At 57.4% G+C, this 115,343-nt stretch carries 109 protein-coding genes, 7 tRNA genes and 1 other RNA gene (1 of these 117 running past the window's edge); 52 read left to right on the forward strand and 65 right to left on the reverse strand.

What is annotated here, in order from left to right; all coding sequences use genetic code 11:
* Positions 1–711: 711 nt before the first annotated feature.
* Together HHJ17_RS05415 and HHJ17_RS05420 are read left to right on the forward strand one after the other, a co-directional pair.
* A complete protein-coding gene (locus HHJ17_RS05415; RefSeq protein WP_296505747.1) occupies positions 712–870 on the forward strand; it encodes a transposase in 159 nt (52 codons plus the stop codon).
* Complete coding sequence (locus tag HHJ17_RS05420; protein ID WP_296505197.1) at positions 867–1,319, forward strand: DDE-type integrase/transposase/recombinase; 453 nt, start codon at positions 867–869, stop codon at positions 1,317–1,319. Before HHJ17_RS05415 ends, HHJ17_RS05420 begins: the two co-directional genes overlap by 4 nt.
* A gap of 543 nt (positions 1,320–1,862) precedes the next feature.
* Here the strand turns inward: HHJ17_RS05420 and HHJ17_RS05425 are convergent.
* Both HHJ17_RS05425 and HHJ17_RS05430 read right to left on the reverse strand, forming a co-directional pair.
* Positions 1,863–1,937 (reverse strand) — tRNA-Arg (locus tag HHJ17_RS05425).
* A 26-nt stretch (positions 1,938–1,963) separates the two neighbouring features.
* Positions 1,964–2,040 (reverse strand) — tRNA-Pro (locus tag HHJ17_RS05430).
* Positions 2,041–2,167: 127 nt separating this feature from the next.
* Here HHJ17_RS05430 and aat point away from each other — a divergent pair.
* From aat to HHJ17_RS05445, 3 genes are all read left to right on the forward strand, one after another.
* Positions 2,168–2,926, forward strand: a complete 759-nt coding sequence (aat, locus tag HHJ17_RS05435) for a leucyl/phenylalanyl-tRNA--protein transferase (protein ID WP_296498650.1) — start codon at positions 2,168–2,170, stop codon at positions 2,924–2,926.
* Entirely contained in the window at positions 2,923–3,663 is a 741-nt protein-coding gene (locus HHJ17_RS05440) for an arginyltransferase (protein WP_296498653.1), read from the forward strand. The genes aat and HHJ17_RS05440 overlap by 4 nt, the downstream gene beginning before the upstream one ends.
* Positions 3,664–3,755: 92 nt before the next feature.
* Positions 3,756–4,547, forward strand: coding sequence for an IclR family transcriptional regulator (locus HHJ17_RS05445; RefSeq protein WP_296498655.1), 792 nt, complete (start codon positions 3,756–3,758; stop codon positions 4,545–4,547).
* A gap of 10 nt (positions 4,548–4,557) precedes the next feature.
* On the opposite strand, the gene HHJ17_RS05450 is transcribed toward HHJ17_RS05445, so the two are convergent.
* The 6 genes from HHJ17_RS05450 to HHJ17_RS05475 form a co-directional block, all read right to left on the reverse strand.
* Complete coding sequence (locus HHJ17_RS05450) at positions 4,558–5,628, reverse strand: serine hydrolase (RefSeq protein ID WP_296498658.1); 1,071 nt, start codon at positions 5,626–5,628, stop codon at positions 4,558–4,560.
* Between the two features lie 112 nt (positions 5,629–5,740).
* On the reverse strand, positions 5,741–7,279 hold the full coding sequence (locus HHJ17_RS05455; protein ID WP_296498660.1) for a 2-isopropylmalate synthase: 1,539 nt from the start codon (positions 7,277–7,279) through the stop codon (positions 5,741–5,743).
* A gap of 223 nt (positions 7,280–7,502) precedes the next feature.
* Positions 7,503–8,318, reverse strand: a complete 816-nt coding sequence (gene pssA, locus HHJ17_RS05460; RefSeq protein ID WP_296498664.1) for a CDP-diacylglycerol--serine O-phosphatidyltransferase — start codon at positions 8,316–8,318, stop codon at positions 7,503–7,505.
* A gap of 70 nt (positions 8,319–8,388) precedes the next feature.
* On the reverse strand, positions 8,389–9,405 hold the full coding sequence (gene ilvC, locus HHJ17_RS05465; RefSeq protein WP_296498666.1) for a ketol-acid reductoisomerase: 1,017 nt from the start codon (positions 9,403–9,405) through the stop codon (positions 8,389–8,391).
* 21 nt (positions 9,406–9,426) lie between these two features.
* Positions 9,427–9,918 (reverse strand): acetolactate synthase small subunit, encoded by a 492-nt coding sequence (gene ilvN, locus HHJ17_RS05470; protein ID WP_296498669.1) that lies wholly within the window; start codon positions 9,916–9,918, stop codon positions 9,427–9,429.
* 83 nt (positions 9,919–10,001) lie between these two features.
* Positions 10,002–11,828 carry an acetolactate synthase 3 catalytic subunit gene (locus HHJ17_RS05475; protein ID WP_296498675.1) on the reverse strand — a complete coding sequence of 609 codons (1,827 nt, stop codon included), beginning with the start codon at positions 11,826–11,828 and terminating at the stop codon, positions 10,002–10,004.
* A gap of 299 nt (positions 11,829–12,127) precedes the next feature.
* On the opposite strand from HHJ17_RS05475, the gene HHJ17_RS05480 reads away from it, so the two are divergent.
* Genes HHJ17_RS05480 through HHJ17_RS05495 form a run of 4 tightly spaced genes read left to right on the forward strand, consistent with a single transcriptional unit; the run spans position 12,128 to position 14,394 of the window.
* Complete coding sequence (locus HHJ17_RS05480; RefSeq protein ID WP_296498677.1) at positions 12,128–12,694, forward strand: RNA polymerase sigma factor; 567 nt, start codon at positions 12,128–12,130, stop codon at positions 12,692–12,694.
* Complete coding sequence (locus tag HHJ17_RS05485) at positions 12,691–13,128, forward strand: DUF3619 family protein (RefSeq protein WP_296498680.1); 438 nt, start codon at positions 12,691–12,693, stop codon at positions 13,126–13,128. The genes HHJ17_RS05480 and HHJ17_RS05485 overlap by 4 nt, the downstream gene beginning before the upstream one ends.
* A gap of 1 nt (position 13,129) precedes the next feature.
* Positions 13,130–13,870 carry a DUF3106 domain-containing protein gene (locus HHJ17_RS05490; protein ID WP_296498683.1) on the forward strand — a complete coding sequence of 247 codons (741 nt, stop codon included), beginning with the start codon at positions 13,130–13,132 and terminating at the stop codon, positions 13,868–13,870.
* Between the two features lie 11 nt (positions 13,871–13,881).
* Positions 13,882–14,394, forward strand: coding sequence for an RDD family protein (locus HHJ17_RS05495; RefSeq protein ID WP_296498686.1), 513 nt, complete (start codon positions 13,882–13,884; stop codon positions 14,392–14,394).
* A 45-nt stretch (positions 14,395–14,439) separates the two neighbouring features.
* On the opposite strand, the gene HHJ17_RS05500 is transcribed toward HHJ17_RS05495, so the two are convergent.
* Both HHJ17_RS05500 and HHJ17_RS05505 read right to left on the reverse strand, forming a co-directional pair.
* Entirely contained in the window at positions 14,440–14,778 is a 339-nt protein-coding gene (locus HHJ17_RS05500) for a P-II family nitrogen regulator (protein WP_114973279.1), read from the reverse strand.
* Between the two features lie 15 nt (positions 14,779–14,793).
* Positions 14,794–16,470: an NAD+ synthase gene (locus tag HHJ17_RS05505; protein WP_296498690.1), complete on the reverse strand. Its 1,677-nt coding sequence runs from the start codon at positions 16,468–16,470 to the stop codon at positions 14,794–14,796.
* A gap of 31 nt (positions 16,471–16,501) precedes the next feature.
* Between HHJ17_RS05505 and HHJ17_RS05510 the strand changes: the two genes are divergently transcribed.
* On the forward strand, positions 16,502–17,713 hold the full coding sequence (locus HHJ17_RS05510) for a GNAT family N-acetyltransferase (RefSeq protein WP_296498692.1): 1,212 nt from the start codon (positions 16,502–16,504) through the stop codon (positions 17,711–17,713).
* An 89-nt stretch (positions 17,714–17,802) separates the two neighbouring features.
* Here HHJ17_RS05510 and HHJ17_RS05515 read toward each other — a convergent pair whose 3' ends face one another.
* On the reverse strand, positions 17,803–18,321 hold the full coding sequence (locus HHJ17_RS05515) for a chemotaxis protein CheW (protein WP_296498695.1): 519 nt from the start codon (positions 18,319–18,321) through the stop codon (positions 17,803–17,805).
* A 192-nt stretch (positions 18,322–18,513) separates the two neighbouring features.
* Complete coding sequence (gene ppa / locus HHJ17_RS05520) at positions 18,514–19,050, reverse strand: inorganic diphosphatase (protein ID WP_296498698.1); 537 nt, start codon at positions 19,048–19,050, stop codon at positions 18,514–18,516.
* Positions 19,051–19,275: 225 nt separating this feature from the next.
* Between ppa and HHJ17_RS05525 the strand changes: the two genes are divergently transcribed.
* The 4 genes from HHJ17_RS05525 to HHJ17_RS05540 all read left to right on the forward strand — a co-directional run bounded on the left by HHJ17_RS05525 (position 19,276) and on the right by HHJ17_RS05540 (position 24,151).
* Positions 19,276–21,345: a sodium-translocating pyrophosphatase gene (locus HHJ17_RS05525; RefSeq protein WP_296498700.1), complete on the forward strand. Its 2,070-nt coding sequence runs from the start codon at positions 19,276–19,278 to the stop codon at positions 21,343–21,345.
* 124 nt (positions 21,346–21,469) lie between these two features.
* Complete coding sequence (locus HHJ17_RS05530) at positions 21,470–22,045, forward strand: hypothetical protein (protein WP_296498703.1); 576 nt, start codon at positions 21,470–21,472, stop codon at positions 22,043–22,045.
* 45 nt (positions 22,046–22,090) lie between these two features.
* Positions 22,091–23,524 carry an aldehyde dehydrogenase family protein gene (locus HHJ17_RS05535; RefSeq protein WP_296505199.1) on the forward strand — a complete coding sequence of 478 codons (1,434 nt, stop codon included), beginning with the start codon at positions 22,091–22,093 and terminating at the stop codon, positions 23,522–23,524.
* Between the two features lie 57 nt (positions 23,525–23,581).
* A complete protein-coding gene (locus tag HHJ17_RS05540) occupies positions 23,582–24,151 on the forward strand; it encodes a hypothetical protein (protein WP_296505201.1) in 570 nt (189 codons plus the stop codon).
* 15 nt (positions 24,152–24,166) lie between these two features.
* Here HHJ17_RS05540 and HHJ17_RS05545 read toward each other — a convergent pair whose 3' ends face one another.
* On the reverse strand, positions 24,167–24,991 hold the full coding sequence (locus HHJ17_RS05545; protein ID WP_296505203.1) for an HDOD domain-containing protein: 825 nt from the start codon (positions 24,989–24,991) through the stop codon (positions 24,167–24,169).
* Positions 24,992–25,167: 176 nt separating this feature from the next.
* On the opposite strand from HHJ17_RS05545, the gene HHJ17_RS05550 reads away from it, so the two are divergent.
* Genes HHJ17_RS05550 through glp form a run of 4 tightly spaced genes read left to right on the forward strand, consistent with a single transcriptional unit; the run spans position 25,168 to position 29,144 of the window.
* The gene (locus tag HHJ17_RS05550; protein WP_296505204.1) at positions 25,168–25,929 is read left to right on the forward strand and encodes an SDR family oxidoreductase; all 762 of its coding nucleotides are present in this window, start codon (positions 25,168–25,170) and stop codon (positions 25,927–25,929) included.
* Positions 25,930–25,955: 26 nt separating this feature from the next.
* Entirely contained in the window at positions 25,956–27,116 is a 1,161-nt protein-coding gene (moaA, locus tag HHJ17_RS05555) for a GTP 3',8-cyclase MoaA (RefSeq protein ID WP_296505206.1), read from the forward strand.
* A 1-nt stretch (position 27,117) separates the two neighbouring features.
* Positions 27,118–27,747: a molybdenum cofactor guanylyltransferase MobA gene (gene mobA / locus HHJ17_RS05560; RefSeq protein WP_296498718.1), complete on the forward strand. Its 630-nt coding sequence runs from the start codon at positions 27,118–27,120 to the stop codon at positions 27,745–27,747.
* Between the two features lie 2 nt (positions 27,748–27,749).
* Positions 27,750–29,144 carry a gephyrin-like molybdotransferase Glp gene (gene glp, locus HHJ17_RS05565; RefSeq protein ID WP_296498720.1) on the forward strand — a complete coding sequence of 465 codons (1,395 nt, stop codon included), beginning with the start codon at positions 27,750–27,752 and terminating at the stop codon, positions 29,142–29,144.
* Positions 29,145–29,150: 6 nt separating this feature from the next.
* Here glp and HHJ17_RS05570 read toward each other — a convergent pair whose 3' ends face one another.
* From HHJ17_RS05570 to HHJ17_RS05585, 4 genes are all read right to left on the reverse strand, one after another.
* Positions 29,151–32,234 carry an efflux RND transporter permease subunit gene (locus HHJ17_RS05570; RefSeq protein WP_296498724.1) on the reverse strand — a complete coding sequence of 1,028 codons (3,084 nt, stop codon included), beginning with the start codon at positions 32,232–32,234 and terminating at the stop codon, positions 29,151–29,153.
* A gap of 18 nt (positions 32,235–32,252) precedes the next feature.
* Positions 32,253–33,449, reverse strand: coding sequence for an efflux RND transporter periplasmic adaptor subunit (locus tag HHJ17_RS05575; protein ID WP_296498727.1), 1,197 nt, complete (start codon positions 33,447–33,449; stop codon positions 32,253–32,255).
* Between the two features lie 171 nt (positions 33,450–33,620).
* The gene (gene rnhA, locus HHJ17_RS05580; RefSeq protein WP_296498730.1) at positions 33,621–34,070 is read right to left on the reverse strand and encodes a ribonuclease HI; all 450 of its coding nucleotides are present in this window, start codon (positions 34,068–34,070) and stop codon (positions 33,621–33,623) included.
* Entirely contained in the window at positions 34,067–34,855 is a 789-nt protein-coding gene (locus HHJ17_RS05585) for a class I SAM-dependent methyltransferase (protein WP_296498734.1), read from the reverse strand. The genes rnhA and HHJ17_RS05585 overlap by 4 nt, the downstream gene beginning before the upstream one ends.
* On the opposite strand from HHJ17_RS05585, the gene gloB reads away from it, so the two are divergent.
* Positions 34,854–35,624: a hydroxyacylglutathione hydrolase gene (gloB, locus tag HHJ17_RS05590; RefSeq protein WP_296498739.1), complete on the forward strand. Its 771-nt coding sequence runs from the start codon at positions 34,854–34,856 to the stop codon at positions 35,622–35,624. The genes HHJ17_RS05585 and gloB overlap by 2 nt on opposite strands.
* The gene (locus HHJ17_RS05595) at positions 35,621–37,156 is read left to right on the forward strand and encodes a transglycosylase SLT domain-containing protein (protein WP_296498742.1); all 1,536 of its coding nucleotides are present in this window, start codon (positions 35,621–35,623) and stop codon (positions 37,154–37,156) included. The genes gloB and HHJ17_RS05595 overlap by 4 nt, the downstream gene beginning before the upstream one ends.
* A gap of 116 nt (positions 37,157–37,272) precedes the next feature.
* Here the strand turns inward: HHJ17_RS05595 and HHJ17_RS05600 are convergent, their stop codons facing one another.
* The 7 genes from HHJ17_RS05600 to HHJ17_RS05630 form a co-directional block, all read right to left on the reverse strand.
* Positions 37,273–38,121, reverse strand: coding sequence for an ABC transporter permease (locus tag HHJ17_RS05600; protein ID WP_296498743.1), 849 nt, complete (start codon positions 38,119–38,121; stop codon positions 37,273–37,275).
* 5 nt (positions 38,122–38,126) lie between these two features.
* Positions 38,127–38,960 carry an ABC transporter ATP-binding protein gene (locus HHJ17_RS05605; RefSeq protein WP_296498746.1) on the reverse strand — a complete coding sequence of 278 codons (834 nt, stop codon included), beginning with the start codon at positions 38,958–38,960 and terminating at the stop codon, positions 38,127–38,129.
* Between the two features lie 7 nt (positions 38,961–38,967).
* Entirely contained in the window at positions 38,968–40,014 is a 1,047-nt protein-coding gene (locus HHJ17_RS05610; RefSeq protein ID WP_296498748.1) for an ABC transporter substrate-binding protein, read from the reverse strand.
* A gap of 91 nt (positions 40,015–40,105) precedes the next feature.
* Positions 40,106–40,696 (reverse strand): recombination mediator RecR, encoded by a 591-nt coding sequence (recR, locus tag HHJ17_RS05615; RefSeq protein WP_296498750.1) that lies wholly within the window; start codon positions 40,694–40,696, stop codon positions 40,106–40,108.
* 140 nt (positions 40,697–40,836) lie between these two features.
* Entirely contained in the window at positions 40,837–41,169 is a 333-nt protein-coding gene (locus tag HHJ17_RS05620; RefSeq protein ID WP_296498753.1) for a YbaB/EbfC family nucleoid-associated protein, read from the reverse strand.
* Between the two features lie 79 nt (positions 41,170–41,248).
* Positions 41,249–43,246, reverse strand: coding sequence for a DNA polymerase III subunit gamma/tau (gene dnaX / locus HHJ17_RS05625; RefSeq protein ID WP_296498756.1), 1,998 nt, complete (start codon positions 43,244–43,246; stop codon positions 41,249–41,251).
* Positions 43,247–43,255: 9 nt separating this feature from the next.
* Positions 43,256–44,689, reverse strand: coding sequence for a tetratricopeptide repeat-containing glycosyltransferase family protein (locus HHJ17_RS05630; protein ID WP_296498759.1), 1,434 nt, complete (start codon positions 44,687–44,689; stop codon positions 43,256–43,258).
* 76 nt (positions 44,690–44,765) lie between these two features.
* Here HHJ17_RS05630 and ffs point away from each other — a divergent pair.
* Together ffs and HHJ17_RS05640 are read left to right on the forward strand one after the other, a co-directional pair.
* Positions 44,766–44,862: signal recognition particle sRNA small type (gene ffs / locus HHJ17_RS05635), an RNA gene on the forward strand.
* Between the two features lie 450 nt (positions 44,863–45,312).
* Entirely contained in the window at positions 45,313–45,984 is a 672-nt protein-coding gene (locus HHJ17_RS05640) for an outer membrane beta-barrel protein (RefSeq protein WP_296498762.1), read from the forward strand.
* Between the two features lie 425 nt (positions 45,985–46,409).
* Here the strand turns inward: HHJ17_RS05640 and HHJ17_RS05645 are convergent, their stop codons facing one another.
* The 5 genes from HHJ17_RS05645 to HHJ17_RS05665 all read right to left on the reverse strand — a co-directional run bounded on the left by HHJ17_RS05645 (position 46,410) and on the right by HHJ17_RS05665 (position 49,262).
* The gene (locus tag HHJ17_RS05645; RefSeq protein WP_296498765.1) at positions 46,410–46,691 is read right to left on the reverse strand and encodes an HNH endonuclease signature motif containing protein; all 282 of its coding nucleotides are present in this window, start codon (positions 46,689–46,691) and stop codon (positions 46,410–46,412) included.
* Positions 46,692–46,766: 75 nt separating this feature from the next.
* Positions 46,767–47,072, reverse strand: a complete 306-nt coding sequence (locus HHJ17_RS05650; RefSeq protein ID WP_296498767.1) for a hypothetical protein — start codon at positions 47,070–47,072, stop codon at positions 46,767–46,769.
* Between the two features lie 215 nt (positions 47,073–47,287).
* Positions 47,288–47,701, reverse strand: coding sequence for a hypothetical protein (locus tag HHJ17_RS05655; RefSeq protein WP_296498770.1), 414 nt, complete (start codon positions 47,699–47,701; stop codon positions 47,288–47,290).
* Positions 47,702–47,706: 5 nt separating this feature from the next.
* Complete coding sequence (locus HHJ17_RS05660) at positions 47,707–48,051, reverse strand: hypothetical protein (protein ID WP_296498773.1); 345 nt, start codon at positions 48,049–48,051, stop codon at positions 47,707–47,709.
* Positions 48,052–48,227: 176 nt separating this feature from the next.
* The gene (locus HHJ17_RS05665) at positions 48,228–49,262 is read right to left on the reverse strand and encodes a permease (RefSeq protein ID WP_296505208.1); all 1,035 of its coding nucleotides are present in this window, start codon (positions 49,260–49,262) and stop codon (positions 48,228–48,230) included.
* 157 nt (positions 49,263–49,419) lie between these two features.
* Here HHJ17_RS05665 and HHJ17_RS05670 point away from each other — a divergent pair, with 157 nt between their 5' ends.
* Positions 49,420–49,656 (forward strand): hypothetical protein, encoded by a 237-nt coding sequence (locus tag HHJ17_RS05670; RefSeq protein WP_296505210.1) that lies wholly within the window; start codon positions 49,420–49,422, stop codon positions 49,654–49,656.
* Between the two features lie 54 nt (positions 49,657–49,710).
* Here the strand turns inward: HHJ17_RS05670 and HHJ17_RS05675 are convergent, their stop codons facing one another.
* The 8 genes from HHJ17_RS05675 to HHJ17_RS05710 form a co-directional block, all read right to left on the reverse strand.
* Positions 49,711–50,220, reverse strand: a complete 510-nt coding sequence (locus HHJ17_RS05675) for a C40 family peptidase (protein WP_296498777.1) — start codon at positions 50,218–50,220, stop codon at positions 49,711–49,713.
* A gap of 13 nt (positions 50,221–50,233) precedes the next feature.
* Positions 50,234–50,845 (reverse strand): methyltransferase domain-containing protein, encoded by a 612-nt coding sequence (locus HHJ17_RS05680; RefSeq protein WP_296505212.1) that lies wholly within the window; start codon positions 50,843–50,845, stop codon positions 50,234–50,236.
* 156 nt (positions 50,846–51,001) lie between these two features.
* Positions 51,002–51,292 carry a hypothetical protein gene (locus HHJ17_RS05685; RefSeq protein WP_296505214.1) on the reverse strand — a complete coding sequence of 97 codons (291 nt, stop codon included), beginning with the start codon at positions 51,290–51,292 and terminating at the stop codon, positions 51,002–51,004.
* A gap of 383 nt (positions 51,293–51,675) precedes the next feature.
* A complete protein-coding gene (locus tag HHJ17_RS05690) occupies positions 51,676–52,287 on the reverse strand; it encodes a hypothetical protein (RefSeq protein ID WP_296505216.1) in 612 nt (203 codons plus the stop codon).
* 201 nt (positions 52,288–52,488) lie between these two features.
* Positions 52,489–52,785: a helix-hairpin-helix domain-containing protein gene (locus tag HHJ17_RS05695; RefSeq protein WP_296498787.1), complete on the reverse strand. Its 297-nt coding sequence runs from the start codon at positions 52,783–52,785 to the stop codon at positions 52,489–52,491.
* 188 nt (positions 52,786–52,973) lie between these two features.
* Positions 52,974–54,224, reverse strand: a complete 1,251-nt coding sequence (locus tag HHJ17_RS05700) for a TIGR03862 family flavoprotein (RefSeq protein ID WP_296498789.1) — start codon at positions 54,222–54,224, stop codon at positions 52,974–52,976.
* A gap of 64 nt (positions 54,225–54,288) precedes the next feature.
* A complete protein-coding gene (locus HHJ17_RS05705) occupies positions 54,289–57,615 on the reverse strand; it encodes an exodeoxyribonuclease V subunit beta (protein WP_296498791.1) in 3,327 nt (1,108 codons plus the stop codon).
* Between the two features lie 355 nt (positions 57,616–57,970).
* Positions 57,971–60,478, reverse strand: a complete 2,508-nt coding sequence (locus HHJ17_RS05710) for a PD-(D/E)XK nuclease family protein (protein WP_296505218.1) — start codon at positions 60,476–60,478, stop codon at positions 57,971–57,973.
* Between the two features lie 86 nt (positions 60,479–60,564).
* Here HHJ17_RS05710 and trxA point away from each other — a divergent pair, with 86 nt between their 5' ends.
* From trxA to HHJ17_RS05740, 6 genes are all read left to right on the forward strand, one after another.
* The gene (gene trxA, locus HHJ17_RS05715; RefSeq protein WP_296498796.1) at positions 60,565–60,897 is read left to right on the forward strand and encodes a thioredoxin TrxA; all 333 of its coding nucleotides are present in this window, start codon (positions 60,565–60,567) and stop codon (positions 60,895–60,897) included.
* Between the two features lie 222 nt (positions 60,898–61,119).
* Positions 61,120–62,385 (forward strand): transcription termination factor Rho, encoded by a 1,266-nt coding sequence (gene rho, locus HHJ17_RS05720; protein WP_296498798.1) that lies wholly within the window; start codon positions 61,120–61,122, stop codon positions 62,383–62,385.
* A gap of 100 nt (positions 62,386–62,485) precedes the next feature.
* A complete protein-coding gene (locus HHJ17_RS05725) occupies positions 62,486–62,770 on the forward strand; it encodes a type B 50S ribosomal protein L31 (protein ID WP_296498801.1) in 285 nt (94 codons plus the stop codon).
* A gap of 104 nt (positions 62,771–62,874) precedes the next feature.
* Positions 62,875–64,590 carry a hypothetical protein gene (locus HHJ17_RS05730; protein ID WP_296498804.1) on the forward strand — a complete coding sequence of 572 codons (1,716 nt, stop codon included), beginning with the start codon at positions 62,875–62,877 and terminating at the stop codon, positions 64,588–64,590.
* 99 nt (positions 64,591–64,689) lie between these two features.
* Positions 64,690–65,364 carry a GNAT family N-acetyltransferase gene (locus HHJ17_RS05735; protein ID WP_296498806.1) on the forward strand — a complete coding sequence of 225 codons (675 nt, stop codon included), beginning with the start codon at positions 64,690–64,692 and terminating at the stop codon, positions 65,362–65,364.
* Positions 65,361–66,239: a carbon-nitrogen hydrolase family protein gene (locus tag HHJ17_RS05740; protein ID WP_296498809.1), complete on the forward strand. Its 879-nt coding sequence runs from the start codon at positions 65,361–65,363 to the stop codon at positions 66,237–66,239. Before HHJ17_RS05735 ends, HHJ17_RS05740 begins: the two co-directional genes overlap by 4 nt.
* 16 nt (positions 66,240–66,255) lie before the next feature.
* Here HHJ17_RS05740 and phoR read toward each other — a convergent pair whose 3' ends face one another.
* The 7 genes from phoR to pstS all read right to left on the reverse strand — a co-directional run bounded on the left by phoR (position 66,256) and on the right by pstS (position 72,904).
* On the reverse strand, positions 66,256–67,614 hold the full coding sequence (gene phoR / locus HHJ17_RS05745; protein ID WP_296498811.1) for a phosphate regulon sensor histidine kinase PhoR: 1,359 nt from the start codon (positions 67,612–67,614) through the stop codon (positions 66,256–66,258).
* 46 nt (positions 67,615–67,660) lie between these two features.
* Positions 67,661–68,383 carry a phosphate regulon transcriptional regulator PhoB gene (gene phoB / locus HHJ17_RS05750; protein ID WP_296498813.1) on the reverse strand — a complete coding sequence of 241 codons (723 nt, stop codon included), beginning with the start codon at positions 68,381–68,383 and terminating at the stop codon, positions 67,661–67,663.
* Complete coding sequence (gene phoU / locus HHJ17_RS05755; protein WP_296498815.1) at positions 68,380–69,081, reverse strand: phosphate signaling complex protein PhoU; 702 nt, start codon at positions 69,079–69,081, stop codon at positions 68,380–68,382. The genes phoB and phoU overlap by 4 nt, the downstream gene beginning before the upstream one ends.
* A gap of 9 nt (positions 69,082–69,090) precedes the next feature.
* On the reverse strand, positions 69,091–69,870 hold the full coding sequence (pstB, locus tag HHJ17_RS05760; protein ID WP_296498818.1) for a phosphate ABC transporter ATP-binding protein PstB: 780 nt from the start codon (positions 69,868–69,870) through the stop codon (positions 69,091–69,093).
* Between the two features lie 36 nt (positions 69,871–69,906).
* The gene (pstA, locus tag HHJ17_RS05765; RefSeq protein ID WP_296498820.1) at positions 69,907–70,791 is read right to left on the reverse strand and encodes a phosphate ABC transporter permease PstA; all 885 of its coding nucleotides are present in this window, start codon (positions 70,789–70,791) and stop codon (positions 69,907–69,909) included.
* The gene (gene pstC / locus HHJ17_RS05770; protein WP_296499111.1) at positions 70,788–71,753 is read right to left on the reverse strand and encodes a phosphate ABC transporter permease subunit PstC; all 966 of its coding nucleotides are present in this window, start codon (positions 71,751–71,753) and stop codon (positions 70,788–70,790) included. Before pstC ends, pstA begins: the two co-directional genes overlap by 4 nt.
* Before the next feature lie 107 nt (positions 71,754–71,860).
* Positions 71,861–72,904, reverse strand: coding sequence for a phosphate ABC transporter substrate-binding protein PstS (gene pstS, locus HHJ17_RS05775; RefSeq protein ID WP_296498822.1), 1,044 nt, complete (start codon positions 72,902–72,904; stop codon positions 71,861–71,863).
* Positions 72,905–73,117: 213 nt separating this feature from the next.
* Here pstS and HHJ17_RS05780 point away from each other — a divergent pair, with 213 nt between their 5' ends.
* Complete coding sequence (locus tag HHJ17_RS05780) at positions 73,118–73,348, forward strand: hypothetical protein (RefSeq protein ID WP_296498825.1); 231 nt, start codon at positions 73,118–73,120, stop codon at positions 73,346–73,348.
* 71 nt (positions 73,349–73,419) lie between these two features.
* A complete protein-coding gene (locus HHJ17_RS05785) occupies positions 73,420–74,622 on the forward strand; it encodes an ABC transporter substrate-binding protein (RefSeq protein ID WP_296498827.1) in 1,203 nt (400 codons plus the stop codon).
* Between the two features lie 2 nt (positions 74,623–74,624).
* On the opposite strand, the gene HHJ17_RS05790 is transcribed toward HHJ17_RS05785, so the two are convergent.
* On the reverse strand, positions 74,625–75,452 hold the full coding sequence (locus HHJ17_RS05790) for a patatin-like phospholipase family protein (protein WP_296499114.1): 828 nt from the start codon (positions 75,450–75,452) through the stop codon (positions 74,625–74,627).
* Between the two features lie 155 nt (positions 75,453–75,607).
* Here HHJ17_RS05790 and HHJ17_RS05795 point away from each other — a divergent pair, with 155 nt between their 5' ends.
* Positions 75,608–76,651 (forward strand): extracellular solute-binding protein, encoded by a 1,044-nt coding sequence (locus tag HHJ17_RS05795; protein WP_296498830.1) that lies wholly within the window; start codon positions 75,608–75,610, stop codon positions 76,649–76,651.
* 131 nt (positions 76,652–76,782) lie between these two features.
* Here HHJ17_RS05795 and clpA read toward each other — a convergent pair whose 3' ends face one another.
* The 4 genes from clpA to HHJ17_RS05815 form a co-directional block, all read right to left on the reverse strand.
* Positions 76,783–79,110, reverse strand: a complete 2,328-nt coding sequence (clpA, locus tag HHJ17_RS05800; RefSeq protein ID WP_296498833.1) for an ATP-dependent Clp protease ATP-binding subunit ClpA — start codon at positions 79,108–79,110, stop codon at positions 76,783–76,785.
* A gap of 81 nt (positions 79,111–79,191) precedes the next feature.
* A complete protein-coding gene (clpS, locus tag HHJ17_RS05805; protein ID WP_296498834.1) occupies positions 79,192–79,554 on the reverse strand; it encodes an ATP-dependent Clp protease adapter ClpS in 363 nt (120 codons plus the stop codon).
* Between the two features lie 165 nt (positions 79,555–79,719).
* Entirely contained in the window at positions 79,720–80,973 is a 1,254-nt protein-coding gene (gene icd, locus HHJ17_RS05810; protein ID WP_296498837.1) for an NADP-dependent isocitrate dehydrogenase, read from the reverse strand.
* A 168-nt stretch (positions 80,974–81,141) separates the two neighbouring features.
* Positions 81,142–81,687 carry a hypothetical protein gene (locus tag HHJ17_RS05815; protein ID WP_296505220.1) on the reverse strand — a complete coding sequence of 182 codons (546 nt, stop codon included), beginning with the start codon at positions 81,685–81,687 and terminating at the stop codon, positions 81,142–81,144.
* 3 nt (positions 81,688–81,690) lie between these two features.
* Between HHJ17_RS05815 and HHJ17_RS05820 the strand changes: the two genes are divergently transcribed.
* On the forward strand, positions 81,691–82,143 hold the full coding sequence (locus tag HHJ17_RS05820) for a DUF192 domain-containing protein (protein WP_296498843.1): 453 nt from the start codon (positions 81,691–81,693) through the stop codon (positions 82,141–82,143).
* A gap of 101 nt (positions 82,144–82,244) precedes the next feature.
* Here the strand turns inward: HHJ17_RS05820 and HHJ17_RS05825 are convergent, their stop codons facing one another.
* Together HHJ17_RS05825 and xseA are read right to left on the reverse strand one after the other, a co-directional pair.
* A complete protein-coding gene (locus tag HHJ17_RS05825) occupies positions 82,245–82,826 on the reverse strand; it encodes a Fe-Mn family superoxide dismutase (RefSeq protein WP_296498845.1) in 582 nt (193 codons plus the stop codon).
* A 31-nt stretch (positions 82,827–82,857) separates the two neighbouring features.
* The gene (gene xseA, locus HHJ17_RS05830) at positions 82,858–84,222 is read right to left on the reverse strand and encodes an exodeoxyribonuclease VII large subunit (protein ID WP_296498848.1); all 1,365 of its coding nucleotides are present in this window, start codon (positions 84,220–84,222) and stop codon (positions 82,858–82,860) included.
* 103 nt (positions 84,223–84,325) lie between these two features.
* Between xseA and HHJ17_RS05835 the strand changes: the two genes are divergently transcribed.
* The 7 genes from HHJ17_RS05835 to adk all read left to right on the forward strand — a co-directional run bounded on the left by HHJ17_RS05835 (position 84,326) and on the right by adk (position 88,472).
* The gene (locus tag HHJ17_RS05835) at positions 84,326–84,496 is read left to right on the forward strand and encodes a hypothetical protein (protein ID WP_296498850.1); all 171 of its coding nucleotides are present in this window, start codon (positions 84,326–84,328) and stop codon (positions 84,494–84,496) included.
* A 75-nt stretch (positions 84,497–84,571) separates the two neighbouring features.
* Positions 84,572–85,201 (forward strand): MotA/TolQ/ExbB proton channel family protein, encoded by a 630-nt coding sequence (locus HHJ17_RS05840; protein ID WP_296498852.1) that lies wholly within the window; start codon positions 84,572–84,574, stop codon positions 85,199–85,201.
* Positions 85,202–85,283: 82 nt separating this feature from the next.
* A complete protein-coding gene (locus HHJ17_RS05845) occupies positions 85,284–85,712 on the forward strand; it encodes a biopolymer transporter ExbD (RefSeq protein WP_296498855.1) in 429 nt (142 codons plus the stop codon).
* A 4-nt stretch (positions 85,713–85,716) separates the two neighbouring features.
* Entirely contained in the window at positions 85,717–86,775 is a 1,059-nt protein-coding gene (lpxK, locus tag HHJ17_RS05850) for a tetraacyldisaccharide 4'-kinase (protein ID WP_296498857.1), read from the forward strand.
* Positions 86,756–86,938: a Trm112 family protein gene (locus HHJ17_RS05855; protein ID WP_114971306.1), complete on the forward strand. Its 183-nt coding sequence runs from the start codon at positions 86,756–86,758 to the stop codon at positions 86,936–86,938. Before lpxK ends, HHJ17_RS05855 begins: the two co-directional genes overlap by 20 nt.
* Positions 86,935–87,690 carry a 3-deoxy-manno-octulosonate cytidylyltransferase gene (gene kdsB / locus HHJ17_RS05860; protein ID WP_296498859.1) on the forward strand — a complete coding sequence of 252 codons (756 nt, stop codon included), beginning with the start codon at positions 86,935–86,937 and terminating at the stop codon, positions 87,688–87,690. The genes HHJ17_RS05855 and kdsB overlap by 4 nt, the downstream gene beginning before the upstream one ends.
* Before the next feature lie 125 nt (positions 87,691–87,815).
* A complete protein-coding gene (adk, locus tag HHJ17_RS05865; protein WP_296498861.1) occupies positions 87,816–88,472 on the forward strand; it encodes an adenylate kinase in 657 nt (218 codons plus the stop codon).
* On the opposite strand, the gene HHJ17_RS05870 is transcribed toward adk, so the two are convergent.
* Positions 88,473–89,495, reverse strand: a complete 1,023-nt coding sequence (locus HHJ17_RS05870) for an asparaginase (protein WP_296498863.1) — start codon at positions 89,493–89,495, stop codon at positions 88,473–88,475.
* A 93-nt stretch (positions 89,496–89,588) separates the two neighbouring features.
* Between HHJ17_RS05870 and lexA the strand changes: the two genes are divergently transcribed.
* From lexA to HHJ17_RS05910, 8 genes are all read left to right on the forward strand, one after another.
* Positions 89,589–90,263 carry a transcriptional repressor LexA gene (gene lexA, locus HHJ17_RS05875; RefSeq protein ID WP_296498866.1) on the forward strand — a complete coding sequence of 225 codons (675 nt, stop codon included), beginning with the start codon at positions 89,589–89,591 and terminating at the stop codon, positions 90,261–90,263.
* A 20-nt stretch (positions 90,264–90,283) separates the two neighbouring features.
* Positions 90,284–90,601, forward strand: a complete 318-nt coding sequence (locus HHJ17_RS05880) for a hypothetical protein (protein ID WP_296498868.1) — start codon at positions 90,284–90,286, stop codon at positions 90,599–90,601.
* 153 nt (positions 90,602–90,754) lie between these two features.
* Positions 90,755–91,762 (forward strand): D-2-hydroxyacid dehydrogenase family protein, encoded by a 1,008-nt coding sequence (locus tag HHJ17_RS05885; protein ID WP_296498871.1) that lies wholly within the window; start codon positions 90,755–90,757, stop codon positions 91,760–91,762.
* A 104-nt stretch (positions 91,763–91,866) separates the two neighbouring features.
* Positions 91,867–93,387, forward strand: coding sequence for a 3-hydroxyacyl-CoA dehydrogenase (locus HHJ17_RS05890; protein ID WP_296498873.1), 1,521 nt, complete (start codon positions 91,867–91,869; stop codon positions 93,385–93,387).
* An 11-nt stretch (positions 93,388–93,398) separates the two neighbouring features.
* On the forward strand, positions 93,399–94,178 hold the full coding sequence (locus HHJ17_RS05895; RefSeq protein WP_296498874.1) for an oxepin-CoA hydrolase, alternative type: 780 nt from the start codon (positions 93,399–93,401) through the stop codon (positions 94,176–94,178).
* A 92-nt stretch (positions 94,179–94,270) separates the two neighbouring features.
* Positions 94,271–94,990 (forward strand): Crp/Fnr family transcriptional regulator, encoded by a 720-nt coding sequence (locus tag HHJ17_RS05900; RefSeq protein ID WP_296498876.1) that lies wholly within the window; start codon positions 94,271–94,273, stop codon positions 94,988–94,990.
* 24 nt (positions 94,991–95,014) lie between these two features.
* Positions 95,015–96,100, forward strand: a complete 1,086-nt coding sequence (locus HHJ17_RS05905; protein ID WP_296498879.1) for a phosphotransferase — start codon at positions 95,015–95,017, stop codon at positions 96,098–96,100.
* 45 nt (positions 96,101–96,145) lie between these two features.
* Positions 96,146–97,420, forward strand: a complete 1,275-nt coding sequence (locus tag HHJ17_RS05910) for an acyl-CoA dehydrogenase family protein (protein ID WP_296498880.1) — start codon at positions 96,146–96,148, stop codon at positions 97,418–97,420.
* Between the two features lie 179 nt (positions 97,421–97,599).
* Here the strand turns inward: HHJ17_RS05910 and HHJ17_RS05915 are convergent, their stop codons facing one another.
* The 13 genes from HHJ17_RS05915 to HHJ17_RS05975 all read right to left on the reverse strand — a co-directional run bounded on the left by HHJ17_RS05915 (position 97,600) and on the right by HHJ17_RS05975 (position 111,093).
* The gene (locus HHJ17_RS05915) at positions 97,600–98,838 is read right to left on the reverse strand and encodes an HD-GYP domain-containing protein (protein WP_296498882.1); all 1,239 of its coding nucleotides are present in this window, start codon (positions 98,836–98,838) and stop codon (positions 97,600–97,602) included.
* Between the two features lie 365 nt (positions 98,839–99,203).
* A complete protein-coding gene (locus HHJ17_RS05920) occupies positions 99,204–99,842 on the reverse strand; it encodes a DUF6806 family protein (protein WP_296498885.1) in 639 nt (212 codons plus the stop codon).
* A 14-nt stretch (positions 99,843–99,856) separates the two neighbouring features.
* Positions 99,857–99,950 (reverse strand) — tRNA-Leu (locus HHJ17_RS05925).
* A gap of 80 nt (positions 99,951–100,030) precedes the next feature.
* Positions 100,031–100,104: transfer RNA gene (locus HHJ17_RS05930), tRNA-Cys, on the reverse strand.
* 47 nt (positions 100,105–100,151) lie between these two features.
* A tRNA-Gly gene (locus HHJ17_RS05935) sits at positions 100,152–100,227 on the reverse strand.
* Positions 100,228–100,260: 33 nt separating this feature from the next.
* Positions 100,261–100,336: transfer RNA gene (locus HHJ17_RS05940), tRNA-Gly, on the reverse strand.
* A 63-nt stretch (positions 100,337–100,399) separates the two neighbouring features.
* The gene (lon, locus tag HHJ17_RS05945; protein ID WP_296498889.1) at positions 100,400–102,841 is read right to left on the reverse strand and encodes an endopeptidase La; all 2,442 of its coding nucleotides are present in this window, start codon (positions 102,839–102,841) and stop codon (positions 100,400–100,402) included.
* 122 nt (positions 102,842–102,963) lie between these two features.
* A complete protein-coding gene (clpX, locus tag HHJ17_RS05950; protein WP_296498891.1) occupies positions 102,964–104,229 on the reverse strand; it encodes an ATP-dependent Clp protease ATP-binding subunit ClpX in 1,266 nt (421 codons plus the stop codon).
* A 116-nt stretch (positions 104,230–104,345) separates the two neighbouring features.
* Complete coding sequence (gene clpP, locus HHJ17_RS05955) at positions 104,346–104,966, reverse strand: ATP-dependent Clp endopeptidase proteolytic subunit ClpP (RefSeq protein ID WP_296498893.1); 621 nt, start codon at positions 104,964–104,966, stop codon at positions 104,346–104,348.
* 168 nt (positions 104,967–105,134) lie between these two features.
* Entirely contained in the window at positions 105,135–106,445 is a 1,311-nt protein-coding gene (gene tig, locus HHJ17_RS05960) for a trigger factor (RefSeq protein WP_296498896.1), read from the reverse strand.
* Positions 106,446–106,576: 131 nt separating this feature from the next.
* Positions 106,577–106,663: transfer RNA gene (locus tag HHJ17_RS05965), tRNA-Leu, on the reverse strand.
* A gap of 58 nt (positions 106,664–106,721) precedes the next feature.
* Positions 106,722–109,922 carry an efflux RND transporter permease subunit gene (locus HHJ17_RS05970; RefSeq protein WP_296498899.1) on the reverse strand — a complete coding sequence of 1,067 codons (3,201 nt, stop codon included), beginning with the start codon at positions 109,920–109,922 and terminating at the stop codon, positions 106,722–106,724.
* Positions 109,923–109,929: 7 nt separating this feature from the next.
* Complete coding sequence (locus tag HHJ17_RS05975; protein WP_296498901.1) at positions 109,930–111,093, reverse strand: efflux RND transporter periplasmic adaptor subunit; 1,164 nt, start codon at positions 111,091–111,093, stop codon at positions 109,930–109,932.
* 125 nt (positions 111,094–111,218) lie between these two features.
* Here HHJ17_RS05975 and hpnC point away from each other — a divergent pair, with 125 nt between their 5' ends.
* The 4 genes in view from hpnC to HHJ17_RS05995 are tightly spaced (at most 58 nt apart) and all read left to right on the forward strand, a layout consistent with a single transcriptional unit that may run on beyond the window.
* A complete protein-coding gene (hpnC, locus tag HHJ17_RS05980) occupies positions 111,219–112,079 on the forward strand; it encodes a squalene synthase HpnC (RefSeq protein ID WP_296498904.1) in 861 nt (286 codons plus the stop codon).
* A gap of 58 nt (positions 112,080–112,137) precedes the next feature.
* Positions 112,138–112,977, forward strand: coding sequence for a presqualene diphosphate synthase HpnD (gene hpnD / locus HHJ17_RS05985; protein WP_296498906.1), 840 nt, complete (start codon positions 112,138–112,140; stop codon positions 112,975–112,977).
* Between the two features lie 46 nt (positions 112,978–113,023).
* The gene (gene hpnE / locus HHJ17_RS05990) at positions 113,024–114,349 is read left to right on the forward strand and encodes a hydroxysqualene dehydroxylase HpnE (protein WP_296505221.1); all 1,326 of its coding nucleotides are present in this window, start codon (positions 113,024–113,026) and stop codon (positions 114,347–114,349) included.
* Positions 114,350–114,386: 37 nt separating this feature from the next.
* Positions 114,387–115,343, forward strand: partial view of a penicillin acylase family protein gene (locus HHJ17_RS05995; protein WP_296505222.1) — the start only. Its footprint extends 1,455 nt past the window's final position; the window shows 957 of its 2,412 coding nt (coding positions 1–957); it begins with the start codon at positions 114,387–114,389; the stop codon falls past the right edge of the window.

Below are 115,343 nucleotides of genomic sequence, written 5' to 3' on the forward strand. Positions count from 1 at the left end.
ATCAAAAACCACCCAGCAAATTGATGTGAACTTGACACTCACAACACCTTCGCTAGCGCTACATATTTACATACGTTTCATGAGCGAAGCCTTAGATTATGGCACGCTTTATTTGCCTTTCGCGAACTTTCTTTGCATACATTCTGTATCCGACCCTTGACATGATGAAAAACAGGCAACAGCCGCCCACATCCACTGTTGCGGCCGATCAAAAGCTGAAGTTGGTCCCATTTTACGGACACCTTATTGTTCTCAATGAAGGAGTTTGAAGTGCCTATTACCAATCCGCTGGCGCAATTTCGCCAGTAAACGGTCGAACTGGAGCAAGCCCGGTGACCTAATAAAAGAATTCGGCTCTCACATCACTAGCATCTTGAATTGGATACGTAAGGCGCAGCCGATCTCAGCCGTTGCGTCGGCCACTGATATGGACCCATTGAGTGCGCTTGAACGACAGGAACTTATGGAGTTGCGTCGCAGGTACCACCAAGTCCAGATGAAGAGCCACATCCCGGCAAAGGCTACGACCCGGCTTACAAACAACGGCGACAAAACGCTCAGGTCGTCTAGGTGCTGATTGAAGCAAATCAGGCCGAGCTCCCCGTACGCACCATGTACAAAACACTCCGCGTCTCCGCCAGCGGTTACTACGGCTGGCAGGGACGTCCAATCTGCAAGCGCCAACAGGCCAATACCACTTTGGTTGCATAAATTCGTGAGGCATTTGTCGCCAATGACGAGACCTACGGCATGCGCCGCATCCGCGCTGCGTTGCCGGAAGCAGGGGCGGTGGTCAGCCGCAAACGCATCGCCCGCTTGATGCGCCAGCGCCACATGTGTGGTGTGAGTCGCAGGCGCAGTGCGTGGTGACTACCCAGCACGATGTACGCCAGCTCCCAGGGCCAGACCTAGTCAATCGAGCATTTGCGGCCACCGAAATCAATCAGCTTTGGGTGGCGGATATGACGTATATCCCGACATGGTCAGGCATTCTGTATCGATCCGTGGTTATCGATATCTTCAGCCGGAAGGTGGTGGGCTGGGCCTTTGGCGAACGCATGACAGCGGGCCTGGCAACTCTGGCGCTCAACATGGCGTTGATGACAAGAAAGCCCGCGTCGGCAATTCACCGTTTCGACCAGGGCAGCAATTACACCAGCATTGCCCTTGGCAACCGCTGCAAGGAGTTGGGGGTGCGCCCCTCCATGAGCAGCGTGGGCGATACTTATTACAACGCCATGGCCGAAAGCCTCTTTGCCAGTCTGGAATATGAACTCATTGCCACTGCAGCCGGAAGATCAAGACCAAGACACACCTAGCGATCTTTACCGGATTGAGAGTGGGCACAACCCGTGCAGGCGCCATTCCGGCCTGAACTATTTATCGCCCGTCAACTTTGAAAGGAAACACGAATACAAAAAACGCAACCATTTCTCCAAGAACACGGGTTGCCCACCGGGTGCTTCGCATCTGTGGACAGTTCGCTGCATCCATCAAGCCCAAGAAGCGCGGTGTCCACAGACCCGCCGGTGGATAGCCCTACTTAATCCGCTTCATCAAGAAGCCGAAAATTAGCCGTGGAAACGGGTCAAGTCCAAACTACTTAACCCTCAAGGGCTCGAAATTGCATAGGAATGTGCACACAAGAATTCATTCGCAAGTCATCCAAAAACTTGTCGCAATTAAATCAGTTTGGCGTCCTAACGAACTCAACGAGTAGAACGCAAAAAATCACATTTCCTGCATTACGCAAGAAAAAGACAATTACAGGTGTATTTAAGTCGTTTTGATATTGCAGTCAGGACTAAAATCATCAGCAGACGTCCGACATACGATGAAACTAGATGGATCTTGTTGGATACTGGTCCGCCCGGAGGGAATCGAACCCCCATGATCGCTTTAGAAGAGCGATGTCCTATCCGTTGAACGACGGGCAGATTCATGAGATTCTATTCATATAGAATGGTCGGGGCGAAAGGATTCGAACCTTCGACCCTCTGGTCCCAAACCAGATGCGCTACCAGGCTGCGCTACGCCCCGACTTGCACTTATTGTAACGGGTTGCGGACCCGATCACTCCAAATTTAGTCTTTCTCCATCAAATACTTGATAAGAAAATGAAAATAAAGAGCGCTTATGCTCACGCTCTGTCGGATACAGTCAACGAATGTATCCTCAACCTATTCCATGGCTTGCACCGGGTCAGGACTTCCCTCCCACAGATCAAGCTTGGGATGAGAACTCCCCCGCACCAGGACTATTGGCGGCAGGAGGTACGCTCGATGCAGACACCCTACAACAAGCCTACAGCAAAGGGATTTTCCCGTGGTTCAGTGAAGGGCAGCCCACACTTTGGTGGAGTCCCAATCCAAGAATGGTACTTATCGTCTCCGATTTTCGACTACACCCGTCTTTAAGAAAAACAATCAACAAATTCCGAAAAACAGCAGGCAGCGAAATTCGAATTGATTCAGCCTTTGAACAAGTCATTCAAGCTTGTGCAACAAGTCACCGTGATGGCCAGACGAGCACATGGATCTTGCCTAAAATGATTGAGGCATATAACGAACTTCACAAGGCAGGCCTTGCCCACAGCGTTGAAACGTGGGTGAATGGCAGGCTAACCGGCGGACTGTACTGCGTTTCGCTTGGAAAATGCGTGTTTGGTGAATCCATGTTCAGCCATTCAACTAACGCGTCCAAAATTGCACTTGCGGCTCTGGTTGCTTTTTGTCGCCACCATGATATCCGCCAGATTGATTGCCAGCAAAACACCCGACACCTTGCCTCTTTGGGCGCACGTGAAATCTCCCGTGATTACTTTATAGAGCAAGTAACCATTTGCAGCACCCATGAGGCCCCCAACTGGAAGTTTGACTCACCTTACTGGCACGAACTAATGCACTCAAAGGATGCACAAACGTGACGACTCTCAAAGACTTACCTTTCCAGCCCCTGCAATTTTATGCAACAGCACCCTACGCTTGCAGTTACATTCCAGGAAGACAGGCCAGGTCTCAAGTAGCAGCACCAAGTCATTTAATTAACAACGCGACTTATTCTGAACTGATTAGCAAAGGCTTTAGGCGCAGTGGCATGTTTGCCTACCGTCCCTACTGCGACGGATGCGATGCCTGCACACCGCTTCGAGTTCTTGCCAACGAATTTCAGCCGGACAGAAATCAACGACGAGCGTGGACGCATCATTCGAATTTACAGGCCAGAGTGTTCAAACCGAGTTTCGAGGAAGAGCACTACAACTTGTACCTTCGCTATCAACATGAGCGACATGCAGGAGGGGGAATGGATGAAGACAGCATTGACCAATATACGCAATTTTTGCTGCAAAGCCGAGTGAATTCGTTTCTTGTTGAATTCCGTGAAATACAGGTCGATGGCACTTCAGGCCCATTGAAAATGGTCTCAATACTTGATGTGCTTGATGATGGAATTTCGGCTGTTTACACCTTTTATGAACCCGAGACCAAAAGCAGCTACGGAACCTACAACATCTTGTGGCAAATTTCACAGGCAAAACAACTTAATCTTCCTCACGTTTACCTTGGCTACTGGATTGGCGAAAGCCAAAAAATGAAATACAAGGCAAGATTTACACCGCTGGAGTTGTTTGTTTCCGGGACATGGATTACCAGCAATTCTTAAATAAAGTAAATCCAAGTGTGCTAATCCTATTTTTTATTACGCATCAAATATTTCACCTTGTAAAATAACTGGTACGCAGTTTAGGAGCACCTATGCGAAATACAGATTCCAGCATCACAACGCCTCCAACAGTTCAAGTCATTGAGCGCATGTTTATGCTAATTGATGTTCTGGCATCACGGGAAGAAGCAATTTCACTTAAAGAAATCAGCGAAAAAACTGGTTTACACCCGTCAACCACACATCGATTATTAAATGATTTGGCCACCGGCCGCTTTGTGGACCGCTCACAACCAGGTTGCTATCGACTCGGCATGCGCTTGCTTGAATTGGGAAACTTAGTCAAAAACCGCCTTAATGTCCGTGATGCAGCGCTCCTACCAATGCGTGAACTGCATAAATTAATTCAGCAACCCGTTAATTTGAGCATGCGTCAAGGTGACGAAATCGTTTATATCGAACGTGCATACAGCGAACGATCAGGCATGCAAGTAGTTCGATCTATTGGAGGACGTGCTCCACTACATTTGACGTCTGTCGGAAAATTATTCTTGGCGGCAGACGATCCGCAACGGGTTCGCGCTTACGCAACACGAACTGGCTTGAGCGGTCACACAAAAAATAGTTTGACCCAACTGCCCGCATTGGAACGCGAACTCTCAAAGGTACGTCAGTACGGTAATGCGCACGACAATGAAGAACTTGAGCTTGGTGTACGCTGCATGGCGGCAGGCATCTACAACGACCAAGGCGCACTGGTGGCGGGTTTGTCAATATCTTCGCCGGCTGGCAGACTTGACGAAGAGTGGCTGCCTAAACTTCAAGCGACTGCTCGAGAAATTTCAACCACGTTGGGCTTTAAATCTGACCCAACACATCCCTAGGGCTTCAGCCCTAATGACTACTGGATATTCTTTCGCCTTTTACTGCCGCAGCCAAAGTCGATGTCCCGGCAGGAATTGACTCTACCCAGCGCCGAACACGCTCGGCATCACCCAGGCGGCTAAGCTTACCCGCAGAGTCAAGAAAAACCATAATAACCTTGCGTCCAGCTACTTTGACTTGCATAACTAGACACTGACCAGCCTCCGTAATATAGCCAGTCTTCTGAAGGCCAATATCCCATGACGGATTTTTCACCAATCGGTTGGTGTTGTTATATTGCAGCGTTTGGTTCCCGACGGCCACTTGGTGAGCAGGTGACGTGGTCAGCTCACGCAAAATCGGGTCGCCATAGGCAACATTGACCAGTTTAGCCAGATCACGTGCACTTGACTGATTTTTACTGGAAAGACCTGTCGGCTCCACATAATTGGTGTCATTCATACCAATTAATCGGGCCTTGGCATTCATTAAGCCAACGAAAACTGGCAAGCCACCTGGGTAACTTCGGCCAAGCGCATGTGCTGCGCGGTTTTCGCTCGACATCAAAGCCAGATGTAACAGCTCACCTCGACTTAATTCAGTCCCGACCCTTAATCGCGATGAACTACCTTTTTCCGTATCCACATCGGCTTGTGAAATAGTGATGATCTCGTTCATTGGTAACCGGGCTTCACTGAGAACCAACCCCGTCATGAGTTTAGTGAGTGATGCAATTGGCAAAACTGCCTTATCGTTCTTACTGAACAATACTTCACTTGTATCTTGATCAATCACAAGCGCCACGCTAGATTTCAAATCTAGTGAATCATGCGCGCCATGCAAACCGGCGATCTGCCCAAATGAAAGTCGTAGAGGCACGGCCTCCGCACGAAGTACTGACTTCCGCTTAACAACACCAAAGGTTTTAGAGACTTTTCGCTTGGCGACGATTGTGCTCTTGGAGATTTTGACAACATGGCGTTTTCTCTGGGCTGCTTCGGCCTGAGGTAGCGAGACAGCAAGAACGAAAGCTGTCAAGCCAAAAAAGAAGAGAATTCGACGCAAAATTTTTCCAAACGCAGTTTGATGAGAACAGTACATGTAGCCATCTCCGGATTTATTCCCGATGTTGCAAGTTTATACAAAAAAGTCGCGCAATATCAAATACTTGCACGACTTTCTTAAACAAGAACTCTTGAATTGAGCAATTTCCCTACCCTTGCGCGGCAACCCGATCAGCTTTATTGTGCAATTTATTGAGTGCATTCAAGTAAGCTTTAGCCGATGCCACTACGATATCTGGATCAGCACCAACACCGTTAACCACCCTTCCGCTGCTTTGCAAGCGTACTGTCACTTCCCCTTGACTTTCTGTCGAACCACTGATGGCGTTCACAGAATAAAGCACCATCTCAGCACCGCTTTTAACATGAGCTTCAATGGCTTTGAGGGAGGCGTCAACGGGGCCATTCCCATCAGAAGAACCCTTGACTTCTTTGCCGTCAACGGTAAAAACGACGGTTGCCTGTGGTCTTTCACCTGTTTCGCTGTGTTGCGACAGTGATACGAAGCAGTACTGCTCTTTGTCGTGAGTCACACTTCCTTCGCTCGTGAGAGCCAAAATATCTTCGTCGAAAATTTCACTTTTCCTATCTGCCAACTCCTTAAATTTGGCGAATGCGCTATTGATTTCTGCCTCGCTTTCCATCTGCACACCCAACTCCTGCAAGCGCAACTTAAAGGCATTTCGTCCGCTGAGTTTTCCTAAAACGATTTTGTTAGTGGTCCAGCCCACATCCTCTGCTCGCATGATTTCATAGGTATCACGAGCCTTGAGAACACCATCTTGATGAATGCCAGAAGCATGTGCAAAAGCATTGGCGCCAACCACGGCCTTATTGGGCTGAACCACAAAACCCGTGGTCTGGCTAACCATGCGACTAGCTGCCAAAATTTGCTTGGTATCAATATTTAACTCAAGCCCAAAATAGTCGCGCCGGGTCTTAATGGCCATAACGACCTCTTCAAGACTGCAATTACCGGCTCGTTCGCCTAAACCATTAATGGTGCACTCCACTTGACGGGCACCACCAATTTTCACGCCGGCCAGTGAGTTGGCAACCGCCATTCCCAAATCGTTATGGCAATGAACTGACCAAATGGCCTTGTCCGAATTCGGAATCCTCTCTCGCAAGGTTTTGATGAAATGGCCATAGAGTTCAGGCACGGCATAACCAACCGTGTCAGGTACATTGATCGTAGTTGCACCCTCGCTGATCACGGCTTCCAAGATGCGACACAAAAAATCTACATCGCTTCGGTAGCCATCCTCCGGACTGAATTCCACATCGCCGACCAAATTCCGTGCAAAGCGCACTGCAAGCTTGGCTTGCTCGAACACCTGATCTGGAGTCATCCGCAGTTTTTTCTCCATGTGTAATGCTGACGTAGCAATAAAGGTATGGATGCGGGCGCTATTAGCCCCTTTGAGTGCTTCGGCGGCGCGTGAAATATCCCGATCATTAGCGCGAGACAGAGAACAGATGGTCGAATCCTTGATCGCATTGGCAATGCACTGCACTGCCTCAAAGTCACCGTTCGAGCTCGCGGCAAAACCAGCCTCGATGACGTCAACCCTCAACCGCTCCAGCTGACGGGCTATGCGTAATTTTTCATCCTTATTCATCGACGCACCTGGTGACTGCTCACCGTCACGCAAAGTGGTGTCAAAAATAATCAATTTATCGGCCATCTGGTTTCTCCTATATTTCTGAAAATCCACAATCAAAAAACACACCATAAAGCAAAAAGCCCGCTGCAAGTGCATACGGGCTTTTGGTTTTGGAGAGCACGTGCCCTACCGTCTCCGCCCGTTTGGCGATAGCAGTAGTGCTAGCGAAATCTGTTTCATATATTCAATGTACCACATGTTTAAAAAAATACGGCGTTTCGCTATTAAGCACTCAAGCGAGCATTCACTTGTGAAGTCCTCTTTCATCCGGTTCCTCGGTAGAGGTACTGATGACGCTCGTATGTACGCCTTTGGCCTTACGCCATGCGTAAATACCGTATCCACTGAACCCATACACAACAAACACACTAAACATGACAATCGGTGGATCAATATTGATTATCGCAATACCCAGCGCAATCAACACAATCACAACAAAAGGCACGCTCCTTTTCATGTGGAGATCTTTGAAGCTGTAAAAGGGGACATTGGTCACCATGGTCAACCCAGAATACAAGGCCAGTGCAAACATGGGCCAAGCCATTGTTGCGCCCTTCACACCAAGATCCGTCATCAACCAGATAAACCCCGCCACTAATGCGGCTGCAGCAGGAGACGGCAAACCCTGAAAATAACGTTTATCAACAATTGCTGTATTTACGTTGAACCGTGCAAGGCGCAAAGCGGCACAGGCACAGTAGACAAAAGAGGCAATCCAACCCCATCGACCTAAACCCTGGAGCGCCCACACATAGGAGATGAGGGCGGGCGCGGCACCAAAAGACACCATGTCAGAGAGTGAATCCATTTGCTCACCGAACGCACTTTGTGTGTTTGTCATGCGAGCAACCCGACCATCAAGGCTGTCAAGCACCATGGCACAAAAAATGCCAATAGCAGCCAGATCGAATCGACCATTGATCGCCATGACGATCGCGTAAAAGCCGCCAAAAAGTGCTGCCAGCGTAAACAGATTGGGCAAAATGTAGATGCCCTTTCGTCGCTTTCTCACCACTACGGCCTCGCCCTCAGCAAAGTCTGCTTCGTTCCCGTCATGCATAGAATTGGTCTCCAAGCTTTCATAATAACAAAGGCCACCGAAGTGGCCTTTGTTACGGGAGTCGTGAGACTCAGTTGCGTGTCTGGTCGACAAGCTTGTTCTTTTTGATCCACGGCATCATGGCCCGGAGTTTTTCACCCACTTGTTCAATCTGATGCTCGGACGTCAAGCGACGGCGGCTTAACAAGGTAGGTGCGCCAGCCTTGTTTTCCAGAATGAAACTCTTCGCGTATTCACCTGTCTGAATGTCTTTCAGACACTGACGCATCGCGTCTTTCGTGGCGCTGGTCACAATCCGTGGACCGGTCACGTACTCACCATATTCGGCGTTGTTGGAGATGGAGTAGTTCATGTTGGCGATGCCGCCTTCATAAATCATATCTACGATCAACTTGAGTTCGTGCAAGCACTCAAAATAGGCCATTTCAGGCGCATAACCGGCTTCAACCAATGTTTCAAAACCAGCTTTGATCAACTCAACCGTACCACCACACAAAACAGCTTGTTCACCAAACAAGTCGGTTTCAGTTTCTTCACGGAAATTGGTTTCAATGATGCCGGCTTTGCCACCACCGTTGGCCATGGAATAGCTCAAGGCCAGATCGCGTGAGCGGCCCGACTTGTCTTGATGAATGGCGATCAGGTGAGGAACACCACCGCCCTGTGCATACGTACCGCGCACGGTGTGGCCCGGAGCCTTGGGCGCCACCATCCAGACATCCAAGTCAGCACGAGGCGTTACCAAGCCATAGTGGACATTGAAACCATGTGCAAACACCAAAGAGGCGCCTTGCTTGATGTTCGGCTCGATATCGTTGGTATAAACCGATCCGATTTGTTCATCGGGCAGCAAAATCATGACTACATCAGCAGCTTTCACGGCCTCAGCCACTTCAGCAACTTTCAGACCGGCTTTTTCAACCTTGGGCCACGAAGCACCACCTTTACGCAATCCAACAACAACTTTAACGCCGCTGTCGTTTAGATTCTGCGCGTGGGCATGTCCCTGGCTACCATAGCCAATGATTGCAACTGTTTTGCCTTTGATGAGACTGAGATCACAGTCCTTATCGTAAAAAACTTTCATTTTTTCTCCGTTATAAAAAATTTAAACTCTCAAAATTCGTTCGCCACGACCGATTCCACTGGAACCAGTTCGTACCGTTTCCAGAATCGCGCTGCGCTCAATGGCTTCCAGAAACGCGTCGTTCTTCGACTGAACGCCAGTCAACTCAATGGTGTAACTCTTCTCGGTTACATCAATAATGCGACCCCGAAAAATGTCCGCCATGCGTTTCATTTCTTCACGTTCTTTGCCTACGGCACGAACCTTCACCATCATGAGCTCACGCTCTGTGTAAGCACCTTCGGTCAGATCAACCACCTTCACCACTTCGATCAAGCGGTTTAGATGCTTGGTGATCTGCTCAATAACATCGTCTGGCCCGGAGGTCTGAATTGTCATCCGAGACAAACTTGAATCTTCGGTCGGGGCAACAGTAAGGGATTCAATGTTATAGCCACGCGCCGAAAAAAGACCAACAACGCGCGAAAGAGCGCCGGGTTCATTTTCTAGCAATACTGCAATGATATGTTTCATGGGATGAGCTTCTTCATTTCGCTGCCCTCCCCCTGTAGCGATAACCACAGGGCTTGGCAAACAATAGATTCGTCAAAAGTTAGTTAAAGATCTTCAGAGCCAAGCAGCATTTCGGTAATGCCACTGCCGGCTTTCACCATCGGGAATACGTTCTCTGTCGGATCGGTTCGAAAATCCATGAACACAGTGCGATCTTTCAACTTGCGAGCTTCACGCAGGGCTGGCTCCACATCCTGAGCACGTTCAATCAGCATACCGACGTGGCCATATGCTTCAGCCAACTTTACGAAATTGGGCAACGCATCCATGTAGCTGTGACTGTAACGCCCTTCATACTCCACTTCTTGCCACTGACGAACCATACCAAGATACCGGTTATTCAGCGCAACGATTTTAATCGGTGTGTTGTACTGCAAACAGGTTGAGAGCTCCTGAATACACATCTGTACAGAACCTTCACCGGTAATACAAAATACCTCGCTGTCCGGCTTTGCCAGCTTGATGCCCATAGCATACGGAATACCCACACCCATAGTGCCCAGCCCGCCAGAATTAATCCAGCGGCGCGGCTCATCAAAACGGTAGTACTGGGCTGCCCACATCTGGTGCTGACCGACATCGGAGGTGATGTAAGCATCCTCATCTTTGGTCATATTCCAGAGCGTTTCAACAACGTACTGCGGCTTGATCACATCATTCTTGCCGTGGTCGTACTTGAGGCAATCGCGCTTGCGCCAACCCTCAATGGTGTCCCACCACGCGCCAAGCGCATGAGCATCCGGCTTGACCGCACTTTCCTTGATCATCGCGATCAATTCTGTCAGCACTTCTTTGACATCCCCAACAATCGGAATATCCACCTTCACCCGCTTGGAAATACTGGATGGATCAATGTCAATGTGAATGATTTTCCGCTCATTCTGAGCAAAGTGTTTAGGGTTACCAATCACCCGATCATCAAAACGGGCACCCACAGCGAGCAGAACATCGCAATGCTGCATCGCGTTGTTCGCCTCTACCGTGCCGTGCATGCCCAGCATGCCGAGGAACTTGCGATCACTTGCCGGATACGCGCCCAAACCCATCAAGGTATTGGTGCAGGGATATCCCATCATATCAACCAGCGTACGCAATTCTGCCGAGGCGTTACTTAAAATCACGCCACCGCCAGTGTAGATATAAGGGCGCTTAGCCGCGAGCAACAACTGCAAGGCCTTACGAATCTGACCACCGTGGCCTTTGCGAACCGGGTTGTAGGAACGCATCTCCACGGTCTCGGGGTAGCCCGCGTAATGCACCTTTTTAAAGGATACGTCTTTAGGGATATCCACCACCACAGGACCAGGCCGCCCAGTACGGGCAATATGGAAGGCCTTTTTCATGGTTTCAGCCAGATCCCGGGCATCTTTGACCAGAAAATTGTGCTTCACAATGGGGCGGGTAATGCCTACCGTGTCACATTCCTGAAAAGCATCCAGCCCAATAGCATGCGTGGGCACCTGCCCAGTCACAATCACCATGGGAATGCTGTCCATATAGGCCGTGGCAATGCCGGTAATCGCATTGGTAACGCCTGGACCGGAGGTGACCAACGCTACGCCGACGTCACCGGTCGCGCGCGCATAACCATCGGCGGCATGAACAGCGGCCTGCTCGTGCCGAACCAAAATATGCTGGATTGTGTCCTGCTTGTATAACGCATCGTAGATATGGAGTACAGCGCCTCCGGGGTAGCCCCAGACGTACTTGACACCTTCGGCTTGCAATGCTTTGATGAGAATCTCGGCGCCCCGAAGCTCTTGATCGTTTGACGTCACTGCGAGCGCTTTGGCGGCGGGTGTTGATGCTTGATTTTTGGCGGCCGATGTTGCCACCGAGGCCGAAGCGATTTCAGCTTTAGATATTTCCATGATGAACCTTTGTGAATTTCTCTGACGAAAAACCTTGGGTGCTCCTTCGCAAACACTTGTGGCGTCGCGTCGGAACTTAGAGTCAAAGCCATGAACGCAGTGAATGTTGCGCCGGACCATAACCCGTTTGCCTTTTAATTTGCAAGTCGAATTATCGCACCCCACCCATTGGAACAACAACTAGAAACCCTAATTAACTCGGTCTGAATGCCATAATCCGCACAAAGCAGCATCCCAATTCGTCATGATCACATCAAAACGAGACACCCAAACTTCACAGCCGCTACGGCATCAATCTTTTGGCAACTGAACAAGAACTTTCTGATTTTCTGAAAAGCGTCGAAAAACGAGCCTTCAAACGATCGGTCTATCACGTTCGGAATGAGGAGTCTGCGCTGGACATCGTGCAAGACAGCATGATGAAACTAGCGGAGCACTACGGGCACAAGCCCGCCGCTGAACTACCCATGTTATTTCAGCGCATTTTATCCAACTGCACCCTGGACTGGTTTCGCCGACAAAAGACCCGAAACGCACTTTTTTCGAACATGAGCGACTTCGATTCCGCCGGGGATGACGGGGAATTTGATCTTTTGGAAACTTTAAACGTCCAAAGCCACTCAGAGCAAACTGAAAGCGCCGAAAGTTCAACGCAACGGGCGCAAACCTTGCTCGGAATTGAAATGGAAATTCAGGAACTACCGACCCGTCAACGGGAAGCCTTCCTTATGCGTTATTGGGAGGAGTTGGACGTGGCTGAAACCGCTGCGGCAATGGGATGCTCAGAAGGCAGTGTCAAAACGCATTGTTCGCGGGCCGTTCAGGCCCTCGGTAAAGCGTTAAGGGCAAAGGGAATAACACTATGAAAAATTTGTATCACGACCAGAATCAGCTTGCGCAAGACCGTTTCGGCTTGCAGGTTGCGGTGCGCCTGTCTGAAGCGGCCAATAACCTGCCTTACGACATCTCGGAACGTTTGCGCGCTGCGCGAGCACAGGCACTGGCCAAACAAAAGATTGCAGTCATCAGCATAGCCACAGAGGTTGCGGTGTCGGGTGGTGCGGCATCACTCACTTTTGGAAATGAGCACCTCAGTTGGTGGAATCGCATCGTGGCGGCGCTTCCATTATTAGCGCTCGTGGCAGGATTGATCGCAATCAGTGTCATTCAAAATGAAAACCGTGCCAACGAGCTTGCCGAGATTGATGCGGCGCTGCTGACGGATGATCTGCCGCCAACAGCTTATACCGATCCGGGATTTACACAATTTCTCAAGTCGAACACTGGACAGAATCAATAGATTGAGCGCAACGATGTTCATACGCGCGATAGACCAATTTAATCACCCATTCATCACAAGTGTGCTGGCTGGTGGGGCCGTTTTGACCCTTCTGCTGGCCTTGGGCGCATCGGGTTCTTGCGCTTTGGCGCAAGAGGTACTTGTTGCCCCCCCGTCATTGACGCAATCTTCCGCCAAGTCAGCCAATTCAGGCGCTCCCGCGAAGAAATCGACTACGGCGAATACCTCGTCCAAACCAACCTGGCTTGATTTGACACCTGCACAGCAAGTGTCGCTCATGCCTTTGGCGGCCAACTGGAATACCTTGGATGAATCGCACAAACGCAAATGGATTGCCATCTCTGCTAATTACCCAAGCTTGGCGCCTGCTGAGCAGGAGAAATTACACAGCCGTATGACCGAATGGGTGTCATTAAGCCAGCAGCAACGTGCGCAGGCCCGTTTGAATTTTGCCCATTCAAAACAACTCACGCCCACCCAGAAGGCGGCCACATGGCAGGCCTACCAGGCACTCAGCCCGGAAGAAAAGCAAAAACTGGCCATTTTGGCCACGCCTAAACCAGTTGGCGCCGCCGCCGCCATAAAACCGGTCGTCCCGCAAAAACTGGCGGCTGTGCCTGTGACTCGGCAAACCCCTAAACAATTGCCAAAAATGGCGGTTTCAAACCATGCAGTGGATAAAAAAACCCTCCTCCCGCATCCAAAGTCACCGGTTGCGCCTTCAACTGCACAACAAAACTGAATAGTGCAGATATGGTCATGATGAGCCCTGAGTTGAAGACGCCCAGTCTGGCCCGCCGTATGGCCTGCTGGTTGTATGAAGGCATGCTGATGTTTGGCGTGGTTTTCATTGCTGGCTATCTGTTTGGCACGCTGAGCCAGACTCGCAACGCCATGGATAACCGCAATGCGCTTCAGGCATTTCTCTTTGTTATCTTCGGCATCTACTTCGTGTGGTTGTGGGCCAAGGGACAAACCTTGGCCATGAAAACCTGGGACATACGCGTTGTAGATCGCAATGGTCAACCCATTACGCAAGCCCGTGCTTTGCTGCGCTACGTGTTGAGTTGGCTCTGGTTTTTGCCGGCGCTGGCAGCGGTTGCCCCATTCAAACTGTCAGGCGCTGAATCTGTCGTGATCGTCGTTGGATGGGTGCTTGTATGGGCTCTTTTGAGTCGATTCCATCCACAACATCAGTTCTGGCACGATGCGTTGGCTGGCACCCGGCTGGTTTCAACGCCGCGCCTGAGTCCAAAAATGCGGTGAATCCGGCATTGACTGCCGGTCGCCTTCTGCGCGGTTAGACGAAACTCAAATAGCCGACTCATCCAGTTCCCCAGTCCGGATACGCACGACGCGTTCCACACTGGTCACAAATATCTTGCCGTCGCCAATCTTGCCCGTGTGCGCTGCCTTCACGATCGCATCGACGCAGCGATCGACATCGTCGGTTTTCACCACCACTTCGACTTTGACCTTCGGCAGGAAGTCCACCACATACTCGGCACCGCGGTAGAGCTCGGTATGGCCTTTCTGGCGACCGAAACCCTTGACCTCGGTCACGGTGAGTCCGGTAACCCCACATTCGGCCAGCGCTTCACGCACCTCTTCCAGTTTGAACGGTTTGACAATGGCGGTGATCTGTTTCATGTTTTTCCTTTATCTTCAAGCGCGAAATCGATTGGTTATAGGATAACGCCAATCCTTGCCGAAGCTGCGGTGGGTCACGCGAATCCCTACCGGTGCCTGACGACGTTTGTATTCATTGATCTTGATGAGACGCGTCACCTTCTCCACATCGGCACGGGCAAAGCCGGCGGCAATGATCTCTTCCATGCCTTGGTCGTTTTCCATGTAACGCTCCAAGATCGCATCAAGCACCTCATAGGCGGGCAAACTGTCCTGATCCGTCTGGTCCGGGCGCAACTCCGCACTGGGCGGGCGGGTAATGATGCGATCCGGAATCGGCTCTGGGTGCGTACCGTAAGGATCGTGGGCATTGCGCCAGCGCGCCAGCCGGAAGACAGTGGTTTTAGCCAAGTCCTTGATCACGGCAAAGCCGCCTGCCATGTCGCCATAGAGCGTGCAATAGCCGGTGGCCATTTCGGACTTGTTGCCGGTCGTCAGCACGATACTGCCAAACTTGTTGGACAACGCCATCAGCAGCGTGCCCCGAATGCGGGCCTGAATATTTTCTTCGGTCGTGTCCTCGGCCAAGCCAGCAAACTCGCCCGCCAAAGACTTCTTGAAGGCTTCAAACTCCGGCACGATGGAAATTTCGTCGTAGCGCACCCCGAGGCGCGCCGCCATGTCCCGCGCGTCAATCCAGCTGATGTCCGCTGTGTAGGGCGACGGCATCATGACCGTGCGGACCCGGTCTCTGCCCAAGGCATCGACCGCCACCGCCAGTACCAGCGCCGAGTCGATGCCGCCCGACAGACCCAAGATCACACTGGGGAAACCGTTCTTGCCAATGTAGTCGCGCACCCCCAGCACCAAGGCGTCCCACAGATCGGCGTCCGGCGAGCGTTCCGCCGCCACATCCGCTACTAAATTAATAGCTGCCTGCACCCTATTGACAGCGACTAGCAGCCTGTTTTCTATAAAACTGGGGGCACGCCCGGCGAGCGTGCCGTCCGCATTGAGCGCGAACGAGTGTCCTTCAAACACCACCTCGTCCTGCCCCCCCACCAGATGCGCATAGACCAACGGCAAGCCACAGGCCTGCACCCGGCTGCGCATCATCTGCTCGCGCTCATTGCCCTTGCCGACGTGAAACGGCGACGCGTTGATGACGGCCAGCAATTCGGCGCCCGCTTCTTTGGTCAGCCGGGCCGGCTCTTCAAACCAGGCGTCCTCGCAGATCAGCAGGCCGACTTTGACCTTGTTGCCCGCCTCGCCGGCTTCAAACACGCACACGCCCTGGCCCGGTGTGAAGTAGCGACGCTCGTCAAACACCTGGTAATTGGGCAGTTCGCGTTTGGCGTAGGTCGCAATCACGGCCCCCTCGCACAACACGCTGGCAGCGTTATAGCGGCTTGGCACCGCCACCGAGCGGGTGCGGCGGTCGCCTCCGGTCGGGTGCCCGACCACCACCGTCAGGTCTTTTAACCCGGCCAGCTCACGGGCCACTGTTTTCACGGCATCATCGCAGGCGGCGATAAAGGCCGGGCGCAAAAACAGGTCTTCCGCCGCGTAGCCGCAAATGGAGAGTTCCGGCGTCAGCAACAGGCGAACCCCGTCCGCGTAGGCTGAGCGCGCTGTATCGATAATTTTTTGCGAGTTGCCCGCCAAGTCGCCAACCACGAAATTGAGTTGGGCAACGCAGAGTTTGAGTGTCATGTACCGCAGGTGTGAAAAGAATGGAAAACAAGTGAAGCACGAGTCGAACGATTATGTCATCCGGGTACTGAGCGCCCCCGATGAAGTGAATGCCGCCGACTGGAACGAACTGCTGAGCCTGCAGTCAGACGCCACCCCGTTCATGCGGCACGAGTATCTGGCCGCCCTGCACACCAGCGGCAGTGCCACGCCTGCGACCGGCTGGACGCCCCACTTCATCATCCTGGAGCGAGATGGCGTCATGGTGGGCGCCTGTGCCCTCTATCTCAAAAGCCACTCCTACGGCGAATACGTGTTCGACCACGCCTGGGCCAATGCCTATGCGCAACATGGCCTGGCCTACTACCCGAAGGCAGTGGTGGCGGTGCCTTTCACGCCGGTGCCGGGAACGCGTTTGCTGGCCCGCACCGCCGCGGACCGGGCGGTCTTGGCCAAGGCCCTGATTCAGTGGTGTGAGGCTGAAAAACTGTCTTCCCTGCACCTGCTGTTCTCCAGCAAAGAAGATGGCCAGGCGTGCGCCGATGCCGGCATGATGCTGCGGCACACGGTGCAATTTCACTGGCGCAACAGCGAGCCGGTCTATGCTGACTTTGAGGGCTTTCTGGCCTCCCTCTCCCAGGAAAAGCGCAAGAAAATACGCCAGGAACGCCGCAAAGTAGCGGACGCCGGCGTCACCTTCCGTTGGGCGCAAGGGGCCGCCATTACGCCGCAGGACTGGGATTTTTTCTACCGCTGCTACGAGCGCACCTACCTGGAGCACGGCAACGCACCCTACCTGAACCGCGATTTTTTCCAGCGCATGGCCAGCACCATGCCGGAGAACTGGCTGCTGTTTGTCGCCGAGCGGGAGGGTCAACCGATTGCTACAAGTTTAATAGCTATCCACGCAGGCAGCACGGGGGCTAGCGATCAAAATGACTTAAATAACAAGGAGTCCGTGGCCTACGGCCGTTACTGGGGTGCGCTGGAGCGGGTGGACTGTCTGCATTTTGAGGCCTGTTACTACCAGCCACTGGCCTGGTGCATTGCGCACGGTTACCAGCGCTTTGAGGGCGGCGCGCAGGGCGAGCACAAAATGGCACGGGCGCTGTTGCCGGTCAAAACCAGCAGCGCTCATTGGCTGGCCCATCCGTCATTTGCCGATGCGGTGGAACGATTCCTGGAACGCGAGGGACAAGGCATTGGCGAGTACCTGGATGACCTGGCTCAGCGCAGCCCCTTCAAGCAGCCCACAGGGGCTTGACCATTGACTCAGTTGAGAACGGCTGCGCGGGCTGGCTTAAGTATCGGCAGCCTGTCCAACAACGCGTCAGGAATGCCGACATTGCTCGACTACATTGCCGCTGACATCATGCCCATTTCAGCGTTACTCAGCAACGCCTCCATGTTCATCACAATCAACATGCGGTCGCCCACGTTGGCCAAGCCGGTAATAAAGCGGGAATCAATGGCGGTATCGAACTGGGGCGCCGGTTTGATGGACTGTGACGTCAGCGTCACCACGTCCGACACCGCGTCCACCACCGCGCCGATGACCGTGCCCCGCACGTTCAAAATAATGACAACGGTGAATTCGTTGTACTCGACCTTGTCGATATTGAGTTTGAGACGCAAATCCACAATCGGCACGATGACACCGCGCAAATTGATCACGCCTTTGATGAACGCGGGTGCATTCACCATGCGGGTCGGCTCTTCATACGAACGGATTTCCTGCACACGCAAGATATCAATGGCGTACTCTTCGCTGCCGAGCCGCAAAGTGAGATATTGACCGCCATCCGCCACAATTTGTGTTGCGGGCGCGCCGGATTGAAAGGCGTTGGTGGCTTTTTTCTGCATCGTTTCCATGGCTTCGATTTCTTTGTTGCGTATGAGTCAAAGCATGATACACGGGCAAGAAGAATCTCCAGTTGCCGGCACAACGCCCAATCACAGACGTTCAGACAAAAAAACGCCTGCTGGTGGCAACACCGCAGGCGCTTCTTTATTGATAGCTACTCACGTCCACCAGACGGGGGCTAGAGGCTAAAAATACATGAATTATTCTTGTGCTTTGTTGTAGTTGGCCATGCCGTCCATGATTTCTTTCTTGGCAGACTCCGCATCTTCCCAACCCTTGACCTTGACCCACTTGCCTTCTTCCAGATCTTTGTAATGCTCAAAGAAGTGGGCGATGGTTTTCAGACGCACGGGGCTCAAGTCCTCCGGCTTTTGCCAGCGGCTGTAGAGCGACAGCACCTTGTCGATGGGCACGGCCAGCACCTTGCCATCTTCGCCGGCTTCATCGTCCATCTTCAGAATGCCGATAGCGCGGCAGGTCACCACCACACCGGGGATCAGGGGCACGGGCGTGATCACCAACACGTCCACCGGGTCGCCGTCGCCGCTGATGGTTTTGGGCACATAACCATAGTTGGTGGGGTAGTGCATGGCGGTGCTCATGAAGCGGTCCACAAAAATGGCGCCAGTGGCTTTGTCCACTTCGTACTTGACGGGATCAGCGTTCATCGGAATTTCGATGATCACATTGAAGGATTCAGGGACGTTTTTGCCGGGGGTAACGTTGTCAAGGGACATGATGGTTCTTTGGATTGAGTTAAATCAGTAACAGTGATGGATTAACCACGATTTTACTTACTCGCCACTTGCTGAATCCGGGAACCGGCTTTTTTCACGTTACAGTAAGTTTGTTGGCCAATCGTCTGCATCCATCATCTGTTGATGTTTCTGCGAGGAAGCAACGCAGCGGTGGTGCCGCTTGCGTTGCACCACTACCTCGCGAAACAACGATAGGAGATTCATATGATGGAGCACTCAGCGCTGATTTTGGCGCTTGTTTGTGGGTTCATAGCCGTGGCTTACGGCTTTTGGGCACGCAGCTGGATTCTTTCCCAGGATGCTGGCAATGCGCGAATGCAAGAAATTGCAGCCGCGATCCAAACCGGTGCTGCGGCCTATCTGGCTCGACAGTACAAGACCATCGCCATCGTAGGCGTGGTGCTGGCGATTCTGATTTTCTTCTTTCTTGACTCTTTAAGCGCAGTTGGCTTTGTGATCGGCGCCGGCCTGTCAGGCGCTTGCGGCTTTATTGGCATGAATGTTTCGGTTCGCGCCAATGTGCGCACCGCCCAGGCTGCCACCAAAGGCATTGGCCCGGCACTGGACGTCGCCTTTCGCGGTGGTGCAATCACTGGCATGTTGGTGGTGGGCTTGGGCCTGCTGGGCGTAACCGGTTTTTACTGGTTTTTGGTCGGCAACGGCAACCTCACACCGGACAAAAACCTGGCGCAACTGCTCAACCCGCTGATCGGCTTTGCCTTTGGCGCATCGTTGATTTCCATTTTTGCCCGACTGGGCGGCGGCATTTTTACCAAAGGTGCAGACGTCGGCGCTGACTTGGTGGGCAAGGTCGAAGCCGGCATTCCCGAGGACGACCCGCGCAACCCGGCGGTGATTGCCGACAACGTCGGAGATAACGTGGGCGACTGCGCCGGTATGGCGGCGGACCTGTTTGAAACCTACGCCGTGACGCTGATTGCCACGATGATTCTCGGCGCTCTGCTGATCACTGGTGCCGGTACCAACGCTGTGGTCTATCCGTTGGCCTTGGGCGCGGTATCGATCGTGGCCTCCATCATTGGCTGCTTTTTCGTCAAAGCCTCGCCCGGCATGAAAAATGTGATGCCAGCGCTGTACAAGGGGTTGGCGGTGGCAGGTGGTTTGTCGCTGATCGCCTTTTACTTTGTCACGACGTGGCTGATACCTGACAACGCGATTGCCGTCTCCGGTAGCCAGATGAAGCTCTTTGGGGCCTGCGCCGTCGGTCTGGTACTGACCGCGGCTTTGGTCTGGATCACCGAGTACTACACCGGCACGCAGTACGCCCCGGTGCAGCACATCGCACAAGCCTCCACCACCGGTCACGGCACCAACATCATTGCCGGCTTGGGGGTCTCGATGCGCTCCACCGCCTGGCCGGTGATTTTTGTGTGCGTGGCCATTTGGACCGCCTATGCACTGGCCGGTCTGTACGGCATTGCGATTGCCGCCACTTCCATGTTGAGCATGGCCGGCATCGTGGTTGCGCTGGACGCTTACGGCCCCATCACCGACAACGCCGGCGGTATTGCTGAAATGGCAGAAATGCCCAAGAGCGTGCGCGACATCACCGACCCACTGGATGCAGTGGGCAATACCACCAAGGCCGTCACCAAAGGCTATGCCATTGGCTCCGCCGGGTTGGCCGCTTTGGTCCTGTTTGCCGACTACACACACAAACTGGAAGCCTACGGCAAGGTCATCAGCTTCGACTTGAGCAACCCAATGGTCATCATTGGCCTGTTCATCGGCGGCATGATTCCCTACCTGTTTGGCGCCATGGCGATGGAAGCCGTGGGCCGCGCTGCCGGCGCGGTGGTGGTTGAAGTACGGCGCCAGTTCCGCGAAATCAAGGGCATCATGGAAGGCACGGCCAAGCCCGAATACGGCAAAGCGGTGGACATGCTGACCACGGCCGCCATCAAGGAAATGATGATTCCATCGCTGCTGCCGGTGGTGGTGCCGATTCTGGTGGGCCTGGTGCTCGGCCCGGCGGCTTTGGGCGGTTTGCTGATGGGCACCATCGTGACCGGCCTGTTCGTGGCCATCTCGATGTGCACTGGCGGCGGCGCCTGGGACAACGCCAAAAAGTACATCGAAGACGGCAACTATGGCGGCAAAGGCTCCGACACCCACAAAGCGGCCGTCACCGGTGATACCGTGGGTGACCCGTACAAAGACACGGCCGGTCCGGCGATCAACCCGCTCATCAAGATCATCAACATTGTGGCGCTGCTGATTGTGCCGGTCATGATGAAAATCCACGGCGGCTGATCCGTACACCGTGCGCAAGAGCCCGCTTTGGCGGGCTTTTTTCATTGTCGGCCCCTGATGAATATCAAAGGCGGCAAGCCAGCCGTCACTTACATTAAATTTGAATAAATTAAAAGGTGCACGCTTGAACCATCGCAATCTCATTCGTGGCGGAGGCCTGTTGTTACTGGCGTTGTTGATGGGAGGCTGCTCTTCCTTGCTGCCCCGCGCCCGCAACGAATCGTCTTCGTTCAAAAGCTTCGAGGAAGCGCGCAACGCGATCGACGGACTGGTTCCGATGAAAAGCAATGTCGCCGAATTGTCCAGACTGGGGATTGATCCGACGCAGCAGCCCAACATCACCATCCTGACCCAGGCCGACGTTGTGCGGCGCTTCGTTCCAAGCGCCCTGCTCAAACGGGAAGACCTTGATCCGGGCGTCTTGGCCTGCCTGGAAGCGCGTGATGCCTGTCGCGGCTGGGAGATGACTGCTTCGCGCATCAACAAGAAGCGCACCGGCAATTTCTTGGCAGATTTCACCAATTTTTCTCGCCACGCCGAAACCACCGGCTGGCGCTTCAACGCATTGATCTTGCTGGTGAACGACGTGGTCGTCTACCGCGCCTGGGGCGGACAGCCCAGCGTCAACGAGAAAGAGGTCAGCACCAACCCGCTGGGTCCGCTGCAGGAGATGGGGCCGGCCATAATTGTCAACCCATAAACCAGTCCAGGCGCGGCGCTCTGCTTTTGGCAGAGAATCCGGTTTATGCAATTTAATTACATCGCCAACGCTTGCACCCCGTCCTCGTCCGGTCGCACCATTGCCATGCTGGACCCCTCGGATGGGCAGCCTTATGACGAAATCCAGCGCAGCAACGCGGCAGACCTGGACCTTGCGGTGCGCGCCGCGCGCCAGGGCCTGGAGGCCGTCTGGCACAAGTTCAGTGCCGCCGAGCGGGGTCGCCTGCTCATGCGCCTCTCCCTCAAAATCACCGAACATGCGGACGAGCTGAGCGCCATCGAACAACGCGACTGCGGCAAGCCCACCAAACAGGCCCGCGCTGATGCGGCCGCCCTGGCCCGCTACTTCGAGTTTTATGCCGGCGCCTGTGACAAGCTGCATGGTGAGACCATTCCCTACCTGGATGGCTACAGCGTGCTGACCTGGCGCGAGCCGCATGGTGTCACCGGCCACATCATTCCGTGGAACTACCCGATGCAGATTTTTGGCCGCAGTGTGGGCGGTGCTTTGGCGGCCGGCAATGTGTGCGTGGTCAAACCGGCGGAGGACGCCTGCCTGTCACTTCTCCGGGTGGCGCAACTGGCCGCTGAAGTGGGCTTTCCGGCCGGCGTCATCAACATCGTGACCGGCTACGGCCATGAAGTGGGCGACGCCTTGGCACGCCACCCCGGTATTGACCACATCAGCTTCACCGGTAGCCCGGCAATCGGCACCCTGATCCAGCAGGTCGCGGCACAGCGCCACTGCCCGGTCACGCTGGAGCTGGGTGGCAAAAGCCCGCAGATCGTCTTTGCCGATGCCGATCTGGAGGCGGCGGTTCCCGCCATCATCAGTGGCATTGTGCAAAATTCAGGGCAAACCTGTTCCGCTGGCTCACGCCTGCTGGTGGATCTGGCCATTTACGAACCGTTGCTGGAGCGTTTGGGCCAAGCCTTTGAAAACCTGCGCGTCGGCCCGGCCGCGATGGACCTCGACTTGGGCCCCTTGATTCGCCAGCAACAGCAGCAGCGTGTCTGGGATTTCTTGAGCGACGCCCAAGTGGCCAATATCACGATGGTGGCCCAGGGCAAAGTCGTCGAGGAAGCGCCACAAACCGGCTTCTACCAGGCCCCGACCCTGCTGCGTGATGTGCCGGTGACACACCGACTGGCACAGGAAGAGGTGTTTGGCCCGGTCCTCGTTGCCATGTCGTTTCGTGACGAAGACCACGCGGTGGAAATGGCGAATGCCACCCCGTTCGGTCTGGTGGCGGGCGTCTGGACCGCTGACGGCGCCCGGCAGTTTCGCATGGCCCGGCGCATCCGCAGCGGCCAGGTTTTCATCAACAACTACGGTGCGGGCGGTGGTGTGGAGTTGCCTTTTGGCGGCATTAAATCCAGTGGCTACGGGCGCGAAAAAGGGGTTGAGGCACTTCATGGCTTCACCACCCTCAAGACAGTGGCGATCAAGCACGGGTAATCAAGGTAAAATCAACCAACTAAAGAGATTCAGCCGACCACGCGCCTGAGATAAACCATGTTTGACTTTCTGAATAAAAAGCATCCAAAAAACGAGCCCCCGTCCAGCGTTTCGCCGATTTCCGTGACACCCAGCGGTTCCCAGCAGCACAGCAATGTGCAACGTGAACTAATCCGGGTTGTTTTGAAAGACACCCTGCGGCTTCACGGCATTCCGCTCAACTGGCTCGCCTGCGAGGTCATCCTCATCGCGCGAGCCCCCGGCGACGAAGAGTTGCATATCCAGTTGGTCGTCATGAAATGGAACGAGCAACTGCTGCGTTATGCAACCGCATTGCAGCAGCAACTGCTGCACGGACTGGACCGGTTTGACCCGTCGGTGGACCATTCCAGGTACATTGTTTCGTGGCGTTTTACGCCCGACAGTGGCTGTCCTGCCGTAGCGATGCCAGACCCGAAGGTTTGGCTGCAAAGTACCCTGCCGCCGGCCAATGAAGTGCCGGCGTCCGTGCTGGACCGGCGCAGCAGCCGGCGCGCGCCGAACGCCCCCGCGCTTAGTCCTTCGCCATCCGGTACTCCAGCGCCGTCGCCCGACTTTTCAGCAACCCAGATGAGTCCGCTGCAGTAAGCACGCGGCTTCACTTCAAATCAGAACGGCAACCTCCGCTTTGGAGGTCCAGTCAATCGGCTCCTGCTGGAGCGCCATATCGATGTCGATGCCCAGGGTTAGCGCAACCACATCCGGAAAATGGTCAATCAAATCCTGCTCGTCATAGTTGGCCTCCTTGGCACGGGCACGCCACGCGGCGACATGAAGAATACCGGCCATCGGCTCATACACATCATTTTCAAAAGGCTGGCATTGGTGCTCTAGCGCGTCCACAATGGGTTGTGGAAACTGCCAATTGCGGGCAAAACCAGCCCCGACATCGGCATAGCAATAACCCAATAATTTGCGCTCGGCCGAAGCGCGTTTCATACCGAGCGGCGGCACCTGCTGGCCCAGTTTGGCCAATTCTTTTGACAGCCCCAGGTGCATGACCAGTTCACCGATGGCATGGATCAAACCGGCGGTGAAGGCGGCCGACTGGTTTTGTCGAATCATGCCCCCCAGAATGCGCGCCAACTTGGCCACATTCAGGCTGTAGCGCCAGAATTGATGCATATCGATCCCCGGGATCGCCGTGAATGCGCCGACCACGGCCGCGGCGGTGGTCAGGGACCGAACCTGATCAAGCCCCATGAGCGCCAGCGCCTCTGACGCGCTGCTGATCTTGCTGGAAAACTGAAATTGCGCCGAGTTGGCCAATCGCAGCAAGCGCGAGGCAAGCACCGGGTCGGTATTGATCAACTGGGTGATTTTGCGTAGATCGGGCTCCGTCTGATCCAGTTCATTGAGCAGCAAGGCAATGATTTTCGGGATGCTGGGCAGTGCCCCGTTGGAAGCAAGCAATTCTTCGAGAGTCATCAATGACGGCGCCTGTGGTTCGAATTGAGAAAGGTTAACGATTATCGGTCAAGCCCGCCCTCTGAAAACGTGCCAAAATCCGGCTTGAATACAGCATTGGCCGGCCACTCAAGTGCGTGGTGATGACGCCTGTATGACCCGTCACCTCCTCACACAACGTATCCAGGCACCTGACCATGCGCGTACAAGACAAATCCATCATCGTGACCGGTTCTGGTGGCGGCATTGGCGAAGGAATCGCCAAACGGCTGGCCGCCGAAGGCGCCAAAGTGATCGTCAACGACATCAATGCCGCCTTGGGCGAAAAAGTCGTCGCTGACATCGTCGCGGCAGGCGGCACGGCTTCCTTCTTTGCGGCTGACGTGACCCAATCCGACGACGTTCGGGCCCTGGTGGCCGCCGCCGTGCAGCGCCATGGCAGGCTGGACGTGATGGTCAACAACGCGGGCTGGACACACCGCAATCGCCCGGCGCTCGAAGTGACCGAAGACGAATTTGACAAGTGCTACGCCGTCAACGTCAAGAGCATTTACCTCGCCACCATCCATGCCACACCCGTCTTCCGCGCCCACGGCGGCGGCAGCTTCATCAACATCGCCTCCACTGCGGGCGTGCGTCCCCGTCCCGGCCTGACCTGGTACAACGGCTCCAAGGGCGCGGTGATCACCACCTCCAAGTCGCTGGCCGCGGAATTGGGGCCGGACAACATCCGCGTCAACTGCATCAACCCGGTCTTTAACCCGGACACCGGACTGGCGGCCGAATTTGCCGGTGGCCCGCTGACCGAAGAACGGAAAGCCCAGTTCCGCGCCAGCATTCCGCTGGGCCGCTTTTCCACGGCGCTGGACGTGGCCAATGCCGTTTTGTACCTGGCCAGCGACGAAGCTGCCTTTATCAGCGGCGTGTGCCTTGAGGTTGACGGTGCCCGCTGTGTTTAACCCTCACGCCACTCGCAAAGCCATTTATGACTGAACGTAAAACTCCTCGCATCGTGCCGCTGGTTGACCTGCGCTCCGCGTCACTGCGCACCCCGGCGGCGGCCTTCGCAGCTGACACCCAGATCGTCGCCAATGGCCTGCTGACCGACACGCAACAGCGCCCCTTGCGCGATTTGCGCATCAGCGTGACGGACCGCTGCAACTTTCGCTGCAACTACTGCATGCCCAAAGAAGTCTTTGACAAAGACTACAGCTACCTGCCGCACAGCGCCCTGTTGTCATTTGAAGAAATCACCCGCCTGGCCAAGGTGTTTGTGGCGCATGGGGTGCAAAAGATCCGCCTCACCGGTGGCGAGCCATTGCTACGCAAAAATATCGAGTTGCTGATTGAACAGTTGTCGGCCCTGCGCACGGTGGAAGGTCGTCCGCTGGACCTGACACTCACCACCAACGGCTCGTTGCTGGCCCGCAAAGCGCGGGCGCTCAAGGCGGCGGGCCTGCAACGCGTCACCGTCAGCCTGGACGGTCTGGATGACGCCGTGTTTCGCAGCATGAACGATGTCGACTTTCCGGTGGCCGACGTGCTGGCCGGGATTGAGGCCGCGCAGGCGGCCGGCCTGGGGCCGATCAAAATCAACATGGTGGTCAAGCGCGGCACCAACGAACATCAGATTTTGCCGATGGCACGGCGTTTCATGGGCTCGGGCATTGTGCTGCGCTTTATTGAGTACATGGACGTCGGCGCCACCAATGGCTGGCGCATGAACGAGGTGATGCCGTCCGCCGAGGTGGTGCAACTCATACATGCCGAGTTACCGCTGGTGCAACTGGAACCCAGCAATTCCGGCGAAACCGCCGAGCGCTGGGGTTATGCCGACGCCGGCGGCCAGCACGACAAAGCCTTGGGTGAAATCGGCGTCATCAGCAGTGTGACGCAAGCCTTTTGCGGTGACTGCAACCGCGCCCGGCTGTCGACCGAAGGCAAGGTCTACCTGTGCCTGTTTGCAGCCCAGGGTTACGACTTGCGCGCCCTCCTCCGCGCTGAAGCGTCGGAGGCCGACCTGGCCTCTGCCGTCGGGCATATCTGGGCCGGCCGCACGGACCGTTATTCCGAGTTGCGCAGCGCCCTGGCCCCGGATGCGGGAAGTGGCATGCACCGCGTTGAAATGAGTTACATCGGAGGCTGAATTGATCAACCCAAATGACATTACCGGCCTGGTTCTGGCCGGCGGCCGCGGCTCCCGCATGGGGGGCGTCGACAAGGGCCTGCAAACCTTCAACGGCATGCCGTTGGCGCTGCACACCCTGACGCGCCTGCAGATGGGCGGCGGGGTGGGTCAGATCATGATCAACGCCAACCGCAATCTGGCCGCCTATGAATCGTTTGGCGCCTCGGTCTGGCCCGATAGCCTGGCCGACTACGCCGGGCCACTGGCCGGCTTCATGACGGGGCTGGAGCGCTGTGAAACGCCCTTTTTGGTCACCGTGCCGTGCGACACACCGTTGTTGCCGCTCGATCTGGTGCCGCGACTGGCGCAGGCCCTGGAGGCCGAAGATGCCGACATCGCGATGGCGGCAGCCCCTGAAGTCGACCAGAACGGCCAGCTGCAGATTCGCAACCAGCCCGTTTTTTGCCTGCTGCGCGTCGAGTTGCTGGAAAGCCTGATTCAGTTCACCCAGGACGGCGGCCGCAAGATTGACGCCTGGACCGCCCTGCACAAAACAGTGGTCGTGCCGTTTAACTTACCGGACGACGACCCGCAGGCCTTCTGCAACGCCAATACGCTGGCCGAACTGCGCCAACTGGAAAACACCTGAGCATGAAAACCATCGACAGCATCGCGCAAGAGCTGGAAGGCTACGACCCGCAAGCCTTGAGCGCCACCACCGTCAGCGCTTTTTTGGCCCGGCTGGTGGAGCCCGTGACAAGCCAGGAAACTGTCGGTATTTTTCAGGCACTGGGGCGCGTGCTGGCGCAAGACGTGATCTCGCCCATCAGCGTGCCGCCGCACGACAACTCGGCCATGGATGGCTATGCCTTTGACGGCGCCCAGCTGTCGGCACAAACGTCCTTGAACTTGCAGGTCATGGGCACCGCCTTGGCCGGCAAAGCCTGGCCGGGCCGGGTTGGGCCGGGTGAATGCGTGAAGATCATGACCGGCGCGATTCTGCCCCACGGGCTGGACACCGTGGTGCCGCAAGAGTTTGTCACCCGCAGCCCTGCCGCAGCGGGTCTGACGAATGAGACTTCGACCCCCAACGAGTTCATCGTCATCCCGGCCGGCTTGCTCAGCCTCGGCGACAACCGGCGCAAGCTGGGCGAAGACCTGCTGCAGGGCCAGCCCGCGCTACAAAAAGGTGAGCTACTCTCGCCCGCTGCGCTTGGGCTACTGGCCAGTTTGGGCATTGAACAGGTGGCGGTGTGGCGCAAACTGCGGGTCGCCTACTTCTCGACCGGCGACGAGATTCTGAGCCTGGGCGAAGCACCGCGCGAAGGCGCCGTCTATGACAGCAACCGCTACACCGTGTTTGGCCTGCTGACCCGGCTGGGGTGCGAGGTCATCGACCTGGGCGTGGTGCGCGACGAGCCGGCGCTGCTGGAAGCGGCCTTCCGCCGTGCCGCCGCCGAAGCGGATGCCATCATCACCAGCGGCGGCGTCAGTGTCGGGGAAGCCGATTACACCAAAGCCATGATGAAAAAACTGGGCGGTGACGCCGGCGGTGTCGCCTTCTGGAAGATTGCCATGCGACCCGGTCGCCCGATGGCGGTAGGCCGCATTCTTAAAGACAAATCGAGCGCTAGCCCCCGCGATATAAGCGCTAACAGCTATCAAAAAGAGAGTGAGTCAACAGCCGCCGAAACGGCGGTGCTGTTTGGCCTGCCCGGCAATCCGGTGGCCGTCATGGTCACCTTTCTCGCGTTCGTGCGCCCGGCCCTGCTGCAAATGATGGGCAACACCGCTACGCCACCGCCTTTGCTCAAAGCGCGCAGTGGTGAAGCAATTCGCAAAAAACCGGGGCGCACCGAGTACCAGCGCGGCACCGTCAGCAACGCGCCGGACGGCTCACTGCGGGTCAAAACCACCGGCAATCAGGGCTCCGGCGTGCTGAGCTCCATGGTGCAGGCGAACGGCCTGATCGTGCTGCACCACGCTCAGGGCAACGTTGCCCCGGGCGATGAAGTCGATGTGATGATGTTTGACGGCGTGATCTGACCGGGATCAGGTCACGTCGGAGCCCGCCAGCGGCGTGACCAGCGTGGCCTCCGTCTTGGGGCCGGGGGCCAGTTTGCGCGCCAGCAGCGTGTACATGGTGGGCACCACAAAAATTGTCAGCAAGGTGCCCAGACTCATACCGCCCACAATCACCCAGCCAATCTGGCGCCGGCTCTCGGCGCCGGCCCCGGTGGCCAAGGCCAGCGGCAAAGCGCCCAGCACCATGGCGCCGGTCGTCATCATGATCGGGCGCAGCCGCTGCGAGGCCGAGCGCTTGATCGCCGCCAATGTGTCCAGCCCCTGCTCGCGCAACTGGTTGGCAAACTCCACAATCAAAATGCCGTGTTTGGTAATCAGCCCCACCAGCGTGATCAAGCCAATCTGGCTGAACACATTGAGCGTGCCGCCCGACCACTTCAACGCCAGCAAAGCCCCGGCCATCGACAGCGGCACGCTCAGCAAAATGACGAACGGGTCGACAAAACTCTCAAACTGCGCCGCCAGCACCAAAAAGATGAACACCAACGCCAGCACAAACACCAAGGTGAGCGAATCGGACGACTTGCGGAACTCGCGGCTGATGCCGTTCAAATCCGTGGCATAGCCCGGTTTCAGTACTTTTTTGGCCGTGGCGTCCATGAAGTTAAGTGCTTCGCCCACCGAATAATTAGCGGCCAGGTTGGCCGTGATGGACGCCGAGCGGCGCTGCCCAAAGTGATTCAGGTCACGCGGCACCACCACCTCGCGGATATGGACCAGGGCCGACAAAGGAATCATGGCATCGCCTTTGCCGCGCACAAAAATCTTCTCAATGTCATCCGGGGTTGCACGACCGCTCGGGTTGGTCTGCACCACCACGTCATATTGCTCGCCACCGCGTTTGTAACGGGTGACATTGCGACCGCCCAGCATGGTTTCCACCGCCCGGGCAATCAGGTCGACGCCGATGCCCATGTCGGCCGCGCGCTCGCGGTCCACTTCCAGCTTAATCTCGGGCTTGTTGAGGCGCAAATCGGTGTCCACCTGCACAAACCCGGGGTTCTTGGCCAATTCGTCCTGAAAAACCTTGACGGTCTGGGCCAGGTTTTCATAGCTGTCGGAGGTGATGATCACGTAGTTGATCGGCCGCTCGCGAAAGCCTTGGCCGAGCGAGGGTGGCGTGATCGGAAAGGCGGTCACGCCCGACATGGAGGACACCCGAGGCGTCATCTCAAGCGCCATCTGCTGGGTGGTGCGCTTGCGCTCCTCCCAGGGTTTGGCCCGGAAAAAGATGTTGCCCTGCGCCACGGTCGGGTTGCCGACCGTGGCAAAGATGCGATCGAACTCGGGGAAACTCTGGCCAATACTCTCGATCGCCTTGGCATAGCGGTTGGTGTATTCCAGGGTGGATCCGTCGGGCGAGTTGACCTGCGCCAGCACCACGCCCCGGTCTTCAATCGGGGCCAGTTCACGCTTGATGTCGCCCAACACCAGCCACGACACCACACCACTGCCGACCATCACGATCAGCACCAGCCAGCGGTTCAGCAGTGTCCAGTCCAGCACATGGCCGTAGCCCCGGGTCACGGCTTGCAAGACACGCTCCATGCCACTGTCAAAGCGGGACGGTTTGGGGTTGTGCTTGAGCAGCAGCGACGACATCATGGGCGACAGCGTCAGCGCCACAAGGCCCGACACCACCACCGCCCCGGCCAGGGTCAGGGCAAATTCGGTGAACAGACGCCCGGTGCGCCCGGGCGCAAAGGCCAGCGGCGCATACACCGCCACCAGCGTCATGGTCATCGCCACAATCGCAAAGCCGACCTCGCGGGCGCCTTTGATGGCCGCCTGGAACGGCGCCATGCCTTCTTCGATATGGCGAAAGATGTTCTCCAGCATCACGATGGCGTCATCCACCACCAGTCCAATCGCCAGCACCAGCGCCAGCAGCGTGAGCGTGTTGACGCTAAAGCCGGCCAGCGCCATCAGGGCAAACGAGCCAATCAGCGACACCGGAATAGTGACCAGCGGAATGAGCGAGGCCCGCAGCGTGCGCAAAAATACAAAGATCACCAGCGCCACCAGCAGCGAGGCCTCCAGAATGGTCTGGTACACCGCCTTGATGGAACGGTCGATGAAGACCGAGTTGTCGTTGGCCACTTCAATTTGCACGCCGGGCGGCAAATCCTGCTGAATCTTGCCCAAGAGTTGGCGCACGCCGGTCGACAAATCCAGCGGATTGGCGGTGGCCTGGCGGACCACACCGACGCCCACCGAATCGCGCCCGTTCAGGCGCACGCTGGAGCGCTCATCCGCCGGGCCCTGCTCCACACGGCCGACATCGGCAATGCGCACCGGCAAGCCGTTGACGGTGCGAATCACCACCTGCGCAAATTCCTGCGGTCGCTGCAAATCCGTGGCGGCCGTGACGTTGAACTCGCGTTGCTGGCTCTCAATGCGTCCGGCGGGCACTTCCAGATTGGAGCGCCGCAAGGCATCTTCCACATCCTGAATCGTCAACCGGTAAGCCGCCAGCTTGTCGGGGTCAATCCAGACCCGCATCGCAAACTTGCGTTCACCGTAGATATTGACTTCAGCGGCACCGGCCGCCGTTTGCAGCACCGGCTTGACCAGCGTATTGGCCATCTCGGAGAGTTGCAGCGCCGTGTGCGTGTCCGAACTCAGGGCCAGGAAGATCACCGGGAATGAATCGGCTTCCACCTTGGCAATCACCGGCTCATTGATGCCCTGGGGCAAGCGCTGGCGCACGCGCGTGACCTTGTCGCGCACGTCCGCCGCGGCCGCGTCGGCATTGCGACTCAAGGCAAAGCGGATCGAAATCTGGCTGCTCTCCTGGCGGCTGGTGGAGGTGATCACGTCCACGCCTTCAATGCCGGCCAGCGAGTCTTCCAGTACTTTGGTCACCTGGCCTTCCATCACTTCGCTGGAGGCGCCCGAAAACGTGGTGGAGACGGACACCACCGGTTCGTCAATCTTGGGGTACTCGCGCACCGTGAGCAGGTTGAACGACACAGCACCCACCAGCACGATCAACAGGGAAAGTACGGTGGCAAAGACCGGGCGACGGATGGAGGTTTCAGCCAATTGCATGGGGCGTTCCTGGGCAGCTCAGCGACTGGCGGCCGGCTGGCCCAGCGCCACGATGCGCAGCGGTGTGCCGTCACGCTGCAACCGCTGCTGCCCGGCCACCACCACCGTTTGACCGGCGGTCAAGCCCTCGGTGATCTCAACCTTGCCCTGTTGGCGCACCCCCAGCTTGACCTCTTGCCGCAAGGAGACAAATTTGGTATCGGCGGGCAGGCTGGCGGTCGCCTTCGCGGGCAGCGCCGCGGGTGGCACGACCTTGATCACAAACTGGCGCCCCGCCTGGGGCACGATGGCTTCTTCCGGCACCACCAGCGCGGCGTCATTGACAGAAAAAACGGTGGTCACCCGCGCAAACATGCCGGGCCGCAGCGGCGCCGGGCTGGCCGCTGGACCGCCGGCCCGTTTGCCACCTTGCGTCGCTTCCCCCACGGAATTGGGCAACACGGCGCGCACACCGACCGAGCGGCCATTGGCGTCCAGCAGCGGGTTGATGGCCTCGACGCGGGCATTGAAGGCGCGCCCCGGAAAGGCATCGAGCGCCAACTCCACGGTCTGCTGCGGTTTGAGCCGGCTCAGGTAGCGCTCGGGCAAGCGAAAGTCCACGTACATGCTGCTGATGTCTTCCAGGTTCACCAGGTCAGCACCGTCCTTCACGTAATCGCCCACATTAACGAGGCGGATACCCACGGTGCCATCAAAGGGGGCCAGCAGGGCCATGCGCGATAGGCGTGCCTGGGACAAAGTCAACTGCGCCTGGACCACTTGCAGATTGGCCGCGCTTTCTTCCAGCACCCGCTGCGCCACAAAATTTTCGGCGACCAGCTCCTGATTGCGCTTGTGGTTGGCCTTTGCAATTGACAACTGGGCCAGCGACTGCTTGACCTCGGCCTGCTGCAGGATGTCGTCCAGCTGCACCAGCACCTGGCCTTTGCGCACCCGCGCCCCATCGCTAAAGCCCAGTGACTTGACGCGCCCGGCCACTTCCGGCTGCAACATCACGCTCTGGCGCGATTGCAGACTACCCACCGACTGGGCATCGTCACGCAACGCCATTCGCTCGACCAGGGCCACCTCCACGCCAGCGGCCGTGGAAGCCGTCGCGGGCACGCCAGCCAACACCGGGGCCACTTTGGATTTGGACTGGTACCACCAGGCCGCGCCCGAGGCTGCCGCGATACCAATCGCCGCAACGACCGGATAAATAATCTTTTTAGCCATGAGCGCGATATTTCTTAAGCAAGGGGATCGGTTAAACCCAACCCGGAAACCAGAACGGTTAAAGCAGGCGGCCATTGCGCCGTGCTTGCGTGAATCTCATTGGGTAGTGTCCCCGACTGAACAGGGCCCACCGGCCACTTTGCACACTCTTTACATCCGCGCAAGCGAACTTCAGCGCCGTTGCAAAGCCAGTTCGACACCCCGGTTGGCCAGCATATCGGCGTGCTCGTTGCCGGGGTCACCGTTATGGCCCCGCACCCAGCGCCAGTCAATCTTGTGCCCGGAGGTGCTGACCAGCTCGTCCAGTCGCTGCCAGAGGTCGACATTTTTCACCGGTTGCTTGGCGGCAGTTTTCCAGCCCCGCGCTTTCCAGCCTGAAATCCATTCCGTTATGCCCTTGAGCACATACTGACTGTCCACATGCAGCGTCACCTGACAAGGGCGTTTCAAGGCAGACAGCGCCTCAATCACGGCCATCATTTCCATGCGGTTGTTGGTCGTACCCAGTTCGCCGCCGAACAACTCTTTTTGCGAGTCGGCTGACTTGAGCAGCGCGCCCCAGCCGCCCGGACCCGGATTGCCCTTGCAGGCGCCATCGGTGTAAATTTCTATCGCGTTCAATCCATTTTCCTCATAGTCATATCATTCTGGGCTTCAGCCCTTGTCAAGCCTGTACTGTTTGCTACCGAAACAGGAGCGGATGCCATGGCTTTGCTGGATTTCCAGGCCGGACTGAGCAACGTCATGCCGCGCACGCGCTTGACGGCCACGACGAAATACACGGCCCCCAGAATCGGCCACCAGCGGTCGCCGGCCCGGTCCATCCAGTCAAAACGCTTCAACCACTGGTCGCTGGAGAACGCCGGTTTATAGCAGCCAAAGCGACTGACTTCCACCTCAAAACCCAATAAACGAAGCCAGTCACGCAAACGCCAGTAGCCGACAAACTCCCCCTGGGGCAAAAACAATTGGCCAAAACCCAAGCGATGGTACAGGTGCGCGCGGCGCTGGCGCAAACCCCACAGAGAAGCCGGGTTCAGCCCACAAATCACGACCCGGCCCTCGGGCACCAGCACCCGCTCCACCTCGCGCAGGGTGGCGTGGGGGTCGGGCGCCAGCTCCAGTGAATGAGGCAACACCACCAGGTCCAGACTGTTGGCCGGGAACGGCAAGGCCGAAAAATCGGTCACGATGGCCGCGCCTGGCGTAGGGGTATGCGTGGCCAGCCAGCGGTGCGGCATCCGGTTGGCGGCCAGGGCGTCAAGCCCGGGCAAACCCAGCTGCAAGGCATGAAATCCAAAGATATCAGCCACCGCCAGATCGAGCTGGGCACGCTCCCACGCCAGCTGGTAACGCCCGGGGGGGGTCACAAACCAGTCATGCAAACCTATAATTTGATCGTTCATGAAGTTAATTCCACTACCCGCCTTCACGGACAACTACATCTGGATGTTGCATGACGAACATCATTCCATGGTGGTTGATCCCGGTGAGGCACAACCCGTACTTGAGGCCCTGCAGCACTTAAACGTGCCACTTGAGGCCATTCTAGTCACGCACCATCACGCCGATCACACTGGCGGGGTGGATGCTTTGCGCCAGGCAACAGGAGCCCAAGTATTTGGCCCCGCACGCGAAACCATGCCCGAGCCCTTGACCCGCCTGAGCGGTGGCGACCAGTTGCAGGCGCTCGGACTCACCTTCCAGGTTATTGACGTCCCCGGCCACACCGCCGGCCACATTGCCTACTACTGCCCAGACGTGGAGGGTGCGCCGCTTTTATTCTGTGGCGACACGCTGTTCAGCGGCGGTTGCGGGCGATTGTTTGAAGGCAGCCCAGCCCAGATGCTGGCCTCCCTGGACACACTGGCGGCCCTGCCAGAGAACACGCGAGTCTGCTGTACCCATGAGTACACCCTGAGCAACCTGCGATTTGCGGCGGCAGTCGATCCCACCAACCAGACGCTGGCCCGCTACACGGCCGCCGCCCAGGCCCTGCGTTCACAGCAGCAGCCCACCTTGCCCTCCACCATCTTGTTGGAGCGTCAGATCAACCCCTTTTTGCGCACACGCCAGGCCGCCATCATCCAGGCAGTCCAAGGCTTTGACGCATCAGCCCAAGACGAGGTCAGCATCTTTGCGGCCCTTCGTCAGTGGAAAAACGAATTCCAATGAAACTTTTAACTATTGTGTGTCTGACCGGCCTGGTCTGGCTGACGGGCTGCGCCAGTACCGGCGTGACCACCGGAACCGACCCGAACGAGCTCTACAGTCCAGAGGGCTCCAACGCCAGCACTCCCGCCGGCGCTTATGCCTCGAAAGCGCGCCGACCCAGCCTCGGCGGTGGCGCCTTGAAGCCCATCACGGCCGGGCAAGCCCACTCCAGATCAGTCGCCCAACTGGCCCCCCCCGCCGATTTATGGGAACGCATGCGGCGCGGCTTTAGCATGCCCGAGCTGGATACCGAACTGGTGCATGACCGCGAACAGTGGTACAGCAGCCGGCCGGACTACATCCTGCGCATGACCGAGCGCTCCCGCAAATACATCTTTCATATTGTTGAAGAGCTGGAACGGCGCAACATGCCCACCGAGCTGGCGCTGCTGCCGTTTGTGGAGAGCGCCTTCAACCCGCAGGCCGTGTCGAGCGCCAAGGCCGCCGGCATGTGGCAATTCATGCCGGCCACGGGCAAACATTTTGAGTTGAAACAGAACGCCTTTCGCGATGACCGGCTTGACGTGCTGGCGTCCACCCGCGCGGCACTGGACTATCTGCAAAAACTCCACGTCATGTTTGGTGACTGGGAGTTGGCGCTCGCCGCCTACAACTGGGGTGAGGGCAGCGTGGGTCGCGCCATCGCCAAAAACAAACGCGTCGGACTGGGCCTCTCCTACAGTGATCTCAGCATGCCCATGGAAACCCGTTTTTACGTGCCCAAACTGCTGGCCCTGAAAAACATTGTGGCCAACCCGGAAGCGTTCAATTCCCGTCTGCCTCTGATTGAAAACCACCCTTACTTCCAGACGGTGGACATCAAACGCGATATCGACGTGGCGCTGGTAGCCAAGCTGGCCGAGGTTTCACTGGAGGACTTCAAGGCGCTGAATCCTTCGGCCAACCGCCCCGTCATTTTTGCGGCCGGCACACCCCAAATCTTGCTGCCCTGGGATAACGCGGCCGTCTTCCAGAGCAATCTGGAGGCTTATGGGGTGGGCCGCCTGGCCAGCTGGACCGTCTGGGTGGCGCCCGCCACCATGAAACCATCCGATGCGGCCACCCGCGTCGGCATGAGCGAAGAAGATTTGCGCCGGGCCAACAACATCCCGCCCCGGATGATGATCAAGGTCGGCTCCAGTCTGCTGGTCACGCGCTCCAAACAGCTTGAAACCGATGTGACTGGACATGTGGCCGACAACGGCCAGTTGTCTTTTTCACCCGATATTATTTTGAAACGCACCGTTCTCAAAGCGGGTAAAAAAGACTCGGTGGCCAGCCTTGCCAAACGCTACCAGGTCAGCCCCGCCAGCGTGGCGGACTGGAACAACATGAACGCCTCGGCCGCCTTCAAGGCCGGCCAGCAGATCGTGCTGTTTCTGCCGGCGCGGGCCAGCGCTTTGGTGCAAAGCCGAAGCAGGAGCACGGGCAAAGCCAGCGCCCCACAAGCCAAGCGCAAAGTAACCAAATCCACACGGGTTGCCAGACACTAAGATAAAAATGAGCTGTAGCCCATGTGGCTATTGCGCAGGAAGCTATTAAATTAGTAGCAATTATCAATAAAATGCAGCATGCGGAACACCTTGTGACCAACCCGTCTGCTGCCGTTTTATAGTTTTTCGGCCTCGCCCTGTCGCGGCTGCCATTTCATCAGCCGCCGCTCCAGTCGCCCGACCACGCCATCCAGCACCAGGGCACACGCCGTCAGCACCACAATGCCGGCAAACACGGTATTGACGTCAAAAGTGCCCTCCGCCTGCAAAATCAGGTAACCCACCCCGCGTGCCGAGCCCAGATACTCGCCCACCACGGCGCCGACAAAGGCCAAACCCACCGACGTGTGCAAACTGGAAAACACCCAGGCTGTGGCGCTGGGCAGGTAGACGGTGCGCAGCAACTGGCGCTGGTTCGCCCCCAACATGCGGGCGTTGGCCAGCACCACCGGGCTCACTTCTTTGACACCCTGGTAAACGTTGAAGAACACGATAAAAAACACCAGCGTGACGGCGAGCGCCACCTTGCTCCAGATGCCCAGCCCGAACCACAAGGCAAAAATGGGCGCCAAAATCACACGCGGCATCGAATTGGCGGCCTTGATGTAGGGCTCCAGAATCGCACTGGCCAGCGGCGCCAGCGCCAGCCACAACCCACAAGTCAGGCCCAGCACCGTGCCAATGCCAAACGCCAGCACCGTCTCCAGCAAGGTGACGCCCAGATGAATATAAATGTCAGCGTTGCCCGCCACACCGTCCGGGAACAACACACTGGCCCCCAAGCCAAAAGGCATGAACCACGACCAGATCCGGCCCAGCACCTGCACCGGTTCCCCCAGAAAAAAGGCCATCTGCTGATCGCGCGAGGCCAGCTGCCAAATCAGCAGCATCAGCACCAGCACACTGAACTGCCAGACACGCAGATTGGTGCGGGAGGGTTTGAGGCCGCGAATATGCAGGTTCATTATTCTCAGGCCACTTTTTTCAATTGCTGGGCATAGCCCTTGAGCACCTCGTCGCGCAGCACACCCCAAATTTGCGTGTGCAACTCGATGAAGCGCGGCTGGGTTCGCACCTCGGCCACCTGGCGCGGACGCGGCAAGTCAATGACAAACTCCCCGATGGGGTGCGTGGCCGGCCCTGCCGACAAAACCACCACACGGTCACTCATGGCGATGGCCTCGTCCAGATCGTGCGTGATGAACAGCACCGCCTTCTTTTTGGCGGCCCATAACTCAAGCACTTCATCTTCCATGAGCTGGCGGGTCTGGATATCGAGCGCGCTGAAGGGCTCGTCCATCAGGATGATGTCCGGGTCCAGCGCCAGTACCTGGGCCAGGGCCGTGCGTTTGCGCATGCCACCCGACAGCTGATGCGGGTAACGGTTGCCAAACTCGCTTAAACCCACCCGTTGCAGCCAGCCTTTGGCCTGCGCCCGGGCCGCTAACTCCGGCACGCCCCGGTACTGCAAGCCGAGCATGACGTTGTCCAGTGCCGTGCGCCACGGCATTAGCGCGTCGGTCTGGAACATGTAACCGGCACGGGTGTTGATGCCCTGGAACGGCTGGCCAAACACGCGCACTTCGCCGCTGGAGGGCGCCAGCAGACCGGCACCAATGTTCAACAAGGTCGACTTGCCACACCCGGTCGGCCCAACCACCGACACAAACTCCCCCGCCCGGATGCGCAAGGTGGTGTTGGCCACGGCGGTGTAGCGCGACTCGGCGGCATCACGCGCCTTGAAGACACAGGAAACATTGAGTAATTCGAGCGCGTAGTCAGTTGCGCAAGCGGTATCGGCCATGAGGGCTTCAGGCTTTGAAGCGTTCTTTGGCCTTCTTGGCAAACTCGTTGGTGTAGGTTTTTGCGAACTCGACTTTGTCAACCTTGATTGATGGATCGAAACTGGCGAGCACACGGGCGGCGGTGCGCGGGCCCTCATCGGGGATCAGGCCGTCGGGCGAAATGGACTCGCGCACTTTGTTGAAGGCCGCCAGGTACAAGGCGCGGTCTCCCAGCAGGTAGGCTTCGGGCACCGTTTTGATGATGTCACCGGGGCCGGCCGTCTGCAACCATTTCAGGCTGTGCGCCATGGCATCCGTCAGGGCTTGCACAGTATGGGGGTTTTTCTGGATGAACTCAAGCGGCGCGTACAGGCAACCGGCCGGCATGGAGCCGCCAAAAACATCCACCGTGCCCTTGAGCGTGCGCGTGTCGGCAATGATGCGGATCTCGCCCTTTTGCTCCAGCATGGTCATGATCGGGTCGACATTGCTCATGGCATCAATCTGGCCGGAACGGAAGGCACTCAAGGCACCGGCGGCCGTGCCCACCCCGATAAAGCTCACGTCACCGGCCTTGAGACCGGCACGCGACAGGATCAGGTTGGCCACCATATTGGTTGACGAGCCCGGGGCCGAAATGCCAATCCGCTTGCCTTTGAGGTCGGCCACGGTCTTGTAATGGGGAATGGTTTTGAGCGAGACGCCCATGGAAATGGCCGGCGCCCGGCCCTGCAGCACGAAGGCCTGGAATGTTTGCCCCTTGGACTGCAGGTTGATGGTGTGCTCAAAGGCACCCGAGACCACATCCGCCGAGCCACCGACGACGGCCTGCAAAGCACGCGAGCCGCCGGCAAAGTCGCTGATTTCGACCTCCAGACCCTCGGCCTTGAAATAGCCCAACTGCTCGGCAATGGTCAACGGCAGGTAGTAAAAGGCCGCCTTGCCCCCCACAGCGATGGAAATTTTGGTTTTCTCCAGCCGCGGCTGGGCCCACAAGCCAGGTGCTGCCACAGACACGGCTGACAATACCGTGGCAGCAGCAAAGGTGCGACGATTGAGCTTGATGCTGTCCATGGCGTTTCCTCTTTACTATTTGACAGGCTCCAGCTTAGCCAGCCACACCAAATCGCGCATCGGGAACTTCCCGCGAGGGTTTACACCTAGTTCAGCGCCGATCCACCAGCGCGTGCGCAATGGTGCCCAGATCGACATATTCCAGCTCGCTGCCCACCGGCACGCCGCGCGCCAGCCGGGTCAGGCGCAGGCCGCGCGCCTTCAGGCCCTCACTGATCACATGGGCGGTGGCCTCGCCTTCGGCCGTGAAGTTGGTGGCCAGAATCACCTCTTGCACGATGCCGTCGCAGGCCCGGTCAAACAGCTTTTTCAGGCCGATGTCTTTGGGACCAATGCCGTCCAGCGGGCTGAGTTTGCCCATCAGGACAAAGTACAGGCCTTTGTAAGCGCCGGTGCGCTCGATCGCCGACTGGTCGGCCGGCGTCTCCACCACGCACAGCTTGGAGACGTCACGCCGTGGGTCCAGGCAGGCGGCGCAAATGTCGGCCTGCGTGAACGTGTGGCAACGCTCGCAATGCCGCACCGACTCGGCCGCATTTTGCAGGGCGCGCGACAACTCCAGCGCGCCAGGACGGTCATGCTGCAGCAGATGAAACGCCATCCGCTGCGCCGACTTCACCCCCACCCCCGGCAGACGGCGCAGCGCGTGGATCAGCGAGTCAAGTGAGTTGGCGTTAGACATGTTTTTTCAACAACGGTGGGGGCGTAGCGAGCGAGCGTCAGCCTAGGCGGACGGAGCGCAGCAACCGGAACGTACTTCCTGTACGTGAGGATTGCGAGCACCGCCCAACGACGGATCACGCTTGCTCGGTAGCCAATCCATTAGAAGGGGAATTTCATGCCGCCGGGCAGGCCGGGCATCCCAGCCGTGAGCTTGCCCATTTTCTCGGCCGAGGTTTCTTCAGCTTTGCGCACAGCAGCATTAAAAGCGGCAGCCACCAAGTCTTCAAGCATGTCTTTGTCTTCCGCCAGCAAGCTGGGGTCGATGGTGATGCGACGCACATCGTGCTTGCAGGTCATGGTGACTTTGACCAGGCCTGCGCCCGACTCACCGGTGACTTCCACATTGCCCAGTTCGTCCTGCGCCTTTTTCATGTTGTCTTGCATCGTCTGGGCTTGTTTCATGAGGCCGGCGAGTTGTCCTTTGTTGAACATGTGTTTTCCTTGGGTTAGGTTTTAGATAAAAAGCTTGGAACCGAAATGCGTCTGCCGGGTTGCCCCGTCGATGGGGAAATCAGCCCGGCTTGATGCTGCCTGGGACGATTTTCGCCCCAAAATCACGCATCATGGTTTGAACGAACGGGTCGTCAAAAATGATTTTTTCAGCCACCAGTTGCCGCTCCGCCGCCGCAGCGCCATTCCGCCGGGCCGGGCTGTCGGTGACCTGGCCGACTTCCACCACCAAACGTACATCGTGGCCTGCGGCCTGCAAAGCCGTCGTCAAGCGCTCACGGGTGCCGGACTGGTTGAGCGACGCGCTCTCCACCCGCAAAATCCACTGATCGGTGTCACGCGCCACCAGTTGCGACTGCAGCGCCAACACGCGCACCAGCGCGGCGATAGCGTCCCCGGCAATCAACTGCTGCACCGTGGCGTGCCAGAACTCCCCCTCTTCGGTGGGAACCAGCACCACGGCGGCAGTCTGCCCCGACACGGCTTCAAAACGTGAATCAGCTTGCACCCGCACCGGAATTGCTACTATTTTTGCAGCGGATTGCGCAGATTCGACGGGGACCAGAGGCTTATTCGATTCATAAACTGGCGGCTGCCCGACCGCTACTGGCATAGTCACCACCTGAAGCTGCTGCCCCGGCGGCGGCGTCTGCGCCCGAACCGGAGTTGCTTCAATTTTTATAGCTGCTACCGCAGGTTCCACGGGGGCTAGAGCCTTATTTGGCTCATCTTCCCACGGTTGCACCCGCGACGGGACGGACGCTGGCGCGGACTGATTAACGGTCGTCGGCACAGTCACCCGCGCTGGCGTGGCCGGCGCGGCGGCCAGCACTGGCGCAGCGGGTCGCGCGGCTACCGGCAAAGGGGCTGGCGCAGTTGCAGCGACCGGTGCTGCCAGCGCGCGCGGCGCATCAATTAGAGTTTTTTTTTCCGCCACCGGCGACCGACCGGCTTGCGGCTTGAAGGCCAATAACCGCAGCAGCACCATGGTCAGTGCAGCATATTCGTCCGGCGCCAGGCCCAACTCGCCGCGCCCGTGCAGGCAAATACTGTAGAGCAGTTGCGTTTCATCGGCCGGCATCAAAGCCGCCAGGCGCGCCATGTCGGCCGCTTCCGGGTCGGCCTCAAAAGCTTCCGCCGCGGCGGTGGGCACCGCCTGCAACACCGCCATGCGCTGCAACACAGAGCTCATTTCTTCCAGTGTGGAAGCGGCACTCAGGCCGTTGAGACGCAGGGCCTCTGACGTTTCGACCACGGTCTTGCCGTCACCAAGGGCCAAGGCTTCCAATAAACGGAACACATAAGAACGGTCCACACTGCCCAGCATCTGGCGTACCGTGGCCTCTTCCAGCTGACCGGCGCCAAAGGCAATGGCCTGATCGGTCAGACTCAAGGCATCGCGCATGGAGCCACGCGCCGCACGGGCCAGCAGCCGCAGCGACTGCACATCGGCCGGCACATTCTCAGTCTGCAAGACCTTCTGCAGATGCTCGCGGATGGTTTCAGGCGCCATCGGCCTCAGGTTGAACTGCAGGCAGCGCGACAGCACAGTGACCGGCACTTTTTGCGGATCGGTCGTGGCCAGCACAAATTTCAGATACTCGGGCGGCTCTTCCAGCGTCTTCAACATGGCGTTGAACGCCGTGTTAGTGAGCATATGCACCTCGTCAATCATGAAGACCTTGAAGCGGCCCTGCACCGGCTTGTAAACCGCCTGCTCCAGCAGCGCCTGCACTTCGTCCACACCCCGATTGGAAGCGGCATCGAGTTCGGTGTAGTCCACAAAACGGCCGGAATCAATGTCGGTACAAGCCTGACAAACACCGCACGGCGTGGCCGTGATGCCGCCCTGCCCGTCCAGCCCCTGGCAATTGAGCGACTTGGCCAGAATGCGCGACACCGTGGTTTTGCCGACACCGCGTGTGCCGGTGAACAGATATGCATGATGCAAGCGCTGGGTGGTGAGCGCATTGGTCAGCGCCTGCACCACATGATCCTGCCCCACCATTTCAGTGAAGTTGCGGGGGCGGTACTTGCGGGCGAGCACGAGATAAGACATGCTTTGATTCTAAGGTGTGGGGCAGAGCACCATCCCATTGGCAGCTTTGTGGCGTGAGGCACTTAAATGAGTCTGAACAAACGCCTCCAGCGCGACCTTGACCTCGGCCACCACAGGCGCCCAGCTCCCCACCCCCGATTGCCGAAACAGGCGCATCACGCCCGGATACCAGGGTGAGTCGGTGCGTACATCCAGCCAACGCCAATCGGTCTTGTAGTCCGGCAGCAGCACCCAGCACGGTTTGCCCAAGGCGCCCGCAAGATGGGCGATGGCCGTGTCGACACAAATGACCAGGTCCAGGTTGGCCACGATGGCGGCGGTATCCGAAAAGTCTTCAATCTGCGAACCCCAATGCACGAGCGGCAAGCCGTCGGGCGGGCACAGGGCCTGATCTTCTCCCGCCCCTTTTTGCAGGCTGATGAAGTGCACGCCTGCCACTTGCCCTAACGGCAGCAGCACCGCCAGGTCCGGCAGCGAACGATCGGCATCGTTTTCAAATTTGGGATTGCCCTTCCACACCAGGCCAACCCGGAGGCCCGCCATGGGAAGTTGTGCCCGCCACCGCTCCATGCGCCCGACAGAGGCCTGCAGATAGGGAATGTCCGCCGGGATGGTGTCAAGACGCGTCTGGCAGTACAGAGGAATGCTCATCAACGGCGTCCAGCAGTCCCAGCCAGAGGCGGGTACCTGTTCGTCAAAGGCGATGACCTGGTCCACGCCGTCCATCGTCACAAACAGGGTTTTGAGGGCGGGATGACACAAAAAAGTAATCCGCATCGCCCCTTGGCGCTTGAGCACCGCGGCATAGCGGCCAAACTGGATCATGTCGCCATGACCCGCCTCAAAACCAATCAACAGCGACTTCCCCTGCAGTGACTCCCCTTGCCAACGCGGGCAGTCCAGATGCGATTGCAGCGCGGCATACCAGTCCCGCGCCTCCAGGCAAAGCCAACCTTCCTCAAACCGGCCCTGCCGCAACAGCACATAGGCTAGGTTAAAGCGCGCTTTGGCATAGTGGGCGTCCAGTGCCATGGCCTGACGGCAGCAAAGCTCCGCCTCCGCGTCCCGCTTCATACCGGCATAGAGCCCGCCCAAATTGGACCAACCCGCCGGGGAGTCAGGCTCAAGCAGGATGGCCCGGGTGTAAGTCGCCTCGGCTTCAACCAGGCGTTTGTGGCTGGCCAGCAGCGAACCAAAATTCAGATGAACTTGAGCAAGATTCGGATTGAGGGCAATAGCGCGCTCGTAACAGGCTTCAGCTTCGGCACCGGCGCCCCGCTCATCCAGTAAATACCCCAGGTTCGCATGGACTTCGGCAAGGGCCGGCGCCAGCTGCAACGCGGCGCGAAAACAGGCCTCGGCGCGCTCGCCATCACCCGTGGCCATCAGGCGGTTGCCCTCAATAAACAGGGCTTCAGCAGAAATCAAGTCCGGCACAGTCATGACACGAGATTACAGGCATCTGGGCCTGTCCCAAGCCCGTTCAGCAAAAAAGTCGAAAGCATTTATAATTTGCTTTGACGGGCCTTCCCGCATGGTGGAGCGGCCAACCGGGTCAGATGGGGGACCAAGCAGCCCTAACTGCAAAGCCAGTGCCGGGGTCAAGGTCCGTCAACCTCATTTAAAAAGTTGTTTTGCTCAAGGACTCAAGTCCAAGAAACACCAAAAACAGCTTTTTTATCACATGGATGTGTCACGTAACCCCCAACGTGGCGCATTTCATGGCGAATCTGACCAGTCTTTTTCAACGCGGTAGTTCTTAATAACTCCGCATCGTCCTGCCTCAAAATCAACCTCTTTTGGAAAAGTACCGCAGTGGTCGATTCATTCAGACACTGGGTTCAAGTCGTCATCGAAAAGCAGTACCGAGTGGCACCATAAAAAGGGCTGAAATTCCGGGAGGTCTCGAGACGTGAATGAATCTTTCATCGGCGCAGAACCTAAATGGTGATTACCTTTCACAACATATGGAAATCTCCCTTCGTCACAAGTAGAAAGTTCCCCACACTTTGGGGATCGCTTTTCATTTCAAAAACACCAATACTTAAAAACTCATTGAGCGGGATGTGTCAAAAGACACGCATATCAACATCAACATTCGAAAGAAAAAAATGCAATTTAAAGTCATACTGGCAGTCGTCGCAGTTTCCGCATCATCACTTGCATCTGCACAATGGTATGGCGGAGCCTCGATTGGATCGAGTAATGCCAGCGTCGACACATCCGGCATGATTGTGACCGGGGCAACGGCGTCCTCCGTCTCAAAAAACGAAAGCGATACTGGCTACAAGTTGCTGGCCGGTTACCAGTTCCACCCCAACTTCGCGCTGGAAGGCGGATACGTCAACCTCGGCAAGTTGAGTGCCAGCCTCAATGTCACAGCACCTGCGGTTGGCAGTTTGAACGTCGATTACAAGGCCGATGGTTGGAACTTGATGGCAATTGGCATCCTTCCGGTGTCCAATGATTTCTCATTACTCGGGAAAATTGGTGGTTTTTACTCAACGACCAAGGGAGATGCTTCAACTACTGGTGCGGTGGTTTTGCTGCCCGGTCAACAGACTTCCTTGTCAAAAAGTGAATTCAACTTGGCTTATGGACTCGGCTTGCAATACAACATCAACAAGTCGATATCAGTGCGCGGCGAATTGGAGAGGTTCGCAGACTTGCGTCCCTCGGACGCAGCAAACAAGGCAAACGTTGACCTTTATTCAATTGGTCTGATCTATAAATTCTGATCGACGTCAATAGTTGATCGTCAAAAAGGGCCGGGTTATTCCGGCCCTTTTTACTTACGGCAACGGCTTTATTGGGGTGAGGCGCACAAATTGAGACAGTTTCTTTTCCCAGCAAAATTCGTCCACGGTTTATTTACGCAACCTCGCTCTCTTCGGTCGCTGGACACTGCGGAACAAAGCCCGCAGCGCCCCTGAATTTGAATGCTATCCCGCATCCATCGCGCTAGCGGTCCTCAGTTGTTCAATCAAGCACGCGGGAATTTTTTGATATCTTCGAATCGAGACTGGGCAGGGCTCCTACTTTTCTAGTAGGGTGCATCCTCTATCGAATATCTCATGCGGATGCCAAGCGACGCCATCGCGCTTATTCAGCGCGGCAGAGCATCTGCCGTCACCTGGGCCGCTTCGTTCAATATCGAAACTGGTTAAATAATGCCGTTGACCTCACTGCGTTTTTGAACGCTGCCCTTTAAAGTCAAAGAGGCGGTTACCAGCCCGGTGGCATGGCGCTGGTTGTTGCAAACATCGTGGCTGATGGCCAAATTTTCGGCATGGCTGTTCCCGCCTTCAGCCAACGGCTTGATGTGTTCCAGTGTTGCGGCGGTGGGCAGCACATGCTCGCCGCAGACCCAGCAAGGCACGACACCGTGCAGTTGCCGAGCCACCGTCTTGTATATTTTTTCGCGGGTATGGGATAGTTTGCTCATGGTGTGCAATGTACAGCTCTCCATTGCGACCAACAGCAGGCCACCTTAGAACGAAGGGTTAACTCGAGGGGAATATCAGCTTTGATCGACTTCGTCGTCGTGCTCGTCTTCCAGGCTCTCGTTGTCCATGACCGCAATTTCAGCGTATTGCACCGCATTGAGTTGGTGGCGATAAGCCAGATAAGCATGGCGGGCATTGGCTTCGGTATCACCTGCGTCATCGGCGGTCGCAGCTGACAGGTGGTGTTTGGCGGCAGCAGCAAAGTGGTGCGCGGCCATACGGTGGTATTCAGCCGCCGTCTCAAATTCTTCGTCCAAGAGTTCTTCAACCAGCTCAACTGCAGTGTTAGCTTGGATATCAGGGGTGTTTTCGTTGGTCATGGAGTGCTCACAAATATTTGGCAACGGCGACATACCGCCACCAAAGCATCAACGATGCGAATGAAAACTTGATGACAAATGATTGCGGGTTTCAATTTTGATCCGCGCCGCCCAACTCTGGCACAACTGCCAAAGTTGATGCGCAGACTGTGCAAGCTGCTCGTGTCAGAACAAGGTGAACGACTTACTTAAGCATGAAGGACTGAACCGGCTTCTCAGGAAAACCAACGCAGAAACGCAGCTGCAGTTAGTGCCGTCGCGGCCAGCGTGGCGAGCGCACGCCAAGTCGCTTGCTGGGCGTGTTCACTCCACCCGATGCCACGATAAAGATAGACAGCGACCAGCAAGAAGCCTGCGGCAGCGCACGCCATCTTGACCAACAATGCGGCAACGGCGAGGCCGTGGATATCCGGAAAGCGTCCGTAATAAAGCCAACTGACACCGCCGAAGGCGCCACCGCTGACCGCCTGCGCGGCCCATCCGGCCAGCATCGTCCATGCCAGCGGCTTGCGCATCGCGGCTGGCCGCGACCCCAACCCGAGTGCATAGACGGCACTGCCGACAACGGCGACGGCGCCAAAATTATGCACGACCTGAATGACCGCATAGCTCAGGTTTTGCAGATCCATGATGACTAGTTGACCGTCACCTTGACGCACTGTTCAACGCCAATGGGCGTATGACCCTTGTCCACGACCTTGACGCAGATGTCGTGTTGGCCGGGCGAAAGGGTTGTCAGTGCGTAGCTGCCCTTGAGTTGGCGCAGGATGGCCGCTTCCTTGTTATCCACGTAAAGATGGACATGGTCGCCCTTGGGACCGGGCATGACTTCATAGACCAGTTTATTCTGGGCCATGACATCAAGCTTGCTGCCCTCTGCAGGGGACGTGATCTTGACAGATGCATTTTCGGCAAGGCTTATTTGTGAACAGATAAGCAGCGCGGCGCCGAGGATGGGATGAAGAGCTGAAATACGCATGGCGATCTCCTTTTCATTGGGATGAGTGCCAGAGTGCACCTATCACCTCCGTCCGGTTTGGATGGCCTTTATTTATAGCACAACGCTATTGATTTGGCACGAAAACATAGCAAGCCAGTCGGTCGCTGCCGAAAATTGACCTGTTGAAACTGCGTTTGAATTTCGTGCAGTAGCCCTCAAACCAGCCGCGCCGCCTGCAACTCCTTCTTCGCATAAGCGTAATACAGGGGCGCGGCAACCAGACCCGGCAAACCAAAAACGGCCTCGCCAATAAACATGACGGCCAACAACTCCCAGGCCGCCGTATTGATCTGCTTGCCAAGAATTTTTGCGTTGATCACATATTCTGTTTTATGAATCGCAATCAAAAAGAGCAGGCAGGTCAACCCCACTGCGGGCGAGATGGACACACCAGCCAAAGCCAACACACTGTTGCAGACCAGATTACCCACAATGGGGATGAGACCGGCAAAAAAGGTGAGCGCAATCAGCGCACTGACGTAAGGCATGTTCACACCAAACAGCGGCAAGGCCACCAGCAGGAACAAAGCCGTGCACAAGGTGTTGATGGCGGCAATCCAGAATTGAGCAATCACGATTTGGCGGAATGCTTCAATGAAATGGCCGGCGCGTTGACGGATGGCAAACCGCAAAGGTGCGCTGGTGCTGCCGACCCTAGTGCCTTCAATCAGAGCGCCAACGACCAGTCCCACATAGACCAGCAGAAAACCATGCAGCCCGGCAGTGCCAAACCCGGTCAGCGCCTGTGCCTTGGATTTCAGGTAGTCGGCCAACCACACTTGCACGGCAATGAGCTCAGCGGGTAGGTGGCTGGCGAGGTCTGCAGGCAGCTTTTGGCGAATTTCCAGAACGGTACCAGCCAGAAGATGCATGAGCGCCTGGTACTGACCAACGGCACCAAAAGCCATGCCTTTTGCATTGGCCAGCAAAAGCCCCAAGCCCAACAAGGGCAAAAGGACAACCACCGCCGCGGCCAGCGTCGGACTCAATCGAAGCCCTTTGCGGCGCCCTTCGCCGGCCAGCGCAGCCGCCCAAAGATAGCCCAGGCAAACAGCCAACAAGCCGGGCAGCAGTCCGTAGACCAGCACCCCAATGCACAACAGAAGCGCCAGCGCAAAACTGGCGATTTTGACCGGTGATGGGATTGATGCCGGTTTGGCGGCGGGGGCGAGTTGGATCGGTTTGGGCATGGAACAGCTAGAGTTGTGTCGATTTTGACACTTTCCCTGCCGTGGCTGCTTCAAGCCCGCAGTTTTAAAACCCAGAAAACTGACACATTCCTGTAATGACAGCAAGATAAGCTCAAGTACATAACAACAAGCTGACCAAGCAGCTAAGAGAGTCCACATGTCATCGGCTGCATACCGCGTAGAAAGTTCGTACCCCATCGTGGGCCCCCTATTGCAGGGATTGGTCGCCTCCAAGTTTCTACTCATCGTAGACCGTGCTCTGGCCGTGGTCGTGGCCGCCAAAAGCTTCACCAATCCAGTGGGCCAGGAAATTCGGGTCGTGCACGTCCCATCAGGAGAAGTCGTTTTTCGAAAAACGGCGCCCGTCCAGAACGCGTTCAACGACGAGTTCTAACACCGCCGCCGCGGGGCATCAGCCACCCCGGCGTAAACCTTGGCTCACCCGGCTTCAAGGCCTGCGGAAAGCGAGCAATCTGGATGACCAATACTTTGAACTCAAGCGGTCAAGCCGGACTTCCCCGCCCGTAGACGGCGCGTGAACAAAACGGCCATCCCCAACATAGATTCCCGCATGGGTGGCCACATCGTTTTGGGCAAAGAGAACCAGATCCCCTGAACGGATGCTGTCACTCGCTACCGGCTGGCCCCAACTTTGCAGCCGTGACACGGTACGAGGTGGCGCAACACCTGCCCTTGATTGGTAGACATGGCCAATCAAGCCACTGCAGTCAAAACCCGAATCCGGCGTATTGCCACCATAGCGATACGGCGTTCCAACCAGTCCGACAGCGTAGATGGTGATGTCATCCGCCTGCTCTTGAGAGACGCTTGATGACACGTCCTTGTTCGCGATGGAAGCAGGGCCAATGCGAACGGAGGGCGCCGTGCTGCATCCGCCAAGAAGGAGAAAAAGCGACACAGCAATAGCTGTCAGGCCCAAATTATTATGAATTTTCATGCCCCCAATTGGCTCAGCGCCGAACCAAGCGCAGTGCCAATTCATGCGAAAGATTGGGATGGGCCACCTTGGCATAGGGCGGCTTGGGCCAGATCCAGGCTTTCTCCGAAAATAAAGCCCGCATCGCATTGATGTCGCAGTGATACGGCGGGCCATGAATCACGCCCTCTTCACTGGCAGCCGGGCGAAGCATCTGCATGAACATCACCCACAAACTGCCCTCGGGCTTGAGCCACTTCACCAATTGCTGCGAGTACGCCAGCCAGTGTTCGGGATGAATGGCACACAGGCACGTTTGTTCGTAGACCGCGTCAAATTTGTTTTCTGGCTGGTAGTTCAGAACATCCGCCTGGATGATCTCCGCCTTGAGGCCTTGGGCATCGACCAGCGCTCGCGTCTTTTGCACGGCAGCGGCGGTGTAATCAATGCCAACGACGTCAAAGCCCCGCTTGGCCAGTTCAACGACTTCCCAGCCGCTGCCACAGCCGGGTACCGCGATACGGCAGGGTTGCAGTTCACCACGGTCCAGCCATGCCAACAACTGGGGGCTGGGACTGCCCCGGTCCCAGCCGGTTTCCTTTTTCTCAAAACGTTCTTGCCAAAATTCTGTCGTAGGGCCTGCCATGGTGGATGCTCGGTAGTGAAAATTGAACCAAGTCTAAGCCGCAACCCATTGATAACTTCAAATGCAAGATTGACGGCCAGCTTATCTGGCCAGCGTCGTGGCCGTATGACCATTTCACTACTGCAATTTTCGGATACTGAAAATTGATTGAATTTTTTATGCGGGCTGAAGCTGACTCTCCGCACTTCGGTCAGCTTTGCCCATTTCAAAAAACCATTTCATGAACGTTGGAACGCCTTGTGGGATTTCTTCCAGCACAACAAAGAAAAACTTTTCGTCTTTTGTAATTCCAATCAGTGGCGCGACGCTCAGCATGAATTTCTGGGCTTCGTCCTCTGAGGCCGCTTCAACCGTGAATCGAATCCGTCTTGAAACTGTGTCATAGCCACAGTAAAAATGGTCCTTACCCATGCGCTTCTCTGATTGATGATTTGTTATTTTTTTCATACTTGAAACATCAGTTGATGTAGTTTTAATTGCTTTTATTTATGCGCTTCAATCGCCATTGCGAGCTTCATTGCCATTGCAACGAACAGAGGCCATCTGCCATGGCGGGATTCTCTGTCGTTTTCATGTTCTCGCCGTTGATATTCCTCATTTGCAGGTCACGCCAGCAGCGATTGCAGTGGGCTCACAGCCAAGCGCTCAGCGGTTGAAGGCGTCTGCATTTGCCATGCCACGGGGCCTGTTCAGGCGGTCGGCGGAGCTCCATGAATTCCGCGAGTGGCGTCTCACAGACGTTGGCGTTCAATCAGCATCCAGTTCATGACATTTTTAATGTGGGCACATTCAAAATATGCCCGAGCAACGTTACGGGAAGAAGACAACACTTACATTAATTTTTTTAAATCTTCTGCTTCTGTCGGCGCTCTGAGTCGGGCAACTGAACTGCGCTGAATCGACGGCGCTGGGCCCACGATGGGCCTGTCCGCTGTTTTTGAGAGCACCCAAATGCACGCCGGGGGAAAGTTGGCAAAGATCCACTTGATTTGCTGCCACTTGAAATCGGCAGGCACGGCAAATGGCGCGCCCAAGCCGTAGGTGTACTGAATAAGCAAAGACCCCGGCGATGCGTTCAGAAACACCAGCAGGCTGTTGATGGTCAAGGTTTTGATGGCCGGCGGCAGCGACCGAAACGGCAGGCTGGAAACAATCGCCACCGACCCGTGCTGCGGATAGTTGTCGAGGGCATGGTGCGCTGCTGACTGCAAAACCAGCAAATCCGGATATTTCTCTGTTAACGAAGCCGCCAGGTTTTTTTGCAGCTCAACCACTTGAAGCTTCTCAACATCAACCACCTGGGAGAGGGCCTGCGTCACGGCACCCGTGCCTGCGCCCAGTTCAAGGACATGCTCGGCGTCCTTGGCCAAATGGGCGAGTTCACGCGCCAGTCGGGCGGACGAGGGCACCAGGGCACCGGTTGTGCGTGGGTCCTTCAGCATACGAATAAAGAATGTATAGGGCATTGCGTTGATGGCAGAACTTTGTAATCAGACTCAGAAAGCAGGTCAGACTGAAACTTTAAGCGCGTAACGTGACGGTACCGATTCGAAATGTAACGACCCGCGCAGCAAACTGTCCATACGAAAACGCACACCAAGCGCTGGAAATCTGAAATCGGTGGGCCGGACTTTGTCCGCTGATTATTTTTTTGAATGGAGCAATTCTTTGCCCCGTGCGGTGAAGTGCCACCACGGCCGCACCTCATCGGTTTCAAAGAAATGCTGCACCGACAGCAGGGTGTAAAGCACACACGGGTCTTGCCGCTGCCCCATCACTTGCGACAGTTGGCCATAGGTTTCAAGAGGGTCGAGCTTGGCCAGTTGTGCGGGCTGCTGAATGCCGACCCGCCTGAGGTCGGCCGCAATCGCTTTGCCAATATAGGGAAGGTCTTCCAGTCGCTGAGGCGGATGGGGCCGAGGAGATGTCAAGCGTGGCATAGGTGGTCCTCCTGTTGCACAACAGGAGAAATCCTAACTTGATTCGGCCAATTGACAACCGGGCATGACGCCCCGTTCAACGGACTGGCATGTGTTGGTTGCAAAGCCAGTGCCGGGCCCAGGTTCGGACCCCTGATGCTTGAGAGCAGCTATCGTCTTGATAGCTACTCCCACCCGTCCAGCAAGGGCTAGCGGCTTAAATAGTTTAAAGCGCCTTCGCCCGCCTGTTTGCCGCTGGCAAAACAAGCCGTCAGCAAATAGCCGCCGGTAGGTGCTTCCCAGTCCAGCATCTCGCCGGCGCAGAACACGCCGGGTAATTGCTCCAGCATCAGGTGCTGATCGACCGCCTCAAACAGCACACCCCCGGCGGTGCTGATGGCTTCGTCCATCGGGCGGGCGGCGACCAGCGTGATGGGCAGGGCCTTGATGGCGGCGGCCAGTGCGACCGGGTCATTCATCTGCTCTTTGCTCAGCAACTCATGCAGCATGGCGGCCTTGATGCCGTCGATATGCAAACGGCTTTTCAGGTGGCTGGAGAGCGAGCGCGAACCGCGAGGGTGGCGCACTTCGGCCAGCACTTTTTCTGCCGACATATCAGGCAGCAGATCAAGATGAAGGGTGACCTGCCCCTGGCGGATGATGCCGTCGCGCAGCAGGCTGGAGGCGGCGTAAATCAGGCTGCCTTCCAGCCCGGTGGCGGTGGCGACAAACTCGCCCTTGCGCTGAAAACTGACGCCCTGCGAGGTCGTGAAATGAATCGCCACCGTCTTGAAGGGCTGGCCGGCAAAGCGGCTGGCAAAGTGCTCGCTCCAGCCGCCTTTGGCATCAAAGCCGCAATTGGTCGGCAGCAGCGGCGCCACCGCCACGCCGCGCGCTTGCAGCCATGGCACCCAGGCGCCGTTGGAACCGAGCCGCGCCCAGCTGCCGCCGCCCAGTGCCAGCACCACGGCGTCGGCTTGTGCCTGCACCGGGCCTTGCGGTGTGTCGAAACTTAAATGCGTGCCTTCGCTGCTGTCCGCGCTCCAGCCGGTCCAGCGATGGCGCATGTGAAACTGCACGCTCGGCCCAGCGGCCGGATGGCGCAAGCGAAACAGCCAGGCGCGCAGCAACGGCGCCGCCTTCAGGTCCGCAGGAAAGACCCGGCCCGAGGTGCCGACAAAGGTCTCGATCCCCAGCGCCTTGGCCCACTCACGCACTTGTTGGTTGTCAAAACCCTGCAGCAAAGCCTCAATCTGTTGGCGCCGGGCGCCAAAGCGCGAGGCAAAAATATCCACCGGCTCCGAGTGCGTCAGGTTCAGGCCCCCTTTGCCGGCCAGCAAAAACTTGCGGCCCACCGACGGCATGGCGTCATACACATGCACTTCCACGCCAGCGGCCGACAACACGTCGGCGGCCATCAAACCGGCGGGACCACCACCGACCACAATCACTTTTTTCATCGCATCACTCTTCACTTTTATTCACCCTCAAAAACCGGATTCCCGCCTGCGCGGGAATGACAAATTAAATTTCTACCAAGGCACCTTGCGCGGTCAAAAACGCCGCTTTGACCACGTCGTCCGGGTAAATGACCTGAACGGCGGCACGGTAGGCACGCAATTGCGCCACCAGTTCGGGCTGGTTTTGCGGCGCGTGGGCCGACTTGTAATCCAGCACCCACCAATGGCCTGCATTGTCGGCGTCTTTGCGCTGCACCAGCCGGTCCAGCCGCAGCGACTCGCCCTGGACCATCAGTTCGACTTCGTTGCCCTGCCAGCCGACCACCGCCTGATCCCAGGCCCAGGCGCCCTCGCCCTGCAAAATGCGCTCGGCCATGGCGGCGGCCTGCACGCCCTGCGTCGGGCTGAGCTCAAATTCACGCACCGCGGCCGCCGTGTTGCCGGCAGAGACTTCGCCCCACTCCAGCAGGCGGTGCATGGCTTTGCCGAGGCGCGCCGTGGGGGAGTCTTCCTCCTCCGTCGCGTCACCCAGGCCCTCTTTTGCTTCTTTTTTTATAGCTGCTTGCGAAGATTCTACGGGGGCTAGCGGCAGTTCTTTGATATAAAAAACTCGGGCAACCGCCGTGGCCGCGGCCACCACCGGCACGGGTGACGGATCGGGCGTGACCGCCGTTGCCAGGGTGGCGAGGCGCTGCCACCAGCTGCGCTCGGCCGCCCGGTACGGCTCGATGCTGGAGATTGCCAGCGTGTGGCGAGCGCGTGTCAGGGCGACGTACAAGGCGTTGAGCTCTTCGCGCTGGCGCTCCACCCGTTCGGCGTCGAGCGTCGGCACGGCGCAGGCGGGCGGATTGCTCTCGCTGGCCAGAAAGACAAACTTGTTCGGCCACTCGGCCTCGCCCGGCCAGTCCACCAGCACGCCCATGGTGTCGGCGTTGCGCTCCGGGGTGTCGGTGTCGAGCAACAGCACGGCCTGCGCCTCCAGACCCTTGGCACCGTGAATGGTGAGCAGACGCACCGCCAGCGGATTCACGGCAGCCGGCGCCAGCACACCGCCGGCTTTGAGGGCGCGCACAAAGGCATACGGCGTGGCGTAGCGCCCGCCGCCCAGTTGCAGCGACACGCCGAGCAGCGCGCGCAAATTGGCCAGCACCGCCTCCCTCTGGTTGGCGGGCACTGCCGCGGCAAAGCGGGCCAGCACGTCGCCCTGGCTGTAGATGGCCTGCAAGGCGTCGTGCGGCGGCAGCTGGTCAAGCCAGCGTTTCCATTGCATTAAAACGACCGCCAGCCCCCGTCCATCGGGCGCCAGTAGCTCTGTTTTTTGTAGCAAATCGAACCACGGCTGATTCGATTCGCGCTGCAGCAGCGCCAGCTGCACCAGGGCGTCATCGCCCAGGCCAAACAAGGGCGACTTGAGCACCCGCGCCAACGACAGATCGTGCTGCGGCGACACCAGCACATCAAGCAAGGCGACGATGTCTTGCACTTCGCAGCAGTCGATGAGCTCGGTTTTTTCGCCAATCTGGGCGGCGATGTGCAGCTTGCGCAGCTCGTCCTGCAAAGGCATCAGCCCGACGCGTTTGCGCGACAGCACCATGACATCGGACGGTTGCAGCTTGGCGCGAAGCAGTTGCTGCGCAATCCAGTGCGCCGCTTGGCGTGCCTCCAGGGTGCGCAGGGTTTCTTCGGGGATTTCGCGCGGGGTGGTGAGGCTGTCACGCCACGCGTCAGCGTCAGCGTCCGCCGCACCGGCCGGGCGCGCCGACCGGGGGATGGACGGCAGTTTGCAGACCTCGCCTGCCTCGGCCGAACTGGTGGTGTGCGGGCGAAAGCCGTCATAACCATCGGCCTGCGCCGCCTCCCCCATGGCGGCGTTGACGCAGTCAATCACGCCGGAGGCGTTGCGCCGGGTGTGGTCGCAGCTGAGCAGGTCGCCGCCCAGGCCGTCACGCACAAATTCTTTGGCCGCCTTGAACACCTGCGGCTCGGCGCGGCGAAAGCGGTAGATGCTTTGCTTCGGGTCGCCAACGATGAACACGCTCGGCGCCGTGGCCCCGTCGCCGCCGCTCGATCCGCCACCCGAGCCGGCGTAGCCACTCAGCCAGGAACGCAGCGCCTGCCATTGCAGCGGGTTGGTGTCCTGAAACTCGTCGATCAGCAGGTGCTTGATGCGGGCATCCAATCGTTCCTGCACCCAGCCCGACAACACCGGGTCGCCCAGCATGACCAAGGCGGCGCGCTCGACGTCGTTCATGTCGACCCAGCCGTGCTGGCATTTCAGGGCGGAGAACTCTTTGAGCAGGACACGGGTCAGGCGCGCCATGCGTTGCTGGTAGGTCCAGGCCGCATGCTGCAGGCGCGCGGCCACCACGCGCAGCACCAGGTCTTGCGCCTCGCGCACCCCCTCGATGCCGGCGATCTTCTCGCCAAACTTGCGCGGCGTGCCGGTGGCGGTCAGCAAGGCCGCGAACACGGCGGCGATGTCGCCGCTGGTGAGCGCCATTTCCAGCTCCACGCCTTTGGCGGCAAACGTTTTGGCACTGGCGCCGCCCAGCGCTTTGGCCGCGTCGAGCAGGGTTTGCCAGCGCAGCGGGGTGGCCCGCAGAAAGTCATCCGGCGCTTCCAGCCAGGCAAAGTCGGGGTACTGGTCACAGAAGTGCTGCACGGAGTCGGCCACCACGCCCTGGGCGTCGGCCAGGGCGAACTCGGTGCGCTTGTCCAGCGCGGTCTGCAGCGCTTTTTCGGTCTGCGAGCGGCCATGCTCAAAGACGACCGCTTCAAAGTCGGCTTTCAGCGCCGCGTCCGCCAGCAAGGCCGCATAAAAACGCCGCCACACCAGCGCCTTGGCCGGGGCGTCATCTTCCAGCAACTCGTAGTTGGCGGGCAACGCCATTTGCTGCAGAACCGCCAGCGGCGCGGTGCGCAACAAGGCGGCAAACCAGCTGTGAAAAGTGCGTACCTGCACTTGCCGCCCACTGGCGAGAATGCTTTGGTATAAATTTGATAGCTGCTCAGGCAGGATAGACGGGGGCTGGAGGTCGTTTTGAATCAAAACACCGCGATCCCGCAGCTCTTTGACCAGCGTCGCGGGGTCGGCCGCAGCAAAGTCGGCCAGCCATTTGTAGAGCCGCTCCCGCATCTCGCTGGCCGCCCGTTTGGTGAAGGTGATGGCCAGAATCTCGTGCGGCTGCACCCGCAGCTGCCCGTCCTGGGCGTCCACGCCATCCAGCAGCGCCCGCACGATGCGCGACACCAGCATCCAGGTTTTGCCGGCACCGGCGCAGGCTTCAACCGCGACGCTGCGGCGCGGGTCGCAGGCGATTTTGTAGAACGCTTCGGGGCTGACGAGCTGGCCGTTGTGTTCGTAGGCGGCTTGGGGTTCAAAGTTAGGCATTTGTTGATTTGGTTCTGTTATCTGCGCTTCAATGCTGTGGTTTTTTCTATGCTGTATTCCCCCCCCTATCCCCCAACCCCTTTCCACCCCCGCCGGGGCGGAAAGGGGGGCTAACTGCCACATTTGGCCTTGTTTTTGAAGGTGGGACGTACACGCGCAACTTAACGTTGTCGTTCATTCCCATGCGTAAGACTCATTGACATTCGTTTTAGCTCGCTCCAGATTGTTGCCCTCAAAGAGGAACTCATCCCCTTTAAAAACGCGGCCAAATGAGGCTCCCCTCTTTCGCCCGGCGGGGCGAGAGAGGGGCTGGGGGAGTGAGTGGGGGAAAACTCCCAAAAAGCCCAAAAAGCAATCAATCCCCCCAAAAATCCTTCCGACACAACCCCCGCGCCGCACAAAACTCGCAAGCCTTGCCCTCCCCCAACGCCGGCATCCCAGCACCACCCGCAATCCGCGCCATGTCCGTGGCAATGCCCTCCAGCAACTGGTCCCGCAAAGCCACAATGTCCGGTTGCCCGTAGCTTTTGGTCGCGTCCTTCTCCCCCACATTGACGTAGGCAGCAGCCAGCATGTCGTCGGTCAGGAGCGCCGCATAAAAGGCGAGTTGAGTGTCTTCCAGCGACTGCTTGATGCGCTGGGCCGTGGTGCCTGGCGCTTCGGTTTTGTAGTCGATCACCAGCGCGCTGCCGTCCGCCAGACGGTCAATCCGGTCGATCTTGCCGACCAGCGTCAAGCGACCCAGCGCGGTTTCTTTCCAGGATTCGGCCTCACTGAAGGTGGCGCCGCCCGCCTCGTGCCCGGCCAACCACTCCAGGTAGCCGGCACGCACCCGCGGCCAAGCGGCCGCAAAGGGCAAAAATTCACTCGGCGACAAACCCAGCTCCACCGTGGCCTGCTCCGCTGCTACGTTAATCATAGCTACTCGCACAATCAGTTCGGGGGCTGGCGCCTTGTTTAAGGCTTCATGAAAGAGCTTCAGCACGCCGTGCAGCCAATTGCCAAAATCGCGCTTGCCCAACTCCGTGTCCAGCTCATCCGACTCTTGCAGCTTGAGCTGGCGCAAGGCAAAAAAGCGATACGGGCAGCGGCGCAGGTCTTCGTAGGCGGTGCTGGAAAGCCGGGTCAAGGGCAGCGCATCGCCCGCCGGGCTTGGCATGCGGCCGGGCTGCGGCGTCAGGGCCCGCAACACGCTGGGGTCGGCCACCAGCGCGGCGGCCTGCTGCAGTTGCAACTCTTGCACAAAACCGCTGGCCATCAGGTGTTCGCCCCCCTCACTCAGACGCCACAACACATCAACATGGGGAAACTGCAACGCGTAATGCCAGGCGGCACGGGTTGCCGCGGCCAGTTCTTCGCGCGACGGCAGGCCGAGCAGCGCGCGCTGGGCCGGGGTCCAGAGACCGGGCGGCTCGGGCGACACCGGCAGCCGGACCTCGTCACAGCCGGGCAACACCACCGCCGCCAGCGGCCGCCCCAGCAGCTGGCTCAAAGGGAGGATCACCACTTGCGCGTGGGGCGGATGCTTCGGCGAAAAACTCACCGCCTCCAGCGTCTGGCTGACCCAGGACGTGAAGTCATTCAGACTCATGCGCGCTGGGACATCGGCAAACTCCAGCTCGGCGCCCTCGCGCAGACGCAGCGCGTCCAGCACCGCCTGGCCAGCCGGGTCCTGCATCAAGTTCGGCCATTGCCCCGCGCTTTGCAAGGCGACGCGCAAATCAGCCAGCCAGCGCGCCAGCGGCCGCCCGGATTGCAGCGTGTCGCGCAACGCTTGCACCGGGACCGCCACCCCCTCGGCCACCGGCACCGAACGCCAGTCGCGCACCCCGAGCCGACGCCAGCTCACCTCGGCCTGTGTCACCGCTGGCGGGGCAAACGCCGGTGCATTTTTGAGCCAGTCCAGCACCGCATCGGTCGATGCATCCCACACCAGTGCCCGCAGCAGGCTCATCAGCGAGGCGGCCGAACGCGTGGTGGAGAGCTTCCAGCCGGTTTCGTCCCGCACCGCCACGCCACGTTCACCCAACATGGCCCGCACCCGGCGCGTCAGCACCCGGTCCTGCGCCACCAAAGCAACGGGCGTGCGCCCGGCGGCCAGATGTGCCAGCACACAAGCCGCCGCGCAATGGGCTTCATCTTCGGCATCCTGCGCGGCATGCAGGGCCACCTGGCCGGCACCGCCATTTGAATCGGCGTCCACCGCCAGCGGCAGCGCCATCGCCCGCTCACCCAGCGCCTGCTGCAACGCCAGGGCCATGGGTTCGGCCTGAAAACCACTCAGCAATACCAGCAACTCAGGCGCGGCCGCAAATACCGGGTCCGACGGATAACTGGAGCTGGCGGCCCACGCCACCGCAATCTGCGCCGTCGCAGCCTCCAGCGCCAGCACCGAGGACTCCATGCCGGTGGTCAGCGTGGCGCCTTGGTCCGCACCCCACTGCGCTCGCGCCTGCGGCGGCACGGCAGCGGCTACCCGCGCCAAACTCCAGGTGGCTTCCATCAAGCGCCCGGTCAGCACATTTTGATGCGCCGCCAGCCCGGCGCGCGACAGCAATGAAGCGGCGGTCAGCACGTCCCGCGCAGCGTCCAGCCGCACATCGTCCCCGCTGGGCGCAAAGCCGCCCAGACTGCGGGTCCAGTTCATGGTGGTCTCGAAGCGGGGCAAAAAATGCGCGGTAGTCTGCGCGTTGTCGAGCCCGCGCAACCAAGCGCTGCGCGCTTCCTGCATCAGCTGGGCATAGGGCACCAGCACCACGACGCGCGAGGCATGCACGTTCTGAAGCGTCATCGCGGCACGGATCTGGTCCATGACGCGGTCCCACGCTCGGTCTGCGTGATGTTTTTTTACTATTTCATCCATAGGGAATGGGCAATCGGTGGATGGGCTTGGTTTCTGTCACAATTTCCCCACTTTACCTGTACCGACTACCAATCTAGGAAAAAACAATGGCCAGCGAACTTATCAAACATGTGTCTGACGCGTCTTTTGAAGTGGACGTCTTGCAATCGGCTCTGCCCGTGCTGGTAGATTACTGGGCCGAGTGGTGCGGACCTTGCAAGATGATCGCGCCGATTCTGGACGAAGTGTCCACCGCCTATGAAGGCAAGCTGCAAGTCACCAAAATGAATGTGGACGAAAACCGCGACATTCCGGCCAAATTTGGCATTCGCGGCATCCCCACACTGATGCTGTTCAAGGGCGGCCAACTGGCGGCCACCAAGGTCGGCGCCATGAGCAAGGCCCAAATGACCGCCTTTATTGACCAGCAACTGGCCTGATCCGGTCAACGCCCCAGCGGCTTGACTTTATCGTGCAGCCTTGACAACGCTTCAAGGCTGCAGTTTTCCCCTCCCCGTTTTCCTGTCATAATCACTTTAATTCGCTGACGCTCACCCCGAGTCAGTTCGAGTTCCAGGTTTAAAACCTTGCGGTTGCGGATACCGATCCGCCTCACACACATCTCCCCCCGTATTTCGTTCAACACCCATTTGGGCCATTCCATGCACTTAAACGAACTCAAGGCACTGCACGTGTCGGAAGTCCTCAAGCAAGCTGAAGAGCTTGAGATTGAAAACACCGGCCGCATGCGCAAGCAAGAGCTGATGTTCGCCATCATTAAAAAGCGCGCCCGCACGGGTGAGCAAATCATCGCCGATGGCGTGCTGGAAATTTTGCCCGACGGTTTTGGCTTTCTGCGCAGCCCGGATACCAGCTACACCGCCAGTACCGACGACATCTACATCAGCCCCAGTCAAGTCCGCCGCTTCAATCTGCACACCGGTGACATGATTGAAGGCGAAGTGCGCACTCCCAAAGACGGCGAGCGTTACTTTGCCCTGAACAAGCTGGACAAGGTCAACGGCGGCGGACCGGAAGATAACAAACACAAGGTGATGTTTGAGAATCTGACGCCCCTGTTCCCCAATGAACAGATGCGACTGGAACGCGACAACGTCAAGACCGAAGAAAACATCACCGCCCGCGTCATCGACATCATCGCGCCGATCGGCAAGGGCCAGCGCGCCCTGCTGGTGGCCCCGCCCAAGAGCGGCAAGACCGTGATGATGCAGCACATCGCGCACGCCATTTCAGCCAACTACCCCGACAGCCACATGATGGTGCTGTTGATTGATGAGCGGCCGGAAGAAGTGACCGAAATGCAGCGCACCGTCAAGGGCGAGGTGATTGCCTCCACCTTTGACGAGCCCGCCGCCCGCCACGTGCACGTGGCCGAGATGGTGATCGAACGGGCCAAACGCCTGGTCGAGCTGAAAAAAGACGTGGTCATCCTGCTGGACTCCATTACCCGCCTGGCGCGCGCTTACAACAACGTGGTGCCTTCAAGTGGCAAGGTGTTGACCGGTGGTGTCGACTCCAACGCCCTGCAACGGCCCAAGCGCTTCCTGGGTGCGGCCCGCAACGTGGAAGAAGGTGGTTCACTGACCATCATCGCCACTGCGCTGATCGACACCGGCAGCCGAATGGACGAAGTGATTTTTGAAGAGTTCAAGGGCACTGGCAACAGTGAAATCCACCTGGACCGTCGCTTGTACGAAAAGCGTGTGTTCCCGTCCATCCAGCTCAACCGCAGCGGCACCCGCCGCGAAGAGCTGTTGCTGGCGCCCGAAATTCTGCAAAAAACCCGCATCCTGCGTCAGTTTCTGTACAACATGGATGAAATTGAATCCATGGAAATGGTGCTCAAGCAAATGCGCGCCACCAAGACCAACAGCGAGTTCTTCGACATGATGCGTCGGGGCGGCTAAGTTATAATTTACGGTTATATGCGATAAGTACGCTAGGCTTTGAATTGTGCAAAGGTTTGCTCAAGGGCCTGTCGCGGCTAGCGCAACTGATGGAGAAGATATGAAAGAAGGCATTCACCCCAATTACCGCGAAATTTGCTTCCAGGACTTGTCCAATGGTTTCAAATTCGTGACGCGCTCTTGCGCCAACACCAAAGAGATGATCAAGATGGAAGACGGCCGCGAACTGCCGTTGTACAAACTGGATACTTCCAGCGAGTCACATCCTTTTTACACGGGCACACAGAAATCCGTGGACAACATGGGTGGCCGTGTTGAGCGCTTCCGCAACCGTTTCGGCAAGGCCAAAGCCGCCGAAGCTATCGCACCAGCTGCAGCCGAATAAACAGGCAAACGCTTCTTGTCTAAAAGGCAGCCCGGGTTACCGCGCTGCCTTTTTCTTTGATTTAGCATTGCCGTCCGTTTTATATTTTTCTCCAGCCACCTAGCGTGAATCAACCCACCCCTGCCATCGTTGCCCAAGGCGCCGTCCACCGTTTGCCGCGCATCGCCCTGCTGTTGTTTTGCCTCGCCTATGTGCTGCCAGGTTTTCTGGGCCGCGAACCCTGGAAAAGTGCCGACATGGCCGCTTTCGGCTATATGGCCGAACTGGCGCGTGGCGGTACTGCTTGGTTTTCGCCGCAGCTCTTAGGGTTGCCAGCCGAGGTTGACGCGTTGCTTCCCTATTGGTTTGGCGCCTGGGCCATGCAACTGGCACCGGCATGGGTTGCGCCCGACTTCGCCGCACGCATCCCCTTTATTTTGCTGCTGACGCTAACGCTGTTTGCCACTTGGTACGGCACTTACTACCTGGCGCGCAGTCCCGAGGCGCAACCTGTGGCGTTTGCTTTCGGCGGCGAAGCCCTGCCGCCTGACTACGCACGCGCCATGGCCGATGGTGGCTTGCTGGCGTTTATTGCCTGCCTGGGCCTGGCACAGTTGTCACACGAAACCACGCCGGCGTTGGCCCAACTCTGTTTTACGGCCCTGGCTTTTTTCGGACTGGCCGCCCTGCCCTACAGCACGGTGACACCTGCCATCAGTGGCATCATCGGGCTGACGGGATTGGCCCTGTCTGGCGCCCCCACTATGGCCCTTTTGTTCGGCACCGGCAGTGCGGTGATTCACCTGCTGGATCGATCTTCTGCGCCTGACGCCACACGGCTCAAGGCTTTCAGGGCCAGCGGCATTGCCTTGGTGACCATACTTGCGGCCCTGCTCGCCAGCATGCTCGATTTGTGGCGCTGGCGCATTGAGCTACCCGAGGCAAGCTGGACTGAGTGGCGCAGCATGGGGCGTCTGCTGCTGTGGTTCACCTGGCCAGCCTGGCCGCTGGCGTTGTGGACTTTGTGGCGCTGGCGTCGCCAGTTGATTCGTGGTGGCACACCCAGCCGGCATCTGGCGCTACCCTTGTGGTTTGCAGGCGTTGCCGTGGGGGCAACACTGACCACCGCTTCGGGAGAGCGCTCCTTACTACTCGCCCTGCCCGCTCTGGCGGCATTGGCGGCTTTTGCCCTGCCCACGCTGCGCCGAAGCGTGGCAGCCTTGGTGGACTGGTTCACGTTGATATTTTTTTCGGGCTGTGCTTTTATCATCTGGGTCGTCTGGATCGCGATGCAGACCGGTGTGCCCAAGCAACCCGCGGCCAACGTCGCCCGACTGGTTCCGGGGTTTGAACACAGCTTCTCTTTCGCTCCTTTTTTAATAGCATTGGCCGCCACATTGGCGTGGACCTGGCTTGTCAAATGGCGTGTAGGCCGGCACCGCACCGCTATCTGGAAAAGTCTGGTTCTGCCAGCCGGTGGGGCCGCCCTGTGCTGGTTATTGCTCATGACCCTCTGGCTACCGCTGCTTGATTTCGCCCGCAGCTACGTGCCGCTGGTGCGTCGCACGCTGATCGTCATGCAGCAACCACCGCGCTGCGTTGAAGCCTATGGCCTGAGTCGAGGCCAGATCGCCGCCTTTCAATTCCATGGTGATTTGGTCATGCGACCCATGGACTCCAAGAATAGCTGCCCCTGGCTGATCGTGGACAAGGATGCGATAAAAATACTGCCAGTAAAAATCGATGAAACGCAATGGTCTTTTCACAGTGCCATGCGCCACCCTTCTGACCGCAATGAGGACCTGCTCGTCTACAAACGTAAAGCCAAGCCGGGGTCCTAACAGACCTCGCAGCAGCCGTCATCATCGGCCGGCGATGCGGCAACTGGCCGCGCTGTAGGGAATAGAACTGATCGAGTGCGGCAAGCTCATAATGCTCAGATGACCAAGCTACTTGTCCGTCCTACGGCACTGTCCGACATCGATGCCCTGCTTAAACTGCAGGCGCAGGTTTACCCAACCATCGAGCCCTGGAAGCGAGACCAGCTGGTGCATCAACTAGAGATTTTTCCCGAAGGGCAACTCGTCGCGGTTCTGGGCGGGCGTCTTGTGGGCTGTGCAAGTTCACTGGTTATTTTGTGGGATGAGTGGGCAGAAGAACACTCCTGGAAGGAAATCACTGCGGCGGGTACTTTCAACACCCATAACCCGGCAGGCTTCACCCTCTATGGCGCCGAAGTTTTTGTCGACCCTCGGCTGCGCGGCAAGCGTTTGGGCCATGCGCTGTATGAAGGCCGACGCAAAATTTGCAAACAACTGAATCTACGACGCATCATTGCGTGCGGAAGGCTGCCTGGCTATCACGCCTTATCCCAAGAGATGTCCGTCGAACTCTATGCAAAAAAGATTCTTTGGGGAGATCTGGCTGATCCGGTGCTGAGCTTCCAGTTGCGGGAAGGATTTCGCTACTGCGGAATCATGCACGACTACTTGCCCGAAGACCATGAATCTTGCGGGCACGCTTCGCTGATTGCATGGATCAATCCAGACTATGACCCAACACAACCGACGGCCTTGCAGCGCGCAGCCCATGTGTCAACGGAGACTACACCATGAACACCACCGTGCGCATCGCGGCCGTACAGTACCTGTTGCGGTCCATCAATGACTGGGACGGTTTCGAAAATCAAGTTCGTTTTGTGATGAAAGCAGCTGGGGACTACAAGCCCCAGTTTGTGATGTTTCCGGAGATTTTCACCACACAGTTGCTGTCGTTCATGGACACCAGCGACTTGGGGCGCGCCGTGCGCAACATGAATGATTACACGGGTCGCTACATCGAGCTGTTTAAAGAGCTGGCGTCACATTGGAACGTTCACATCATTGGCGGCAGTCATCCCACCATTACCGATGGAAAATTACTGAACACGGCCTACCTATTTACACCAGAAGGCAAAGTATTTACCCAGAACAAGATTCACCTGACCCGCTGGGAAAGAGAAAAGTGGAAAGGTGACCCAGGCCACCACCTGAATGTGTTTGACACGCCCTTTGGCCGGATCAGCATCTTGATCTGCTATGACATCGAGTTTCCAGAGTTGTCGCGCATGGTGTGCGAACAGGGTGCTGACATTATTTTTGTCCCCTCCTGCACCGATGACCGGCAGGGTTTCTGGCGCGTCCGTTACTGCTGCCATGCTCGCGCCATCGAGAATCAAGTCTACGTTGCCGTGACGGGGACTGTCGGCAACCTGGCGGTTGAAGGGCTCGGCCTGCACTTTGGACAAGCAGCGATCATCACCCCGTCTGATTTTCCGTTCGCCCGCGATGGGATCGCGGCCGAGGGGGTTCTCAACATGGAGCAAATTGTCATTGCGGACGTTGATCTGGGCAAACTTGTGAACAACCGGGTGAACGGCACAACCATTCCCCTGTACGACAAGCGACTCGATGTCTATGACAATTCGGTTGAAATCATTTCGACCCGCTAACGGAACGTCTACCAGTTCAGGAAGAGGAGGCACGCTCAAGGCGCAGGCGACTGGCCGGAAAGACAATCGTGAAAATGGAGCCTTTGCCAGGGGTGCTCTCAATTTTGAACTCGGCACCATGACGTTGCGACACATGTTTGACAATCGCCAAGCCGAGTCCGGTACCACCCGTGTCACGCGAACGACTCCGGTCAACGCGGTAAAACCGTTCTGTCAGGCGCGGTATATGTTCGGGCGCGATTCCAGGGCCTGTATCCGACACCGAAAACTCGGCCCGACCATCGGGCAATACAAGCGTGCGCACATGAACTTCACCCCCTGTGGGCGTGTAGCGGATGGCATTACTCACCAGATTACTCATCGCACTAAGCAACTCATTGGGCGCGCCTGCAATCTGGCCTTCCAGCAAGGAAGCGAACTCCAGCTGGTGCAACCGGTCTGAAGACGGGTTTAACACAGCCGACAATGCACGGCCTTCCTGCTCAAGTTGCCGCATGAGCGCCGGCATAGACATCCACTCGGACACGCTGGGTGGCGGACTGCCCTCAAGACGCGAGAGGGTAAGCAGATCACTGACCAGCGTCTGCATACGTTCCGCCTGCTGGGCCATCAAGGCCAGATAACGCTCACGTTCCTCCTCGCTCAATGGCAGGGTTTGCAACGTTTCTACAAATCCACCCAACACCGTCAGTGGGGTTCGAATTTCATGGGAAACATTGGCAACAAAATCACGGCGCATGGCTTCCGCCTGCTCCAGTGCCGTGACATCGTGTGAAAGCAGCAGCAGCCGTCCCTCGCCATACGGGTGAAGATGCACTGACAATTTAACCGGTCGTGCAGGTGTGCTTTCACGGCCCGGCATCACAAGTTCACGCAAGTAATCATGACTTACAAAATAGCTGGCAAAGCCAGGGTCGCGGACCAAATTACTGAATTGCTGCAGCATGTCGCGCTGGGCGTCAAAACCAAAATGTGTTGCGGCCATCTGGTTGAACCACTCAATTTTTCCCTGTGAATCCATCAAAACAACGCCATTGGGCGAGGCCTGAAGAGCCGCCAAAAAATCCTGCAGCCGCTTCTGGCTGTCGCGCGTCATTTGCTCCCGGGACCGAATCAAGCGTCTGGTTCGGTCAGAAATTTCGCCCCACATTCCGGTGCGCATTGCAACATCGGAGGCATCCCCCACACGCAACCAGCGCAACAAGCGCAAGCTGCGATATAGATCCCAAATGAACCAGATTAGCGCACCGAGGACGACACCCAGCAAGACACCCAGCAGCTCGCTGGTGGCAACGTGCATGGACGAGACGGCATACCATCCGGCAAGTCCACCCACCAGCTGAAGCGCAATAAATGAAATAAATCGCCAGAACATGGTCAGGTCAATACGGCCAACAAATGGCAGCCGGTGTTTTTATGAATTAGACGCTGGCCTGCGAAGACGAGGCCAATGCCGATTGAGCCGTCAGCCGATAACCCGCTCCACGCACCGTTTCAATCATTTGCCCGGCAGTACTGCCCAAAGCTTCCCGCAAACGCTTGACATGAACATCAACCGTACGCTCTTCAATAAACACATGATCACCCCAGACCTTGTCCAGCAGCTGCGAACGGCTATGAACGCGCTCCGCATGATTCATCAGGTAGTGAAGCAGCTTGAACTCGGTAGGGCCCAGTTTCAGCATCTGCGCATTGAAGGACACGCGATAAGTGGAAGCATCGAGCAACAGAGCGCCAATTGAAACGACGCCCCCCACCTGTTCAGGGGCTCTTCGCCGGAGCACGGCACGAACTCTGGCCAGCAGTTCTTTGGTGGAAAATGGTTTGGCGATGTAATCGTCCGCCCCAGCGTCCAGACCGGCAACCCGATCCATCTCATCGCCACGGGCCGTCAACATGATGATGGGGACTTCCTTGGTACGAGGGTTCGCACGCCAGCGTTTGGCCAGCACCAATCCACTCTCACCAGGCAGCATCCAGTCCAGAAGGATGACGTCCGGCAACACCGCATCAAGTTCAAGCTGCGCTGACGCGCTGTCCATTGCCCATGTCGGACGAAAACCGTTGTGGCGTAGATTAACGGCAATGAGCTCGGCAATTGCCGGCTCATCTTCGACAATCAGGACGCCTGGCTGATGCCTCATTTCACCACCGATTCAATCTGTTCCATCGGGGTGTGGCGAACGTCGGCACCCTTCACCACATAAATGATGAACTCGGCAATATTTTTTGCATGATCGCCAATCCGCTCTATGGCTTTCGCCAGAAACAGCAGATCCAGGCTCGGCGAAATCATGCGCGGATCTTCCATCATATAGGTAATCAATTTGCGGACAAAACCATCGAATTCCTGGTCGATCAGATCGTCTTCTTTCAGAATGGACAGCGCTGCCGCGGTATCCAATCGCGCAAACGCATCAAGCGCTTTTCGCAATAAACCAGAAGCCATATCAGCCGCCACTCTCAACTCCAGGGAGGGCAACGAACGAGGCGAACCACTCTGAATAATTGAACGCACCATGCGGGCAATTTTCTCGGCCTCGTCACCAACCCGCTCCAGATTGGCCGTTGTTTTTGAGATCGCAATCAATAAGCGAAGATCCCGTGCCGTGGGCTGGCGACGCGCAATGATGCTGGAGAGCTCACGATCGATGTCGACCTCCATCGCATTGACGCGGGCCTCAGTTTCTGTGACCTGGTTCGCCACCTCGACACTGAATTGCGACAGGGCATGGATGGCCAGATGAATCTGCGACTCAACCAGACCGCCGAGCTCCATGACCCGGTTTGAAACGGCACTGAGTTCGCTGTCGAACTGGGTAGATAGATGTTTTTCAGGCATGGTGTCTCCTTAACCGAATCGGCCGGTAATGTAATCTTCTGTTTCCTTGCGCGTTGGCTTGAAAAACATTTGTTCAGTCGAACCAAACTCCATCAAGTCACCAAGGTACATGTACGCGGTGTAATCACTGCAACGTGCCGCCTGCTGCATGTTGTGGGTCACAATGACCACGGTGTAATCACTCTTCAGTTCAGTGATCAACTCCTCGATTTTGGCCGTAGAGATGGGGTCAAGTGCCGAACAGGGTTCATCCAGTAGCAAGACCTCTGGCTTGATGGCAATGCCGCGGGCAATACACAGACGCTGCTGCTGACCACCCGAGAGGCTGGAGCCATTCTGGTTCAGTTTTTCTTTTACTTCTGTCCACAAGGCCGCCTTGCGCAAAGCCCACTCAACGCGCTCTTCCATGTCTGTTGTATTGAGCGACTCGAACAGCTTGACGCCAAAAGCAATGTTGTCAAAGATCGACATCGGAAACGGCGTTGGTTTCTGGAAGACCATGCCAACTTTGGCACGCAACAGGGCGACGTCTTTTTTACTGGTCAACAGATTTTCGCCATCCAGCAAAATTTCGCCTTCAGCCCGCTGTTCAGGATACAACTCAAACATGCGATTAAACACACGCAACAAAGTAGATTTGCCACATCCAGATGGGCCAATGAAGGCGGTCACTTTGTTTTCAGGAATTTCCAGATTGATGTTCTTCAGCGCATGGAACTTTCCGTAATAGAAATCAAGATTTTTGACAGAAATCTTGGACCTTTCACGCGTTTCGATTGCAGTATTCACATTTGACATTTTTTCGTATCTTTAGTAGAAATTAACTCAGGCCTTGCTTCGAGTCAAAAGCCTGGCCAAAATATTGAGCGCCAGCACAGCAATCGTGATGATGAACACCCCCGCCCAAGCCAATTTTTGCCAGTTTTCGTACGGACTCATGGCGAACTTGAAAATTGTGACCGGCAAACTGGCCATTGGCTCACCCAGACTGGAGGTCCAGAACTGATTGCTCAGTGCAGTAAAAAGCAAGGGGGCCGTTTCACCTGCAATGCGAGCGACCGCCAGCAGCACACCGGTGACCACACCCGAACTGGCAGCCCGCAGAGTGATGCTCAAAATGACTTTCCATTTTGGCGCACCCAGTGCATACGCGGCTTCGCGCAAACCGGACGGAACCAGTTGCAACATGTTTTCCGTGGTGCGAATCACCACCGGAATGACTATCAGGGCTAGCGCCAGGATACCGGCATAACCAGAAAACGATTTAAAGCGCGTGACGATCACGGCATAAACAAACAGGCCAATCACAATGGACGGAGCTGACAACAAGATATCGTTGACAAAACGAGTCACAGAGGCGAGCCAACCTGTTGTATCAAATTCGGCCAGGTAAATGCCGGCCATGACGCCAATAGGCGTGCCTACAAACGTCGCCAGCACCACCATCAAAAAGGATCCGTAAATGGCGTTCGCCAGGCCACCCGCATCATTGGGCGGCGGCGTCATCTGGGTGAGCGTGTCAAGCGTCAGTCCGCCCACCCCCAAACGAATGGTCTCAAACAAAATCCAGCATAACCAGAACAAGCCAAACACCATGGCCATCAGCGACAGCGTCAGCGCAATGCGATTGACAAACTTGCGCTGCGCATACCGGGCTTGACGGACTTGCTCCAGCGCTGCCGACTGCAACAATAGCTCACTGGTTGTCATGTCTTGGCTCCTTCATTCTTTTTGAGCTGCGCCAGCAATATTTTGGAAAGGGTTAGCACTACGAAAGTGATAAAAAAGAGGACCAGACCAAGGTACATCAATGAGGCTTGGTGCAATCCTTCACCGGCTTCTGCAAACTCATTGGCCAGAGCCGAAGTGATGCTATTAGCGGCCTGAAACAGGCTTAATGAATCGAGTTGGTTGAAATTACCGATGACGAAAGTGACTGCCATGGTTTCACCAATTGCACGGCCAAGTCCCAGCATGATGCCGCCAATCACGCCCGCCTTGGTGTAAGGCAGTACCACCGTAGAAACGACCTCCCAGGTAGTGGCACCGAGACCATAGGCGGATTCTTTAAGGAGAGTCGGCGTGACCTCAAACACGTCGCGCATGACGGCCGCAATAAACGGAATGATCATGATGGCCAGAATAATGCCGGCAGACAAAATACCAATCCCGACCGGGGGACCAGAAACAAAGGCACCCAAATAGGGAACATCAGAAAACAAGGCCTGCAATGGCTGCTGCACATAGGTGGCCAAGATGGGGCCAAACACCAACAAACCCCACATGCCATACACGATGGAAGGAATTGCTGCCAATAATTCAATGGCAGTTCCCAGCGGGCGCTTGAGCCACGCAGGAGCGAGCTCCGTCAAAAATAAGGCGATGCCAAAACTCACCGGTACGGCAATCAGCAAAGCGATAAAGGACGTCATCAACGTCCCGTAGATCATGACCAGGCCACCAAACTCTTCCTTGACCGGATCCCAAGTGGTATTGACGAGAAAACCAAGGCCATATTTGCTGATGGCAGGCCAGGCACTGATGGTCAAAGACGCCAAAATGGCAATCAGCATGCCCAGCGTAAAGAGGGCCGCACCCTTGGCCAGCCAGCCAAAGATGCGATCGGCCATGGGACCCGAGCGGGCCGATTTCAAAGAAGGAGGATTGGTCATTGCACGTCCGGAAGACTTGGCAGATTGGTTAATTTGTATCAGGTTCGCCGGAAGTGTGGTTGACACGCGCCTACTCCTTGAAAAAGTTTGGGTTATTTACAAACCACTTACTTCAATGCCACTGGCTTGCCTGCGGCGTCTGTCACATGACTCCAAGCCTTTTCAATTGAACCGATCACATTACTGGGCATGGCAACGTAATCCAGATCACTTGCGAACTTGTCGCCGTTCTTGTAGGCCCAAGTGAAGAACTTGAAGGTTTCCGTGGCATTGGCCGGCTTGTCCTGCTTGACATGCATCAAGATGAAGGTTGCCGTTGAAATTGGCCATGCTTTCTTGCCAGGCTGGTCGGTAATAAGCTGATAAAAGGACTTGTTCCAATCAGCGCCAGCAGCGGCCGCTTTGAACGCATCTTCATCAGGCGCCACAAATGCACCATCCTTGTTCTTCAACAGCGTGTAAGTCATCTTGTTTTGCTTGACATACGAATACTCGACATAACCAATCGAGTTGGGCAAGCGGTTTACAAATGCAGCCACGCCTTCATTGCCCTTGCCACCAGCACCTACCGGCCAGTTCACTGCTGTACCTTCACCAACCTTGGCCTTCCACTCTGGATGAACGCGGCTTAGATAGTTAGTGAAGTTGAATGTAGTTCCCGAACCATCTGCACGGCGAACCGGCGCAATAGTGGCATCCGGTAACGCCAGAGCAGGGTTCAACGCTTTAATGGCTGCGTCATTCCACTTGGTAATCTTGCCGAGGTAAATATCACCCAGCACTTGGCCGTCAAGCTTCATCTGACCCGGGGCAATACCCTTGATGTTGATGACAGGCACAGTTCCACCAATCACGGTGGGGAACTGTATCTGTCCTTTGGCCTTGAGCACCTCGTCTGTGAGAGGCATATCTGAAGCGCCAAAGTCGACCGTTTTGGAGTCAATCTGTTTGATACCGGCACCAGATCCAACTGATTGGTAGTTGATCTTCACGCCGGTTGCTTTGTGGTATTCCGAAGCCCACTTCGAATACAACGGGGCCGGGAAGCTGGCGCCAGCGCCGGTGATTTCCTGGGCACTGGCCAAATTAATGTATGACAGAGAGGCAATGCCAGCCATGCTGATCAGGGCTAATTTAAAACCTGTTCTCATCGATTTACCTTTGGAGTTAAGTTACTTGAAAGATCTTGTCTAAATGACTTTCCAAATATAAGAAGATTTTGTGACAGTAACGTGACATTTTTCCACATCTTCCAGCCTCCGGAACAACACCGGCGTCGAGATTCTCCTTCTTTTGTCACAAAAAAGACACGAATACTTCTTATCTTTGCAGGTTGATTCAAATAATTGTTTAGGACTCCAGCTTTGACCTTCAATGACGACGAATTGCTCCGGCGCATCAGGCCTGATCCGGCTGACTCATGGGTTGAAGAGTTCAAACTAGAACAAGAAGACCGCAATCCGGACGAACTGTTCAGCAGGTTAATTGTGACTTCATCGGTTCAGCACAAAGAAAGCCATCGCCCGCATTTCCGCAAGTTGTTCCGCATCGACCGAACTCGTCAAACGGCAGCATTGGGTGGTCATTTTGTTTGAATGCCGCGCAGGTGCCGCCACGTGAGCACCTTGAAAATTATGCGAGTCAGCCCATCTCGCAAGAAATTCGGATGCCTGACATTTATTTAAGTCTACGGATTACCCATGACGTTTTACCCCAAAAAATGATGACTTGCCCTTCACTTTTAACTCGCCGCAACATCTTGCGCGGCACGATAGGTCTGGCCGCATGTGCGGCGGCGCCCGTTTGGCCGCAGACGAGCAAATCTTCTGGGATTGGACGCACCCTCGTGGTTGCCCAGATCGTGGACAACACCGCCAGCCAGCTGGATGTATCCAGAGACTTCTTGATCGGGTCCCGCGCGGCGTGGCAAGGCATCAATGCCAAAGGCGGTATTAACGGGCGCATCATCCAACATTTAACTCTGGAGGTCGACGGCAGTTCCGCTAGCATGCGTGTGGCTCTTGATGTGATCAAAAAAACGCCAAACTGTGTGGTCTTGTCCGGTACCGCTGGAGACCGTGCCGCCAGCCAACTCGTCGCATTGTTGCGCCAAGATCAGCACAACATTGCCCACGTTGCACCCTGGCTTCAAAACTCAGACCTGGATGGGGACAATCGCACGTTCCCGATTTTTGCATCCCGTCAGGACCAAATAGCACAAGCACTGAAATCGTTGGCCATCATGAGTGTGCCCGAGCTCGGCGCCATCTACGCGTCTGCGCAAGAGTACACCCGGTACCGTGACGATGTAGAGCGGGCGAGCTCCGCCTTGAAAATCAAACTTAAGTCTTACAAGCCCACTGGGGATCTGGCGCTGCTGGGGAAAAGCCTGACGCCTGACACGCCCCGAATACTGCTTTTCATAGGCGGTACACCAGAACTTGTTCAGTTTACGCAGGGCATCGACAAGCAGGCCCAGCAACGCTATGTGGTCGCCTTGGCCGATGTAAACCTGCAGACCATGCTGCAAATGGGGGCCGCACGCCTGACACCCGTCATGGCCACGCAAGTTGTACCGATGGTTAACGCCTCATTGCCTATCGTTAAACAATATCGAGAGACACTCGCGCGCCTTTATGACGAACCACCTACACCGCAGAGTCTGGCAGGCTACATCGCTGCGCGCTATACCAGTGAAGTGTTGAATACCGTGGAAGGTATCCCCACGCGGCAAAGTACGTTGCAGACATTTCAACGACGCAACACGGTTGATGTGAACGGGTTTCGTGTCAGCTTTAATGCGCAAGGCCGAAGCGGATCGTACGTCACGCAAAGCATGATCACCCCCGACGGACGGATTGTTGGCTGAAACTAGGGTTGCTTCTGCCCGTTCATAGCCAACCTCAACTGTGGCAATAAAGCCTGCATGGCCACCCGACCCGCTTGAATTGCGCGGCGGCGCGCACCAAAATCAGAGCTACCAACACCGATCAATGCGGGCCGCACCACGACGTCGGCTTCACGCAACTCATAGTTATTGATACTCTTACTCATGATGGAAAAAGTTTGCATCAAGATTTGCAGGGTGTCGCTTGCGGCATTTGCTTCCGGGGCACTGGAGATATCAACGGCAATAATCAGTTCCGCGCCCATTTGTCGGGCGTAACGCACCGGCACCGGCGACACCAGCCCACCGTCTACATATTCATGCCCAGCTATTTTGACGGGCTGAAACAAGGCGGGCACTGCACTCGATGCCCGCACGGCGGTGGCCGCATCTCCACGCTGAAACAGCACACCCTGACCGCTGTTCAAGTCAGTTGCCACAATGCCTAATAACAAAGGCATGTTCTCAATCAGCCGACCATTGACCTGCACACTGACATAACGCGCCAAAGCCTCGCCGCGCAACATGCCACGACTAAAAATAGGCAAAGTCCAGTCTGTAAAAGTGGCCTCTTCCATGGTTTCGGCAACTTTTTGCAACTGGGTTCCGGTCTTGCCACTGGCATAGATGGCAGCGACCAAGCTTCCGGCAGAGGTCCCCACGACGAGGCTGGGGTGTATACCGGCTTCTTCCAACACTTGAATCACACCAATATGGGCAAAACCCCGGGCGGCACCACCACCCAGTGCCAACCCGATTCTCAAAGGTTTTTTAGGTTCGCCCTGCAGCACCGGGAGTGCATCTGCGGGCATCGTTGGCTTGGGCCCAGAGGCACAACCGACCAGCAGCATGACCGCCAACACCATCGGCAAGCAATTGAATTTCGTATCGATCAAAGTCATTTGTTGCGAATAATTCGCATTTGTATTAATATTAAGCCACTATTTTTTTCAAAACGGAATGACATATGTTCAAAAAATACATCCCCGTTGCATGCGCTATTTTGCTCGCTTGCACAACCGCATCGGCGCAAGACCAAGTTCTGAATATCTATTCAGCGCGACATTACCCAACGGACGAAGCGCTCTACACCAACTTCAGCAAAGCCACGGGCATCAAGATAAATCGAGTCGATGCAGATGATGCGGGTATTCTTGCGCGCCTCAAAGCGGAAGGCACCGCATCCCCTGCTGACGTGATTCTTCTAGTGGACGCTGCGCGCTTGTGGAAAGGGGAAATTGAAGGACTGTTCCAGCCCGTAAAGTCCAAACTCCTGAACGACGCCATCCCTGTTAACCTGCGCGGCAAGGCCACGGCTGACGGAGCATCCCCCTGGTTTGGCTTTTCAACCCGCGCCCGTGTCATTGTTTACAACAAAGTAAAAATTCAAAAAGAAGATGTAGACACCTACGAAGAATTGGGTGATCCGAAAAACAAGGGCAAACTCTGCATTCGCTCTGGCTCACACCCCTACAACCTGTCCCTGTTTGGCGCCGTGCTTGAGCATCTTGGCGAGGTAAAAACGGAGGCTTGGCTCAAAGGCATGGTCAGTAACATGGCTCGCGCCCCCAAAGGCGGCGACACCGATCAGATCAAAGCAGTTGCGGCGGGTGAATGTGGCATCGCCGTGAGCAATACCTACTACCTCGCCCGAATCATGCGTTCAGACAAACCCGAAGACAAAGCCATCATGGACCATGTGGGCGTGGTTTTCCCAAATCAAGCATCTTGGGGCACACACGTCAATATCGCTGGCGGAGCTGTGGCTAAAAACGCCAAACATCCCGACAACGCCATCAAATTTCTGGAATACCTGGCCAGCGCACAAGCACAAGACCATTTTGCCAATGGCAACAACGAATGGCCGGCGGCTAAAGGCGTCAAAATAAATAACCCAGCGCTGATGGCGATGACAGGCGGCAGCTTCAAAAACGAAACTATTCCTATCAGTGCGGTGGGGATGAATCAGGTCAGGGTTCAGCAAATGCTCGACCGTGTCGGCTTCAAGTAACGCGGAAGAAACTTACAGCGCACAAATAAGAGGGGTTCTTCTGGTCATCTGAAAGATGGCCAGAAGAACCCAAGTAGATCTGGATTTCTTTGTTGAGCGTGGATGCAAAACATCCACGCTCAACTTTCATCTTAGCCCGCCGTTGCCGCTTGCACTTCAGGCTTGGACTTACCCTCTTTTTTGGGCAAGGGTTGAATATCCAGCAACACTTCGGTCTTGCTTTCATCCTTATCATCCAAGTCAACGGTCAACCGCCCCCCTTCGGTCAGGCGACCAAAGAGTAATTCATCGGCCAAGGCCCGTCGAATCGTGTCCTGAATCAGGCGCTGCATCGGACGCGCGCCCATCAGTGGATCAAAGCCCTTCTTGGCCAAGTGTTTGCGCAGCTTGTCGGTGAAAGTGACATCGACCTTTTTGTCAGCCAACTGTGCTTCCAATTGCAGCAAGAACTTATCGACCACCCGCATGATGACCACTTCATCCAAGGCTTTGAAGCTGACAACGGCATCCAGCCGATTCCGGAACTCGGGCGTGAACAGACGCTTGATGTCCGCCATTTCGTCACCCGCTTCGCGGATATTGGTGAATCCCATGACCGTCTTGTTGATGGCCTCTGCACCGGCGTTCGTCGTCATGATGATTATGACGTTACGGAAGTCGGCTTTACGGCCGTTGTTATCGGTCAAGGTGCCGTGGTCCATGACCTGCAACAACACATTGAAGATATCCGGATGCGCTTTTTCGATTTCATCGAGCAAAAGAACACAGTGCGGCTTCTTGGTGACGGCTTCGGTGAGCAGACCACCCTGATCAAACCCAACGTAGCCCGGTGGCGCACCAATCAAGCGGCTCACCGCATGGCGTTCCATGTACTCGCTCATGTCAAAGCGAATCAGGTCAATGCCCATGATGTAAGCCAACTGCTTGGCGGCCTCAGTCTTGCCGACCCCGGTTGGACCACTGAACAGGAAAGAGCCAATCGGCTTGTCGCCCTTGCCAAGACCAGAGCGCGCCATCTTCACGGCTGATGCCAGCATGTCAATGGCCTTGTCCTGACCGAACACCACATTTTTGAGATCCCGCTCCAGCGTCTTGAGCTTGCCGCGATCATCATTGGACACATTGGCGGGAGGAATGCGGGCGATTTTTGCCACAATTTCCTCTACCTCGGTCTTGCTGATGATTTTCTTGCGTTTGGACGGCGGCAAAATGCGTTGCGCGGCGCCCGCTTCATCGATCACATCAATGGCCTTGTCCGGCAGGTGGCGGTCATTGATGTACTTGGCGCTCAGTTCTGCCGCAGCCTGCAATGCCGCCACGGCGTATTTGACGTTGTGATGCTCTTCAAAACGAGATTTGAGACCTTTGAGAATTTCCACGGTCTGCTCAATGGTGGGCTCGACCACATCAACCTTCTGGAAACGACGGGACAGTGCGGCATCCTTCTCAAAGATCCCACGGTATTCGGTAAACGTCGTTGCACCGATGCATTTAAGCGCACCCGAACTCAATCCTGGCTTGAGCAGATTGGAGGCATCCAGCGTGCCACCCGATGCCGCGCCCGCCCCAATCAGGGTGTGAATTTCATCAATGAACAAAACGGCATTCGGCTTGTCCTTGAGGGACTTCAACACGCCTTTGAGGCGCTGCTCAAAGTCACCCCGGTATTTGGTACCGGCCAGCAAAGCGCCCATATCAAGCGAATAAACGATTGAATCGGCCAAGATTTCAGGCACTTCTTTTTGCGTGATGCGCCAAGCCAAGCCCTCTGCAATGGCGGTCTTGCCAACGCCGGCCTCACCAACCAGCAACGGGTTGTTCTTGCGGCGACGGCACAAAATCTGGATCACGCGCTCAACTTCATACTCGCGCCCAATCAGCGGGTCAATTTTGCCGTCTTTGGCAAGCTGATTCAGGTTGACTGTGTATTGCTCAAGCGGTGATGCCTTCTCATTTTTCTCAGCTACACCTTCTTCGCTTTCGGCTTGACTCTCGCCCGATTTGGTTGGCTCTGGCGGATCGCTTTTCTTGATGCCGTGCGCAATGAAATTCACCACATCCAGTCGGGTCACGCCCTGCTGATGCAGGTAATACACGGCATGCGAATCTTTTTCGCCAAATATGGCCACCAGCACATTGGCGCCGGTGACTTCTTTTTTGCCGCTGCCGGTGGACTGCACATGCATGATGGCGCGCTGAATCACACGCTGAAACCCCAAGGTGGGCTGCGTGTCAACGTCGTCGGAACCGGCCACCTGAGGGGTGTTGTCCTTGATGAAGTTTGCCAACGACTTGCGCAAATCGTCAATATTGGCGGAACAAGCCCGCAACACTTCAGCTGCACTGGGGTTGTCCAGCAAGGCGAGCAGCAAATGCTCCACCGTGATGAACTCATGACGCTGCTGGCGCGCCTCAACAAATGCCATATGAAGGCTGACTTCCAATTCTTGGGCAATCATGTGATTTCCTTTTTAGCCTTGCTGTGATGATTAACTGTAATCTGATTTCAATATCTATTCCAGACAGATGACATCATCTGCCTAGAAATCAACGGGCTCACTGATGCATTTCAACGGATGCCCCGCCTTCGCGGCTGCATCCAGGACCTGATCTACCTTGGTGGCGGCTACATCTTTGGAATAAACCCCACAAACGCCTTTCCCATCCAGATGAATCTTGAGCATGATCTGCGTGGCGGCCTCTAGATCTTTACCAAAAAACTCCTGAATCACCACCACCACAAATTCCATCGGGGTGTAGTCGTCATTGAGCATGGCGACCTGGTACATCTGCGGTGGCTGAACCTTCTGCGTTCGCCTCTCAAGCACAACGGAGTCACCATCATCCCGCTCTGGTTGGCGGACCGGCGGAACAGGTGGAATTACGGGAGATTTGGTTACCATGATTTCATTCTATCGAGGGTACCGAAGCACTGCAGTGCCCAGGTGAATTGGTGACGGTTTTTCTACATTCAAGCAGTAGCAACAAAAAAACCGCTCAAAGCCATCAAGCCAGAGCGGTTTGGATGCTGGCGAGGTCAAACCTTGCCAGTAGCAGTCAGACTGCGTTTACATGTTGTCGATCATCACCTGACCGAAACCGGAACAGCTGACTTGCGTCGCACCGTCCATCAAACGAGCAAAGTCATACGTAACTTTCTTGCTGTTGATGGATTTTTTCATCGAACTGATGATCAGGTCGGCCGCTTCAATCCAGCCCATATGACGCAGCATCATCTCGGCGGAGAGAATCTCGGAACCGGGGTTTACATAGTCTTTGCCAGCATATTTTGGTGCCGTGCCGTGGGTGGCTTCAAAGCAGGCAATGGTGTCGCTCAGATTCGCACCGGGTGCAATGCCAATACCGCCGACTTGGGCCGCCAAAGCATCGGACACGTAATCGCCGTTCAGGTTCAAGGTGGCAATCACGCTGTATTCAGCAGGACGAAGCAGGATTTGTTGCAAGAACGCGTCTGCGATGCTGTCCTTGACAATAATGTCCTTGCCTGTCTTCGGGTTTTTGAATTTGCACCATGGTCCGCCGTCGATCAACTCGGCGCCGAATTCTTTTTGTGCCAATCCATAGGCCCAATCACGGAAGCCACCTTCGGTGTACTTCATGATGTTGCCTTTGTGGACAATGGTCAGGCTGGATTTGTCATTGTCAATGGTGTACTGCAAGGCCTTGCGCACCAGACGCTCGGTGCCTTCACGTGAGACAGGTTTGATGCCAATACCGGAGGTATTGGGGAAACGGATCTTGGTGACGCCCATTTCATCTTGCAGAAACTTGATCAGTTTCTTGGCCTTGTCTGACTCAGCCTCGAACTCGATACCGGCATAGATGTCTTCCGAATTTTCACGGAAGATCACCATATTGGTCTTCTGTGGCTCTTTCACCGGGCTGGGCACGCCGTCAAAATACTGGATGGGGCGCAAGCAGACATACAGATCAAGCTCTTGGCGCATGGCCACATTCAACGAACGGATACCACCGCCGACAGGGGTTGTCAGCGGACCCTTGATGGACACCACATACTCACGCAGGGCTTGCAGCGTTTCGGCGGGCAACCACACATCAGGACCGTAAACCTTGGTGGACTTTTCACCCGCATAGACTTCCATCCAATGGATGGCTTTCTTGCCAGCGTAGGCCTTGGCGACCGCAGCATCCACCACCTTCATCATCACGGGGGTTATATCCGCGCCAGTGCCATCACCTTCAATGAACGGAATGATCGGCTGATCAGGCACATTCAGTGACAAGTCATCATTGACGGTAATTTTTTGGCCTTGTGAAGGGACTTTGATGTGCTGATACATGGGCTTAAATCTCCGTTGATTGGTTTAATTTGCGCTATTTTTTTGGTGCCGGAACTAATCTAAAACTGTGGTTTCAGACTGATTCTGAGGCGCTTTTCAATTTTAGTCCCAAAAAATTACTGTTTTCTGTCAACCCGGGACAAACCAACCCCGTTACGGAAAAGCCTCTCAGAAAATGGGAGGAACTTTTTGAAATAACGTTATCTCAAGGAAATTTAAAATGAACAAACTTCTTGCTGCTTTGGTTGCTGGTCTCTTTGCTGCTGGCGCTTTCGCCGCTGACGCTCCTGCTGCTGCACCTGCTAAAGCCGCTGCACCTGCTGCCGCTGTAGCACCTGCTGCTGCTCCCGCCAAAGCCGCAGTTGTAGCGCCTGCTGCTGCCGCTTCTGATGCCGCACCCGCCAAGGCGGATGCCAAAGCTGCTAAAGCCGAAAAAGCCGCTGCCGCTAAAGTAGCTAAAGCTGAAAAGGCCGCTGCTGCTAAAGCCGCTAAGGCCGAAAAAGCTGCCGCTGCCAAAGCTGCTAAAGCTGAAAAAGCCGCTGCTGCCAAGGCCGCTAAAGCCGAAGCCGCTCCTGCCAAGAAGGCCGCTGCTTCCGCCCCTGCTGCTGCCGTGAAAGAAGATGCCAAGAAGTAATTCTTGACGCCTTGATCGAAATGCCCGCTGATGCGGGCATTTTTTTGTCTGAATTTTTTTGATAGTTGCGTCAGAATCAAGCCATGAAACACATTGCAATCGGACTTCTCAGCCTGGCAGCCGCTTTCGGCAACTTAAGCCACGCGCAAAATGCGCCACAGACGGATCTGCAACGCATCAAACTCTCGGCCGGCATGCACTTGATCGACACACAAGTGGCCGCATCCCCGGAACAACGATCCACCGGGCTGATGTTCCGCAAGGAGATGCCCCAGTCGGAAGGCATGTTGTTCGTCTTTGAACAAGCCACGACCCAGTGTTTCTGGATGAAAAACACGCTGCTACCCCTGACCGCCGCCTTTGTGGCGGACGATGGCACCATCGTCAACCTGGCCGATATGAAGCCGCAAACAACCGAATCACACTGCTCGGCGCAGCCGGTCCGTTACGTACTGGAAATGAACCAGGGCTGGTTCGGGAAAAAAGGCATCAAGGCCGGTTTCAAGCTGGCTGGCAAACCGTTTGAGACCCAATAACGCTATATTTTAGATAGCACATCCCGCTTCATTAACGCGGGTCAGAGGTCGATAGACATAAAAAAGCAACCGTGAAGGTGGCTTTTTGGATTCAAGCAAACTTAGGCAAAGTTGGCTTCGGCAAAGCTCCAGTTCACCAGCTTTTCAAGGAAAGTCTCGACATACTTGGGACGCATGTTGCGGTAGTCGATGTAGTAAGCGTGTTCCCACACGTCAACCGTCAGCAGGGCCTTGTCAGCGGTGGTCAATGGCGTGCCAGCGGCACCCATGTTGACGAGGTCCACCGAACCGTCCGCCTTCTTGACCAGCCAAGTCCAGCCGGAACCGAAGTTGCCCACGGCCGACTTGACGAAGGCTTCCTTGAACGCGGCGTAGGTGCCCCACTTGGCGTTGATCGCGGCCGCCAGCGCGCCGGTAGGCTCGCCACCGCCGTTGGGCTTCATGCAGTTCCAGAAAAAGGTGTGGTTCCAGATTTGGGCCGAATTGTTGTAGATGCCACCAGTGGACTTCTTGATGATCTCTTCCAGCGTCATGGCCTCGAACTCGGTGCCCTTTTGCAGGTTATTGAGGTTGACCACATAAGCATTGTGGTGCTTGCCATGGTGATACTCCAGGGTTTCCTGAGAGCAGCTCGGGGCCAGGGCGTCAATCGCATAAGGCAGGGGGGGCAGAGTGTGTTCCATGATGTCCTCGTGAGTTTGTTGTTTGGATCAGTTATTGTAGGAACTTTGCGTCAGTTGGAGGTGACACCGTCAAATCAACCGTGCCGTCGGCAAGGGTGGCGCTCACCAACTGACCAACATGGGTTTGCCGCACGCTGGTGATGGTTTCGCCTTCAGCGCTGGTCAACCAGGCATAGCCGCGCTGCAAGACCAAGGTCGGGTCCAGCAAGCCCAGCCGCAAGGCGGCCCGCTGCAGCCGCTCGTCCCGGCGGCTTAGCGTGCGCTGCATGGCGTCTGGCAAAGTGGTCTGCAGCTGTTGCAGATCCTGCTTTTTTTGCTTCAAAAAATGAAGTGACGAAGACTGCAACCGCTGCGCACTGGACGCCAACCGCAAACGTTGCCGCCCCACCAGTCCGGAGGGTCGGCCCAAGCGGGAAGAGGTCAAGTCAAGCCGTTGACTTTGCTGGTCAAGGCGCCGCAACACAGCATCCTGCAAGCGCCGCGCCGCGCCATCGATCGCGCCCAGCCAGACCTCGCGCGGCTGCGCCACCAGCTCGGCCGCCGCCGTGGGCGTCGGTGCCCGCAGATCAGCGACAAAATCGGCAATGGTGAAGTCGGTCTCGTGCCCGACACCGCAGACGATGGGCACCGGGCTTTGCACCAGCATGCGTGCCAGTTGCTCGTCATTGAAGGACCATAAATCCTCCATCGAGCCGCCCCCGCGCACCAGCAAAATGACATCAATGACGGGCTCCGTGACAGCACCGTTCTTCTTGACTTTTTTAGTAAAATCAGGCTTCAGCCCCCGTCCTTCCTGCGTAAGCAGATATAAGTTTGATAGCGCCTTGATCAACTCAGCCGGCGCATTGGCGCCTTGAACCGCCGCCGGAGCAATCACCACCGGGATGTTCGGCACGCGCCGCTGCAGGGCCGTCATCACATCATGCAAGGCGGCCGCACCGAGTGAGGTCACCACGCCAATGGCGCGCGGCATTAGCGGCAGCGCTCGTTTTCTGGCCGCCTCAAACAGGCCCTCCGCTTCCAGCTTGGCCTTGAGCTTGAGAAATTGCTCAAACAGCGCGCCCTGCCCGGCCCGACTCATGCTTTCCACAATGAGTTGCAGATCGCCGCGGGGCTCGTACACGCCCAGACGGCCGCGGACCTCGATCAGTTCGCCGTCGCGTGGTGAAAAATCCAGCAAAGTGGCGGCCCGGCGAAACATGGCACACCGAATCTGACCGCTTTCGTCTTTCAGGGAAAAGTAACAATGCCCACTGGACGCACGCGAGAAGCCCGAAATCTCGCCGCGCACGGCGACGGGATTGAACTTGGCCTCCAGCGCGTCAGCAATGGCGCGGCATAGCGCCCCAACTTGCCAGATTCTTGGCGCAAAGACAGGTAATTTAAGCTCAGACATCAATAAAAACGGGGGTTCCAGCAGGATTGAGGGATTGAATTCTCCACAGCCGCATCATTCCACACGCTTGATGAGAACTGGCGGGTGAACGCTTGAGAGCAAGATGCAAGCCTTTGATTTAATTGATTTTTTCACTGCCTATTTTGTCATCAGTCCGTCACAAGGCAAGCCCGGCGCGGCTTGGCGCTACTTCTCCGACTACTTGCTCACAAAGTTATCCACAGATTTTGTGGATGACGAGCCATTGAATAACGCCGGCGAAAAATTCACCTAACCACGCGTATCGCGTCAAACAAAACAGGTGCGTGGGCCATAATTGCGCGGCATTTCATCTGCGCGGAGATTCCATTTGTTTTCAATCATACAAGCCGCAGGCTGGCCGATCTGGCCACTGGTTGCCTGCTCTATCCTGGCTTTGGCACTCGTCATTGAGCGCTTTATCAGCCTCAAGACCGTCAAAATAGCGCCACCTAAATTACTGGAAGAGGTGCTCACTGTTGCGCGCACCTCGGTGCCAGGGCCCGATGTGGTGACCCAACTGGAGCAAAACTCCGCCTTGGGCGAGGTGCTGGCCAGTGGTTTTCGGGCTCTCAACACCAACCCGCGCTGCAGCGAAGACGAGCTTCGTTCCTCCATGGAAGGCGCGGGCCGCATGGTCGCGCACCGGCTGGAACGCTACTTGAGCGCGCTGGCGACCATCGCTTCGGCGGCGCCGCTGATGGGCTTGTTTGGCACGGTGATCGGCATGATCGAGATTTTTGGTTCGCAAACCTCGGCCGGCAGCGCCACGGGCGGTAACCCGGCGCAATTGGCGCATGGCATCTCGATTGCCTTGTACAACACCGCCTTTGGCCTGATTGTGGCGATTCCGTCGTTGATTTTCTGGCGCTACTTTCGGGCCCGGGTTGACGAGTACCTGTTGACCCTGGAACTGGCCTCCGAGCGGCTGGCGCGGCACCTCAACACCTTGCGAAAATGATGACGCTGCATGCTTGCCGCTTGACCTGCTGTGCCCCCCGGGGCGGCGTGTCTGCCTTCGGACAAGCCGGCGGAGGTCAGCCATGAATTTCCGACACCGGGTGCGTGAAGAGCCCGAAATCAACCTGATTCCGTTCATCGACGTGCTGCTGGTGGTGCTGATTTTTCTGATGCTGTCCACCACCTACAGCAAGTTCACCGAGCTGCAACTCACGCTGCCCGTGGCCGATACTGACGCGCAGCGCGACTATCCGAAAGAAGTGCTGGTCACCGTGACCAGCGACGGCGCCTATGCCGTCAACAAGGTGCCAGTGGCGGGTCGCAGCCTGGATGCGCTCGCCGCCGCGCTGCTGGACGGTGCCAAGGCGGGCAAGGAATCGGTGGTGATCATCAGTGCCGATGCCAGCGCCAAGCACCAGGCCGTGGTCACCGTGATGGAAGCCGCCCGCCGTTCCGGCCTGTCCCAAATCACCTTTGCCACCCAGTCCTCGACCTCAACCGGGGCCAAGTAACCCCATGACCGAGGCCACGCAGCCGCCGGCGTTGCAGCGCCTACTGACCCGCGCCTGGACGCATCGGGGGCTGCTGGCCCGGCTCTTGTGGCCGCTCGCGCTGCTGTTTGGCGCACTGGCGGCGCTTCGGCGCGCGCTGTACCGGGCCGGCTGGCTCCAAGTTCAGCGTGTCCCCGCCGTGGTGATCGTGGTCGGCAATGTGGTCGCTGGCGGCGCGGGCAAGACGCCGGTCGTGATGGCGCTGGTACGGCACCTGCAGGCGCGGGGTGTCAGTGTGGGCGTGATCTCGCGCGGCTACGGTCGTCAGGCCACCGACTGCCGCGAAGTGCGGGCGGACAGCCCGATTGCAGAGGTGGGGGATGAGCCCGCCCTGATCCAGCGCGCCACCGCCGTGCCTGTTTTTGTCGCGGCCCGGCGTGTTGACGCCGCGCGAGCGCTGCTGGCCCGCTACCCGGACACCCAGGTCATCCTCTGCGACGATGGTCTGCAGCACCTGGGTCTGCACCGCGACCTGGAGATTTGTGTTTTTGACGACCGCGGCACGGGCAACGGTTATTTGCTGCCGGCCGGGCCGCTGCGCGAACCGTGGCCGCGCCCGGCTGACCTGGTACTGCACACCGGCGCCCACCCGGCGTTTGCCGGCTTCACCGCCCAACGCACACTGGCCCGGCACGCGCTGCGGGCCGATGGCCGCCAGCTTGCACTGGCCGAACTGCTGTTTGACGGCGCGAAACCGCTGCTGGCCGTGGCCGCCATCGCCAAGCCGGAAGACTTCTTCACCATGCTGCGCGCGCAGGGTCTGCCGCTGGCACGCACCATCGCGCTGCCAGATCACTATGATTTCAATAGCTGGTTATGCAATGAATACGGGGGCTACAGCGTTATTTGTACTGAAAAAGACGCGGTCAAGCTGTGGCAGCATCTGCCGGACGCACTGGCAGTACCACTGATCTTCACCCCGGAACCAGCCTTCTTGACCCAGTTCGACGCCCTGCTGTCACGGCTGCTGCTCACTCCACAAAACCCAACGCTATCATCTCCCCATGGACACACGACTACTTGAACTGCTGGTTTGCCCGGTCACCAAAGGCCCTCTGGAATATGACCGCGAAAAGCAGGAATTAACCTCCCGCAGCGCGCGCCTGGCCTACCCGGTGCGCGACGGCATCCCCATCCTGCTGGAGAGCGAGGCGCGCACGCTCACGGACGAGGAACTCGGGCTTTGAGTTTCACGGTTCTGATTCCGGCCCGGCTGGCCTCCACCCGGCTGCCCAACAAGCCGCTGGCGGACATTGGCGGCGCGCCCATGGTGGTGCGGGTGGCCCAGCGGGTCATGTCGATCAGCGTCCCCGCTGGCAAGGTCCGGGTCGTGGTGGCGGCCGACAGCCCTGAAATCATCACCGCCTGCCAGGCCCATGGCATTGAAGCGGTACTGACCCGCACCGAGCACCCCTCGGGCAGCGACCGGCTGGCCGAGGGGTGCCAGTTGCTGGGTCTCGCCGACGATGAAATCGTGGTGAATGTCCAGGGCGATGAGCCGCTGATTGATCCTTTGCTGGTGGGTGCCGTCGCCCAATTGCTCAGCCAGCAGCCGCAAGCCAGCATGAGCACGGCGGCGCACGCCATCGACAACTGGGCGGATTTCACCAACCCCAATGTCGTCAAAGTGGTGCTCGATGCCAAAGGGCTGGCGCTCTACTTCAGTCGCGCGCCGATTCCGCATGGACGGGATCAACCCGGCGTCCTGCCAACCCCGGCGCCGTTGCGCCACATTGGCATTTATGGCTACCGAGTGGGATTTTTGCGTCAGTTCCCGAGCTTGCCGCAGGCCCCAATCGAGACCACGGAATCACTGGAACAGCTGCGCGCCATGTGGCATGGCCACCGAATTGCGGTCCACATCGCCCAGCATGCGCCCGGCCCCGGCGTCGACACACCGGAAGACTTGGAACGGGTGCGCCGACTGTTCAACGCCTGAGTGGCGGCGAATGTAAGCCAGCCAGAAGCTGTTGCATGCTATTCTCGAAATAAACGAAGTATTGCCATTGGCTTGGACAAAGCCACGGCAATGCTGTCTGATTTTCAATAAATCCAAGGACATTCATGAGACTCATTCTGTTGGGCGCACCCGGCGCTGGTAAAGGCACGCAAGCCACCTTCATCTGCCAGAAATACGGCATTCCCCAAATTTCCACGGGTGACATGCTGCGCGCCGCCGTCAAGGCCGGCACGCCACTGGGCATTGAAGCCAAAAAAGTGATGGACGCCGGCGGTCTGGTCAGTGACGACCTGATCATCAATCTGGTGAAAGAACGCATTGCCCAGCCCGACTGTGCCGCAGGTTTCCTGTTTGACGGCTTTCCGCGCACCATTCCGCAAGCCGACGCCATGAAGGCCGCTGGCGTGAAACTCGATTACGTGCTGGAAATTGACGTGCCGTTTGACGCCATCATCGAGCGCATGAGCGGACGCCGCTCGCACGCCGCTTCAGGTCGCACCTACCACGTCAAGTTCAACCCGCCCAAAGTCGAAGGAATCGACGACATCACCGGCGAACCGCTGATTCAGCGCGAGGATGACAAGGAAGAGACCGTGAAAAAGCGGCTGGACGTGTACAGCGCGCAAACGCGCCCGCTGGTCGATTACTACGCCAGCTGGGCCAAGGCCGAGCCGCTTGCTGCGCCAAAATACTGCGCCATCAGCGGCACCGGCGGCGTCAACGAAATCACCGCCCGGGCATTTGCCGCACTGGCGGCCTGATCAAGGCAATAACGCCAGCATCAACGCCACCCGCGCCTTCACCGGCGACAACCCCTGCGAATCGGGAAATGTGCGGCCCAACCCGGGCAACACGCGCCCGAAGGGGCAACGGGTGGCCAGTACGACTTTCACGCCCGCCGTCTGCGCCCTGATCAAGGCCGCTTCCAGATCGCGATGCACCGTGCCGTTGCCGGTGGCGGCCACGACCAGCCCACGCACCGGTTGCGCATCCTGTGGTCCGCCCACTGGCAGAGTCGGGCAGACCGGGGCAACCAGCGCATCCACCAGGGCACCGTTGGCGCCGGCATAGTTCATCACGATTTCCACGCGCGGCCAGCAGCTTACATTTGCTATTAATTCAATAGCAACTTGCTCACTATCGACGGGGGCTAGAGGCCAATTTCTTACCAATCTAACGCCGCCTTCCTCCACATAGCCTAAAGGCCCCGCGTCGCCGGAATTGAAAGCATCGAGCCGGTAAGGATGCACCTTTTGCACCGCCACCGCCCCATGCAGGGTGCCGGCACAGACCACCACCACGCCGCACGCGCCGGGCGTGATCGCCACCGCCACGGCGTCCATCACATTCTGGGGACCATCCGGCGCCGCGCTGGAAGCCGGCCGCATGGCGCAGGTCAACACCACCGGTTTGCGCGCCAGCAGCACTACCGGTAGCACGGCATACAAAAAATACGCCGTTTCTTCCAGCGTATCGGTGCCGTGTGTGATGACGACGCCCTGCACGTCAGGCTGCGTCAGGTGGTGCTGCACCCGCAGAGCCAGCTGCTGCCACACCGAAAAACTCATGTCCTTGCTGTCAATTTGGGCAACCTGTTCGCTCAGCAGCGAGCGCCCGGCCAGCACTTTCGACAGGCCGGGAATAGCGTCCAGCAATTGGCTCACGCCCACCTGGGCGGCCGTGTAGCCAAGGTTGTCGGACGCGCTGGGCGCCGTGCCGGCAATCGTTCCCCCGGTCCCCAAAACAACAACTTTTTCAAACAGATCGGTCGACGTCACTTGCATAGTTTTATAAACTGGTTAAAAATACAGTTACTGGATATCAAGACAGTGTGTATAGACCAACAGTAAGACCTACTGAACTTTGAAGGAGTTGTCATGCTTGAAAGCCCCAAACTCACCGCCCGCCAGCAACAGATTCTGGAGCTCATCCAGAGCGCCATTACACGCACCGGCGCCCCGCCGACCCGGGCCGAGATCGCCTCCGAATTGGGTTTCAAATCCGCCAACGCGGCCGAAGAGCACTTGCAGGCCCTGGCGCGCAAAGGCGTGATTGAACTGGTCAGCGGCACGTCGCGCGGGATCCGCCTCAAAAGTGACACGCTCCGCTCCATCAATGAATCCCGTAACAAGCAATTCTCCCTTTCGAGTCCGAGTCTGAACCAGCTGACGTTGCCGTTGATTGGACGGGTCGCCGCCGGCTCCCCCATTCTCGCGCAAGAGCACATTGAGCAGACCTATTTCCTGGAGAACAGTCTCTTCCAGCAAAGGCCTGACTATCTGCTCAAGGTGCGCGGCATGTCCATGCGTGACGCGGGCATCATGGACGGCGACTTGCTAGCGGTGCAGTCCACCAAAGAGGCCAAGAATGGCCAGATTGTGGTAGCGCGCCTGGGCGATGAAGTAACGGTTAAACGCTTTCGGCGCAACAAAAACGTGATTGAGCTGCATCCCGAAAATCCCGACTACCAGACCATCGTGGTGGAACCCGGTGAACCGTTTGAAATTGAGGGGCTTGCCGTTGGCCTCATTCGCAACACCATGCTGATGTAGACGCAGATTAAAGGCTTCAAATGAACACGACTCCATTTGTGATTCCCGGCGTTTTGGCCCCCTTGCAAGGCTTGTGGCGCTGGCTCATGCCGACCCCAGCACAAAGCAGAATGGCCCATGAATTTGCCATCAGTTCCGCAGCCCACACCAGCCTGCATGCACGGGACGCGCTTCAGAATTTCTCCCGTATTTCAGTACACCGGCCGCTGCGAATCGTACGGATTCTGGACGCCGACCAGCCCCCCTCGCAGGTCGGGCGCATGGTGATCTCGGGACGGATGGCCGATGTCTGTGCCGAACTGGACCGCCTGGCGGCGCGTGAAGCGGCATTTCACTGACCCATTCCACTCGCCAGCTGAGGCACCGGGCAGTTCCTCAGGCAGCCTAACGGGACGCGCTCGCCACTTGTGCGCAGTTTTTACAATCCGTAACGCTGTGAAGAAAACCCCGATTCCAAGAACACGGCCATTGGCAAGGCACAATGACATCATATGAATATTGTGATTTTGGATGATTACCAAGATGCGGTTCGAAAGCTCGAATGCGCAGCCAGACTCGAAACCTACCAAGCCAAGGTTTACACCAACACCGTCAAAGGCTTGGGCCAGTTGTCTGTCCGCCTCAAAGATGCTGACGTGATTGTGCTCAATCGTGAGCGCACACACATCACCCGCCAGCTGATCGAGAAGCTGCCCAAGCTCAAGCTGATTGTGCAAACCGGGCGTGTCGGCCCGCATATCGACGTGGTCGCTTGCACCGAACGCGGCATTGCCGTCGCCGAGGGTTCCGGCTCGCCGGTGGCCGCCGCCGAACTGACTTGGGCGCTCATCATGGCAGCCATGCGACGCTTGCCGCACTACATTGGCAATCTCAAGCACGGGGTGTGGCAGCAATCGGGGTTAAAAGCCGGCTCCATGCCGCCGAACTTTGGACTGGGCACCGTCCTCAAAGGCAAGACCCTCGGTATTTTTGGCTACGGCAAGATCGGGCAACTGGTGGCCGGCTACGGCAAAGCTTTTGGCATGAACGTGTTGGTCTGGGGCCGAGCGCCTTCACGAGAAAGAGCCATTCTGGACGGGTTTCAAGCCGCGTCCAGTCGGGAGGAATTTTTTGAACAAAGTGATGTGCTGTCGCTGCATCTGCGCTTGGCGGAAGAAACCCGCGGCATTGTCCGGCTCGATGATCTGGCGCGCATGAAACCCACCGCGCTGCTGGTGAACACTTCGCGCGCCGAATTGATCGAGCCTGACGCCCTGATCTGCGCACTGAACCGGGGTCGACCTGGCTTGGCCGCCATTGACGTGTTTGAGACTGAACCGATCCTGCAGGGCCATGCCCTGTTGCGACTGGAGAACTGCATTTGCACGCCACACATCGGCTATGTCGAGCAAGACAGTTACGAGATGTATTTTGGCGCCGCGTTTGACAACGTGATCAACTTCATCAAGGGCACCCCGACCAACATCGTCAACCCGGGATCATTGCAGGTTCGTCGCTGATTTTCCCGCCAAGCTGGTCGTAAAAAGACAGGCCATCACCACATTGCTTTTCTCCTTGGGAAGAGCGCGCCAATGCTTGATTGCGCCGGGTCATAATCCGGCGCATGAAACCAATTTTTTCCACTGTCGGCATCGTAGGGGCTGGTGCCATGGGACGGGGCATCGCCCAGATTGCCGCGCAAACCGGCAGCAGCGTGCTGCTGTTTGACATGCAACTTGACGCGACGCGTGCGGCGCAAACTGCTGTTTTTTCGCAATGGGACAAGCTGTGCGCAAAAGGTCGACTGGATGCAGCCCAGGCCGTCTTGTACAAATCCCGCCTGCAATGTGCGGACGCACTCACCGCACTCGTCAGTTGCGACCTGATCGTGGAGGCCGTGGTGGAGCGGCTGGACATCAAGGCCAGCCTGTTCGCCGAACTGGAGGGACTGGTTCGTCCAACCACGGTATTGGCCACGAACACGTCGTCGCTGTCGGTAACGGCCATTGCGGCACAACTGAAACGGCCAGCGCAGTTTGCCGGCTTTCACTTCTTTAACCCGGTTCCCCTGATGAAGGTGGTCGAGGTCATCGCCGGGCTCAAAACCAGCGCCAGCGTCTGTTCCGATCTGGCCGCTTACGCCCGGCAAATGGGGCATACACCAGTGCAGGCGCAAGACACACCCGGTTTTATTGTCAACCACGCCGGTCGCGGTTATGGCACCGAAGCGCTGCGCATCGTCAGCGAAGGCGTCACCGATTTCGCCACCATCGACCGGATTCTGAAAGACCAGATCGGCTTCAAGCTCGGACCGTTTGAATTGATGGACCTGACTGGGCTGGATGTCTCCCATCCCGTGATGGAGTCGATCTATCACCAGTACTTTGAGGAGCCACGTTACCGGCCCAGCATCATCACCGCCCAGCGCTTGGCTGGGGGCGTGCTTGGGAAAAAAGTGAGCGACGGTTTTTACCGCTATGAGAACGGCATCGCCCAAATCAGCCCGGAGCCCCCGCCACCACAGGTGGCCGAGATGCCGCCGGTCTGGGTGTCGCCCCGGGCTTCACGCCGGGCCGAACTGCTCTTGCTGCTGAAAAACCTGGGCGCCAAAATCGAGACCGGCGCCTCGCCTTCCTCGATGGCGCTCACCTTGGTGGCACCGCTCGGGTTTGACATCACCACGGTGGCGGTGGTCGAACGGCTCGATCCGGCACGCACCCTGGGCATCGACATGCTGGTGGACGATGCCGCCACCCAACGGCGCGTGCTGGCCACCAACCCGGCGACCCGGACCGACATGCGCCGGGCGGCCCACGCCTTGATGGCGCGCGACGGCAAGGCCGTGAGCGTTATTCGGGACAGCGGCGGCTTTGTCACGCAGCGGGTGGTGGCGAACATGGTCAACATTGCCGCCGACATCTGCCAGCAAAACGTCTGTTCGCCGACTGACCTTGAAACCGCAGTCACGCTGGGTCTGGGCTACCCGATGGGCCCCCTGGCGATGGGCAATCTGTATGGCCCCACCAACGTGCTGGAAGTGCTGTTCAATATGCAAACCGTCTATGGCGATCCTCGCTATCGCCCCAGCCCGTGGTTGCGTCGGCGCGGCGCCATCGGCCTGAGCCTGTTGCACGAAGAAGAATAAAAGGAACTTCCATGACAGCCGAACTCAAACGCAGCAGTGAAGGCCAAACGCTGGTCCTGACACTCGCCAGCCCCGAACACCGCAACGCCCTTGGACCGGCCATCTACACCGAAGGCATTGAGGCCTTGAGCCGGGCTGAGAACTCAAGCGACATTCGGTCGGTCGTCATTGTGGGCGAAGGCGACGTGTTCAGCGCTGGCGGCAACTTGCAGCGTTTGCAGGCCAACCGGCAGCAGCCCGCCAACGTCCAGGCCGAGAGCATTGAGGCCTTTCACAACTGGATCGAAGCCATCCGGACATTTCCGAAGCCAGTCATTGCCGCGGTGGAAGGTGCGGCCGCAGGAGCCGGATTTTCCCTGGCGCTGGCCTGCGACTTCATTGTGGCCGCCAACAATGCGGTTTTCGTCATGGCTTACAGCAACATCGGGCTGTCACCTGATGGCGGTGCCAGCTGGAGTCTGGCGCGTGCGCTGCCCCGTCAACTGGTGACCGAACTGCTGATGTGTGGCGACAACGTCACGGCGCAACGCCTGCACGACCTCGGAATCGTCAACCGGCTGACCTTACCCGGCACAGCACGGTCGGCAGCGCTGACGCTGGCGGATCGGCTCAATGAGCGGGCGCCCAACGCCATTGCCAGTATCAAGACGTTGATCAACAACTCGGACCACACCACGCTGGTGGAACAACTCGCCCGTGAGCGCGATCACTTTGTGCGCAACCTGCACCATGTCAATGCCGGCCTCGGCATTTCGGCATTCTTGAGCAAGACCCCGCCGCGTTTCGAATAAACACCTGCAGACACGCAGGTGACAACCCTTGGCCTTGACGCGCGTCCCTCGCGCGACAATGGGGACGTTTTCAGTCACCCACAAGACAGGCAATGGACGATCCTATTCTTACCATCGAAGAACGCGAGGCGATCAACTCTGGTCGCTGGTTTTCAACCCTTTCACCTTCACTGCGACACGACATACTGCGATGCGCTTACGTCAAACGGTACAAAGATGGCGAACTCATAGCGGCCCGCGGCGAGCCGCCGGAGGATTGGATTGCCTGTGCGCTTGGCGCCGTGCGGGTCAGCTCAACCTCTCTCTCCGGCAAACAAATTACCCTGACTTATGTGGAGCCGGGTATCTGGTTTGGCGACGTCTCGCTGTTCGACGGCGACCGGCGCACCCACGATGCGTATGCGCATGGCGACACGACGACGCTGTGTGTCGCCAAAGCCGACTTCAAGAAAATTCTGGCGCTGCACGCCGAACTTTACGAAGCGCTGTTACGACTGAACGCCCGCCGTATCCGCCAGCTGTATGGTTTGGTGGAAGACCTCAACACGCTGCCGCTGCGGGCGCGGCTGGCGAAACAGTTGCTGCATCTGATTCGCAGCTATGGTGTGCCTTCGCTCAGCGATGGCTCCGAGGTACGCATCGGCCTGCAATTAGCGCAAGAAGAGCTGGCCCAGTTGCTGGGCGCTTCCCGCCAGCGCGTCAATCAGGAACTCAAATCGATGGAGCGCGAGGAAACCATTCGCATCGAGCCGGGTGGTCTGGTCATTCGCAACCGCAAAGCCCTGATGCTCATCATCGAATCAGATAACTAGAACCACACCAGGAAGCACCACACCATGAGCGATTTTGAGCATTTCGTGGGCACACAACCCGTTTCCGAAAAGCAGGCGTTTGACGTTGCCGCCCTGTCCGCCTGGCTGGAACAAAACCTGCCTGGTTTTGCCGGGCCGTTGACCGTTGAGTCCTTCAAGGGTGGCCAGTCCAACCCGACCTACAAGCTCAACACGCCGACGCAATGCTATGTAATGCGAGCCAAACCCGGCCCGGTGGCCAAATTACTGCCTTCCGCGCATGCGATTGAGCGCGAATTTGCCGTCATGAGCGGCTTGTACGGCACCGATGTGCCGGTGCCCCGTATGTTTTGCCTGTGCGAAGACGAGGCGATCATTGGCAAGGCTTTTTATGTGATGGAATTCATGCAGGGCCGTATTCTCTGGGATCAAACCTTACCCGGCATGAGTCCGTCTGAGCGTACTGCGATTTACAACGAAATGAATCGCGTCATCGCGGCCCTGCACACAGTCAAGTTTGCGGAACGGGGGCTGGCTGGTTATGGCAAACCCGGCAATTATTTCGACCGCCAGATCAGTCGCTGGAGCAAACAATATGTAGCCTCCATCACACAACCGATTGACGAGATGGACCAGCTCATGGAATGGCTGCCGCAACACATTCCAGCGATGGCCCGCGCTGAGCACATGGTCAGCATCGTGCACGGCGACTATCGGCTGGACAACCTGATGTTTCATCCGACCGAACCGCGCATCGTGGCGGTGCTGGACTGGGAGCTGTCCACGCTAGGGCACCCGTTGGCCGATTTCAGCTACCACTGTATGGCTTGGCACATTCCACCGGGCGCGTTTCGTGGCATCGGTGGGGTCGATGTGGCCAGCCTGGGCATTCCGACCGAAGAAGAGTACATCCGCTTGTACTGCGAGCGCACCCGGTTGACCACCCCCGCCGAGCTTAAGGCAGACTGGAATTTCTACATGGCCTACAACCTGTTTCGCATCGCCGCCATCCTGCAGGGCATCGCCAAGCGCGCCGAAATGGGCACAGCGGCCAGTGCGCAGGCCGTGAGCTCAGGCGCCGGTGCCAAGCCGCTGGCCCAGATGGCCTGGAAATTTGCCCAGCAGGCATGAGCTGACTGTTGCCCCTTTTTCTAACCCGACACAACTGGAGATTCCATGGACTTTGACTACTCACCCAAAACAAAAGAGCTTCAAGCCAAGTTGCAGAAGTTCATGGACGACAACGTCTACCCCGCCGAAGGCGCCTACCACGCCGAAATTGCCGCCAACACGGAAGCCGGTAAACGCTGGACACCGCTGCAGACCATTGAAAACCTCAAAATCAAGGCACAGGCCGCCGGCTTGTGGAACCTGTTTTTGCCGGTGGACAGTGCCACCGCCTCCGGCTACACCGGTGCCGGTCTGACCAACCAGGAGTACGCGCCGTTGGCCGAAATCATGGGCCGGGTGATGTGGTCCAGCGAAGTTTTCAACTGCTCCGCCCCCGACACCGGCAACATGGAAACCATCGCCCGCTATGGTTCCGAAGAAAACAAGGCGCGCTGGCTCAAGCCCTTGCTGGAAGGCAAGATCCGCTCCGCTTTTGCCATGACCGAGCCCGACGTCGCATCGAGTGATGCCACCAACATTGAGACCCGCATTGAGCGTCAGGGTGACGACTACGTCATCAACGGCCGGAAATGGTGGACCTCCGGTGCGGGCGACCCACGCTGCGCCATCTACATCACCATGGGAAAAACCAACCCGGATGCACATCGCCATTCACAGCAAAGCATGGTCTTGGTACCTGCCAGCACACCCGGCCTGACCGTCGTGCGCTCGCTCAATGTCATGGGCTACGACGACGCACCGCATGGCCACATGGAGGTCCTGTTTGAAAACGTCCGGGTGCCCGTAAGCAACATTCTGCTGGGGGAAGGCCGTGGTTTTGAAATCGCGCAAGGCCGCCTTGGCCCGGGGCGCATTCACCATTGCATGCGCCTGATTGGTCAGGCCGAACGCGCCCTGGAACTGATGTGCAAACGCGCCGCTTCGCGCGTCGCCTTTGGTAAAACCATCGCCGCCCAAACCGTGACCCAGGAACGCATCGCCGAGGCCCGCTGCAAGATCGACATGGCGCGCCTGCTCACCCTCAAAGCGGCCTGGATGATGGACGTCGGCGGCAACAAATTAGCCAAAAACGAGATTGCCATGATCAAGGTGGTGGCCCCCAACATGGCCTGCCAGGTGATTGACTGGGCCATACAAGCGCATGGCGGTGCTGGCATGTGCGATGATTTTCCGCTGGCCTACGCTTACGTCAATGCCCGCACTTTGCGATTTGCCGATGGTCCGGACGAAGTTCACCGCAATGCCATCGCCAAGATGGAGCTGGGCAAATACGCAGTCAACCCCAAGCCGGTCGAGATGCCGATTACGCGCGGTTGCTAGACGACGAAGCGTTAGCCATCTCGTGGCTGACGCTTCTATTTCTATAGCTACCTGCGCATATCTGACGGGGGCTAGCGCATGATTTCATATCAATACCTCGATGATCAGGTTCTACGCCTGGCCCGCCCCCAATAGGCAGATTGATTTACATCCTGCGGGGAACGTACTGAAACAATAAATCACCAAGGTGCTTTCGGCAAACCTGACCACAACTCATTGAGATCAGGAAAATGCCACTTGGCAGGGTCTTCCCGACCGGCAATTTTTTCTGATGTATCGGGATGGGACAGATCGATCACTTGCGGCAGGATGCGCATGTTCGATTTGGTGGAAAAGAACACCTTGATACGGGGCGTGGTCAGCGACTTGGCGGTCTGCTCGACCACCACACCAATGCGCCCCGAGGTCAGTCGGACCAGTGAGCCAACGGGATAAATCCCCATACTTTTTACAAAGGCCTGAAACACGGTGGGATCGAAATGACCACTCGTCCACTCGGCCATTTTGCGCAAGGATTCAGCCGGGTCCCAACCTAGCTTGTACGGGCGATTGGAGGTAATGGCGTCATACACATCACACACCGCCCCCATCTTGGAAAAAAGACTGATCTCATCCCCCTTCAAGCCCCTGGGGTAGCCTGAACCATCTGTTTTTTCATGGTGATGCAGGCAGACATCCAACACCATGGGATCAACGTTAACGCCGACCAACAGCATTTTGTGCCCCTCCACCGGATGGCTCTTGATGATGGTGAACTCTGCATCCGTGAGTTTGCCGGGCTTGTTGAGTACCGCCATCGGCATGAGCGCTTTACCCAAATCGTGCAGCAACCCGGCCAAGCCGGCGGAGCGCGTCTGGGCTTCATCCAAACCCAATTGTTTGGCCAGTGCCACCATCATGGCGCACACCGCCACCGAATGCATGTAGGTGTAATCGTCTACCGTTTTGAGACGGGCCAAGCTGATCAGTGCCCCAGGGTTACGGGAAACCGAGTCGGATATTTCCTCGACCAGCAGTTCCGCGCCGCCCACATCCACGGTGTTGCCCATCCGTGCTTCTTCAAACATGGAGACCACCGCCTGTTTGGCTTGCTGGCATATTTTGGTTGCGCGTTCAATTTCAGCAGCAGCCGAAACCGGTGCTATTTGACGTTGCCCATCAGCCACCAGTTTTAACTCAGCCTCAACCTGGGCTTCCGACTCGGCCTCGGAAACAGCGGTTTCCCCGGCGGCAACATCCAGCCCTTTTTCACAGTCAATCCACACCTCTTTGATACTGCTGGCCAGGATGGCTTCAATGTCTGTGGCATCGGTCAGGACAAAAGCGGTGCGCCAAAATGGATGTTCCATCCAGGAGCCACAAAATTCCGTGAGATGCATCCCAAGCGTGAGCTGATTAACATTGATACGTTTGAGCATGACGGGTTCTGTTACAAATTTGAGTATAGACCTCAACGTTCACGTACAGACAGACCCAACTGTTGCACAAGTACATCGCAACCTCGCAACTGAGCACACCGCCAGTGCAGGCCGCCTCTTCAGGTTCTGGGGCCCGGGCAGTTTGCCCTTGAGTGGCCAGCGGCAACATGTAATTTCCAGCGCAACCAGGATCAATTTACTTGGTTTTTGCAATAACGTTTGTTAGCGACTGATGACTGAGCAACATGATGTTGGTTCCAACGTCAATCTGGGAAATGACGCCTGACGAAATAGCCAAACCGTCGTTGATCTCAAGAGCTTCAATCACAATACGTGCTATGCACTGAAGACCGGATCCAGGTACCTTAGTGCAAATGACGCGGCTTGCGCCCTCCACCATGACCCACACCGCCGTGGCCACCACCCGAACCACGCGGGGGTTTTCCAAGTTGCAGGGAACTGACCAGATCATCAAAACGCTGGCTGAATAACTTGTCGATTTCAGCGACCACGCCACCGAGCTCAGCGCCATCAAAATGCCGCTCCATCATGTTCACCACATCCTGCACCAGCAAGTCACGCTGAACCTGCATGATGGCGGCGGGGTCTGGTCCAACGAATAGCATCACAAAATCATCACGCGACTCGGCGTCCGACGCCTCCTCTTCGTCCTCATTGTCAAATTCAGCGTCATAAAACGTGACTTCGATCGCCGCCCCTGATTGCGCTAATTCATTCAGATTCATGCACATTTCGTCAAGCACCTGACGGAAATCATCGTCACCCGCGACGGTCCAGCACATCTGCAACAGATGCTCCTGCGGATCAAACTTGATGCCTGGCTCATCTTCATACGAACTGCTGGCCGCATCCGACAACGAGCGTGCGCCAGCGTACTTCCACAGCGGCTTGAGAGCGTCTTGCAACTGCTCAAAAACAACATCGGCGCGCAAGGCCACCTGACCATGAACATGGATCTCAAAAGGAGCGTTATAGCGTGGCATGGGTGTGAGTGTAGTGGTGCCCGGGACCGGAATCGAACCGGTACGCCCCTTATGCAGGAAAGCGGCGGATTTTAAGTCCGATGTGTCTACCAATTCCACCACCCGGGCGCAGCTGTCTATTTTGAAACAAAAAGACCTCGTCAGTTCAACTGGCGAGGCTTAATGACCAGAATTAAGCCGACATTTTTTGGAGGCGCGACCCAGAGTCGAACTGGGCTACACGGATTTGCAATCCGTTGCATAACCGATTTGCTATCGCGCCAACGTCTCTTACAAAAATGGGAAGCGCATGCTTCCCATTTTAGAATTTGGAGCGGGAGAAGAGTCTCGAACTCTCGACCTCAACCTTGGCAAGGTTGCGCTCTACCAACTGAGCTACTCCCGCAAAAACCAGAAACGAAATCTCCATTTTTTACAATGGAGCGGGAGAAGAGTCTCGAACTCTCGACCTCAACCTTGGCAAGGTTGCGCTCTACCAACTGAGCTACTCCCGCGTTCCTAGTCTCAAATTATAGCTTACTTATTTAGCCAAATTGAAAAACGAGAACGAAAAGAGATCAGTGTTTAACCGATCCCGCCAACTCGGGAGCAGGCGCCACAACCGCTGCAGCCGCAGCAACGACAGGCTCGTCCTCAGGCAATGGCGTAGGCATTCTCTCCAATGCAATTTCCAGCACCTGATCAATCCAGCGCACGGGAACAATCTCAAGACCATTTTTCACATTTTCCGGAATATCCTGCAAGTCCTTGGCATTTTCTTCAGGAATCAGCACTGTCTTGATGCCACCACGCAATGCGGCCAGCAATTTTTCCTTGAGACCCCCAATGGCGGTTACTTCACCGCGCAAAGTGATTTCGCCGGTCATGGCTACATCAGCTCGCACGGGAATACCCGTCATGGCAGAAACAAAGGCAGTGGTCATCGCAGCACCTGCACTGGGGCCATCCTTGGGCGTGGCACCATCAGGCACGTGGATATGAATGTCTTTCTTTTCAAAAAACTCATCTTTGATACCCAAGCGATGCGAACGACTCCGCACCACAGTGCGTGCAGCCTCCACCGATTCTTTCATCACATCGCCGAGTGAACCCGTGCGCGCAATGACGCCTTTACCGGGCATCATGGCCGCCTCAATCGTCAGCAAATCACCACCAACCTCGGTCCAAGCCAAGCCAACGACCTGACCAACCTGGTTTTGTTGCTCGGCGCGACCATAGGAGTACTTGCGAACACCGAGGAATTCATTGAGATTGTCAGCCGTCACTTTAACCTGCGCTACCATCTTTTTAAGCTGCAAACCCTTCACCACTTTGCGGCAAATTTTGGAGAGTTCGCGCTCCAGCGAACGCACCCCCGCTTCACGGGTGTAGTAGCGAACAATGTCACGCACTGCCTCGTCGCTGACCTGCAATTCTTCCGCTAGAACGCCATTGTTCGTCAGCTGCTTGGGCAGCAAAAATTTAATGGCAATGCTTGTTTTTTCGTCTTCGGTGTACCCGGACAGACGAATCACTTCCATTCGATCCAGCAAGGCCGGAGGAATATTCATGGAGTTGGACGTCGCCACAAACATGACGTCACTCAAGTCGAAATCAACTTCAACGTAATGATCACCAAACTTGTGGTTTTGCTCCGGGTCCAGCACCTCTAGCAAGGCACTCGATGGATCACCCCGAAAGTCAGTTCCAAGCTTGTCGATTTCATCGAGCAGAAAGAGCGGGTTACGCGTGCCAACCTTGGAGAGATTTTGCAGCACCTTGCCCGGCATCGCTCCAATATAGGTGCGGCGGTGGCCACGAATCTCAGCCTCATCACGCATGCCACCCAAGGCCATGCGCACATACTTCCGACCCGTCGCCTTGGCAATTGACTGACCCAGCGAAGTCTTACCCACGCCAGGAGGTCCCACCAGACAAAGAATCGGCGCCTTCACTTTTTCTACGCGTTGCTGCACTGCCAGATATTCAAGAATGCGGTCTTTCACCTTATCAAGACCGTAGTGGTCTTCATTCAGCACTTGCTCCGCATTTCCCAAATCATGCTTGATCTTGGTCTTGCCAGCCCATGGCAAACCGGTCAACACATCGATATAGCTGCGCACCACGGTAGCCTCTGCCGACATGGGCGACATCAGCTTCAATTTTTTGAGCTCACCCTCGGCCTTTTTCAGCGCTTCTTTCGGCATCTTGGCGGATTTGATCTTTTTCTCGATCTCCTCGATGTCAGCGCCCTCTTCGCCTTCACCCAGTTCTTTCTGAATGGCTTTCACCTGTTCATTCAGATAAAAATCACGTTGATTTTTTTCCATCTGTCGCTTAACGCGACCACGGATTTTTTTATCTACGTTAAGGATGTCTACTTCGCGTTCGATTTGCTCAAACAGATTTTCAAGACGTTCCTTGACGCCCGCCAGATTCAGCACAGCCTGCTTGTTATCCAGCTTCAACGGCAAATGGGCAGCGATGGTGTCGGCCAAACGTCCAGCGTCATCAATACTTGAAATGGACGTAAGGATTTCAGGCGGTATTTTTTTATTAAGTTTGACGTACTGGTCAAACTGTTGCATCACGGCGCGGCGCAGTGCTTCGACTTCACTGGCTTTACCGCGTGGCTTGGCGTCAGGCTCTGCAAGCGCTTCAACCGGTGTCACATTGGCTGAAAAATGCAACTCACCTTCTTCAATTTTGTTCACGCGAGCGCGCTGCTGGCCCTCGACCAGCACTTTGACCGTGCCATCAGGCAATTTCAACATTTGCAGGATGGTCGAAACACAGCCGACATCAAACATGTCGGTCACCAAGGGATCGTCTTTGGCGGCGGCCTTTTGCGCCACCAACATGATGCGGCGATCCGCCTCCATGGCGGCTTCAAGCGCCTTGATGCTCTTGGGCCGACCCACAAAAAGCGGGATCACCATGTGCGGGAAAACAACCACGTCGCGCAGAGGCAACAGCGGCAAATCAAGAGGGGTGGCAGGCAGTGGGGTATGACCAGACATTGGGAAACCTTTTCGTTACCTGTTAAATATGGATCGTAGACGCGGATTTTCAACCCGCGAATGATTATTGACCGGCTACGTACGCCTCAAATTTGAGTAAACGCCCGCAAAGACGGGCTAAATCAAGCCTTCTTGGCGGTCTCGCGATAGACAAGCAATGGCGGCTTGTTCTCGTCGATGGTGGACTCGTCCACCACGACTTTGTCAACATTGGAGGCATTGGGCAGCTCGAACATGGTGTCAATCAATGCCTGCTCCAGAATCGAACGCAAACCGCGCGCGCCCGTCTTGCGTGCCAGCGCCTTTTTGGCAATGGCTTTCAAAGCCGAAGGACGGATTTCAAGTTCGACGCCCTCCATGGCCAACAGTTTTCCGTACTGCTTGACCAAGGCGTTCTTAGGCTCTGTCAAAATCTGTACCAGCGCATCTTCACTCAACTCGGCCAACGTTGCCACCACCGGCATACGACCCACCAGTTCAGGAATCAAGCCGAACTTGATCAAGTCCTCCGGCTCCACTTCCTTGAAGACTTCAGTCAGGCTACGCTGCTCCTTGCTCTTGACGGCAGCCCCGAAACCGATACCCGACGACTCGGTACGGTTGTCGATCACTTTCTCCAGCCCAGAGAATGCACCACCGCAAATGAACAAAATGTTGGTGGTATCGACCTGAACGAAATCCTGATTGGGATGTTTGCGCCCGCCTTGCGGTGGCACGCTGGCCATGGTGCCTTCAATCAGTTTCAACAAAGCCTGCTGCACGCCCTCACCCGACACGTCACGCGTGATGGAAGGGTTATCGGACTTGCGGGAAATCTTGTCGATTTCATCAATATAGACAATGCCGCGTTGCGCCCGTTCGACTTCGTAATTACAGCTTTGCAGCAGCTTCAGAACGATGTTTTCAACGTCCTCGCCCACGTAGCCGGCTTCGGTCAAAGTGGTCGCATCGGCCATCACAAAAGGCACATCCAGCATGCGCGCCAGCGTTTGCGCCAGCAGCGTCTTGCCAGAACCGGTCGGGCCAATCAGCAAAATATTGCTTTTGGCTAACTCGACGTCATCTTTCTTGGCTTTTTCTTTGTGCTTCAACCGTTTGTAGTGGTTGTAGACTGCCACTGCCAGTGTCCGTTTGGCCGGCTCCTGACCAATGACGTAATTATCCAGATTGGCCTTGATTTCAGAAGGTGTGGGTAATTCATCGCCCGCTTTAAGGGCTTCGGTGCTGGCAGGTAATTCATCGCGAATGATCTCATTGCAAAGATCAATGCACTCGTCGCAGACAAATACCGACGGACCAGCGATGAGCTTCTTGACTTCATGCTGGCTTTTGCCGCAAAAAGAACAATAAAGAGTTTTTTCGCTGGAGGAGCCCTTTTTTTCGGCCATGTGAACTACACCCTTTTCGGAAAATTACCGAATGATACTCAAATAAAAACGGTGTCTTCCTTGATAGAAAGCACCGCGATCGAAACTAAACCGCCTCGACCAACACCCAGGGGCTGTTATGCCCGTTTTGAGATAACCTTGTCGATCAGGCCATATTCCTTGCATTCATCAGCGGACATGTAATAGTCGCGCTCGGTGTCTTTCTCAATACGATCCAATGGCTGACCGGTCCGTTCTGCCAAGATTTTGTTGAGTTGCTCGCGCGTCTTCAAGATTTCGCGGGCCTGAATCTCAATCTCGGTGGCCTGACCCTGGCTGCCGCCCGAAGGTTGGTGAATCATGACTTTGGAATTGGGCAAGGAAAAACGCTTGCCTTTGGCGCCAGCCGCCAGCAAAAACGCGCCCATGCTGGCCGCCATACCGGTGCACAAAGTAGACACATCGGGCTTGATAAAGTTCATGGTGTCATAAATAGCCATGCCCGCGCTGACCGAACCGCCCGGTGAGTTGATATAGAACGAAATATCCTTGTCCGGATTTTCACTCTCCAAAAACAGCAATTGCGCCACCACCAGATTCGCCACATAGTCGTTGACCGGACCCACCAGGAAAATCACGCGCTCTTTGAGCAAGCGGGAGTAAATGTCGTAAGAGCGCTCACCGCGACCTGATTGCTCAATCACCATAGGCACCATGCCTAAAGCTTGCGTTTCCGTTGCACCAAATCGCACGTTCATGTTTATTCCTAATCAGTTGAGGACAACGCTTTAGCTTGTCCGGCAAGGTTTTTTTACTTACGGCCTGTACTGTACCGAAAAATAAGCGCCACAAAGAAAATGGGGCCTGAACGCCAGACTACAAGCCCGGCGCAAGCCCCATTGCAGCCGCCTTAAGCGGCATTAAAGTCAGTTTTGAGCCATCAACTCATCAAAGGACACTGTCTTTTCGCTGATGGTGGCCTTGGCCAGCACGAAATCAGTGACATTATTTTCAATCACGATGGCTTCAACTTCGGCCAAGCGGTTGTTGTCGCTGTAGTACCAACGCATCACGTCCGCTGGCTTTTCGTAGCTGGCAGCCAGTTCTTCAATGTGGGCCTTGATCTGTTCGGTCTTGGCTTGCAATTCGTTAGAACGAACCAACTCGGCCACCACCAGACCCAGACGCACGCGGCGCTCGGCTTGTGGACGGAACACATCGTCAGGAATCGGCGCCTTGTCAGCGTCCTTGATACCGCGCTGTTTGAGGTCAGCGCGAGCGCCTTCGAGCAAACGGTTGATTTCTGACTGCACACTGATGTTGGGCAAGTCCAACTCGGCCACGGACACCAGCGCATCCATGACAGCCTGTTTATTGCGGGCCAACAAGCGGAACTTGACTTCACGTTCCAGATTTTTCTTGATGTCAGCGCGCAAACCTTCGACGGTCGCCTCCTCGATGCCAAGCGACTTGGCCAGGGCCTCGTTCACTTCAGGCAGATGGGCGGCTTCGATCTTCTTCAGTGTGACCATGAAGTCAGCAGTTTTGCCGGCCACGTCTTTGCCGTGGTACTCGGCAGGGAAAGCCAACTGGAAAGTCTTGCTTTCGCCAGCCTTCATGCCGCGGGTGGCATCTTCAAACTCTTTCAGCATCTGGCCATCGCCGACGATGAACTGGAAATCTTCCGCCTTGCCGCCAGCGAAAACTTCGCCGTCGATCTTGCCTTCAAAATCAACCGTGACACGATCGCCGTCTTGCGCCGCAGCGTCTTGCGCGCGCTGGGCAAAGGTGCGACGCTGCTTGCGCAGGATGTCAAGGGTCTTGTCGATGGCGCTGTCGGTGACTTCAGCGGTGATTTTCTCCACTGCAGCGGTGGTCAGATCGCCAATTTTGACTTCGGGATAGACCTCAAACACGGCATCAAATGCCATTTCGCCTTCAGGCGAAGCTTCTGATTCGGTGATGCGGGGCTGACCAGCGACGCGCAGCTTGGCTTCATTGGCGGCAGTGGCAAACGCCTCGCCAACCTTATCATTCATGACTTCGTAGTGCACCGAGTAACCGTAGCGCTGAGACACCACGTTCATGGGCACTTTACCGGGACGGAAACCGTCCATCTTGGTCGTGCGTGCGATTTTTTTCAGACGCGACTCAACTTCGGACTGGATCGTGCCGACCGGCAAGGTCAGCGTCATTTTTCGTTCCAGCTTTTCCAGGGTTTCAACGGTAACAGCCATAGTGGTTCTCCAAAATTTCAAACAATTGGGAACAGCGCTGGCCGCGTTGCGACGGCCGACTGCCCCAAATTCTCACAAGGAACAGAGCTTGCCACCTTTCGGCTACAGACTGCTCTGCTAATTCTCAAACATGGTGCGCGGGGGGGGACTCGAACCCCCATACCATTGCTGGCGTCAGGACCTAAACCTGGTGCGTCTACCAATTTCGCCACCCGCGCAAAAAAACAAGGGGGCGGCCTAAGAAACCACCCCCATTAAATCGGTCAACTGATTATTTTAACCTGCTGCGGGCGCCTCCCGTTTGACCCGAAACCAGGCCGCGTACATGGCCGGCAAGGCCAGCAGGGTTAACACCGTGGCCACCACGAGCCCGCCCATGATGGCAACCGCCATCGGCCCCCAGAAAACCGAACGCGACAGGGGAATCATCGCCAGCACGGCAGCGGCAGCGGTCAACACGATCGGGCGCGCCCGCCGCACAGCGGACTCCACAATGGCGTCCCAAGCGGGCACACCTCTGGCCCGGTCCTGCTCAATCTGGTCGATCAGGATGACCGAGTTGCGCTGGATCATGCCCATCAGGGCAATCACGCCCAACAAGGCGACAAAGCCAAAGGGCCGGTTCAGCACCAGCAAGGCACCGGCCACACCGGCAATACCCATCGGCCCGGTCAGGAACACCAGCATGGAGCGGCTGAAACTGTGCAGTTGCAGCATCAGCAAGGTAAAAGTGATGAACAGCATGATCGGCACCCCCGCCACGATCGAGGCCGAGCCTTTGGAACTTTCTTCCACCGCGCCCGCCACTTCGATGCGGTAGCCGGTTTGTCCGGCGGCCTGCCATTTGGCTTCCAGCGCCTTCAAGGCGGGCAGCAACTCCTGGGTCACCGTGGCCCCCTGCAGCCCTTCGACCACGTCGCTCTGCACCGTGATGGCGTAGTCGCGGTTCTCGCGCCACATCACGCCGGGCTCCCAGGTGAAGACCGGTTTGGCGATTTGCGTCAGCGGAATGGACCGACCCGAGGCGGTCGGCAGATAGGCGTTGCCGATGTCGGTGATGGCGTTGCGCTCATCCAGCGGCTGGCGCAGCACGATGTCAATCAGTTTGTCACCTTCGCGGAACTGGCCCACGGTCGAACCGGCGAGCAGGGTGCGCGCAGCCTGCGCGATCGACTGGCTGGTCACGCCCAGAGCCCGCGCTTTGGACTGGTCGACCTCCAGGCGCAGTACCTTGACCGATTCATTCCAGTTGTCATTGACGCCCCGGGTGTTGGGGCTGGCGCGCATGGCGGCTTTCACCTCGTCGGCCCGCTCGCGCAACGCCAGCGGGTCAAGGCCCACCACGCGAAACTGCACCGGAAACGGCACCGGTGGACCATTGGGCAGGAGCTTGACACGGCCCCGCACCTCGGGGAATTCCGTCGCCAGCAACGCGGGCAGCTTGACGCGCAGCGACTCGCGCACTTTCAAATCTTGCGGCACGATGATGAACTGCGACACGTTGCTCTGCGGGAACACCTGGTCCAGCGGCAAATAAAAACGCGGCACGCCCGAGCCGATCCAGGTGCTGACCGTGTCAACGCCGGCCTCGCGCAGGAAACGCGCTTCCACGCGCTGGGCGATCGCTTGGTTGGCCGCAAACGAGGTGCCCTCCGGGAACCAGATGTCCACCATGATTTCCGGTCGACTCGAATCCGGGAAAAACTGTTGCTGCACCCGGCCCATGCCGACAATGCCCAAGGCAAACGTCAGCAGCATGGCGCCGATGGTCAGCCAGCGGTGTTCCACGCACCAGTTCACGGCGCGGCGGAAAGTGTTGTAGAACGGCGAATCGAACATCTCATGCGCCACACTGCTTTCGCCCTGCGCTTGCCCGGCCACCAGCGGCGTATGGGGCTTGACCTTGAGCAACAAAACGCCCAGGTACGGCACAAAATAGACCGACACCAACCAGCTCAGCACCAGCGCAATCACGGTCACGGCAAAAATGGCATAGGTGTACTCGCCCACCGTGGAACGCGCCATGCCGATCGGCAAAAAGCCGGCTGCCGTGATCAAGGTGCCGGTCAGCATCGGCATGGCGGTCACTTCATAAGCAAAGGTGGCGGCACGCACCTTGTCATAGCCTTCTTCCATCTTGCGCACCATCATCTCCACCGAAATGATGGCGTCGTCCACCAGCAGGCCGAGCGCGATGATGAGCGAGCCGAGCGAAATCTTGTGCAGACCGATGCCCCAGTAATTCATGGCCAAAAAGGTGATGGCCAGCACCAGCGGAATCGTGATGCCCACCACCAAGCCCGGGCGCATATCGACATACCAGCGCTTCCACAACGGGTGCTGACCAGGCCGCCGGTGAAAGCCCAGCGCGATGAAACTCACCGCCAGCACGATCACCACGGCCTCAATCAGCACGCTGACAAATTCGTTGACCGACTTCGCCACTGATTTGGGCTGGTCTTGCAGCTGCACCAGATTGACACCCGCGGGCAGCACTTTTTCGATGCCGACCGTGGCGGTCTTCAGCGCTTTGCCGAGCGCGATGATGTCGCCGCCCTTGGCCATGGAGACACCCAGCGCGATGACTTCCCGCCCCTGGTGCCGCACCTTGACCATGGGCGGGTCGACATAGCCGCGCTGGATATCGGCAATGTCGCCCAGTTTGAGCTGGTTGCCGCCGGCTCGGGTGCCCGCGCCATAGCCGGCACCGCGAATCGGCATCGCCTTGAGGTCTTCCAGGGTGTTGAACTGGCCACCCACGCGCACCTGCACCACGTCCAGCGGCGTCTGCACCGCGCCGGCCGACTCGACCGCGTTTTGCTGGCCCAGCTGGGCCAGCACTTGGTTCATGTCGAGCCCGAGCTGGGCCAGGCGCTTCTGGGAGATTTCAACAAACAGCTTTTCGTCCTGCGCCCCAAACAGCTCCACTTTGGCCACATCCGGCACGCGCAACAGCTTCTGGCGCACGTCGTCGGCAAAGGTTTTGAGCTCCGCGTAATTGAAGCCGTCCGCCTCCAGCGCGTAGATCACGCCATACACATCCCCAAAATCATCATTGAAGAAGGGACCCTGCACATTGGCGGGCAGCGTGCCGCGCATGTCGCCGATCTTTTTGCGCACGCTGTACCAGAGGTTGGCCACGTCGCTGCCTTTGGAGGAATCTTTGACCTGAAAGATGATCTGCGACTCGCCCGGTTTGGAGTAGCTGCGAATCTTGTCGGCGTAAGGCACTTCCTGCAGCGTGCGCTCGAGCTTGTCGGTGACCTGCTCGGCCACCTGCTGGGCGGTGGCACCCGGCCAGTAGGTGCGCACCACCATGGCGCGAAAGGTGAACGGCGGGTCTTCGTCCTGTCCGAGCTGGAAATAGGCGGCCAGGCCCAGCAACAGCAGAACGATCATCAGATAACGGGTGAACGCCGAATGCTCCAGCGCCCACTGGGAGAGGTTAAAACTCTCTTTGGGTTGTTCTTGATTCATGGTCGGCTTACTTGGCGGCGGCAGATTTTGCTACTGAATCAATAGCTACTTGCGCTTGTCCGACGGGGGCTACAGTTACATTTTCCTTATAAATGCTGACCTTTTGACCGGGCGACAGCACATGCACGCCCGCCACCACCACCTGCATGCCGGGTTGCAAACCGCTGGCCACCACCACCTCATTACCATCGGCCGTGGCGATTTGCACCGGCTGCAGCCTGACCGTCATGCTGGCGGTGTCCAGCACCCACACGGCGGACGCTTTGCCGTCCTGGCGGAAGGCAGTGGTTGGCAGCTTAATTACCGGGCTAACGCCACGCTGCAGCGCCTGCGGCACCACGGCGACTGTCGAGCCCAAAGCCGGGGCGTCTTTGGCGTCCAGCGCCACCTTCACGCCAAAGGTGCGGGTCACCGGATCGGCACTGGCGGACACCTCGCGCACCACGCCTTGAAAGATGGAGCTCGACGCCCACGCGCGCACCGTCACGCCAGACCCGGGCTTGATCGCTGCCACCTTGTCTTCCGGCACCGAAAACACCACGTCGCGTGGCCCGTCCTGCGCAATGCTGACGACCGGCGTCCCCGCTGCCACCACCTGGCCCGGCTCGGCGTCCACCGCCGTCACGACACCGGCGACGTCCGCCACCAACGTGGCATAACCGACCTGATTTCCCTGCCCCGACCACTGGGCTTGCGCCTGTTCGAATTGCGACTGGGCGGCTTTCAGGGTGGTTTCGCGGCGCTCCAACTCGGCCCCGCTGATGAAATTCTGGTCTTTCAGTTCTTTATAGCGCTTGAAATCAGCCGCCGCCAGATCGCGGTTGGTGGCCGCCGCAGTCAGCTGAGCCCGGCCCGCCGCCGCCGCCAGCTTGTAATCTTGCGGGTCCAGCTGGGCCAACACTTGACCGGCCTTGACGTGCTGGCCCAATTCAACCGGCCGCTGGGTCAGCTTGCCGCCGACCCGAAAACCCAGCCGCGATTCGACCCGGGCCCGGACTTCGCCAGCAAACTCGACCTTAGACTGCATACTCTGCACGCCCACCGTCACGACCTTGACCGCGCGCACCGGCTCCTCTACCGGCGCCGGCTTGGCACAGGCGGCCAGTAACAGCGTGGCCGCCAGCGGCAACAATCGCGCCGAAAATGACTTTGTAAACTTGACAAGATTCATGACAGGATTCGTTTTCAACAACGCAGAGTTCAATTAATGACCAAATGGTTAGTAATTTTATGTGCATTCATTGGGTTGTCAAACTGCAACCTGTCCCCCCGCCTTGACCCGAACCCTTCGCCCGCGTGACTAAAAATATCTCCCCCACCGCCCAGCCCGTCGACCACTACGAGAACTTCCCGGTGGCCTCCTGGCTGTGCCCGCCGCACCTGCGCCCGGCGATTGCCGCCATTTACTGGTTTGCCCGCACGGCGGACGACATGGCCGACGAGGGCGACGCCAACGCCGCGGCCCGCCTGAGCGATCTGGCCAGCTTTCGCCGCGACCTGCACGCCCTGGCCGCCGGACTGCCCCACAGCGGCCGCTGGCCCCAGGTCTTTGACCCGCTGGACCGGGTGTTGCGTGAGTTTCAGCTGCCCACCCTGCTTCTGGAGCAACTGCTGGATGCGTTTGAGCAGGACGTCCGCTTCACCGCCGCCGGTCGGCGCTACCAGACCGATGCCGAATTGCTCGACTATTGCACGCGCTCGGCCAACCCAGTGGGCCGGCTGTTGCTGCACCTGTATGGGATTAAGGACGACGCCTTGCTGACACAAAGTGACCAGATTTGCAGCGCGCTGCAACTGATCAACTTCTGGCAGGACGTCAGCGTCGACGTGCCGCGGGCGCGCTGGTACCCCTCGGCGCAAGCCATGCAACAACACGGCGTGCAGGACGCCGACCTGCAAGCGGACAGCACCTCATTAAATGCTACTAAATTAATAGCATTCTACGCAGAAACAGCAAGGGCTAGCATGCTAAAAGGTGCTTCCCTGGCATGCCAGATCCCCGGTCGCGCTGGCTGGGAACTGCGCCTCGTGGTGCAAGGCGGCCTGCGCATTCTGGACAAGATCGAGGCCATGAACTTTGCCACCTGGCGGGCACGGCCCAAGCTGGGGCTGTTCGACCTGCCCGTTTTGCTGTGGCGCGCCTGGCGCATGGGGTGAGGCTTTGCCGGGCGCCAGCCGCCCTGTTTTAAACTCAGGGCCTCAACTCGAACCACTCATGACGCCCCAAGACTACGTTCAGCAAAAAGCCGCCGCCTCGGGCAGCAGCTTTTATTACGCTTTTTTGTTTTTGCCCAAGCCCCGGCGCGCCGCCATCACCGCGTTCTATGCCTTTTGCCGCGAGGTCGATGACGTGGTGGACGACATGATCGACCCCGGCGTGGCCGGCACCAAGCTGGCCTGGTGGCAAACCGAAGTGGCCAAGTCCTTTGCCGGCCAGCCCAGCCACCCGGTGATGCAGGCGCTGATGCCGCTGGCGGCCGACTACTGTATTGAAGAGCGCCACCTGCAAGCGGTGATCGACGGCTGCCAGATGGACCTGGTGCAAACCCGTTACCTCGACTTTCCCGGCCTGCAGCGCTACTGCCATCTGGTGGCGGGCGTGGTGGGCGAAGTGGCTGCCAACATCTTTGGCCAGACGCAGGCGCAAACCACGGCCTACGCGCACAAGCTGGGGCAAGCACTGCAACTCACCAACATCATCCGCGACGTCGGCGAAGACGCTTTGCGCGGGCGCATTTATCTGCCGGTCAACGAAATGCAGCAGTTTGACGTCAAGGCCCATGAAATCCTGAAGCGCACTTATTCAGACCGTTTCACCGCGCTGATGAAGTTCCAGGCCCAGCGTGCCCAGGGCCTGTACGACGAGGCCCTGGCCCTGCTGCCCGACCCGGACCGCCGCGCCCAGAAACCCGGCCTGATGATGGCCAGCATCTACCGCGCTTTGCTGACCGAAATCGAACGCGACGGTTTTCAGGTGCTGCACCAGCGCGTCAGCCTCACCCCCTTGCGCAAGCTGTGGCTGGCGTGGAAGGTGCAAGCGCTCGGCAGAATCTAGTGGCCCCCACGCTTGTCACGGCCCCGGTGCGGCGGCGCATCTAAAAATGAAAATTGCCATCATCGGTGCTGGCTGGGCCGGCATGGCCGCGGCCGTCGAGGCGACGCAGGCCGGTCACCAAGCTATTGTTTTTGAAGCAGCTCACGCAATCGGCGGGCGGGCTAGAGCTGTCAACAGCACATTACCCGACGGCACCCCGGTGACGCTGGACAACGGCCAGCACATCCTGATTGGCGCTTACAGCGAGACCCTGCGCCTGCTGCGCCGGGTCGGCGTACCGCAGGACAAGGCTCTGCTGCGGCAGCCCATGACCCTGCAATTTCCCGACGGGCTGGGCTTGCGCTTTCCGGCCTGGCCCGCGCCGCTGGACGCGCTGGCCGGCATTTTGAGCGCGCGCGGCTGGGGCGTGGCCGACAAATGGTCATTGCTGCGCGTTGCCACCGGCTGGCAAGTCCGCGGCTTTCAGTGTGCGGCGAGCCTGTCGGTGTCCCAGCTCTGCCAGGGCTTGAGCCGGCGCGTGATGACGGAGTTGATTGAGCCGCTGTGTGTGTCGGCCCTCAACACCCCGGCCGAACGGGCCAGCGCCCAGGTCTTTTTGCGGGTCATGCAAGATTCCTTGTTTGGCGCGCCGGGTGGCTCCAATTTGTTACTGCCCCGGCTTGATCTCTCCGCGCTGTTTCCCGATGCCGCGGCCCGATGGCTCACGGAACAAGGTGGCCAGCTGCGCCTCGGTACGCGGGTCGACTCGGTGCTGCAAGCGGGCACACAGTGGCAGGTTCAGGGCGAAGTCTTTGACGCCGTCATTTTTGCCACCTCCGCCTCAGAAGCGGTGCGCGCCTTAGAGAACATTGCGCAAGAAGCGCCTGATTCGCTAGCAAACAACATCTACGACTGGACCCGGATCACCCGTGCCCTGCAGTTTGAAGCCATCAGCACGGTCTACGCCTGGGGCCCCGGCGCGGCCCTGCCCCAGCCGATGCTGACCCTGCGCAGCCACACCAGCGCCGACCCGACCCGACCCGCGCCGGCGCAGTTTGTGTTTGACCGCGGCCAACTGGGCGGCCCTCACGGCCTGCTCGCTTTTGTGGTCAGCGCCAGCAAGGGCGACCGCGGGGCGCTGCAAGCGCAAGTGCTCGTGCAAGCCGAGCAGCAACTGGGCCTGCGGCTGCACGCCGTGCAAACCATTGTGGAAAAGCGTGCCACCTTTGCCTGCACACCCGGCCTGCAACGCCCGGCCCAGCACATTGCGCCCGGGCTGATGGTCTGTGGCGACTATGTCGCAGGACCTTACCCAGCCACGCTGGAGGGCGCGGTACGCAGCGCCATGACCGCCGTTCAAGCCATCACCCTAACCCAGCGCGCACCTGCCTGAAGCCTCGCAGCCAAGCACAACCAGTCAATAGACCCTAATGAAACGCACCCTAAAATTTTTTGCCCTTCTGCTGCTCACGCTCATCGTGGCCGCAGGCGCCGCTGCCGCCTGGTACCTCCACACCAAACAGCCGCAGCGCGCGGGCACACTGACGCTGACAAAACTCACCGCACCCGTCAGCGTCAATTTTGATGAACGCGGGGTGCCGCACATCCGGGCCGATAACGAGATCGATTTGTACCGTGCGCTGGGTTACGTGCATGCGCAGGACCGTTTGTTTCAGATGGAGATGGTGCGCCGGCTGGCGCAGGGTGAACTGGCCGAGGTGCTGGGGCCCAAACTGGCCGACGTTGACCGGCTGTTTCGCACCCTCGGCATTCGCGCCCATGCCGAAGCCACGGCCGCCCAAATGGACCTGCAAAGCCCCTCCTCCAAGGTCCTGACCGCCTACCTGGATGGCATCAATCAATACCAGGACACCCACCCGGCCCCAATGGAGTTTGACCTGCTGGGCATCCCCAAGCGGCCATTCACCGCACAGGACACCCTTGCCGTGTCGGGCTATCTGGCCTACAGCTTTGCCGCCGCGTTTCGGACCGAGCCCGCCTTGACCTTTGTACGCGACAAACTGGGTGCTGGCTACTTGAAAGCGTTTGACCTCGACTGGCACGCCGAAGGGGTGCTGAAGCCGGGCACCACGACAGCGATGAACCCCCAGACCTGGCAAAAGCTCGACCAGATTGCCCAACTCAGCCAGCAGGCCCTGGCGGCGGCGGGTCTGCCGCGATTCGAGGGCAGCAATGCCTGGGCCCTGTCGGGCCGCCGCACGGCCAGTGGCAAGCCCCTGCTGGCGGGTGACCCGCACATCGATTTTTCGGTGCCCTCCGTCTGGTACGAGGCCCATCTGTCCGCGCCTGGCTTCGAGTTGTACGGCCACCTCCAGGCGCTGAACCCCAGTGCGCTGCTGGGCCACAACCAGCAATTTGGCTGGAGT

The organism is Rhodoferax sp. (assembly GCF_012927445.1).
In the GTDB taxonomy this organism is placed as follows: Bacteria; Pseudomonadota; Gammaproteobacteria; order Burkholderiales; family Burkholderiaceae_C; genus Rhodoferax.

Coding starts and splice junctions, on each gene's coding strand:
- HHJ17_RS05710 (WP_296505218.1), bottom strand. CDS start 60,478: ATGGATGAAATAGTAAAAAAACATCACGCAGACCGAGCGTGGGACCGC.
- HHJ17_RS05905 (WP_296498879.1), top strand. CDS start 95,015: ATGAGCGATTTTGAGCATTTCGTGGGCACACAACCCGTTTCCGAAAAG.
- HHJ17_RS05895 (WP_296498874.1), top strand. CDS start 93,399: ATGACAGCCGAACTCAAACGCAGCAGTGAAGGCCAAACGCTGGTCCTG.
- pstC (WP_296499111.1), bottom strand. CDS start 71,753: ATGACCAATCCTCCTTCTTTGAAATCGGCCCGCTCGGGTCCCATGGCC.
- HHJ17_RS05605 (WP_296498746.1), bottom strand. CDS start 38,960: ATGGCCGATACCGCTTGCGCAACTGACTACGCGCTCGAATTACTCAAT.
- HHJ17_RS05595 (WP_296498742.1), top strand. CDS start 35,621: ATGAAACTTTTAACTATTGTGTGTCTGACCGGCCTGGTCTGGCTGACG.
- ilvN (WP_296498669.1), bottom strand. CDS start 9,918: ATGAAACATATCATTGCAGTATTGCTAGAAAATGAACCCGGCGCTCTT.
- HHJ17_RS05825 (WP_296498845.1), bottom strand. CDS start 82,826: ATGGAACACACTCTGCCCCCCCTGCCTTATGCGATTGACGCCCTGGCC.
- HHJ17_RS05700 (WP_296498789.1), bottom strand. CDS start 54,224: ATGAAAAAAGTGATTGTGGTCGGTGGTGGTCCCGCCGGTTTGATGGCC.
- HHJ17_RS05680 (WP_296505212.1), bottom strand. CDS start 50,845: ATGGCAGGCCCTACGACAGAATTTTGGCAAGAACGTTTTGAGAAAAAG.
- HHJ17_RS05915 (WP_296498882.1), bottom strand. CDS start 98,838: ATGCTCAAACGTATCAATGTTAATCAGCTCACGCTTGGGATGCATCTC.
- HHJ17_RS05600 (WP_296498743.1), bottom strand. CDS start 38,121: ATGAACCTGCATATTCGCGGCCTCAAACCCTCCCGCACCAATCTGCGT.
- aat (WP_296498650.1), top strand. CDS start 2,168: ATGTATCCTCAACCTATTCCATGGCTTGCACCGGGTCAGGACTTCCCT.
- HHJ17_RS05795 (WP_296498830.1), top strand. CDS start 75,608: ATGTTCAAAAAATACATCCCCGTTGCATGCGCTATTTTGCTCGCTTGC.
- rho (WP_296498798.1), top strand. CDS start 61,120: ATGCACTTAAACGAACTCAAGGCACTGCACGTGTCGGAAGTCCTCAAG.
- HHJ17_RS05535 (WP_296505199.1), top strand. CDS start 22,091: ATGCAATTTAATTACATCGCCAACGCTTGCACCCCGTCCTCGTCCGGT.
- HHJ17_RS05685 (WP_296505214.1), bottom strand. CDS start 51,292: ATGAAAAAAATAACAAATCATCAATCAGAGAAGCGCATGGGTAAGGAC.
- HHJ17_RS05610 (WP_296498748.1), bottom strand. CDS start 40,014: ATGGACAGCATCAAGCTCAATCGTCGCACCTTTGCTGCTGCCACGGTA.
- phoR (WP_296498811.1), bottom strand. CDS start 67,614: ATGTTCTGGCGATTTATTTCATTTATTGCGCTTCAGCTGGTGGGTGGA.
- HHJ17_RS05575 (WP_296498727.1), bottom strand. CDS start 33,449: ATGGCTAAAAAGATTATTTATCCGGTCGTTGCGGCGATTGGTATCGCG.
- HHJ17_RS05445 (WP_296498655.1), top strand. CDS start 3,756: ATGCGAAATACAGATTCCAGCATCACAACGCCTCCAACAGTTCAAGTC.
- lon (WP_296498889.1), bottom strand. CDS start 102,841: ATGTCTGGTCATACCCCACTGCCTGCCACCCCTCTTGATTTGCCGCTG.
- HHJ17_RS05790 (WP_296499114.1), bottom strand. CDS start 75,452: ATGCCCGCAGATGCACTCCCGGTGCTGCAGGGCGAACCTAAAAAACCT.
- HHJ17_RS05650 (WP_296498767.1), bottom strand. CDS start 47,072: ATGACCAACGAAAACACCCCTGATATCCAAGCTAACACTGCAGTTGAG.
- hpnE (WP_296505221.1), top strand. CDS start 113,024: ATGAAAATTGCCATCATCGGTGCTGGCTGGGCCGGCATGGCCGCGGCC.
- HHJ17_RS05725 (WP_296498801.1), top strand. CDS start 62,486: ATGAAAGAAGGCATTCACCCCAATTACCGCGAAATTTGCTTCCAGGAC.
- pstS (WP_296498822.1), bottom strand. CDS start 72,904: ATGAGAACAGGTTTTAAATTAGCCCTGATCAGCATGGCTGGCATTGCC.
- HHJ17_RS05665 (WP_296505208.1), bottom strand. CDS start 49,262: ATGCCCAAACCGATCCAACTCGCCCCCGCCGCCAAACCGGCATCAATC.
- HHJ17_RS05855 (WP_114971306.1), top strand. CDS start 86,756: ATGGACACACGACTACTTGAACTGCTGGTTTGCCCGGTCACCAAAGGC.
- HHJ17_RS05630 (WP_296498759.1), bottom strand. CDS start 44,689: ATGACTGTGCCGGACTTGATTTCTGCTGAAGCCCTGTTTATTGAGGGC.
- HHJ17_RS05475 (WP_296498675.1), bottom strand. CDS start 11,828: ATGGAAATATCTAAAGCTGAAATCGCTTCGGCCTCGGTGGCAACATCG.
- trxA (WP_296498796.1), top strand. CDS start 60,565: ATGGCCAGCGAACTTATCAAACATGTGTCTGACGCGTCTTTTGAAGTG.
- HHJ17_RS05820 (WP_296498843.1), top strand. CDS start 81,691: ATGAAACACATTGCAATCGGACTTCTCAGCCTGGCAGCCGCTTTCGGC.
- clpP (WP_296498893.1), bottom strand. CDS start 104,966: ATGAACGTGCGATTTGGTGCAACGGAAACGCAAGCTTTAGGCATGGTG.
- ilvC (WP_296498666.1), bottom strand. CDS start 9,405: ATGAAAGTTTTTTACGATAAGGACTGTGATCTCAGTCTCATCAAAGGC.
- clpS (WP_296498834.1), bottom strand. CDS start 79,554: ATGGTAACCAAATCTCCCGTAATTCCACCTGTTCCGCCGGTCCGCCAA.
- HHJ17_RS05970 (WP_296498899.1), bottom strand. CDS start 109,922: ATGAATCAAGAACAACCCAAAGAGAGTTTTAACCTCTCCCAGTGGGCG.
- xseA (WP_296498848.1), bottom strand. CDS start 84,222: ATGTCTGAGCTTAAATTACCTGTCTTTGCGCCAAGAATCTGGCAAGTT.
- tig (WP_296498896.1), bottom strand. CDS start 106,445: ATGGCTGTTACCGTTGAAACCCTGGAAAAGCTGGAACGAAAAATGACG.
- adk (WP_296498861.1), top strand. CDS start 87,816: ATGAGACTCATTCTGTTGGGCGCACCCGGCGCTGGTAAAGGCACGCAA.
- HHJ17_RS05545 (WP_296505203.1), bottom strand. CDS start 24,991: ATGACTCTCGAAGAATTGCTTGCTTCCAACGGGGCACTGCCCAGCATC.
- clpX (WP_296498891.1), bottom strand. CDS start 104,229: ATGGCCGAAAAAAAGGGCTCCTCCAGCGAAAAAACTCTTTATTGTTCT.
- HHJ17_RS05515 (WP_296498695.1), bottom strand. CDS start 18,321: ATGGAAACGATGCAGAAAAAAGCCACCAACGCCTTTCAATCCGGCGCG.
- icd (WP_296498837.1), bottom strand. CDS start 80,973: ATGTATCAGCACATCAAAGTCCCTTCACAAGGCCAAAAAATTACCGTC.
- gloB (WP_296498739.1), top strand. CDS start 34,854: ATGAAGTTAATTCCACTACCCGCCTTCACGGACAACTACATCTGGATG.
- HHJ17_RS05645 (WP_296498765.1), bottom strand. CDS start 46,691: ATGAGCAAACTATCCCATACCCGCGAAAAAATATACAAGACGGTGGCT.
- hpnD (WP_296498906.1), top strand. CDS start 112,138: ATGACGCCCCAAGACTACGTTCAGCAAAAAGCCGCCGCCTCGGGCAGC.
- HHJ17_RS05920 (WP_296498885.1), bottom strand. CDS start 99,842: ATGCCACGCTATAACGCTCCTTTTGAGATCCATGTTCATGGTCAGGTG.
- pstA (WP_296498820.1), bottom strand. CDS start 70,791: ATGACAACCAGTGAGCTATTGTTGCAGTCGGCAGCGCTGGAGCAAGTC.
- HHJ17_RS05525 (WP_296498700.1), top strand. CDS start 19,276: ATGATGGAGCACTCAGCGCTGATTTTGGCGCTTGTTTGTGGGTTCATA.
- HHJ17_RS05505 (WP_296498690.1), bottom strand. CDS start 16,470: ATGACACTCAAACTCTGCGTTGCCCAACTCAATTTCGTGGTTGGCGAC.
- glp (WP_296498720.1), top strand. CDS start 27,750: ATGAAAACCATCGACAGCATCGCGCAAGAGCTGGAAGGCTACGACCCG.
- HHJ17_RS05660 (WP_296498773.1), bottom strand. CDS start 48,051: ATGCGTATTTCAGCTCTTCATCCCATCCTCGGCGCCGCGCTGCTTATC.
- HHJ17_RS05495 (WP_296498686.1), top strand. CDS start 13,882: ATGGTCATGATGAGCCCTGAGTTGAAGACGCCCAGTCTGGCCCGCCGT.
- HHJ17_RS05670 (WP_296505210.1), top strand. CDS start 49,420: ATGTCATCGGCTGCATACCGCGTAGAAAGTTCGTACCCCATCGTGGGC.
- HHJ17_RS05975 (WP_296498901.1), bottom strand. CDS start 111,093: ATGAATCTTGTCAAGTTTACAAAGTCATTTTCGGCGCGATTGTTGCCG.
- HHJ17_RS05690 (WP_296505216.1), bottom strand. CDS start 52,287: ATGCTGAAGGACCCACGCACAACCGGTGCCCTGGTGCCCTCGTCCGCC.
- HHJ17_RS05450 (WP_296498658.1), bottom strand. CDS start 5,628: ATGTACTGTTCTCATCAAACTGCGTTTGGAAAAATTTTGCGTCGAATT.
- HHJ17_RS05675 (WP_296498777.1), bottom strand. CDS start 50,220: ATGAAAATTCATAATAATTTGGGCCTGACAGCTATTGCTGTGTCGCTT.
- HHJ17_RS05500 (WP_114973279.1), bottom strand. CDS start 14,778: ATGAAACAGATCACCGCCATTGTCAAACCGTTCAAACTGGAAGAGGTG.
- HHJ17_RS05695 (WP_296498787.1), bottom strand. CDS start 52,785: ATGCCACGCTTGACATCTCCTCGGCCCCATCCGCCTCAGCGACTGGAA.
- HHJ17_RS05705 (WP_296498791.1), bottom strand. CDS start 57,615: ATGCCTAACTTTGAACCCCAAGCCGCCTACGAACACAACGGCCAGCTC.
- HHJ17_RS05455 (WP_296498660.1), bottom strand. CDS start 7,279: ATGGCCGATAAATTGATTATTTTTGACACCACTTTGCGTGACGGTGAG.
- HHJ17_RS05485 (WP_296498680.1), top strand. CDS start 12,691: ATGAAAAATTTGTATCACGACCAGAATCAGCTTGCGCAAGACCGTTTC.
- pssA (WP_296498664.1), bottom strand. CDS start 8,318: ATGCATGACGGGAACGAAGCAGACTTTGCTGAGGGCGAGGCCGTAGTG.
- clpA (WP_296498833.1), bottom strand. CDS start 79,110: ATGATTGCCCAAGAATTGGAAGTCAGCCTTCATATGGCATTTGTTGAG.
- HHJ17_RS05845 (WP_296498855.1), top strand. CDS start 85,284: ATGAATTTCCGACACCGGGTGCGTGAAGAGCCCGAAATCAACCTGATT.
- HHJ17_RS05870 (WP_296498863.1), bottom strand. CDS start 89,495: ATGCAAGTGACGTCGACCGATCTGTTTGAAAAAGTTGTTGTTTTGGGG.
- HHJ17_RS05570 (WP_296498724.1), bottom strand. CDS start 32,234: ATGCAATTGGCTGAAACCTCCATCCGTCGCCCGGTCTTTGCCACCGTA.
- HHJ17_RS05740 (WP_296498809.1), top strand. CDS start 65,361: ATGAACACCACCGTGCGCATCGCGGCCGTACAGTACCTGTTGCGGTCC.
- HHJ17_RS05620 (WP_296498753.1), bottom strand. CDS start 41,169: ATGTTCAACAAAGGACAACTCGCCGGCCTCATGAAACAAGCCCAGACG.
- HHJ17_RS05910 (WP_296498880.1), top strand. CDS start 96,146: ATGGACTTTGACTACTCACCCAAAACAAAAGAGCTTCAAGCCAAGTTG.
- moaA (WP_296505206.1), top strand. CDS start 25,956: ATGACTGAACGTAAAACTCCTCGCATCGTGCCGCTGGTTGACCTGCGC.
- HHJ17_RS05785 (WP_296498827.1), top strand. CDS start 73,420: ATGCCTGACATTTATTTAAGTCTACGGATTACCCATGACGTTTTACCC.
- HHJ17_RS05735 (WP_296498806.1), top strand. CDS start 64,690: ATGACCAAGCTACTTGTCCGTCCTACGGCACTGTCCGACATCGATGCC.
- ppa (WP_296498698.1), bottom strand. CDS start 19,050: ATGTCCCTTGACAACGTTACCCCCGGCAAAAACGTCCCTGAATCCTTC.
- phoU (WP_296498815.1), bottom strand. CDS start 69,081: ATGCCTGAAAAACATCTATCTACCCAGTTCGACAGCGAACTCAGTGCC.
- dnaX (WP_296498756.1), bottom strand. CDS start 43,246: ATGTCTTATCTCGTGCTCGCCCGCAAGTACCGCCCCCGCAACTTCACT.
- phoB (WP_296498813.1), bottom strand. CDS start 68,383: ATGAGGCATCAGCCAGGCGTCCTGATTGTCGAAGATGAGCCGGCAATT.
- lpxK (WP_296498857.1), top strand. CDS start 85,717: ATGACCGAGGCCACGCAGCCGCCGGCGTTGCAGCGCCTACTGACCCGC.
- HHJ17_RS05585 (WP_296498734.1), bottom strand. CDS start 34,855: ATGAACGATCAAATTATAGGTTTGCATGACTGGTTTGTGACCCCCCCC.
- HHJ17_RS05655 (WP_296498770.1), bottom strand. CDS start 47,701: ATGGATCTGCAAAACCTGAGCTATGCGGTCATTCAGGTCGTGCATAAT.
- recR (WP_296498750.1), bottom strand. CDS start 40,696: ATGTCTAACGCCAACTCACTTGACTCGCTGATCCACGCGCTGCGCCGT.
- HHJ17_RS05885 (WP_296498871.1), top strand. CDS start 90,755: ATGAATATTGTGATTTTGGATGATTACCAAGATGCGGTTCGAAAGCTC.
- HHJ17_RS05550 (WP_296505204.1), top strand. CDS start 25,168: ATGCGCGTACAAGACAAATCCATCATCGTGACCGGTTCTGGTGGCGGC.
- HHJ17_RS05835 (WP_296498850.1), top strand. CDS start 84,326: ATGCAAGCCTTTGATTTAATTGATTTTTTCACTGCCTATTTTGTCATC.
- HHJ17_RS05540 (WP_296505201.1), top strand. CDS start 23,582: ATGTTTGACTTTCTGAATAAAAAGCATCCAAAAAACGAGCCCCCGTCC.
- HHJ17_RS05880 (WP_296498868.1), top strand. CDS start 90,284: ATGAACACGACTCCATTTGTGATTCCCGGCGTTTTGGCCCCCTTGCAA.
- lexA (WP_296498866.1), top strand. CDS start 89,589: ATGCTTGAAAGCCCCAAACTCACCGCCCGCCAGCAACAGATTCTGGAG.
- HHJ17_RS05900 (WP_296498876.1), top strand. CDS start 94,271: ATGGACGATCCTATTCTTACCATCGAAGAACGCGAGGCGATCAACTCT.
- HHJ17_RS05890 (WP_296498873.1), top strand. CDS start 91,867: ATGAAACCAATTTTTTCCACTGTCGGCATCGTAGGGGCTGGTGCCATG.